This window comes from Nocardia rhizosphaerihabitans (genome assembly GCF_014646295.1).
GTDB classification, from domain to species: Bacteria; Actinomycetota; Actinomycetes; order Mycobacteriales; family Mycobacteriaceae; genus Nocardia; species Nocardia rhizosphaerihabitans.
The window spans coordinates 396,338-511,680 of record NZ_BMNE01000004.1 but is presented as its reverse complement, the minus strand read 5'-3'; the positions used below and the strand labels follow the sequence as shown (position 1 = coordinate 511,680).

79 protein-coding genes and 1 tRNA gene (2 of these 80 running past the window's edge) are annotated in these 115,343 nt (G+C 69.7%); 32 read left to right on the top strand and 48 right to left on the bottom strand.

Features of this window, described 5'->3' with window-relative positions; translation table 11 throughout:
* The 5 genes in view from IEY60_RS19830 to IEY60_RS19810 are tightly spaced (at most 40 nt apart) and all read right to left on the bottom strand, a layout consistent with a single transcriptional unit that may run on beyond the window.
* A protein-coding gene (locus IEY60_RS19830; protein WP_189030406.1) for a non-ribosomal peptide synthetase crosses the window boundary here: on the bottom strand, positions 1-2,693 show its 5' portion. 1,834 nt of this gene lie to the left of the window's left edge; only the first 2,693 of its 4,527 coding nucleotides appear in the window; it begins with the start codon at positions 2,691-2,693; its stop codon lies off the left edge, out of view.
* 40 nt (positions 2,694-2,733) lie between these two features.
* Positions 2,734-7,842 (bottom strand): non-ribosomal peptide synthetase, encoded by a 5,109-nt coding sequence (locus IEY60_RS19825; protein ID WP_189030404.1) that lies wholly within the window; start codon positions 7,840-7,842, stop codon positions 2,734-2,736.
* A 14-nt stretch (positions 7,843-7,856) separates the two neighbouring features.
* On the bottom strand, positions 7,857-11,102 hold the full coding sequence (gene nbtC / locus IEY60_RS19820) for a nocobactin polyketide synthase NbtC (protein ID WP_189030402.1): 3,246 nt from the start codon (positions 11,100-11,102) through the stop codon (positions 7,857-7,859).
* Complete coding sequence (locus IEY60_RS19815; protein WP_189030400.1) at positions 11,095-12,417, bottom strand: beta-ketoacyl [acyl carrier protein] synthase domain-containing protein; 1,323 nt, start codon at positions 12,415-12,417, stop codon at positions 11,095-11,097. Before IEY60_RS19815 ends, nbtC begins: the two co-directional genes overlap by 8 nt.
* Positions 12,414-13,166: a thioesterase II family protein gene (locus IEY60_RS19810; protein WP_189030398.1), complete on the bottom strand. Its 753-nt coding sequence runs from the start codon at positions 13,164-13,166 to the stop codon at positions 12,414-12,416. The genes IEY60_RS19815 and IEY60_RS19810 overlap by 4 nt, the downstream gene beginning before the upstream one ends.
* Positions 13,167-13,421: 255 nt before the next feature.
* Here IEY60_RS19810 and IEY60_RS19805 point away from each other — a divergent pair, with 255 nt between their 5' ends.
* Positions 13,422-14,087, top strand: a complete 666-nt coding sequence (locus tag IEY60_RS19805; RefSeq protein ID WP_189030396.1) for a GNAT family N-acetyltransferase — start codon at positions 13,422-13,424, stop codon at positions 14,085-14,087.
* 58 nt (positions 14,088-14,145) lie between these two features.
* Here the strand turns inward: IEY60_RS19805 and IEY60_RS19800 are convergent, their stop codons facing one another.
* A complete protein-coding gene (locus tag IEY60_RS19800) occupies positions 14,146-15,462 on the bottom strand; it encodes a SidA/IucD/PvdA family monooxygenase (RefSeq protein ID WP_189030394.1) in 1,317 nt (438 codons plus the stop codon).
* 132 nt (positions 15,463-15,594) lie between these two features.
* Here IEY60_RS19800 and IEY60_RS19795 point away from each other — a divergent pair, with 132 nt between their 5' ends.
* The 3 genes from IEY60_RS19795 (at position 15,595) to IEY60_RS19785 (ending at position 18,290) form a co-directional block, all read left to right on the top strand.
* On the top strand, positions 15,595-16,302 hold the full coding sequence (locus IEY60_RS19795) for a siderophore-interacting protein (RefSeq protein ID WP_189030392.1): 708 nt from the start codon (positions 15,595-15,597) through the stop codon (positions 16,300-16,302).
* Positions 16,303-16,425: 123 nt separating this feature from the next.
* Positions 16,426-17,784, top strand: a complete 1,359-nt coding sequence (locus IEY60_RS19790; protein ID WP_189030390.1) for an alpha/beta hydrolase family protein — start codon at positions 16,426-16,428, stop codon at positions 17,782-17,784.
* An 86-nt stretch (positions 17,785-17,870) separates the two neighbouring features.
* Positions 17,871-18,290, top strand: coding sequence for a TIGR03667 family PPOX class F420-dependent oxidoreductase (locus tag IEY60_RS19785; protein WP_189030388.1), 420 nt, complete (start codon positions 17,871-17,873; stop codon positions 18,288-18,290).
* Positions 18,291-18,346: 56 nt separating this feature from the next.
* Here IEY60_RS19785 and IEY60_RS19780 read toward each other — a convergent pair whose 3' ends face one another.
* Both IEY60_RS19780 and IEY60_RS19775 read right to left on the bottom strand, forming a co-directional pair.
* Positions 18,347-20,083 (bottom strand): ABC transporter ATP-binding protein, encoded by a 1,737-nt coding sequence (locus IEY60_RS19780; protein ID WP_189030386.1) that lies wholly within the window; start codon positions 20,081-20,083, stop codon positions 18,347-18,349.
* Positions 20,080-21,921: an ABC transporter ATP-binding protein gene (locus IEY60_RS19775; RefSeq protein WP_189030384.1), complete on the bottom strand. Its 1,842-nt coding sequence runs from the start codon at positions 21,919-21,921 to the stop codon at positions 20,080-20,082. The genes IEY60_RS19780 and IEY60_RS19775 overlap by 4 nt, the downstream gene beginning before the upstream one ends.
* Before the next feature lie 383 nt (positions 21,922-22,304).
* Between IEY60_RS19775 and IEY60_RS19770 the strand changes: the two genes are divergently transcribed.
* Genes IEY60_RS19770 through IEY60_RS19760 form a run of 3 tightly spaced genes read left to right on the top strand, consistent with a single transcriptional unit; the run spans position 22,305 to position 24,651 of the window.
* Positions 22,305-22,880: a putative glycolipid-binding domain-containing protein gene (locus IEY60_RS19770; RefSeq protein WP_189030383.1), complete on the top strand. Its 576-nt coding sequence runs from the start codon at positions 22,305-22,307 to the stop codon at positions 22,878-22,880.
* Between the two features lie 43 nt (positions 22,881-22,923).
* Positions 22,924-23,865, top strand: coding sequence for an RluA family pseudouridine synthase (locus IEY60_RS19765; protein WP_189030382.1), 942 nt, complete (start codon positions 22,924-22,926; stop codon positions 23,863-23,865).
* A gap of 48 nt (positions 23,866-23,913) precedes the next feature.
* A complete protein-coding gene (locus IEY60_RS19760; protein WP_189030381.1) occupies positions 23,914-24,651 on the top strand; it encodes a CPBP family intramembrane glutamic endopeptidase in 738 nt (245 codons plus the stop codon).
* A gap of 1 nt (position 24,652) precedes the next feature.
* On the opposite strand, the gene IEY60_RS19755 is transcribed toward IEY60_RS19760, so the two are convergent.
* Positions 24,653-25,309, bottom strand: coding sequence for a TetR/AcrR family transcriptional regulator (locus IEY60_RS19755; RefSeq protein ID WP_189030380.1), 657 nt, complete (start codon positions 25,307-25,309; stop codon positions 24,653-24,655).
* A 103-nt stretch (positions 25,310-25,412) separates the two neighbouring features.
* Here IEY60_RS19755 and IEY60_RS19750 point away from each other — a divergent pair, with 103 nt between their 5' ends.
* The gene (locus tag IEY60_RS19750; protein ID WP_189030379.1) at positions 25,413-26,234 is read left to right on the top strand and encodes an SDR family oxidoreductase; all 822 of its coding nucleotides are present in this window, start codon (positions 25,413-25,415) and stop codon (positions 26,232-26,234) included.
* A 113-nt stretch (positions 26,235-26,347) separates the two neighbouring features.
* The gene (locus IEY60_RS19745) at positions 26,348-28,600 is read left to right on the top strand and encodes a helix-turn-helix domain-containing protein (RefSeq protein ID WP_189030377.1); all 2,253 of its coding nucleotides are present in this window, start codon (positions 26,348-26,350) and stop codon (positions 28,598-28,600) included.
* Positions 28,601-28,813: 213 nt separating this feature from the next.
* On the opposite strand, the gene rpsQ is transcribed toward IEY60_RS19745, so the two are convergent.
* From rpsQ to rpsJ, 11 genes are read right to left on the bottom strand one after another with little or no spacing between them, the layout of a single operon-like run.
* Positions 28,814-29,083, bottom strand: coding sequence for a 30S ribosomal protein S17 (gene rpsQ / locus IEY60_RS19740; protein WP_189030375.1), 270 nt, complete (start codon positions 29,081-29,083; stop codon positions 28,814-28,816).
* Entirely contained in the window at positions 29,080-29,319 is a 240-nt protein-coding gene (gene rpmC / locus IEY60_RS19735; RefSeq protein WP_071926410.1) for a 50S ribosomal protein L29, read from the bottom strand. Before rpmC ends, rpsQ begins: the two co-directional genes overlap by 4 nt.
* Entirely contained in the window at positions 29,319-29,735 is a 417-nt protein-coding gene (gene rplP / locus IEY60_RS19730) for a 50S ribosomal protein L16 (RefSeq protein ID WP_019045023.1), read from the bottom strand. The genes rpmC and rplP overlap by 1 nt, the downstream gene beginning before the upstream one ends.
* Positions 29,736-29,738: 3 nt before the next feature.
* Complete coding sequence (gene rpsC, locus IEY60_RS19725; RefSeq protein ID WP_067982377.1) at positions 29,739-30,533, bottom strand: 30S ribosomal protein S3; 795 nt, start codon at positions 30,531-30,533, stop codon at positions 29,739-29,741.
* Entirely contained in the window at positions 30,534-30,944 is a 411-nt protein-coding gene (gene rplV, locus IEY60_RS19720; protein WP_189030373.1) for a 50S ribosomal protein L22, read from the bottom strand.
* Positions 30,941-31,222 carry a 30S ribosomal protein S19 gene (gene rpsS / locus IEY60_RS19715; protein ID WP_019045020.1) on the bottom strand — a complete coding sequence of 94 codons (282 nt, stop codon included), beginning with the start codon at positions 31,220-31,222 and terminating at the stop codon, positions 30,941-30,943. Before rpsS ends, rplV begins: the two co-directional genes overlap by 4 nt.
* 14 nt (positions 31,223-31,236) lie before the next feature.
* Positions 31,237-32,073, bottom strand: a complete 837-nt coding sequence (gene rplB, locus IEY60_RS19710; RefSeq protein WP_019045019.1) for a 50S ribosomal protein L2 — start codon at positions 32,071-32,073, stop codon at positions 31,237-31,239.
* 33 nt (positions 32,074-32,106) lie between these two features.
* Positions 32,107-32,412, bottom strand: a complete 306-nt coding sequence (gene rplW / locus IEY60_RS19705; protein WP_019045018.1) for a 50S ribosomal protein L23 — start codon at positions 32,410-32,412, stop codon at positions 32,107-32,109.
* Complete coding sequence (gene rplD / locus IEY60_RS19700; protein ID WP_189030371.1) at positions 32,409-33,083, bottom strand: 50S ribosomal protein L4; 675 nt, start codon at positions 33,081-33,083, stop codon at positions 32,409-32,411. Before rplD ends, rplW begins: the two co-directional genes overlap by 4 nt.
* Positions 33,080-33,745, bottom strand: a complete 666-nt coding sequence (gene rplC / locus IEY60_RS19695) for a 50S ribosomal protein L3 (protein WP_019045016.1) — start codon at positions 33,743-33,745, stop codon at positions 33,080-33,082. Before rplC ends, rplD begins: the two co-directional genes overlap by 4 nt.
* Before the next feature lie 14 nt (positions 33,746-33,759).
* Positions 33,760-34,065: a 30S ribosomal protein S10 gene (rpsJ, locus tag IEY60_RS19690; protein WP_003938093.1), complete on the bottom strand. Its 306-nt coding sequence runs from the start codon at positions 34,063-34,065 to the stop codon at positions 33,760-33,762.
* 520 nt (positions 34,066-34,585) lie between these two features.
* On the opposite strand from rpsJ, the gene IEY60_RS19685 reads away from it, so the two are divergent.
* The 4 genes from IEY60_RS19685 to IEY60_RS19670 all read left to right on the top strand — a co-directional run bounded on the left by IEY60_RS19685 (position 34,586) and on the right by IEY60_RS19670 (position 37,907).
* Positions 34,586-35,062 (top strand): hotdog fold domain-containing protein, encoded by a 477-nt coding sequence (locus tag IEY60_RS19685; protein ID WP_189030369.1) that lies wholly within the window; start codon positions 34,586-34,588, stop codon positions 35,060-35,062.
* Between the two features lie 87 nt (positions 35,063-35,149).
* Positions 35,150-35,503, top strand: a complete 354-nt coding sequence (locus IEY60_RS19680; RefSeq protein ID WP_189030367.1) for a Uma2 family endonuclease — start codon at positions 35,150-35,152, stop codon at positions 35,501-35,503.
* Positions 35,504-35,760: 257 nt separating this feature from the next.
* Positions 35,761-36,621, top strand: a complete 861-nt coding sequence (locus IEY60_RS19675; protein ID WP_229739969.1) for an ABC transporter permease — start codon at positions 35,761-35,763, stop codon at positions 36,619-36,621.
* Positions 36,622-36,722: 101 nt separating this feature from the next.
* Positions 36,723-37,907: a lycopene cyclase family protein gene (locus tag IEY60_RS19670; RefSeq protein WP_189030366.1), complete on the top strand. Its 1,185-nt coding sequence runs from the start codon at positions 36,723-36,725 to the stop codon at positions 37,905-37,907.
* 28 nt (positions 37,908-37,935) lie between these two features.
* On the opposite strand, the gene IEY60_RS19665 is transcribed toward IEY60_RS19670, so the two are convergent.
* From IEY60_RS19665 to IEY60_RS19655, 3 genes are read right to left on the bottom strand one after another with little or no spacing between them, the layout of a single operon-like run.
* Entirely contained in the window at positions 37,936-38,793 is an 858-nt protein-coding gene (locus IEY60_RS19665) for an ABC transporter permease (protein WP_229739968.1), read from the bottom strand.
* Between the two features lie 5 nt (positions 38,794-38,798).
* Complete coding sequence (locus tag IEY60_RS19660) at positions 38,799-39,602, bottom strand: ABC transporter permease (RefSeq protein ID WP_229739967.1); 804 nt, start codon at positions 39,600-39,602, stop codon at positions 38,799-38,801.
* A 5-nt stretch (positions 39,603-39,607) separates the two neighbouring features.
* Entirely contained in the window at positions 39,608-40,609 is a 1,002-nt protein-coding gene (locus IEY60_RS19655) for an ATP-binding cassette domain-containing protein (protein ID WP_189030360.1), read from the bottom strand.
* Between the two features lie 296 nt (positions 40,610-40,905).
* On the opposite strand from IEY60_RS19655, the gene IEY60_RS19650 reads away from it, so the two are divergent.
* Complete coding sequence (locus tag IEY60_RS19650; protein WP_189030358.1) at positions 40,906-42,417, top strand: aldehyde dehydrogenase family protein; 1,512 nt, start codon at positions 40,906-40,908, stop codon at positions 42,415-42,417.
* Here IEY60_RS19650 and IEY60_RS19645 read toward each other — a convergent pair.
* The 7 genes from IEY60_RS19645 to IEY60_RS19615 form a co-directional block, all read right to left on the bottom strand.
* Positions 42,414-43,661: a TetR/AcrR family transcriptional regulator gene (locus tag IEY60_RS19645; protein ID WP_189030356.1), complete on the bottom strand. Its 1,248-nt coding sequence runs from the start codon at positions 43,659-43,661 to the stop codon at positions 42,414-42,416. The genes IEY60_RS19650 and IEY60_RS19645 overlap by 4 nt on opposite strands.
* Positions 43,662-43,819: 158 nt before the next feature.
* A complete protein-coding gene (locus IEY60_RS19640; RefSeq protein WP_189031290.1) occupies positions 43,820-44,842 on the bottom strand; it encodes an alpha/beta hydrolase in 1,023 nt (340 codons plus the stop codon).
* Between the two features lie 172 nt (positions 44,843-45,014).
* Positions 45,015-61,733 carry a non-ribosomal peptide synthetase gene (locus IEY60_RS19635; RefSeq protein ID WP_189030354.1) on the bottom strand — a complete coding sequence of 5,573 codons (16,719 nt, stop codon included), beginning with the start codon at positions 61,731-61,733 and terminating at the stop codon, positions 45,015-45,017.
* A 59-nt stretch (positions 61,734-61,792) separates the two neighbouring features.
* A complete protein-coding gene (locus tag IEY60_RS19630) occupies positions 61,793-69,115 on the bottom strand; it encodes a non-ribosomal peptide synthetase (RefSeq protein WP_229739966.1) in 7,323 nt (2,440 codons plus the stop codon).
* A gap of 158 nt (positions 69,116-69,273) precedes the next feature.
* Entirely contained in the window at positions 69,274-75,069 is a 5,796-nt protein-coding gene (locus IEY60_RS19625; RefSeq protein ID WP_189031285.1) for a non-ribosomal peptide synthetase, read from the bottom strand.
* Between the two features lie 84 nt (positions 75,070-75,153).
* Positions 75,154-82,434 carry a non-ribosomal peptide synthetase gene (locus tag IEY60_RS19620; RefSeq protein WP_189030352.1) on the bottom strand — a complete coding sequence of 2,427 codons (7,281 nt, stop codon included), beginning with the start codon at positions 82,432-82,434 and terminating at the stop codon, positions 75,154-75,156.
* A 254-nt stretch (positions 82,435-82,688) separates the two neighbouring features.
* On the bottom strand, positions 82,689-83,555 hold the full coding sequence (locus IEY60_RS19615; RefSeq protein WP_229739964.1) for a M23 family metallopeptidase: 867 nt from the start codon (positions 83,553-83,555) through the stop codon (positions 82,689-82,691).
* Positions 83,556-83,822: 267 nt separating this feature from the next.
* On the opposite strand from IEY60_RS19615, the gene IEY60_RS19610 reads away from it, so the two are divergent.
* Both IEY60_RS19610 and IEY60_RS19605 read left to right on the top strand, forming a co-directional pair.
* Positions 83,823-84,854 carry a nitronate monooxygenase gene (locus IEY60_RS19610; protein ID WP_189030350.1) on the top strand — a complete coding sequence of 344 codons (1,032 nt, stop codon included), beginning with the start codon at positions 83,823-83,825 and terminating at the stop codon, positions 84,852-84,854.
* A gap of 85 nt (positions 84,855-84,939) precedes the next feature.
* The gene (locus tag IEY60_RS19605) at positions 84,940-85,332 is read left to right on the top strand and encodes an SCO5389 family protein (protein WP_189030341.1); all 393 of its coding nucleotides are present in this window, start codon (positions 84,940-84,942) and stop codon (positions 85,330-85,332) included.
* Between the two features lie 133 nt (positions 85,333-85,465).
* Here IEY60_RS19605 and IEY60_RS19600 read toward each other — a convergent pair whose 3' ends face one another.
* From IEY60_RS19600 to IEY60_RS19590, 3 genes are all read right to left on the bottom strand, one after another.
* Complete coding sequence (locus tag IEY60_RS19600; protein WP_189030339.1) at positions 85,466-87,103, bottom strand: long-chain fatty acid--CoA ligase; 1,638 nt, start codon at positions 87,101-87,103, stop codon at positions 85,466-85,468.
* 131 nt (positions 87,104-87,234) lie between these two features.
* On the bottom strand, positions 87,235-87,606 hold the full coding sequence (locus tag IEY60_RS19595; protein WP_189030337.1) for an ArsR/SmtB family transcription factor: 372 nt from the start codon (positions 87,604-87,606) through the stop codon (positions 87,235-87,237).
* A 23-nt stretch (positions 87,607-87,629) separates the two neighbouring features.
* The gene (locus tag IEY60_RS19590) at positions 87,630-88,229 is read right to left on the bottom strand and encodes a TetR family transcriptional regulator (protein ID WP_189030335.1); all 600 of its coding nucleotides are present in this window, start codon (positions 88,227-88,229) and stop codon (positions 87,630-87,632) included.
* Between the two features lie 71 nt (positions 88,230-88,300).
* On the opposite strand from IEY60_RS19590, the gene IEY60_RS19585 reads away from it, so the two are divergent.
* Positions 88,301-89,455, top strand: coding sequence for an acyl-CoA dehydrogenase family protein (locus IEY60_RS19585; protein WP_189030332.1), 1,155 nt, complete (start codon positions 88,301-88,303; stop codon positions 89,453-89,455).
* Positions 89,456-89,554: 99 nt separating this feature from the next.
* Positions 89,555-90,343 (top strand): DUF1542 domain-containing protein, encoded by a 789-nt coding sequence (locus IEY60_RS19580; protein ID WP_189030330.1) that lies wholly within the window; start codon positions 89,555-89,557, stop codon positions 90,341-90,343.
* On the opposite strand, the gene IEY60_RS19575 is transcribed toward IEY60_RS19580, so the two are convergent.
* Together IEY60_RS19575 and IEY60_RS19570 are read right to left on the bottom strand one after the other, a co-directional pair.
* Positions 90,263-91,552: a hypothetical protein gene (locus IEY60_RS19575; protein WP_189030328.1), complete on the bottom strand. Its 1,290-nt coding sequence runs from the start codon at positions 91,550-91,552 to the stop codon at positions 90,263-90,265. The two genes, IEY60_RS19580 and IEY60_RS19575, sit on opposite strands and share 81 nt — an antisense overlap.
* Before the next feature lie 68 nt (positions 91,553-91,620).
* Positions 91,621-92,280 carry a hypothetical protein gene (locus IEY60_RS19570; RefSeq protein WP_189030326.1) on the bottom strand — a complete coding sequence of 220 codons (660 nt, stop codon included), beginning with the start codon at positions 92,278-92,280 and terminating at the stop codon, positions 91,621-91,623.
* 269 nt (positions 92,281-92,549) lie between these two features.
* Between IEY60_RS19570 and IEY60_RS19565 the strand changes: the two genes are divergently transcribed.
* A tRNA-Arg gene (locus tag IEY60_RS19565) sits at positions 92,550-92,622 on the top strand.
* Positions 92,623-92,863: 241 nt separating this feature from the next.
* Here the strand turns inward: IEY60_RS19565 and IEY60_RS19560 are convergent.
* Positions 92,864-93,451: a TetR/AcrR family transcriptional regulator gene (locus IEY60_RS19560; RefSeq protein ID WP_189030324.1), complete on the bottom strand. Its 588-nt coding sequence runs from the start codon at positions 93,449-93,451 to the stop codon at positions 92,864-92,866.
* A gap of 62 nt (positions 93,452-93,513) precedes the next feature.
* Here IEY60_RS19560 and IEY60_RS19555 point away from each other — a divergent pair, with 62 nt between their 5' ends.
* Positions 93,514-94,449 carry a DAPG hydrolase family protein gene (locus IEY60_RS19555; protein ID WP_229739963.1) on the top strand — a complete coding sequence of 312 codons (936 nt, stop codon included), beginning with the start codon at positions 93,514-93,516 and terminating at the stop codon, positions 94,447-94,449.
* 376 nt (positions 94,450-94,825) lie between these two features.
* Here the strand turns inward: IEY60_RS19555 and IEY60_RS19550 are convergent, their stop codons facing one another.
* Positions 94,826-95,056, bottom strand: coding sequence for a hypothetical protein (locus tag IEY60_RS19550; RefSeq protein WP_229739962.1), 231 nt, complete (start codon positions 95,054-95,056; stop codon positions 94,826-94,828).
* 89 nt (positions 95,057-95,145) lie between these two features.
* Here IEY60_RS19550 and IEY60_RS19545 point away from each other — a divergent pair, with 89 nt between their 5' ends.
* Positions 95,146-95,352 (top strand): hypothetical protein, encoded by a 207-nt coding sequence (locus tag IEY60_RS19545; RefSeq protein ID WP_229739961.1) that lies wholly within the window; start codon positions 95,146-95,148, stop codon positions 95,350-95,352.
* Positions 95,353-95,773: 421 nt separating this feature from the next.
* On the opposite strand, the gene IEY60_RS19540 is transcribed toward IEY60_RS19545, so the two are convergent.
* Positions 95,774-96,349, bottom strand: coding sequence for a TetR/AcrR family transcriptional regulator (locus IEY60_RS19540; protein ID WP_229739960.1), 576 nt, complete (start codon positions 96,347-96,349; stop codon positions 95,774-95,776).
* 94 nt (positions 96,350-96,443) lie between these two features.
* Between IEY60_RS19540 and IEY60_RS19535 the strand changes: the two genes are divergently transcribed.
* From IEY60_RS19535 to IEY60_RS19520, 4 genes are all read left to right on the top strand, one after another.
* A complete protein-coding gene (locus tag IEY60_RS19535) occupies positions 96,444-98,921 on the top strand; it encodes a molybdopterin-dependent oxidoreductase (RefSeq protein ID WP_189030322.1) in 2,478 nt (825 codons plus the stop codon).
* Between the two features lie 123 nt (positions 98,922-99,044).
* Positions 99,045-99,341 (top strand): NAD(P)-binding domain-containing protein, encoded by a 297-nt coding sequence (locus IEY60_RS19530; protein WP_189030320.1) that lies wholly within the window; start codon positions 99,045-99,047, stop codon positions 99,339-99,341.
* Complete coding sequence (locus IEY60_RS19525) at positions 99,338-99,475, top strand: imine reductase family protein (RefSeq protein ID WP_189030318.1); 138 nt, start codon at positions 99,338-99,340, stop codon at positions 99,473-99,475. The genes IEY60_RS19530 and IEY60_RS19525 overlap by 4 nt, the downstream gene beginning before the upstream one ends.
* 55 nt (positions 99,476-99,530) lie before the next feature.
* Positions 99,531-99,893: a hypothetical protein gene (locus IEY60_RS19520; RefSeq protein ID WP_189030316.1), complete on the top strand. Its 363-nt coding sequence runs from the start codon at positions 99,531-99,533 to the stop codon at positions 99,891-99,893.
* A gap of 25 nt (positions 99,894-99,918) precedes the next feature.
* Here the strand turns inward: IEY60_RS19520 and IEY60_RS19515 are convergent, their stop codons facing one another.
* The 3 genes from IEY60_RS19515 to IEY60_RS19505 all read right to left on the bottom strand — a co-directional run bounded on the left by IEY60_RS19515 (position 99,919) and on the right by IEY60_RS19505 (position 101,459).
* Positions 99,919-100,521: a hypothetical protein gene (locus IEY60_RS19515; protein WP_229739959.1), complete on the bottom strand. Its 603-nt coding sequence runs from the start codon at positions 100,519-100,521 to the stop codon at positions 99,919-99,921.
* A gap of 39 nt (positions 100,522-100,560) precedes the next feature.
* Positions 100,561-100,836 (bottom strand): hypothetical protein, encoded by a 276-nt coding sequence (locus tag IEY60_RS19510; protein WP_189030312.1) that lies wholly within the window; start codon positions 100,834-100,836, stop codon positions 100,561-100,563.
* Between the two features lie 161 nt (positions 100,837-100,997).
* Positions 100,998-101,459 carry a DUF6194 family protein gene (locus IEY60_RS19505; RefSeq protein ID WP_189030310.1) on the bottom strand — a complete coding sequence of 154 codons (462 nt, stop codon included), beginning with the start codon at positions 101,457-101,459 and terminating at the stop codon, positions 100,998-101,000.
* A 61-nt stretch (positions 101,460-101,520) separates the two neighbouring features.
* Between IEY60_RS19505 and IEY60_RS19500 the strand changes: the two genes are divergently transcribed.
* Complete coding sequence (locus IEY60_RS19500; protein WP_229739958.1) at positions 101,521-102,228, top strand: MerR family transcriptional regulator; 708 nt, start codon at positions 101,521-101,523, stop codon at positions 102,226-102,228.
* A 7-nt stretch (positions 102,229-102,235) separates the two neighbouring features.
* Here the strand turns inward: IEY60_RS19500 and IEY60_RS19495 are convergent, their stop codons facing one another.
* Complete coding sequence (locus IEY60_RS19495; RefSeq protein ID WP_189030306.1) at positions 102,236-102,745, bottom strand: pyridoxamine 5'-phosphate oxidase family protein; 510 nt, start codon at positions 102,743-102,745, stop codon at positions 102,236-102,238.
* Between the two features lie 221 nt (positions 102,746-102,966).
* Here IEY60_RS19495 and IEY60_RS19490 point away from each other — a divergent pair, with 221 nt between their 5' ends.
* Together IEY60_RS19490 and IEY60_RS19485 are read left to right on the top strand one after the other, a co-directional pair.
* The gene (locus IEY60_RS19490; protein WP_229739957.1) at positions 102,967-103,170 is read left to right on the top strand and encodes a hypothetical protein; all 204 of its coding nucleotides are present in this window, start codon (positions 102,967-102,969) and stop codon (positions 103,168-103,170) included.
* Complete coding sequence (locus IEY60_RS19485) at positions 103,163-103,579, top strand: type II toxin-antitoxin system VapC family toxin (protein ID WP_189030302.1); 417 nt, start codon at positions 103,163-103,165, stop codon at positions 103,577-103,579. The genes IEY60_RS19490 and IEY60_RS19485 overlap by 8 nt, the downstream gene beginning before the upstream one ends.
* Before the next feature lie 14 nt (positions 103,580-103,593).
* Here IEY60_RS19485 and IEY60_RS19480 read toward each other — a convergent pair whose 3' ends face one another.
* The 4 genes from IEY60_RS19480 to IEY60_RS19465 all read right to left on the bottom strand — a co-directional run bounded on the left by IEY60_RS19480 (position 103,594) and on the right by IEY60_RS19465 (position 108,868).
* Complete coding sequence (locus IEY60_RS19480) at positions 103,594-105,399, bottom strand: alkyl/aryl-sulfatase (RefSeq protein ID WP_189030299.1); 1,806 nt, start codon at positions 105,397-105,399, stop codon at positions 103,594-103,596.
* 172 nt (positions 105,400-105,571) lie between these two features.
* A complete protein-coding gene (locus IEY60_RS19475) occupies positions 105,572-107,263 on the bottom strand; it encodes a SulP family inorganic anion transporter (RefSeq protein WP_189030297.1) in 1,692 nt (563 codons plus the stop codon).
* Between the two features lie 4 nt (positions 107,264-107,267).
* Positions 107,268-107,927, bottom strand: a complete 660-nt coding sequence (locus IEY60_RS19470) for a GAP family protein (protein WP_189030295.1) — start codon at positions 107,925-107,927, stop codon at positions 107,268-107,270.
* A 59-nt stretch (positions 107,928-107,986) separates the two neighbouring features.
* A complete protein-coding gene (locus IEY60_RS19465) occupies positions 107,987-108,868 on the bottom strand; it encodes an NAD(P)-dependent oxidoreductase (RefSeq protein WP_189030293.1) in 882 nt (293 codons plus the stop codon).
* A 273-nt stretch (positions 108,869-109,141) separates the two neighbouring features.
* Here IEY60_RS19465 and IEY60_RS19460 point away from each other — a divergent pair, with 273 nt between their 5' ends.
* Together IEY60_RS19460 and IEY60_RS19455 are read left to right on the top strand one after the other, a co-directional pair.
* A complete protein-coding gene (locus IEY60_RS19460) occupies positions 109,142-110,134 on the top strand; it encodes an adenylate/guanylate cyclase domain-containing protein (RefSeq protein WP_189030291.1) in 993 nt (330 codons plus the stop codon).
* A 41-nt stretch (positions 110,135-110,175) separates the two neighbouring features.
* Positions 110,176-110,946 (top strand): RluA family pseudouridine synthase, encoded by a 771-nt coding sequence (locus tag IEY60_RS19455; RefSeq protein ID WP_229740019.1) that lies wholly within the window; start codon positions 110,176-110,178, stop codon positions 110,944-110,946.
* Between the two features lie 140 nt (positions 110,947-111,086).
* Here the strand turns inward: IEY60_RS19455 and IEY60_RS19450 are convergent, their stop codons facing one another.
* Both IEY60_RS19450 and sigJ read right to left on the bottom strand, forming a co-directional pair.
* A complete protein-coding gene (locus IEY60_RS19450) occupies positions 111,087-112,265 on the bottom strand; it encodes an NAD(P)/FAD-dependent oxidoreductase (protein ID WP_189030286.1) in 1,179 nt (392 codons plus the stop codon).
* 80 nt (positions 112,266-112,345) lie between these two features.
* Complete coding sequence (gene sigJ / locus IEY60_RS19445; RefSeq protein ID WP_189030284.1) at positions 112,346-113,287, bottom strand: RNA polymerase sigma factor SigJ; 942 nt, start codon at positions 113,285-113,287, stop codon at positions 112,346-112,348.
* 347 nt (positions 113,288-113,634) lie between these two features.
* On the opposite strand from sigJ, the gene IEY60_RS19440 reads away from it, so the two are divergent.
* Together IEY60_RS19440 and IEY60_RS19435 are read left to right on the top strand one after the other, a co-directional pair.
* Positions 113,635-114,414: a metallophosphoesterase gene (locus IEY60_RS19440; protein ID WP_189030282.1), complete on the top strand. Its 780-nt coding sequence runs from the start codon at positions 113,635-113,637 to the stop codon at positions 114,412-114,414.
* A 46-nt stretch (positions 114,415-114,460) separates the two neighbouring features.
* Positions 114,461-115,343, top strand: partial view of an ABC transporter ATP-binding protein gene (locus IEY60_RS19435; RefSeq protein WP_229739956.1) — the start only. 1,235 nt of this gene lie beyond the right edge of the window; only the first 883 of its 2,118 coding nucleotides appear in the window; the start codon lies at positions 114,461-114,463; the stop codon falls past the right edge of the window.

Sequence of the window (115,343 nt, the reverse complement as noted above, 5' to 3'; positions counted from 1 at the left end):
AGCGACGCACCACCGGCGCGGCGCACCACGGTGACCGCGGCGGTGTCGATATCGGCGGAGCGCCGCAGCGCGGTCTCGATCTCACCGACCTCGATGCGGTAGCCGCGCACCTTGACCTGCGCGTCGGCGCGGCCGAGGTAGCCGAAGCGACCGCCCGGCAGCCTGCGGACGAGGTCGCCGGTGCGGTACATGCGCTGGCCAGGGCGGTGCGGGTCGGCGCAGAAGCGGTCGGCGGTGATGGCGGGTTTACCAAGGTAGCCCCGGGCCAGCTGGACGCCGGACAGGTAGAGCTCGCCGACGATGCCGGGCGGCACCGGGCGCAGGCGCGAGTCGAGGACGTACCCGGCCATGCCGCCGTTGGCGGTGCCGATGGTCGGGAGCTCCGAGGTGACGACCGGCGCGACCACGGCTTCGACGGTGGTCTCGGTGGGGCCGTAGCAGTTGTAGACCGCGGTGCCTGGCAGGGCGCGCAGTCGTGCCCACAGGGCGGTGTCGATGGCCTCGCCGCCGAGGGCGAGCACCGGCAGGTCGCGGTCGAGCAGGCCCGCGGCCGCCAGCTGCGCCAGCATCGACGGGGTGGTGTCGATCATGTCGATGCCGAATTCGGCCATGCCGGAGACGATTCGGTGCGCGTCGCGCATCTCCTCGGCGTCGAACAGGTGCAGCGCCTGGCCGGCGAAGAAGCCGACCATGGGCTGCCAGGAGGCGTCGAACCCGAGCGACCAGGCGTGCGCGATCCGCAGCGGGCGGCCGAGTTTCGCCATCGCGGGACGGTAGAAGCGTTCGAGGTGGTCGGCGAAGTAGCCGGCCAGTGCGGCATTGGTGCCGACGACGCCCTTGGGTTCGCCGGTCGAGCCGGAGGTGAAGATGATGTAGGCGCTGTGCTCGAGTTCGCGGCGGACCGCGGGGGCCTCGGCGGGCCGGGCGGCGATCCGATCGACCACGGCGGGATCGTCGATCACGAGAACTGGTTGGTCATCGGCGGCACCGAGCAGAGCGCGGTCCTTCTCGAGGACGACAGTGAGAGCGGGGTTCGACTGGCGCAGAATCGATTCGATGCGGCCGACGGGCAGCGAGATGTCGACCGGGACATAGGCGGCGCCCGCGGCGAAGGTTGCCAGAATGGCGACGATCGAAGCGGTGCTGCGCGGGAGCATCAGGGCGACAATGGTTTCCGGGCCGACGCCGTGGGCGGCGAACTCCCCCGCCATCCGGCAGGCCTGCTCGTGCAGCGCGCGGTAGGTGAAGACCTCGCCGGCGGTGGTGGTGAGCGCGACCGCGTCCGGGGTCGCGGTGGCCTGCTGCTCGAACAGCTCCCAGGGGGTCGCGGTCGGCGCCGGCGCGATATCGGTTGCCGCCGAGCGCAGTTCGGTGTGTTCGTCGGCGGTGAGCAGGTCGATCGCGTCGAGGGTGGCCTCGGCATCGAGCTGCGGCAGGGTGCGCAGCACGGTGACCAGGCGCTCGCCGAGATCGGCGGGGTCGAGGTGACCGAGCAGGGCGGGGATCGCCTCGACGAGGACGAGGAGATCGCCCTCGCTCAGGTGCGAGACCACGGTGAGCGGGTAGTGCGCGAGACTTTCCATCTCGATCGGGCGGAACTGCGCGCCGTCGGGGGCCGTGACCGTCTGGATGGCGTCGTCGATGGGGGCGTTCTCGAAGACGAACAGGGTGTCGAACAGGGCGCCGTGCCCGGCCGCGCGCTGCAGGGTGGACAGGCTGAGGTAGCCGATGTCGCGCATCGTGGACGAATCACGCTGCAGGCGTGCGCATTGCGCGACGACGGGTTCGGCGGGGTCGAGCCGGTGCACGACCGGCACGGTGTTGATGAACAGGCCGACCATGCCCTCCACGCCCGCGAGCTTCTCGGGGCGGCCGGAGATGGTGGTGCCGTAGACGACGTCGCGGCGGTCGGTGATCCGGCCCAGCAGCAGCGTCCAGGCGAACTGGACGGCGGTATTGAGTGTCATGCCGTTGGCGCGCGCCCACTGCTGCAACTGGTCGGTCTCGGTGGCGGACAGGCGAAGTCGCGTGGTCTGCGGCACGGCGGAACCGCGATCGCCGGTGCCGTCGGCGAGCACCAGCGGCGCGCTGACCTGCTGGAGGTAGTCGGCCCAGCGGCGGGCTGCGGCGTCGTGGTCCTGGGCGCCGAGCCAGCCGATGTAGTCGCGGTAGGGGCGCGGGGCGGGCAGTCCGTCGAGGCTGCCGCCCGCGCGGTAGACCGCGAGGAGTTCGGTGAAGAACACCGCGACCGCCCAGCCGTCCATCAGGATGTGATGGGCGGTGAGGATCATCCGCTTGCGCGGTGCGGACGCGTCGGTGACGTCGAGCAGCAGCACCCGCAGCGCGGGGCCGCGGCTGAGCACGAAGGGCACGCGGCGCTCGGATTCGGCGATCGCGTCGAATTCCGTTGTGCGCGCGTGACGCTCGGACCAGGGCAGTTCGGCGTGGGACGGGATGATCTGCACCGGCTTGGGCACATCGGTGTCCCAGAACGCGGCGCGCAGGTTCGGATGCCGGTCGAGCATCGCCTGGGCGCTGCGGCGCAGCAGGTCGGTGTCGAGCGGGCCGTCGATGTCGACCACGAATTGCATCGTGTACAGGTCGATCTCGGTCCCGGCCAGCCGCGACAGGGAGAACAGCCCCTCCTGTAGCGGGCTCAGCGCGAGTACGTCTTCGATCTGCGGCGCACTCATGCTGCGTCCTCTCCTGGCTGCGTGGTCGTGCTGTCCATGCTCATCCCTGTGCGGACCAGGCGGCTGTCAGCGCGGACAAGGCGTCGGCTTCCAGGCCCGATGCGCTCATCGGCGCATGCGAGACCTGTTCGGGCTCTTCGGCTAGCGGCTGCTCCGAGGCCGCGGCGGCATCGACCGCGGCGGCGAGTTCGGTGATCGTGGCGCACTCGAAGACCAGCTGCGGGGTCAGCGGCAGGCCGAGTTCCACGGCGCGGGCCGACCACTGGATGGAGATGACGCTGTCGCCGCCGAGGCCGAAGAAGTTGTCCTCACCGGTGACGTCGTCGATCTCGAGCAGCTCCTCGATCAGCGTGATCAGGATGCGCTCGGTGTCGGAGTCCGCCACCGCACCGGTGGCGACGGCGGTCGCGGTGACCGGCTCCGGGGCGGCGAGGAGTCGCTCGAGATCCGTCGCGGGCAGTACCCGCAGGTCGGCGACCGGCAGGTCCGGGGTCTCGGCGTAGGCGCGCAGGGTGGCGGCGAGCGCGTCGGCGATGAGTGCCGCGGTGGCCGGATCGTAGAGGTCGGCGTTGACGACGACGCGCACGTCCATGCCGCCGTCGGCGGTCACGTTCAGGCTCAGGTTCAGATCCAGGAAGGAGACGTCGAAGTCGGCGGGCAGCACCGTGACCGTCGACTCGCCCGAGGACGCGAACGGCAGTGTGGTGGGTGCCCAGTCGGCGCCGCGGAAGTGGATCATGCTCTGGAACAGCGGGTTCCGTGAGCGGGAACGGCGCGGGTTGAGCGCTTCGACGAGGCGTTCGACCGGCAGTTCCTGGTGCGCGTTCGCGTCGAGCACGACATCGCGGGCACCGATCACGGTGTCGCGCAGGGTCGGTGCGCCCGACAGGTCGTTGCGCAGCACCACCATGTTGGCGAACAGGCCGATCAGGTTCGTGGTCGCCGGATCGGTGCGGGCCGCCACCGGGGTGCCGAGAGTGATGTCGGTGCCGCCGCCGAGGGTGTGCAGCAGCGTGGCGACCGCGGCCTGGCAGACCATGAATTCGGTGGCGCCGCTGCGCATCGCGAGCGATTCGAGACCGGACCGCACGGTGGCGGGCAGCGAGAAGGTCACCACCTCGCCGCGCTTGCCGAGCACCGGCGGACGCGGACGGTCGTGGGCGACCGCGATCTCCTCGGGCACACCGGCCAGCTGGGTTCGCCAGAACTCGATCTGGGTCTGCGCGAACTCGCTCGGCTCGGCCTGGTCGAACAGCTCACGCTGCCACAGGGCGTAGTCGGCGAACTGGATCGGCAGCGGGCTCCAGCCCGGCGCGTCGCCCTGCTCGCTGCGCGCCCGGTAGGCGACGGTGAGATCGTCGAGCAGCACGCCGAAGGACGCGTGGTCGGCGACGATGTGGTGCACCAGCAGCGACAGGACGTGGGTGTCCGCGTCGAGCACCAGCAGTTCGGCGCGGATCAGCGGCTCGCCGTCGAGGGTGAAGGCGTAGTCGGCGATGGCCGCCAGTTCTGCGGTGAGCTCGCCGGGCGCGATCTCCCTGATGGGCAGCGGCACCGCGGTGGCGGGGTGCACGACCTGGTAGGGGACGCCGTCGTGCTCGGGGAAGGTGGTACGCAGGGATTCGTGCCTGGCGACGACGTCGTCGAGTGCCGAACGCAGCGCGGCGATGTCGAGCGCGCCGTCGAAACGCATGGCCAGCGGCAGGTTGCCGACCGAGCCTGCGCCTTCCATGCGGTACTGGAACCACATGGCCAGCTGCGAGTACGACAGCGGAATCCGCTCGCCGCGCGCGCGTCCGCCGATCACCGGGCGGCTCGACGGTGCGGAGACACCGGAGATGTCCACGGGAGCCGACTCGCCGTCAGCGCCCGCCGAGTCGGTGCCGGAGCTCGAGTCCGCGGCGGGTTCGTCGTCGAAGTCGGAGTCGACGGCATCGAGGTCGATGTCGAATTCGGCCAGGAAGCGGGCGACCAGGTCGGCGGCCAGTGCCGCGGGGGTCGGGCTGTCGAAGACGACGCGAACGTCCAGCTCGACGCCGAATTCCGCGCGCACCTGGGCGACCAGACGGGCGGCGAGCAGCGAGTGTCCGCCGAGTTCGAAGAACGAGTCCTCCGCACCGACCTCGTCGAGGTTGAACAGGGCGCCGAACAGGGCGCACACCTTGCGCTCGGTGGCCGTCGCCGGGGCGCGGTGGGTGCGCACCACAGCGGGGGTGGCCGCCGGCAGCGCGCGCTTGTCGAGCTTGCCGTTGACGGTCAGCGGGATCTCGGGGATCACCGCGAACGCGCTGGGCACCATGAACTCCGGCAGCGCGCCGGACGCGAAGGCGTGCACCTGCTCGAGGTCGACGGAGCCCTCGGCGGGCACCACGTAGGCGGCCAGCATCGCACCGATGGCGGGATCCTCGGTCACCACGACGACGCAGTGCGCGACGGCGGGATGCGCGGCGATCGCGGCCTCGACCTCGCCGAGTTCGATGCGGAAACCGCGCACCTTCACCTGCTCGTCGGCGCGGCCGACGAAGTCGAGCTCACCGAAGCTGTTGCGGCGCACCAGGTCACCGGAACGGTACAGGCGGGCGCCCGGGGTGAACGGGTCGGCGACGAAACGCTGGGCGCTCAGCGCGGGGCGGTCGAGGTAACCGCGGGCCAGCTGATCGCCGCCCAGGTACAGCTCGCCGACGACGCCGTCGGGCACCAGCTGCAGCGCCTCGTCGAGGACATAGGTGTAGACGTTGCGGTTGGGAATGCCGATCGGCACCACACCGGTGCCCTGCGGGCCCTCGACCGGCATGTGCGTCGAGCAGACCACGGCCTCGGTCGGGCCGTAGTGGTTGCGCAGTTCGGCCTCGAGCGTGTTGGCGAACCGGTCGGCGACCTCGCCGGGCAGCGCCTCGCCGCCGACGGGCACCTGACGCAGCGAACGCCATTCGCTGACCTCGGGCAGCAGCAGGAAGGTGCTGAGCATCGACGGCACCATGTGCAGGACCGTCACCTGGCGGCGGGTGATGAGGTCGGCGACGTAGCGGATGTCGCGGAAAGCGTTGGGCTTGGGCACGATCAGCTGCGCGCCGACCGTGAGGGTGATGGCGATGTCGACCAGCGAGGCGTCGAAACTCACCGACGAGGACTGCATCAGCCGGTCCTCGGCGGTCATGTTCCAGTCGGCGGTGAAGCAGACGATGTGTTCGGCGATCGCCGAGTGCGGCACCGGAACACCCTTGGGCTTGCCGGTGGAGCCGGAGGTGTAGATGACGTAGGCGAGGTTCGCGGGCAGCAGCGGGCGCAGCCGGTCCGCGTCCGTCGGCGCGGTCGCGGACAGCTCGGTCGCCGTCGACTCGGCGGCCGCCAATTCCACTGCGCCGAGCAGTAATCGGGGCTTCGCGTCCTCGACCAGGTACTCGATCCGGTCCTCGGGGTAGGCCGGGTCGATCGGCAGGTACGCGCCGCCCGCCTTCAGCACCGCGAGCACGGCGACGATGAACTCGACCGACGTGCCGAGGCGCAGGCCGACGATGTCCTCGGTGCCGATGCCCTGCCCGATCAGCCAGTGCGCCAACCGGTTCGCCCGCGCGTGCAGCGCGCCGTAGGTGAGTTCGATGTCGTCGGAGGCCAGTGCGACGGCGTCGGGGGTGGCGGCAGCGGCGGCCTCCAGCAGGGCGACGAGGGTGGTCGCGGGCTGGTCGACGAGCACGCCGTGCGAGCGCTCCAGCAACGCGGCGCGGTCGGCGGCGCCGAGCATGTCGAGGTCGCCGAGCCTGCGCCGCGGGTCGCGCAGCGCGGCGTCGAGGAGCTGGCCGAAGTGCACGAGCAGCTGATCGACGAGGGCTTCGGTGAGCACGTCGGTCTGGTATTCGGCCTCCACCACTGCGGTGCCGTCGTCCTCGAGGACGATGGCCAGGGCCAGCGGCACCTGCGCGCTCGCGGCGCCCAGGTCGAGCTGGGTGGAGGTGACGCCGTCGATGGCGAAACCGTCGGCGCTCTTGCGCACGCTGAAGCCGAGCCGGACCAGCTGGTCCATGCCGTCGCGACCGGCCACGCGATCCGGGTTCGCTTCGCGGACAACGCGATCGATGCCGACACCGCGTCGCGCGAAGGCGCCCGCGCAGGTGTCGCGCACGGCGGCGACGAGGTGGGCGAAGTCGTCGCGCGCGCCGAGGGTGGCACGCAGCAGCAGGGTGTTGCCGAAGTAGCCGATGAGCTGTTCGGTGCCCGCCGGGCGGTCGGTCACCGGGATGGAGACGAGGAAGTCCTCGGCGGCGGTGTAGCGGTGCACGAGGGCGTCGAAACCGGCCAGCAGCACCATGAACGGGGTCGCGGCCTGCTCGCGCGCGAACTGTTCGGTGCGGGTGACCAGGTCGGCCGGGAGGCGGTGGGTCCGGCGCTGGGCGGTGCGGCCGGGGTTGGCGGCGGCGGAGCCGGGCAGCTCGAGCGGCTCGGGCAGCGGGCGCAGGGCCTCACGCCAGTAGGCGACGTCGGCCTCGGCGGGCTCGGCGATGGGCGCGATCGCCGCGAACTGCACGGTGCCGGTCGGAGCGGGACCCGCGCTGCGATAGGCGGCGTTCAGTTCGGCGAAGAACACGGCCCAGGAGTCGTCGTCCCAGCAGATGTGGTGGATGGCGAACAGCACCACGTGCTCGTCGGCGCCGGTGCGGATCAGGGTGGCGCGCAGCGGCAGTTCGGTGCCGAGGGCGAAGGGGCGGCCGAACTCGCGCCGGGCCAGCACCTCCACCCGCAGGTCACGACCGGATTCGGCGAGGTCGGTCAGGTCGTGGGTCTGCCACTCGGCGCGCGCGTCGTCGGTGAACACCTGGAACGGCTCGCCGTCGGCGTCCGCGCCGTAGGTGCTGCGCAGGATGTCGTGGCGGGCCACGACCGTGTCGAAGGCGGCGTGCAGCCGGTCGGCGTCGAGCGGGCCGGTGAGCCGGTAGGCGACGCAGATGGTCAGGGCGGTGTCGTCGGCGTCGCGGGTCTGCAGGAACCACATGCGGCGCTGGCCCGGCGTGAGCGGACGCCGCTCCCCCGCCGCGATCCGCGGCACGGCGACGGGCTCGGGGGTGGCGGCGGCCATGCCGCTCGCGCGCAGCTTCTGCTGCAGCAGCAGCTTGCGGCGTTCCGCGACGGACAGGGTGGCTTCGGTGTCTGACATGTTCTTTCGGCCCCTCAGCCCTGGTTGGTGTTCTGTGCCATCAGCAGCACGACATCGTCGAGCGACGCGCCGCCGAGAATCGCCGCGACCGGCAGATCGCGATCCAGTTCCGCCTTGACCCGCTTGCGGAAGTCCAGGGCCTGCAACGAGTCGAGGCCGAGGGCGACCAACGGCATGGTGGCGTCGATGGATTCGGCGCTGTCGCCGCCGATCACCTTGAGCAGTTCGGTGCGCATGCGCAGGTCGAGCGGGGCGCTGTCGGCCGGTGCGCTCGGCGCGAGGCCGCTCACGGCCGGCGCATCGTCGGCGGTGGACTGCGGGCTCACGGCGCCGGAGGCCTTGGCGGCCGAACCCGCCTGCTGCGCAGGCGCACTGGATTCCAGACCGGTGAGCACGCTGTCCTGGCCGAAGGCGCCGAGCACCTCGCGCAGGAAGTCCCAGTCGGCGGCGATGATCATGCCGTCACGGACGGGCTCGGTGAGTCCGGCTTCGATCGCGTCGGCGGGCGCCATCGGATACACGCCCGCCTCTTCCACGCGGGCGAAACCGGCGTCGTCGAGCGGACCGGCCACGCTCCACAGGCCCCACTGCAAGCTGGCCGCGGCGATGCCACGGGCGCGCAGCCTGCGGGCGGCGATGTCGAGCATGCGGTTGGTCACCGCGTAGAGGATCTGGCCACGGCCGCCCACGGTCGCCGCCATGGACGAGCACAGCAGGACGCGCGCGTCGTCGGCCAGCGGTGCGGCGTCGACGAGGTTGTCCAGGCCGCGCAGTTTGGCGCTGGCGGCGGTGTGGACGTCAGCGGCGGTGATCTGGTCGAGTTCGGCGTCGACGTAGTTGACGGCGGCGTGGATGACCAGGTCGACCGGGCGATCGGCGATCTCGGCGCCGAAGGCGGCGGCCGCATCGGCATCGCTCACGTCGCAGGCCCGCACCACGATCTCGGTGCTGCCGAGACCACGCAGACGAGTCAGTTCGCCTGCCAGCGCCTCGGTTTCGCCGCTGCGGCTGAGCAGGGTGACGCGACCGGCGCCGGTCCGCGCGAGGTGGTCGGTGAAGCGCAGGCCCAGCTGGCCGGTGCCGCCGACGATCACCACATGATCGAGATCGGTTCCGAGCGAACCCGTTTCGACGGCGGTGTCAGGAACCAGGCGCTTCACGAACACCTTGCCCGACCGCAGCGCCAGCTCGGCCTCGCCGGTGGAGTGCACGGCGCCGACGATCTTGGCCGCCTGTGCGGACGCGGTTTCGTTCGCGGCGAGATCGAGATGCCGGAACATGATGCCGGGGTGTTCGATACCGATACTGCGGAATCCGGCGGTGACGCCCGACTGGAACAGCGCGGGAGCCGGATCGCCGTCGTGCACGGTCTCACCGCCGACGGTCAGCAGCCAGCACTCGCCGCCGGGGCGGAGCGCGGACAGCGCGGGGGCCCAAGCGCGTTCGGCGAAGAACTCGGTGAGCGCGTCGACGGCGGTGGCGCTGTCGTCGTCCGCGGTGGCGGGCAGCAGGATGACCACGGTGTCGGGAGCCGACCCGTCGCTCAGGGCGAAGGCCGGTGTGTCGCCGTCGGCGCCGGCGAGGTCGGCGAATCCGAGTACGCGCGCACCGGCACCGTGGCGGTCGGCGGCCGCGAGCAATGCGGTGGCGAGGTCTGCGCAGGCACCGGTGTGGTCGACGAGGAGCAGGTTGCGCGGTGGGGTCAGCGACCGGTGCTGCAGCGGGGTCCACTGTTCCACCAGCCGTTGCGGTTTCGGCGTGGTGACCACGAGTTCGGCCGGGGTCTCGTGTGCGCCGAGCGGCGCCCAGAGGCGCTTGGGCGCGGTAATCGTGTGCGGGAAATCGCGCAGCGGGAAGGTGACAGAGTCGTCGACACGCAGTGCGTCCCAGCGGTAGTCGGCGTGGAGAACGGCGACCTGAGCCAGATTGCGGGTGAACTCGGACAAGCCCTCCGCAGTGCGCAGCGAGGTGCCGAGCACGCGGAAGTCGCGCGGGGGCAGGCCAGGACGGTTCGGGACCAGACCCAGGTTCTCCTGCAGGGCCAGTTGCAGCACCGGGTGCTCGGCGACCTCGATCAGCAGGTCGACGCCGTCACTACCGGCGCTGACCACGGCCCGGTCGAACCGGACGCGGTTGCGCAGATTCCAGAACCAGTACTCCTCGTGGGTGAGGTCGGGCGTGATCGCCTCGCCGAGAGTTGCGCCATAGCAGGCGATCTCGGAATCGACGAAGTGGGTGCCGCTCATCTCGTCACCGAGGAAACCTTCGAAGTCGGCCCGCACCTCGGCGACGATCGAGGTGTGTGCCGGGTAGGCGACCCGGATCTCCCTGGCGAACTGGCCGCGTGCGGTGGCCGCGGCCACCAGGTCGACGACTGTGTCACGGTCGCCGGAGATGGCGAGAATGTGCGGCGAGTTGACGACCGCGAGTTCGGCCCAGCCCGAATGCCGAGCCATCAGCGCTTCCACACCCTCGCGGTCCATGCCGAACACCGCCATGGAGTAGCCGCGCGGCGAGAGCCGCTCGACCAGCCGGGCACGGTGAGTCACCGCGAGCACCGAATCACGCAGCGTCATCACGCCCGAGACCGCGCCCGCGGCGAGCTCGCCCTGGCTGTGACCGATGGTCGCGTGCGGGTCGACGCCTGCCGCGCGCCACAGGGCGGCGAGGCCGGTCATGTGGAACATCAAGGCGGGCTGAACTTCCCAGACGGTGTCCTCGAACCGGCCTTCGTTGCCGAGCAGGTAGTGCAGTGGCTGGGAGTGACCGAACCGCTCCTCGTGGAGGTCGGCGCATTCGTCGACGACGGCGCGGTAAGCGGCCGACTGCTCATAGAACAGCGCGCCCATGCCGGGGCGCTGGCTGCCTTGACCGGGGAAGACGAAGCCGATCTTGCGCGCGCTCGCCGCGGTGTCGGCCTGCACGACCAAGTCGTGATCGGCGCCGGTCGCGATCGCATCGAGGGCGGACAGCAGCTCGCTCGCCGCCTGTGTCCGCAGGACGGTCGGCTCACCTGCTCCTGCGGCGGTCAGGTGGTCGGCCGCGCCACCCGGCGCCGTCGTCGGAGCGGCCAGAATCAGCGCCCGGCGGCGGCGGGGTACGCGCGTGCGGAACAACATGTCCGCCAGCCGTTCCGCCGCGACCTCGGGGTGCGTTTCCAGGTAGCCGCGCAGGGCGGCGGCTTCGGCCCGGAGCCCGTCGACGCTGTCGGAGGACAGCAGAACGGGAACGGAGCCGTCGGGCAGACGGTACTCAGCCATGGTTGGTCTCCTCCAGCACCGGCAGGCCGACGATGGCGTGCGCATTGGTTCCCGCGACACCGAACGAGGACACCGCGGCATAGCGCAGGCCGTCCGCGCGCGGCGCCCAGTCGGTGAGTTCGGCGGCGAGCCGCAGACTGGTCGCGTCCCAGTCGATCTCGGTGTTCGGGGCATCGGCCCACAGGCTCGGCGCGATCACGCCGTTGGCGCCGCACAGCAGCACCTTGATCAGCCCGAGCATGCCCGAGGCCGCCTGGGCGTGGCCCGCGTTGGACTTCACCGAGCCGAGCAGCGGGCCGTCGTCGCCACGCTCCGGGTCGCCGTAAGTGGCTGCCAGCGCGGTCAATTCGAGCGGATCACCGACGGCGGTGCCGGTGCCGTGGCCTTCGATCAGGCCGATGTCGTTCGCGCTGATCCCGGCCGCGGCGACGGTGGCCTCGATGAGTCGCTGCTGCGCTGTCGCGCTTGGCACCGCGATCGGCGCGCCCGCGCCGTTGTGGTTGACCCGCGAACCGAGCAACTGCCCGTAGATCCGGTGCCCGAGCGCCTTCGCGCGCGATTCCCGTTCCAGCACGATGACGCCGGCGCCCTCACCCCACAGAGTGCCGGTCGGGTCGGCGGCGTAGGAACGGCAGTGGCCGTCGGTGGCCAGGGCGTTGTTCTTGGAGAACTCGTAGAACGCGCCGGGCGAGCCCATCACGCACACACCGCCCGCCAGCGCCCACTCGCACTCGCCCGCACGGATCGCCGAGGCGGCCTGGTGCACGGCGGTCAGCGACGAGGCGCACGCGGTGTCCACGCTGATCGACGGGCCGACCAGGCCGAGCCCGTGCGAGATGCGTCCGGCGACCGCGCCGAGCGCGGTGCCGGTGGCCCGGTAGCCGCTGTACTCGTTGACGCCCCCGACCCGCGGCCCGTACTCGACCGTCGAGACGCCCATCCACACACCGGCCGAATCACCGTCGAGCGCACCGGGATTGACGCCTGCGTGCTCGAGCGCGCGCCATGCCACCCGCATGGCCACCCGCTGCTGCGGATCCATGGCGACCGCTTCGCGCGGGGTGATGCCGAAGAACTGGGCGTCGAACTCGGTGGCGCCGTCGAGGAAGCCGCCCGCGTCGCGCACGGGGGCCCAGCCGTCGAGCCTGCCGAGGGCGAACAGCTCGTCGAGCGGCCACTCGCGATCGCGCGGGAACGGGCCGATCAGCTCGCGGCCGGTGGCCAGCGCCGACCAGAACTCGGGCAGGGTGTCGATGCCGCCGGGCGCCTCGATGCCCATGCCGACGATGACGATGGGATCGGTCACGGTGCTCATCGGGCGATCGCCTGACCGGCCAGTACCTCGGCGATGCCGTCGATGTTCTCGTCGATGTAGAAGTGGCCGCCCGCGAACAGGTTCACCTCGATCTCGGCGCTGGTGCTGGTCTCCCAGGCGTAGAGGTCACGCGGGCCGACGAACGGATCGTCGTCGCCGCCGAGGACCAGCAGGGGCGCGGCGACCTGCACGTCGGTGCCGCAGGAATAGGCGTCGAAGGCGCGGTAGTCGGCCTTGAGGACCGGCAGCGCCATCCGCATGACCTCGCGGCTGGCCATCACGTCGGCGCCGGTGCCGTTGAGGGCGGCCATGTGGTCGAGCAATTCCTCGTCCTCGGTGGGATGTCCGGGGAGCTCGGCGATCCGGTGCGGCGCGGCCGCCGCGGAGACCACCAGCAAACGCACGGGCAACCCGGTGGCTTCGGCCAGCCGGACGAATTCGAACGCGGCGATGGATCCCATGCTGTGGCCGAAGACGGTCAGCGGGGCGCCGGTGTTGTGGGCGGAGTCGCGGAAGGCTTCGAAGGCGCCCGCGGCGAGCTCGGGCAGCGTCTCGGCGGCGGCCTCACGCGCCCGGTCCTGACGGCCGGGGTACTGCATGATCACGGTGTCGAAATCCTGGCCCATACGCTTGGCGAACACCCGATATGCCGATGCGCCGGCGCCCGCGTGCGGGAAGACGATCAGCGGCGGTAGGGAATCGGTCCGGGGGGCCTGGAATTGCCTGATCCAGCCGAGTTCTCTTGCCATGTCGCTCTCCCTCACCGGCCGCGCAGGGTCGCGCCGCCGTTTCACACTGTCCAACTCCGTGCCGAGGCACGGACCGGCCCGGCACTGTCGTCCGGGACCGGGGCGAATCCTGTTGCACCCGAGACCGACCCGGTTCGGCCATGGACTGGCAACCACCGGGCGATCGGTCTGGCAACAGTAACACCCGGCCATTAGTATAGGCTAGCCTTACCAATCGAGGTGACCAAGGTAACGATTGAACGGAGCATTCAGCCGATGAACCCCGCCGGGACCCCCTACGTGCTGCCCCGCGAGCAGACCGATCTGCCCGCCGATGTGGCCGCGGCACCGGCGCCGGCGCTGCCCGTCTTCGCGGCGCCCTTCGCCCTGCGCGGAGCGGATCCGGACGGCACCGATCCCGCACTGCTCGCCGAGTGGATGGCCCGCCCGCACCTGCTCGAGTCGTGGGAACAGGACTGGGACGCCGACCGCCGCCGCGCCGATTTCCAGGCCCAGCTGGCCGGAACCTATTCGCGGCCATGCATTCTCAGCCTCGACTTCGCGGTGCTCGGTGAGCCGGAACTCGGCACCCGCGACATCGCCTATATCGAGTTCTATCGCGCCGCCAAGGACGAGATCGGCCACCTCTACGACTCGGCCCCCGGCGACATCGGCTTCCACATCGCCACCGCCGACCCGGCCGTGATCGGCAAGGGCATCATGACCGGCTGGATTGCCACGATGGTCACCGCGGTCTTCGCCGCCAATCCCGACTGCCGCCGCGTCATGGGCGATCCCGACCACCGCAACCAGGCCATCTGCCGCAGCCTCACCAAGGCGGGCTTCCATCGGGTCGACGAATTCGACGTGCGCCCCGACCGCCGCATCGCGCTCTACGCGGCGCCGCGCACCCCGGACGACATGCCGGTCGCCCGCGCCTGAGCCAGACGACGACGACAGCCCCGCACCTTCCGGCGCGGGGCTGTCGTCGTTCGATATCTCAGCGCGCGGCTAGGTGACTCGCAAGGGCGCGAGCCCTGGCGGGCTCGGTCCGCAGCACGCGGTCCGAGAGTTCGCCCAGGCAGCTGAGATTGGGGAAACCGGGGCCCTGGGCCATCGCGGCCATGTTCGGCAGGTACAGCTTGCCTGCCAGTCCGGTGACGGCCAGGTCGTAGCCGATCGAGGACTCGATGCGCTGCTGGGTCAGCGGGCCCCCCACCGCCAGCTCGAGCAGGTCGGCGGTCTGCTGGTCGAACATGTCCAGGAACCACAGCGGCTGACCGCCGGTGGCGTCGACGACCAGGTCGAAGTTGTGCACCTGGTCGGCACGCAGTTCGTTGGTCAGGGTCAGCGACAGCGACTCGCCCCGCGGCGCGATCTTGGTGACCCGGCCCTGCAGATGGTGCACCCGGTTGTCACCGAGCAGGCTCTCCTGCACGCGCACCGAGAACACACCACGGTCGGTGCGCCGGATGACGTCACGACGTTCCTGGATGCTCAGCGCGTTCCACTTCACCGGGTCGCTGAACAGCGAGTTCTCGAAGAAGCTTTCGCCGCGGGTGTAGAGCGTGGCCATCGGCGAGATCACCGAGATGGTGAGCATCTCGTGGCGGACCAGCTCGTCCAGCGCCGAGCCCGCGGTCTCGCCGCCGCCGATCACCGCGGCGCGGGAGGCGACCGGCAGGCTGCGCTTGCCCGCGAGGTCCCAGAATTCGGCGATGCTGAGCACGCGGGGGTGTTCGGCGAGCGCGCGGCTGCTACGGCCGGGGCCGGTGATCATCAGGCCGTCGGCGGTGAGCTCGGTGCGGTTGCCATCGGCGTCGACGACGCCGACCTGCCACTGGTCACCGACGGCGTTGCCGCCGTGGCGAATCCGCTCGACCCGGCCGAGCACGAGCTCGAGGTCGATGGACTTCGCGACCCACTGCAGGTACTTGGCCCACACGTGGTGCTGCGGGCTCGGCCTGCCGCGGTCGATCCACTCGGCGTAGGTGCCGTGCTCGATCAGGAACGAGGTCCAGCTGAACGCGGACATCGCCTGGTCGATGTCGCGGTTGCGGCCGCGTGCCCAGGTGGAGTGGTACGGGAAGCCGATGTCCTTCTCGGGGCTGGTGCCGAGCCGGTGCTGGCCGTCGGTCCAGCCGCCGCTGGGCAGCCAGTTGCCGCCGACCGCGTGCGACTCGACGACGACAACGCGTGGCGCGGGCAGGCCGAGGGTGCGCAGGACGTGCGATTTCGCTGCCACCGCAAGGGCTTTCGGCCCCGCGCCGACTACCAGGAGGGTTTCCACCGGTTCGTTCTCCACTCTCTCACGCATGTCGCGCCGGGGTCGCTCACAGGGCGATCGCCCGGACACGGTCCCCATATTTGCATAGGCTTACCTTATTTGACCAACGCGGCTCAGTGCGCCCATGCAGACAAACAAGTGACCTTAGGCTAACCTAACGCTATGGGTAAGGGATTGAACGGCCTGATCACGAAGGCCTGGGGCGGCGCCGACTACAAGCTGACGGTGACATCCAACGAGCAGATCACCGACAAGTTCGTGCGGATCGGCTTCACCATGGGCGGACTGCTCGCCGACCATCCGGTGCACCCCACCCAGTGGGTCCGCCTGTGGATCCCGGACGCCGAGACCGACAAGCTGCACCACCGCGGCTACACCCTCGTCGACCAGAACCCCGAAGCCGACACCGCCAGCATCGACTTCGCGCTGCACAACGGCCCGGCCGCCGACTGGGCCCGTCGCGCCGAGCCGGGCGATCTGCTCGACGTCACGGTCCTCGGCTCGGACTTCCAGCTGCCGGAACAGACTCCCGGCGAGTACGTCGTCTTCGGCGACACCGCCTCGCTGCCCGCCATCAACTCGCTGCTCGACGCCATCGGCGATACCCCGGCGCGGGTCTGGCTGGAATGGCAGTACGAGTCCGACCAGACCATCCCGGTGCACAACAAGCCGCACCACCAGGTCACCTGGCTGCAGCGCGTCGACGACGGCCGCCTGCTGCGCGAGGCCGCGCAGGAGATGAACTGCGCCGCGGACGCGTTCGCGTGGGTCGCCTGCTGCGGGCAGACCACCCGCTCGATCGTGAAGACCCTCAAGGGCCAGCACGCGCTACCCAAGACCGCGATCAAGTCGCAGGCCTACTGGAAGTGAGCTCGGGGTACTCCCCAGGCTGACCGCGATCGGTCCTCACGGCTGATGCGGGCGTAGTCGATACTGCGGCAAGCTGATCGGGCAAGTCGGGAATCCCGAGCCGAACAGTCGAATCGAGCGCCCGTGTCTGTCATCGATGCCGTATTGCTGGTTTCCACCGTGGCGCTCGCGATCGCCCTGGTCGCGGCGCCCCGGATCGGCAGGCGGGTGGCACCGTTCGCTCTGCCGGTGCTGATCATCGGCAGTCTGCTGCTGTGGGTGCTCGAAGGCAATTGGCACTGGTGGCCGCTCTACGCGCTGATCGTGCTGATGTTCGCGTTCGTGGTGACCGATACCGCCGGGACGCGCCGCCGGGCGTGGTTCCGCGCCGGGATCGGCGTGCTCGCCGTGGTGTCGATCCTGCCGTGGGCGGTTCCGCCCTCCCCGGAACTGCCCGAACCCACCGGGCCCTACGCGGTCGGGTCGGAGATCTTCCGGTGGGTCGACGAGCAGCGGCCCGAGCCCGCGACCGCGGCCGATGATCGGCGCAATGTCGTTGTCCAGGCGTGGTATCCGACCGAGATCGAGTCCGGCCGGCAGTGGGTGTACCTCGACGGACAGGACCAGCTGCCGTCGCGGGTGTCCGCGATTCCGGGCTTCTTGCTGTCGGACCTCAGCATCGACACCAACGCGACGGCCGATGTTCCGGTGTCGCCGGACAGGGACCGCTGGCCGGTGGTGCTGTTCTCCCCCGGCTACGGCGCGCCGCGCGCCTTCTACTCCGGACTGATCGCCGACCTGGCCAGCCGCGGTTTCATCGTCCTCGCCGTCGACCATCCCTATGAGTCGGCCGTGACCGAGCTCGCCGACGGCACCATCGCCACGACCGTCGAGAACATCGCCGCCGACGACCCCGACGCCCTCCGACTCATAACCGAACGGCTCGAAACCCGCACGGCCGATTTGCGATTCGTCCTCGATCAGTTGGCCCGCCCGGAAACCCTCGGACCGCTCGAGAACAGGGTCGACTCCGCGCATCTCACCGTGATCGGACATTCCCTCGGCGGCGCCGCCGCATTGGCTGCCCTGTCCGCCGACCAACGATTCACCGCCGCGGCCAATCTCGACGGCACCCTCTACGGCGACCTCCCCGAGCGCGCGCTGAACCGGCCGGTCCTGTTGCTGGAGAGCGATCATGGCGAGACCGGCCACTCCCAGCGCTACCTCGACGGGAATCGCAGTCTGCTGGAACGGTTGCAGGCAACCGGTTTCCGGTACGAGTTCAGCAAGGCCAACCATTACAGCTTCACCGATGTGCCCCAATTCCTGGCCGCGCCAGTGCGTTTCGTGGTCACCCGGCTGGTCGGCGGGTCGAGGGGCGCAGCGAACACACAACGCGCCACCAACGACATCCTGACGCCGTTCCTGCTGGGCCGACACGGTGAGGTGGACCGTGCCGCCACCGGCCATTCCGGGGTCACGGGCGGCCCGCTGCGACGCTAGCGAGGCGGGTGGCGCGCAGGGGTGATTTCGGTCATGGTGGACGGCGGAACGCAGTACGGAAACCACCACTCGCGAGGAGTACGCCCGTGTCCGTTCTCGATGAAAGCACACCCTTCGGTGCCGCGGTCGCCAAGCGGCTGGCCGACGAGCACGTCATCTGGCTGACCACGATCGGCGCGGGCGATACACCGCAGCCGAATCCCGTGTGGTTCCTGTGGCAGGACGGAACCTTCCTGATCTATACCGAGTCGACGGCGAAGCGATTGCGGCATCTCGCGCGCAACCCGCGGGTCTCGCTGAACTTCAACAGCACCGCCTCCGGTGGCGAGGTGGTCGTGTTCACCGGCACGGCCCGGATCGGCGAGGCGGTGAGCGAGGACGTGGTCGCCGACTATTCGCGCAAGTACACCCAGGGCTTCGCCGAGATCAAGATGTCGGAGGCCGAGTTCTACAAGACCTACTCGGTCACGATCCACATCACCCCGGATCGCCTGCGCGGCTTCTGATTACATGAAACAGGGCCGCCTCGCCGTGTCGGCGAGGCGGCCCTGTTCGTCGCGGATCAGGCGGAGACGGGCTCGAGCCGCCAGCCGGTCGCGCGCTCGCGTTCGTTCCAGAACGCGGCGTAGCGGCCGTCGAGATCCAGCAGTTCCTGATGGGTGCCGCGTTCGGCGATGCGGCCGTTGTCGAGGAACAGGATCTGGTCGGCGTGGGCGATGGTGGACAGCCGATGAGCGACCACCAGCACCGTCTTGTCCCTGGTCAGTTCGTGGATGCCACGAACAACCACGGCCTCGCTGTGCGGGTCGAGCGCGCTGGTCGCCTCGTCGAGCAGGACGATCGGGGCGTCCTTGAGCAGGGCACGGGCAATCGACACGCGCTGGCGTTCACCGCCGGACAGCGACGCGCCGCCCTCGCCGACCGTGGTGTCGAAACCGTCGGGCAGCCGGTCGACGATCTCGTCGACCCTGGCGGCGACGGCCGCGCGGTCGAGTTCGGCGTCGGTGGCGTCGGGCTTGCCGATGCGGATGTTGTCGGCGACCGAGCGGTTGAACAGATAGACGTTCTGGAAGACCAGCGAGAGCTGGTCGAGCAGGGTGTCCGAAGGCTGTTCGCGCACATCGTGTTCGCCGACCGAGACCGCGCCGGAGTCCACGTCGTAGAAGCGGGCGGCCAGCCGCAGCAGGGTGGTCTTGCCCGCACCGCTGGGGCCGACGATGGCCGTGGTGGTGCCCGCCGGGACGGTGAAGGTCAGGTCCGACAGCACGGGTTCGCCGGGGCGGTAGCCGAAGCTCACCTCGTCGAAGACCACGGCGGGCGCACCGGGCGTCACCGGTTCGGTGGGCGTCGGCAGCGGCTTCTCCGCGAGCAGATCGGTGATCCGGTCGGCGGCCGCGGCGGCCGAGCGCAGGGCCGCGCCGAGCTGGGCGGCCTGGTTCACCGGCTCGATGAAGCGCGAGCTGACCGCGATCAGCGCGATCGCCGCGGCGGCCGAGATCGCGCCGTCGGTCACCTGGACCACCGCGATGTAGGCCAGCACCAGGAACACCGCCTGGACGAACAGCGCGAAGACGATCAGACCGGGCACGGTCGCGACCATCATCTTCCGCACCGCCGAACGTTGACCGACCAGCGCGGCGTCCAGCGCCTTGTTGCCGGCGCCGACCGCACCGAACGCGCGCAGCACCGGCTGCGCCTGCGCGAATTCCACCACCCGCGAATCGGCTTCGGCCGCGGCGGTGTGCAACCGCGCGTCGGCGCCGGTGTAGGCGCGGTTGGCGAGATTGTTGACCAGGTAGAGCACCGGCGCGGCGAGCAGCATGGCCAGCCCGATCCGCCAGTCGATGAACAGCATCCCGATCGCGACGACCAGCGGCACGATGATGCCGGTGAGCACCTTGGTGAGCAGGTAGGCGATCAGGCCCTGCATCTCGCGGACCTGCTCGACCATGACCCGCGAGAGCGGGCCTGCGTCGCGGTCCTCGAACCAGCCCAGCGGCAACGCGTTCAGCTGGTCGCCGAGGCGAGTTTGCAGGCCACGCTGCATGCCGAGACCGATCCGCAGGCCGATGACGGCCTGCAGGTAACCGAAGACGACCACACCGGCCACGGCCACGGCCATGCCGAGCGCCCACAGCCAGGCGCCGCTCAGGTCGTCACCGAACAGCGCTTCCAGCACCGGAACCAGCAGTAGATACGCGATGGCCTGGCACAGCGCCTGCACCACGATGGCGGCGAGCAAGCGCGGGATCAGCGGAGCGAACTCCGCGGGAACGAGGCGGAAAACCTTGCGAATCATCGTGTTTCCTCCACCAGGGCGAGCGTGCCGAGCGCGGCCTCGTTGATCTCCCACAGCCGCTGATACAGCCCACCGGCGGCGCGCAACTCGGTGTGCGTGCCCTGTTCGACGAGCGTTCCGTTCTCCAGCACCAGGATTCGGTCGACGCCGGTGATGGTGTGCAGCCGGTGCGCGATCACCAGCACGGTGCGGCCGGCGACGAGCGCGGCCAGCGCGTCCTGGACCGCGGCCTCGGATTCGGGGTCGGCGAAGGCGGTGGCCTCGTCGAGGACGAGCACCGGGGTGTCGGCCAGCAGCGCGCGGGCGATCGAGAGGCGCTGCGCCTCACCGCCGGACAGCGAGGCGTCGACGCCGATCTCGGAGTCGTAGCCGCGCGGCAGCGCCATGATCCGGTCGTGGATCTGGGCGGCCCTGCTCGCCCGTTCGATGGCGGCGTCGTCGGCGTCCGGGCGCGCGAGCAGCAGGTTCTCCCGGATCGAGCCGCGGATCAGGCGCACATCCTGGAACACGAAACCGACGGTGCGGTAGAGATCTTCGCTGGTGAACTCGCGAATATCGCGGCCGTCGATGGTGATCCGGCCCGCGCCGACGTCGTAGAAGCGGGGCAGCAGTTTGGCCAGGGTGGACTTGCCGGAGCCGCTCGGGCCGACCAGCGCGGTGATGGTGCCGGGGTGCAGTTCGAGATCGACGCCGCGCAGCACGTCATGGCCGGTGCGGTAGGCGAATTCGACGCCGTCGAAGCGGACGACACCCGCCTGGCTCGCCGGGCCGGTGCTCGTCGTCGGCGCGGTATCCAGCTCCGGGGTCTGCTGCAGTTCGTGCAGGCGCAGCGCCGCGGCGCCGCCGGCCCGCAGCGCCTGCGAACCGTAGCCGAGGCCGAGCAGCGAGCTGCCGATACCCAGGCCGACCAGCAGGAACGGCAGCAGGTCGAGGGGGTTCACCCAGTCGAGGCCGACGAAGGCGAGCCCGCCGACGACCACGATCAGCATCACGAAGACCGGCATGACCACGATGTCTGAGGCCGACTGCACGCGGATGATCGGCATCTTCATCCGACGCGCCGCCTGCACCTGACCGTCGACCGCGCTCTGGAACTCGGTGTGCGCCTTGCCCGCCTGGCCGAACGCCCGCACGACCTGGATGCCGTCGACGAATTCGATGGTGGCCTCGGAGGTGCGTCTTTCCCAGCGGGTGTAGACGGCGAGGCGGTCGCGGCCGTCGCGGTCCATGATCTTGCCGAACAGGACGAAGTAGGCGATCAGCGGGATCAGCAGCACCAGGGTGAGCCGCCAGTCGAGGGTGAACAGGTAAGCGAGGGTGACCAGCGGGACCACCAGCGCGCCGACGAACTCCAGCCGGGCGTGGGCGACGAGGTAGTGCAGTGCCTCCACGTCGTCGCGCAGGTAGGTCTTGACCTCGCCGGAGCTGCGTTCGCCGAACCAGCCCAGCGGCACCCGGGTGAGTTTGTCCGCGAGCAGCCTGCGCAGGGTCAGCTGGTAGCCGGCGTCGACTGCGTGCGACCAGGTCAGCGCCACCGCCTGCAGCAGGGCGCGCACGATCAGCACCACCACGGCCGCGCCGAACAGCCACCACACCCGCTCGGTGTCGACCGGGGATTCCGACAGCTCCCGGCAGGCGGCCACGATCAGCAGGAACGGCACGACGGTGCAGACCGAGGCGACGGCGACGAGCAGGCTCGCCACCGTCAGCATCCCCGACACCGGTGCCAGAATCTCCTTGCGCGCCTGCGCTTCCTGTTGCTTCTGCGCTTTCGCGACCGCCTTGGGTGGCCGGTTGCCCGACTCCGCCCCCGGCGGCGGCGCTACCTGCACCGTCATAACTTCTCGCCCTCTCGACCTGTCCACGGCAAACGTGCCAAGGGTAGGTTAGCCTAAGTTGAGCGGTCGTGGCCGACCGGGGAAGCTTGCGTGAACTGCCAGTCAACCCCCTCGGCAATTCGACATTCCGGGCGTAATTTCCTCCCTACCTCTAAATCTCTGAGCGCGGCGGGAGAGCGAAAATGTTTGTCACGTCAATAATTTCGGCGATTGCGGACTGCCAGGCCGATCCGGGAAACCTGACACCCGATCAAGCACACCGGGCCATGCAGATTCATCTCGAATGCAGCGTCGATCTGTGCCGGGTGCGCAGGCGGGCTCGGCATACCCTTGTCGAAGCGAAATTGATGGTGCTCGATCAGCGGGCCGGTTAACGTTTTCTCGTGTTCACTCCGCTGCCATCCTCGGCCGCCTGGCTCCATCGCGAGGCGCGCATCGGATTCGAAGTGACCTATTTCCGCGACGACGATCGCGGGGTTTTCGTCGAAGGGTGCGCGACCGCGGTCGAGGAAGGCCTCGCCTGGGCGATCGACTATCGGCTCCGCGTCGACGGCAGCTGGCATACGCGGTCGGCGCAGATCACCGGCCGCTATCCCGATGCCAGGCGCTCGATCACGCTGCAGTCCGACGGGCTCGGGCGCTGGCAGGTCGACGGGGTGCACGCGCCCGAACTCGACGGTTGTCTCGATGTCGATCTGGAGGCGTCGGCGTTCACCAACGCGCTGCCGGTGCACCGGCTCGACTTGGCCGTCGGCGACGCCGCCGATGCACCGGCGGCCTACGTGCGGGCCGCCGATCTCGCGGTGATCCGGTTACCGCAGCACTATCGGCGGATGACCGACGACGCAGGTCAGCGCTATGACTACAGCGCTTCGCTCTTCGACTACCGGGCCAGGCTGGACTACGACGAGTCCGGTCTGATCCTCGACTACCCGGGGTTGGCGAAGCGCGCCGCGTAACCCGTCGGCCCGCGCCGGACCGGGGCCGTGAACACTGTGTTGTATGCGACGCAGGCAGCAGCCGCCGCTGCCCAAGCGGCACGGCCTAGATCCAGCCCGGCTCCGGCTCCCGGAGGACGGGCACTGGACGACGGTGCGTGACCACCTCGTCGAGCGGCTGCCGCGGGTCGATCCGGCGCGGATCGACGAGATGCTGCGGGCGGGCGAGATCGTCGACCTGGTCGGTCCGCTGGCGCCGGACGCTCCCTTCGTGCCGGGCGGGGCGGTGTGGTTCCACCGGGACCTGCCGGTCGAGCAGGACGTGCCGTTCGAGATCGGGATCGTCCATCGCGACGACGACATCCTGGTGGTCGACAAACCGCATTTCCTGGCGACGATCCCGCGTGGACAGCACATTCTGCAGACGGCCCTGGTGCGCCTTCGCCGTGAACTCGACCTGCCGGACCTGATCCCGGCGCATCGGCTGGACCGGGTGACCGCGGGGCTGGTGCTGTTCGTGGTGAACCCGGCCGCGCGCGGGGCGTATCAGACGATGTTCCATCGCCGGACCGTGCGCAAGGAGTACGAGGCCGTCGCGCCCTACGACCCGGCGCTGGAGCTGCCGCGGACCGTGCGCAGCCGGATCATCAAGGAAAAGCAGGTGCTCGCCGCGCAGGAAGTGGACGGCGAACCCAATGCCGAGACCGAGGTGGAACTCGTCGAGCACCGCGACGGACTCGGCCGCTACCGGCTGCGGCCGCACACCGGCCGGACCCATCAGCTGCGCCTGCATATGAACAGCCTGGGCGTGCCGATTCTCGGTGACGATTTCTATCCGGCGATCACCGACAAATCCGTCGACGATTACACCAGGCCGCTGCAACTGCTGGCCGCCTCGCTGGAATTCACCGACCCGATCAGCGGGCAGCCGCGGCGATTCGAGACGCGGCGCAGTCTGCGGGCATGGACGGATTTGTCCGGATGGTCGGGATCGGCTGTCGAGTAGCTCACAGCGTCCGTTTCCCTTTCGCAATACTTCCGTACACTCGGTCGGGTGCCCGAACACGCCCCCCTCGCCGATCCACGGCCCAAGCTGCATGCCTATATCGATATCGCCGTTGTCGTCGTCGTGCTGGCCGGGACCAATCTGATCGCGCACTTCACCACCGCGTGGGCCAATATCGTCATCGTGCCGGCCGCGGCGTTCGCGCTGCTGGCGCTCATGCGCAAGCGCGGCCTCGGCTGGGCCGAACTCGGGCTCTCCCCTCGGCACTGGCGGCGCGGGACGGTCTACGCGGTCGGCGCGGTCGGCATCGTGCTCACCGCCGTCGCGATCGGCGCGATCCTGCCGATCACCCGGCCCTTCTTCCTCGCCGACCGCTACGCCACGATCTCCGGCGCGCTGATCGCGTCGATGATCGTCATCCCGCTGCAGACCGTGATCCCCGAAGAACTCGCCTTCCGCGGCGTCCTGCACGGCACCCTCGACCGGGTGCTCGGCGTCCGCGGGCTCTTCGCGGCCGGATCGCTGCTGTTCGGTTTCTGGCACATCGCGTCCTCGCTCGGCCTGACCAGCGGCAACAAGGGCCTGTCCGGCATCGTCGGCGGCGGCCTCGTCGGCCAGATCATCGGCATCACCCTCGCCGTCGCGGCCACCGCCGCCGCGGGCGTGGTCTTCACCTGGCTGCGCCGACGCAGCGGCAGCCTGCTCGCCCCGATCGCCCTGCACTGGTCGCTCAACGGCGCGGGCGCCCTCGCCGCCGCCATCGTCTGGCACACGGCGCTGCGCTGAGTCAGCGGTCGTTCGCCAGGGCCGGGTCGGTGGCGCGAACGGCGGCGAAGACGCCGGCGCAGACCGAGACCAGGTCGTCGGGGTGGGTGGTGCGGTTGTCCATCAGCCAGTCGACGAGCAGGTGGTTGACGCCGCCGACGATGGTGACGCAGGTCAGGCGGCTGCGCTCGGGGAGCGGCTCGGCCCGTGCGGTGGCCCACAGACCTGCGACCAGTTCGGCGTAGTCGCGAAGTACGCCATGCCTGCGTTGCTCCATGCGCGCGGAGACGCCGACCACCTCGATCAGCACCACCCGGGCACGGCGCGGGTCCTCAGTCAGAAAGCCGATGAACGCGGCTAGGCCCGCGGTGATCACGTCACCGAGATCTGGGCCCGCCGTGCGCAGGGCGGCCAGCGTGCGATCGCGCAGGCCCGCGGTCGTCTCGTCGTAGAGGGCGGCCAGGCAGGCCTCGCGGTCGCGGAACGATTCGTAGAAATAGCGTTCGGTGAGCCCGGCGATGCCGCACAGCTGTTTCACCGAGCCCGCGGCGTAGCCCCGGGTGCCGAACAGTTCTAGCGCCGCGTCCAGCAGTGCGGTACGGCGGTGTTGGATTCGCTCCGCGGGGGTACGCCCCGAGTACCGCCGACCCGCCGGGCGATCGGCGGACTGGTCTGTCATCGAAGTCTGTCCTTCTGTGCGACTGCGTGGAATACTAAGCCACAATTTTTGACATGACGACATGTCAGAAGCGATATTCTCGCTGGACCGAAAGGCTTTGCCGATGAAACGCACCCATGCCGGACTGGTTGTCGCGGTGACCGGCGGCGCCGCGGGCATCGGGCGCGAGATCGCCCGGCAGTTCGCCGTCGCGGGTGCTCGCGTCTGCATCGGCGATCTGTCCGGCACGACGGCGCGCACGACGGCGATGGAGCTTCCCGGCACCGTGCACGGTTGCGAACTCGACGTCACCGACGAGCGGTCGTTCCACACTTTCCTCGCCGCGACCGAGGCATTACTCGGGCCGATCGACGTGCTGGTCAACAATGCGGGGGTGATGTGGGTCGGCGCGTTCGACACCGAGCCCGATACCGCGACGGCCCGGATGATCGCGGTGAATCTGCACGGGGTGATCCGCGGGGTGCGGCTGGCCGCGCCGGGGATGCGTACGCGTGGGCGCGGGCATATCGTCACCATCGCGTCCGCGGCGTCGCGGCTCTCGCCTCCGGGTGAATCCACTTATGCCGCAACCAAACACGGCGTTCTCGGCTATCTCACCGGTGTGCGGGAAGAACTTCGGGGAACGGGCGTCGAGCTGTCGGTGATCATGCCCGGCGTTGTCGATACCGAGCTGGCGGCCGGAACGGCAACGGGCGCCGCGAAACTCCTGCAACCCGCCGATGTCGCGCGGGCGGTACTTGCCGTGGTCGAACGGCCGCGTTTCGAGGTGTCCATTCCGGGCTATGTCGGCCCGCTGACCCATATCGCCGGTCTGCTGCCGCAACGGCTGCGCGATATCGTGCTGCGCCGCGCCGTCCCCGACCAGGTCGCCGCGGTCGCCGGGTCCTCCGCGCGCGGGAACTACGAGAAGCGCACCCTGTCCTGAATCCACTCCGAAGGCCCGCTTGTCGTTGACCGCGGCGCGGACGGCGTTTACGCTCTCTGGCAATCACACATATGTTCGATAGTCCATATGTTCGAGTGACCGGAAGGCGCCAGATGTCCGACGATCGGTCGATGGAGGATGCCGTCAGCTCGCCGAACACCGAGATCACGGCACTCGCACAGCAGGTCGCGACCGCGCGCGGCAAGCTCCCGCTCCAGCACGACACGGCGCTCTACGACGCACTCTCCGACGCCGAGATCCGGGCCGAACGGGAACTCGCCGAATGGATTCGCGCGCAACGGCGCAAACAGCGGCGCCGTGCCGTCGCCGACGAACTCGCCGCCGAACAGCGTGACCGGCGCACCGGCAGGCTGATCCGCCGCACCGACGAAGCCGACGCGCGCTGGCATCGCAAGGCATTGGCCGCGCGGCGGCGGGTGTCGAGCGCCGATGCGCGGCTCGCCCAGCTGTACCGGCGGGCGGAGTGGTCTTCGCGGGCACTGATCGGTGTCGTCGTCCTCGGGATGGTGTGGGCCGGGGTCAATGTGCAGCACAATCTCGTGCCCAGTGGGGACATGAGCGATCCGCTGTACTGGCTCAGCTTCGGTATCGAGGCGATGATCTCGATACCGATCATCACCATCATGGTCGCCGCCACCACCGCCGCCCGCTGGGGACGCGAGCTCGAGCGTGGCAAGGTGCTGGTGTTCGAGCTGGCATTGCTCGGTACCACCGTGGCGCTCAACGCCGGGCCGCACCTGGCCGCCGGATCCTTCGGTCGCGCAGCCGAATACTCGATCGCGCCGGTGATGGTGGGTGTGGTGATCTGGCTGCATGCGTGGGTGTCGGCGCGGTATGCGTTGTTGATCGAGAGTGCTTCGGTGGAGTTGCCGGGGGATTCGAGCTACTCCACTGTCGAGCGGGTCGTGTCGGAGACTTCTGTCACGGGGCTTGCCGGTGCCGAGATCGAAGCTGCTCGGCGTGTCAGCACGAACAGCATTGCGGGAGTGGGCGGGTCGTCGGTCGTGCAGCCGTCCGGCCCGACTCTGCAGACCGCAGCCGCGCAGGCCGCCGCCCCGGACCAGCGTGTGGCGCAGGCCGACCCGACAGCGGTGCAGACCGAGGTAGCGGGAACCGCCGAGGCAGCGCGTCATACGGGACAGTCCGAGGTTGCCGATGTGCGCACCGAGGTCGCCGCAGTCAGTGAGCCTGCCGCGTCGAGTGAAGCAGGCTCGCCTGCAGGTGAATTCATGTCGCAGCCGGCTGACCTCTCAGCGAAGGCACCCGTGCGCCCGGCAGCAGAGGACCTCGCCACCGCGGTGCCGACACACGTGCCCGCACCGTCGGCTGCCGACTCGGTCGGAACCGGCTCCGAGTCGCAGACCGCGTCCTCGGAACCCCTTGCAGCGCAGGTCAGCTCGCCGTACACCCCGCCGGAGACAGCCACGGGATGGGGCCAGCCCACCCACGGCGTCCGCCGCCCGTCCACCGACAAGGCGACCGCGCCCGGCACCTTGGAGCTGATCCACAAGGCCGCGGCCGATCACCGTCGCAACGGCAGCGACCACGCCCGCGTCAACGGCGCAACCCCGACCTTGCGGCGAATACCGGCCACCGCCGCCGCGCAGGCCACTGCCGGCGAAGCCACCGGTACCGACCCGGTTCCCGAGGCGACGGCGCACGCCGGCACCGTCGCCCGTGACCGCAACGGCGACACCGCGGCACCCACCGAATCGGTAGTGGCGCACAACGATCCACAGCCCCCGGCCGACGAGCCCGAACAGCTCACCTTCGTCACCGAACTCGAGGCCGCTCCCGAGCAGCTGCCGCCAACCAGTCCGGCACATGCCCCGAAACAGCAGCGCCCGGACCTCGAGCCCGCGACTGCCGCACAGCAGCAGGCCCCGAGCCCTGAGCCGACGCCCGCGGCGAAGCAGCAGCTCACTCAACCTGAGTCGACGCCTGCCACGGAACCGCAGCTCACGCAGCCCGAGCCTGCCGTTGCGCCGAAGAAGCAGCTCACGAAGGTCGAGGCGGCGAGTGCCGAGGACATGAGTCCCGCGAGTGAGCGGGAGCCGGTGCAGTCCCCCGAACCGATCGAACCGGACCTCGACGACGAAGACGACCTCGCCGACGACGCCTACGATTTCGACGACGACACCGAGGTCCGCGCCCTGGCCCGCCAGATCGCCCACCGCAGTCCCCTGCGCCTGACCCTCGATCAGATCGAGGAGATCCTCGAACTCACCGACCAGTCCTGGTCGGCCCGCAGCATCGGCGCCGAGGTCGGCGTCTCCGGCAGCACCGTCACCAACATCGTCGAATTCGCCCGCAAGATCCGCCAGCCGTACGCCTTCACCGGCTGACCACCGACCGCGCCCCGGCCCCGACTCGATCGGGGCCGGGGACGCCTCATCCCACCGACCAGCCGCCTGGCAGCGATCAGATTCGCGGAGGATTGATCGGGGCAGGTCTTCATTCACGACGCCACTACGAGATCGCTCGGAGAACGACGAAGGCCCGCTTCCCAGTGGGAAACGGGCCTTCGTACAACGATCTCGATGGATCGAGGAGGGACCTTACTTGGCCTTCTCCAGGACCTCGACCAGACGCCAGCGCTTGGTGGCCGACAGCGGACGGGTCTCCATCAGCTGAACGCGGTCGCCGACGCCGGCGATCTCGTTCTCGTCATGCGCCTTCACCTTGGAGGTGGTGCGAATGATCTTGCCGTAGAGCTTGTGCCGGTGACGGTCCTCCAGCTCGACGACGATCGTCTTGTTCATCTTGTCCGAGACGACGTAGCCGCTGCGTACCTTGCGGCTGTTGCGCTCTTCCTGGTTCTCGCTCATGCCGCATCTCCCTTGCCAGCGGGTGCCGTGGCCAGGCCGAGCTCGCGCTCACGCATGACCGTGTAGATCCGCGCGATCTCATGACGGACGACGCGCAGACGTCGGTTGTTGTCGAGCTGACCCGTCGCCATCTGGAAGCGCAGGTTGAACAGCTCTTCCTTCGACTCACGCAGGCGGGCGACGAGCTCCTCTTCGTTGAGCTCGCGGAGCTCTGCGGCCGGTGTTCCGGTAGCCATCAGAACTGCTCCTCCCTGGTCACGATCCTGCACTTCATCGGGAGCTTGTGCATCGCGCGGCGCAGGGCCTCGCGAGCGATCTCCTCGTTCGGGTAAGACATCTCGAACATGACCCGACCGGGCTTCACGTTCGCGACCCACCACTCCGGCGAACCCTTACCGGAACCCATGCGGGTCTCGGCAGGCTTCTTGGTGAGCGGGCGGTCGGGGTAGATGTTGATCCAGATCTTGCCGCCACGCTTGATGTGGCGGGTCATCGCGATACGCGCCGACTCGATCTGACGGTTGGTGACGTAGGCGGGCTCGAGAGCCTGGATGCCGTACTCACCGAACGCCACCGCGGTGCCGCCCTTGGACATGCCGGAACGACTCGGGTGGTGCTGCTTGCGGTGCTTGACCCTACGGGGCATCAGCATGCGTCAGCCCTCCTGACTCTCTGCCGGAGCCTCCGCCACTGCAGTGGCGGCGCGCCCGACCTCGGTGCTGGTCGCGGTGGTGCCGGTGGCGCCGGACCGACGAGGGCGGCTCGGACGCTCGCGACGCGGGCGCTCCGGAGCAGCAGCGGCAGCGGTCAGCTCACGACGACCACCGACGATGTCACCCTTGTAGATCCAGACCTTCACGCCGATGCGACCGAAGGTGGTCTTGGCCTCGTAGAGGCCGTAGTCGATGTCCGCGCGCAGCGTGTGCAGCGGGACGCGACCCTCACGGTAGAACTCCGAGCGCGACATTTCGGCGCCACCGAGGCGGCCCGAGCACTGCACGCGGATGCCCTTGACGTTCGGCGAACGCATGGCCGACTGGATGGCCTTACGCATCGCGCGACGGAACGCCACACGGTTGGACAGCTGCTCGGCAACACCCTGAGCAACCAGCTGCGCATCCGACTCGGGGTTCTTGACCTCGAGGATGTTCAGCTGAACCTGCTTCTTGGTGAGCTTCTCCAGCTCGGCGCGGATGCGGTCGGCCTCCGCGCCACGGCGACCGATCACGATGCCGGGACGCGCGGTGTGGATATCCACACGGACGCGATCACGGGTGCGCTCGATCTCGACCTTCGAGATACCTGCCCGCTCCATGCCGGTGGCGAGGAGCTTGCGGATCTGAACGTCTTCCTTCACGTATTCCGCGTACTGCTTGTCCGCGTACCAACGCGACTTCCAGTCGGTGGTGATACCGAGGCGGAAGCCATGGGGGTTGATTTTCTGTCCCATTTACTTTGCCCCTCCCTTCCGGCGGCTACGAGTGGCGCCGGCGGTGGGCACGCTCTCGACCTCGATGGTGATGTGGCTCGTGCGCTTGCGAATCCGGAACGCGCGGCCCTGGGCCCGCGGCTGGAAACGCTTCATGGTGGCACCCTCGTCGACGAAAGCCGTCGAGATGACCAGGGTGGCCGGGTTGAGGCCGAGGTTGTTCTCGGCGTTCGCCGCGGCACTGGCCACGACCTTGGCAACCGGCTCGCTCGCGGCCTGCGGCGCGAACTTCAGGATCGCCAGGGCGTCCTCGACACGCTTGCCGCGGACCAGGTCCACGACGCGACGCGCCTTCATCGGGGTGACCCGCACGTGCTTAGCGGTAGCGCGGGCAGTCGGGTTCTGAACCGTTTCGGTGTTGGTTTCAGTCATCGCCGCTTGCTCTTCCGGTCGTCCTTGACGTGGCTCTTGAACGTCCTGGTCGGCGCGAACTCACCGAGCTTGTGGCCGACCATATTGTCCGACACGAACACCGGGACATGCTTGCGACCGTCGTGGACGGCGAAAGTGTGGCCGATGAAATCGGGGATGATGGTCGAGCGACGCGACCAGGTCTTGATGACCTGCTTCGTGCCCTTTTCGTTCTGCACGTCCACCTTCGCGAGGAGGTGGTCGTCGACGAACGGGCCCTTCTTGAGGCTGCGTGGCATTTCTTACCTCCTCCTTAGCGCTTCTTGCCGGTCTTGCGGCGGCGAACGATGAGCTTGTCGCTCGGGCGGTTGGGCTTGCGGGTGCGGCCCTCAGGCTGACCCCACGGGGAGACCGGGTGGCGACCACCGGAGGTCTTACCCTCACCACCACCGTGCGGGTGGTCGACCGGGTTCATGACGACACCACGGACGGTAGGACGACGGCCCTTCCAGCGCATACGGCCGGCCTTGCCCCAGTTGATGTTCGACTGCTCGGCGTTGCCGACCTCGCCGACGGTGGCGCGGCAGCGCACGTCGACACGGCGGATTTCACCGGAGGGCATACGCAGGGTCGCGTACGGCCCTTCCTTGCCCAGCAGCTGAATGCTCATGCCTGCGGCACGGGCCATCTTGGCGCCGCCGCCCGGACGCAGCTCCACGTTGTGGATCGTGGTACCGGTCGGGATGTTGCGCAGCGGCAGGTTGTTGCCCGGCTTGATGTCGGCCGTGGGGCCGGACTCGATCGGGCTGCCCTGCTGGATGCCCTTCGGCGCGATGATGTAGCGCTTCTCGCCGTCGGCAAAGTGCAGCAGTGCGATGTTGGCGGTGCGGTTGGGGTCGTACTCGATGTGAGCGACCTTGGCCGGGATGCCGTCCTTGTCCAGTCGACGGAAGTCGATGACACGGTAGGCACGCTTGTGACCGCCACCGCGGTGACGCGTGGTGATGCGACCGTGCGCGTTACGACCACCGGACTTGGTGAGCGGGCGCAGCAGCGACTTCTCCGGCGTCGACCGGGTGATCTCGGCGAAGTCCGAGACGCTGGAGCCACGACGGCCCGGCGTAGTCGGCTTGTATTTACGGATTGCCATGAGTTCTTCTCTGCTTTCTGGATCGCCAGCCGCTTACGCGACCGGTCCTCCGAAGATCTCGATGGGCTTGCTGTCGGCCGAGATGGTCACGAGCGCGCGCTTGGTGTCCTTGCGCTTGCCGTAACCGAAGCGGGTCCGCTTGCGCTTGCCCTGACGGTTGGCGGTGTTGACGCTGGTGACCTTGACGCCGAAAACCTTCTCGACGGCAATCTTGATCTGCGTCTTGTTCGAATCCGGGTGCACCAGGAAGGTGTAGGTGCCTTCCTCGATCAGTCCGTAGGACTTCTCCGAGATGACCGGTGCGAGCAGGATGTCGCGGGGGTCGGCGATGGTGCTCACTTGCTCTCCTCCTGGGCCGCCTCGGCGGGACCGTGAACGAACGCGTTCAGGGCCTCGACGCTGAACACCAGTTCGTCGCTGTTGAGGACGTCGTAGGTGTTGAGTTGATCCGGGGCGATCGGCAGCACGTTCTGCAGGTTCGCCACGCTCTTCCACGCGGCGACGTCCTCGCGACCGACGACGACCAGGAACTTCTTGCGGTCCGACAGCTCGGACAGGAAGCTCTTGGCGGCCTTGGTCGACGGGGTCTGACCCGCGACCAGCTCGGTGATCACGTGGATGCGCTCGTTGCGGGCCCGGTCGGACAGGGCGCCACGCAGGGCGGCGGCCTTCATCTTCTTGGGGGTCCGCTGGCTGTAGTCACGCGGCTGCGGGCCGTGGACGGTGCCACCGCCGGCGAACTGCGGCGCACGGGTCGAACCCTGGCGGGCGCGGCCGGTGCCCTTCTGGCGGTACGGCTTCTTGCCACCACCGGAGACCTGACCACGAGTCTTCGTGGCGTGGGTGCCCTGGCGAGCGGCGGCCAGCTGCGCGATGACGACCTGGTGCATCAGCGCGACGTTGGCGGTCACGTCGAAGATCTCCGCGGGGAGGTCGACGGTGCCTTCGGTCTTGCCGCCTGCAGCCTTAACGGTCAGCGTCAGGTTGGCCTTCTTGTCGAGGCTGGTCATGCGTGCGCACCACCCTTCACGGCGCTCTTGACGATCACGACGTTGCCCTTGCGGCCAGGGATGGCACCCTTGACCAGGAGCAGGCCGTTCTCGGCGTCGACCTTGTGAACCGAGAGGTTCTGCGTGGTGACGCGGTCGTTACCCATACGGCCCGACATGCGCATGCCCTTGAACACGCGGCCGGGAGTGGCGCAGCCACCGATGGAACCCGGGCGACGGTGCACAGCCTGCGCACCGTGCGAGGCGCCCTGGCCCTTGAAGCCGTGACGCTTCATGGTGCCTGCGAAGCCCTTGCCCTTGCTGATTCCGGTCACGTCGACGTAGGTGCCCTCTTCGAAGACGTCGGCGGAGAGCTCCTGGCCGACCTCGAAGGTGGAGGCATCCGCGACGCGGATCTCGGTGACGTGGCGGCGCGGGGTGACACCGGCCTTGGCGAACTGGCCGGAAGTCGGCTTGTTCACCTTGCGCGGGTCGATGGCGCCGAAAGCGATCTGGACGGCCGAGTAGCCGTCGCGCTCCACGGTGCGGATCTGGGTGACCACGTTCGGGCCCGCCTTGATGACGGTGACCGGGACGACGCGGTTCTTCTCGTCGAAGACCTGGGTCATGCCGAGCTTGGTGCCCAGGATGCCGGCTGCGGGCCGGTTCTTGTTGTCAGTCATATCTCGAGTCCCCGTCACTGAATGTTGACGTCGACGCTGGCCGGCAGGTCGATGCGCATGAGCGCGTCGACCGTCTTCGGCGTCGGGTCGAGGATGTCGATGAGGCGCTTGTGCGTACGCATCTCGAAGTGTTCGCGCGAGTCCTTGTACTTGTGCGGCGAACGGATGACGCAGTACACGTTCTTCTCGGTGGGCAACGGCACAGGCCCGACCACACGGGCGCCAGTGCGGGTCACCGTCTCCACGATCTTGCGCGCAGACGCGTCGATCGCCTCGTGGTCATAGGCCTTGAGCCTGATGCGGATCTTTTGTCCCGCCACGCTAAGTGTCCTTTTCTCCGCTTTCCTTCGTGGTCACAGGAGCTGGCTCCTGCACCACCCTCATTTGCACAGCCCGAACACACGAAAGACGCCAGAACGCCACCGGGCACCGCCCAGTCCTCGCCGCTGTTCATCTGTCATGGTTCTCCGGTCCACGCGGTCGGGCGTGTCGCCCTTTCGCTCATTCTCCAGCCCTGGTCACCTACTCACCACTGGCCGGGAACGTGGTCCCGAACGTATCCACACCACCGAAGCGGCGGGATACAAACTACTGCTCGCCTCACTCCACCTCGCCCACTCCGAAGAGAAGACAATCCTGTGCAAGGCAACCCGAACAGTATGCACCATGCCGACGACGCTCTTCAAATCGGGGGTCATGAGGTATCGATCACGCCCCCATAGGGGCATCTACCTGGACCGCACCGCCGGCTGGGCTGTGCCGGACCATGGTAGCTGGCGTGACGCTCGCCCTGGTCGGCGGAGGGTTACGCGCTATCTTACTTTTGAGTAAGATAAGGGCATGACACAGGAAACGGCCACGTACCGCGGCTGGAAGAAACTGCCCGACAACCGCATCGGGCACGCGCTGTTCTCGCTCGGCATGGTCGCGCGGGTCCCCTACTTCGGCACGGTGCTGCCACAGGTGGTGCGGCTCGAGCCCGGCGTCTGCGAGGTGACCTCGCCGAAGTGGTTCGGCATCCACAACCATCTGGGCACCTTCCACGCGATCGCGGCCTGCAATCTGGCCGAGGTCGCGATGGGCATGCTCAGCGAGGCCACCGTCCCCACCACCCACCGCTGGATTCCCAAGGCCATGAACGTGCAGTACCTGAGCAAGGCCGAGTCCGGGCTGCGCGCGGTGGCGAAACTGGACGAGATCCCCGACTTCGCCGCGATCACCGAGGGCACGGAACTGGTGGTGCCCGTGTCGATCTACGACAAGGACGGCATCGAGGTCGTGCACGCCGACATCACCACCTGGGTCACGCCGCGCTGACCTCGGCAAAGCTGTCGGTAGCGAGCTGTTGCGTGGCAGCTCGAGCGACAGCTCCCCCAGGAACTCGAACCACTCGGCAAAGTCGAAGTGGTCGTAGACCCCAGACCGCCTGCGACAGTGCGGGTTCCCGACCTCTGTGTCGTACCCGCGCTCTCGGAGGCGGTTGCGCGCTGGCCCCCGGATGAGGTCACGCTCGTCGTCGAGGTCCTTTCTCCCGGTACCCGGCGCACCGATCGGGTCACGAAGTTCGCGGAGTACGCCGAGGCGGGCATCGCGAACTATTGGCTCGTCGATCTCGAAACACCGGTCTCGGTCAGTGCCTGCACACTGATCGGCGAGCACTACGAACTCGTCGCTGAGGCATCGCGTCCCACCCGCATCCAGCTGGCGGATACCTCCGTCCTGATCGGTCCGGCAGCGCTCGTCGCACCTCGCGGATAGGCACCCGCGCCGCCGGTAACGGGCAGGGGTCGGTCGACGAGCTTCGTCCTCTCCACGGTGGTGACGGTCGTGGCGATCGTCGCGTCGCTGGCGGTGAGCGGGTTCCTCGGCAGCAGGCCCGACAAGGTCGACGTCGCGATCGCGGGGCCGGAGGCCGCGGTGGTGATCGAGACGGCGAACGGCCTGGCCTCCGCCGCCGACACCACACCACCTTCACCGCGCAGGTCGTCGCCGACCGGACCACTGTCGAACAGCTGGTGCGCGACGATGCGGTCGAAGTGGGCCTCGTTCCCGCCGACCCCACCGGATGGCAACTCATCGGGAAGACTTCGGAGAACGACGACGACGCAACCAGCTACATCACCGCCGCCGCACAGCAGATCGCGTTGCAGCGCAATGCCGCCGAGGCCGGGGTCTCGCTCGACGAGCTGGGCCGTGGGGCGGCGGTGAATTACGAGCTGCTCGAAAAGGGTGCGGTCGATCCCGGTTTGAGCAAGATCGTTGCGTTCGTCTTCGCGTTCCTGTTCTATCTGGCGTCGGTGCTGTTCGGGATGTCCATCGCGCAGAGCGTGGTGGAGGAGAAGCAGAATCGCATCGTCGAGATCTTGGCCAGCGCAATGCCGCTGCGGCAGTTGCTGATCGGCAAGGTGGCGGGCAATACGGTGCTGGCGTTCGCGCAGCTGGCGCTGTTCGTCGGTGCCGGACTGGACGGCTTGGCGGCCACCGGAAAGGGTGCTCAGCTGGGCCAGATCGCCGGGGCCGCGGGCTGGTTCATCGTCTTCTTCCTCGTCGGCTTCCTGGCGCTGGCCAGCCTATGGGCAGTCGCCGGATCACCGGCCACCCGCAGCGAAGACCTCCAGTCCACCGCCACTCCCCTGTCGATGCTCATCATGATCGTGCTGTTCGCCTGCATCTTCCTCGACGGGACCGGCCGCGTGATCGCCTCCTACATCCCGATCACTTCCATCGTCGCCATGCCGAGCCGCCTCGCCGAAGGCACCGCCGCCTGGTGGGAACCCTTCCTGGCTCTGGCCCTGATGGCCGTGGCCACCTACGGCATCGTCATCGTCGCCGAGAAGATCTACCGCCGCTCCCTCATGCGAACCAAGGCCGCCTGACAATGCGCCAGGCCCTGGCCTTGGAGGAATAGCAGGTCGCGCCGGAAACGTCACAGTGCGGTTGGTTGCGCGGGGGTGCGGGCAGCGGCTTGAATGCGGGCGTGAGCGTTGCGCGGGAATTCGATATCTGTGTGGTCGGGTTGGGGCCGACCGGACGGGGGTTGGCGCATCGCGCTGCGGTAGCCGGGTTGCGGGTGGCGGCGGTGGATCCGCGGCCGGAGCGGTTGTTCCCGCCGACGTTCTCGTGCTGGGTGGACGAGCTGCCCGCGTGGTTGCCGGAGAGTGCGATCGCGCAGCGGATCGCGGCGCCGACGGTGTGGACGAAGACCGAGCATCGAATCCAGCGGCCGTACTGCGTGCTGTCCAAGGCGGGGTTGCACGCGGCGCTGGCGCTCGACGACGCGACCGTGTTCACCGATCGGGCGGTGCGGGTCGAGCAGCACGAGGTGGAGCTCGCGGGAGGGACGGTGATCTCGGCGGCGACGGTCTTCGATACGCGGGGTCTGCCGACGCTGGGCAAGCGCAGGGCGGCGTCAGCGCACGGGATCTTCGTCGACGCGGAAACCGCGGCGCCGATGGTCGCCGACGGTGAGGGCCTGCTGCTGGACTGGCGGCCGGAAAACGGCGCGAGGCCGGACGAGCCGCCGTCGTTCCTGTACGCGGTGCCGCTCGGCGACGGGAGGGTGATCTTCGAGGAGACCAGCCTCGGCCTACGCGGCGGGATGCCGCAGCACGAACTACGCAAACGGACCCTGAGCAGGCTCGCCGCGCACGGCATCCGGCTCACCGGCGACGAGCCGCACGAGGCCGCGCACTACCCCCTCGATCAGCCGCCGCCGAAGAAGGGCACCGCGGTGGCGGTCCCGTTCGGGTCGCGCGGCGGGATGATGCACCCGTGCACCGGCTACTCCGTGGCCGACTCGCTCGCCCTGATCGATACCGCTGTCGACGCGGTACAGCAGGGCCATGACCCGATCGCGGCGCTGTGGCCGTGGCAGGCGCGTGCGGTGTACTGGATGCGGATGCGTGGCCTGTGGGGGCTGGGCAGGCTCACCACCGACCAGTCGATCGCGATGTTCGAGGCGTTCTTCACCGAGTCCGAACGCGGTCAGCGGGCGCTGCTGTCGGCCCACGACGACTACACCGCGCTCGGCGCTGTCCTGTTCAACACGGTCGCCCACACCTGGCCGTTCCGCTGGCGCTACGACCTCGTCGGCTGGACCAACCGCGATCGCTGGCTCGACTACCCGTTCGCGCCCGCTGACGCAGAACGGCACGTGGGCTGACCCACGTGCCGTTCGCAGCGCGACGGACCTACGACGACTCGGCCGCCTTCTTGTAGCCGACGATCGCCGGGTAGGCGAAGACCACCATCATGCCGACCGTCCACGCCACCGTCTTCAGCAGCGGTTCGGCGACCGGACCGCCGTAGGACAGGCCCTTCATCGCGTCGATCGCGCAGCTCATCGGCTGGTTGGCGACCACGCCCTGCAACCAGGTCGGATACGCGAAGACCGGGACGAAGCCGGAGTTGAAGAACATCAGCAGGGTGTTGAGGATGCTGATCAGGCTGATCAGCATCACGCCCTCGGTGATCGTGGCCAGCGCCGTCACCATCACCGCGAAACCGAGCCCGAACAGCACCGGCACGCAGAACAGGGCGATGTTGGCCAGCGGGTCCTCCATGAACAGGAACCCGAGCGGCACCGCGACGAGCAGCACGATCACCGTGGTGATCAGGATGCGCAGCGCCTCGGCCAGCAGCCTGCCGGTCAGCAACGACGCCCGGTTCAGCGGCATCGTGTAGAACCGGCTGAGCAGGCCGGCCGCCTTCTCGCGTTTGAAGCCGAGCGCGCTCACCACCGCGCCGGTCATGGCCGCGACCAGGGTCAGCAGCGCGGCCTGGCCGTAGATGCTCGGCGTGCCGGTGGCCGCGGTGATCGAGTCGCCGAGCACGATGCGGAACATCAGCAGCGTCACCGCCGGGTAGGCGATGGTCTGGATGGTGGTCGACGGGTCGCGCAACCACACCATCAGCAGCCGTTTGCACTGGATGAGGCTGTGGGTGAACCACACCGAGATCGAGTTCTCCGGCTTGGCGTGCACCACCGGCAACTCGGCCGCTGTCGCCTCGACGGCCGCGGGCGGTTGGATCCGATCGGTCGTATCCATTGTTGTCATGATCGCCTCACACTCGCCCACACCGCCAGTGGGAGGAAAAGAACAGCCAGCGCGCCGAGCCATACCAGCGACACCCAGGTCCCGGCCCAGCTGAGGTGACCGGCGGCCATATCGCTGAGGGTCTGGGCGAACTGGGAGATCGGCTGGTTGCGCGCGAACGGCCGCACCCAGGACGGGAAACTGGCCTCTGGTACGAAGCCGGTCGACATCATGCCGAAGATCAGAATCGGCAGGGTGAGCGCCTGACTGAGCGCTTCGGGGTTCTTGGTGAGGCTGCCCAGCGCGTCGGCGCCGAGTGTCAGCACCACGCCGACCGTCAGGGCGAACCCGCAGAACGCGAGTGCCTGCAGCCAGCCGCCGGTGAACCGGAAGCCGATCACATAGCCGTAGCCGACCGTCGCGATCAGCGACACCACCGACCGCACCATCCCGGCGCAGATTCGCGACATCAGCGGAACGAGCGAACCGATCGGCATGGTCTGCAGCCTGGTACTCAAACCGGTGAGCGCCTCGAACGCCGCCAGCTGCGCGTTCGACATCATCGTCATCGCCATCGTCTGCAGCACGACGATCGGCATCACGTACTGCGCGTAGTCGATGCCCTGGACCTTCATCACGTACCGCAGCGGCAGGAAGAAGGCGACCGTGACCACCAGAGGGGTGAGACAGGCGACGACCAGCTCGCCCTTGGTCGCCATCGTGCGCACGATGCGACCGGTCAGCGCCCGCCATTGCGCGAAACTGCTCGGGCGCACCGCGGGGAGTTCGGCGAACAGCGTGTTCGCCTCGACAGAGGACACGCTCACTAGTGGCCGCCCGTATGGCCGGTGATCGACAGGAACACGTCGTCGAGCGACGGCCTGCGCAGCGCGATGTCGGCCAGGTCGATGCCCGCGTTGTCGAGCCTGCGCAGCGCCTCGGCCAGGGTGGCCGCGCCTTCGGGCGCCGGGATGGAGAGCTTGTCGGCACCGTCGACCTCGGCGGCGACGGCGGCGGGGACCAGGTCACCGAGGGCCTTGACGGTCGCCGGGATCCGGCTGACGTCGAGCGGCACGATCTCGCAGAAGCTGCCGCCGGTGCGCGCCTTGAGCTGGTCGGCGGTGCCTTCGGCGATGACGGTGCCCTTGTCGATGACGATGATGTTGTCGCTGAGCACGTCGGCCTCTTCGAGGTACTGCGTGGTCAGCAGCACGGTGATGCCCTGGTTCTTGAGCGCGGTGACCAGGTCCCACACGCCCTGACGGCTGCGCGGGTCCAGACCGGTGGTCGGCTCGTCGAGGAACACGACCTCGGGCCGCACGACCAGCCCGCAGGCGATGTCGACGCGGCGGCGCATACCACCGGAGTAGTTGCGCACGGCGCGCTTGCCCGCGCTGACCAGGTCGAACTCCTCGAGCAGGGTGTCTGCGCGTTTGCGGGCCGCCGATTTGGCCAGGCCCATCAGCCTGCCGAACAGCTCGAGGTTCTCCCGGCCGGAGAGGTTCTCGTCGAGGGCGGCGTACTGGCCGGTCATCATGATAGACCGGCGCACGGCCGCGCTGTCGGTGAGCACGTCGTGCCCGGCGACGACCGCGGTCCCGGAGTCGGGGCGCAGCAGTGTCGACAGGATCTTGACCGTGGTGGTCTTCCCGGCGCCGTTGGGGCCGAGGATGCCCAGCACGCTGGCCTTTTCGGCCTGGAAACTGATGCCCTGCAACGCGTGCACATCGCCGAAGGACTTGCGCACGTCGGACACCAGCACCGCGGGCTCACCGCCGCGCGACGCGACGCCACCTGCGGGCGAATCCACTGAGATCGAACTCGGCATCAACTCTCCACCATCGGCCGGGTGCGGCGCCCATGATCGGACGAGCGCACGCGGAATTTGCTTCCCGGTAAGTGATCCATACCGTTCGGCGCGATGTTACCGGTCCGCAGGTTTTCCCGGTCCGGACTGCGCGGACCAGGCCGGTGACGTGGTCGCTGTGGTCTTGCTCACGGAGGCAGTAGAAGGGCAGTGCGATGACCTTGTCGGCTCGCCCTCCGCGCCCATACGCTGACGGCGGGGAAACACTCGTCTCACCGGCCCGCGCGCGGGCGTGTTCGATCTCGTGAGAGGTGACAATGGGCGACTCAGCACCGGCAGGCGCCGCCGCGCCGACGGGGCGATTCGACGTGCTGACGTCGTTCGACCCGCGCACCGGCGAAAAGCTCGCGCAGTACCCGGTCAACGGGCAGGCCGAGGTCACCCGCGCGGTGCGCACGGCCCGCGCCACCCAGAACTGGTGGGGCGAACTGGGATTCGGCGCCCGCAAGCGCTTACTGCTGGACTGGCGCGGCCATATCGCCAGGCACGCCGGCGAATTGGTGGAAGTCCTGCGCAACGAGACCGGCAAGCCGGAGGCCGACGCCACGCTGGAAGTGATGCTGGCGGTGGAGAATCTGGACTGGGCCGCCCGCAATGCCGAGGGCACGCTGGGCCGGAAACGATTGGCCACGGGCTGGTTCACCCGCAATCAGCATGCCTCGGTGGGTTATCTGCCGCTGGGCGTGGTCGGTGTGCTCGGTGCCTGGAACAACCCGGTCTTCACGCCGATGAGCTCGATCGCCTACGCCATGGCAGCGGGCAACGCGGTGGTGTTCAACCCGCACGAGCTGACCACCGGCGTCGGCACCTGGCTGGCCGAGAGCTGGTCGGCGGTGGCGCCCGATCAGCCGGTGCTGCAAGCGGTCACCGGTGACGCGCGCACCGCCACCGCGCTGTGCAGGGCCAAGGTCGACAAGATCGCCTACGCCGGTCCGGAAGCGGGCGGGCGCGAGGTGATCGCCCTGTGCGCGCAGACGCTCACGCCGGTCGTGGTGGAAAACAGCGGCAAGGGCAGCATGATCGTGCACGTCGACGCCGTCCTCGACGCGGCGGCCGAGGCCGCGGTCTTCGGTGCGATGGCCAACGCGGGCCAGAACGCCTCGGGCATCCAGCGCTGTTATGTCGCCGATTCGGTGTTCGACGACTTCCTGGCCAGGGTGGCCGACCGGGCCGCGAAACTGCGGCCGGGCGCCGACAATCGCGCCGCCTACGGACCGATGATCAATGCCGCCCAGGTCGACGTGGTGCGCAAGCAGGTCCGCGATGCCATCGCCCGCGGCGGGCACGCGGTCCTCGGCGGTCTCGATTCCTTCCGCGACCCCTATGTGGAGCCGATCGTGCTGGCGGAGGTGCCCGAGGAGAGCATCGCGATCACCGGCGAGGGCATCGGCCCGGTCCTGGTGGTGAACCGCGTCGCCGACCTCGCCGACGCGGTGACCAGGGTGAACGCGGCGGGCAACGGCATCGCGGTCACCGTGTTCACCCGCGATATCCCCAGCGCCGAGTTCATCGCCGAACAGCTGAGAGTCGGTGTCGTGACGGTGAATTCGTCGACCGCCTTCACCGGCATCCCGGCCCTGCCGTTCGGCGGCGTCGGCGAGTACGGGCAGGGCCACAGCCACGGCCAGCAGGGCCTGCGCGAATTCAGCCGCACGATGTCGATCGCGCGCAGGCGCTATCGTGCCCCGATCCGACTATCGACCTTCGACCGTCATCCCGGCCATCTGCACGCGGCGAAGGCCCTGTTCCGGCTCCGCCACGGCCGCTAGCGGTCGTTCGGTTCCGGCCTGGCCTGCCCGCCGAGCAGGACGGCGCCGGTGAGTGCGCCGAGGCGGGCGAGTTGTTCGGGGCGCGAGTCGAAGCGCAGCAGCCGGCCGACGTCGATGATCTGGCCGATCGCGGCGTGCACGCGGAAGCGCGCTTCGATCGGGTCGTCGTCGAGCAGGTTGGCCCACTCGAGGATGTTCTGGCGCTGGATGGCGCGCAGCCGGTGCTGCTCGGCCTGCGGGAGGTTGCTGAATTCCGCGTAGTAGACCGGCATGATCTCCGGGGTCGCGAAGGTGAGGCGGGCGTAGCGGTCGGCGATGCGGCGGGCGGCGTCGGCGCGGCTCTCGGCCTCGGCCAGCGCTTCGCCGATCGCGACGGCCAGGCGGTCGCCGGTGCGGTGGAAAGCGGCGGCGAGCAGGTCGGCCTTGCTGTCGAAGTGCCGGTAGACGCTGGAGGCGTTGATGCCGACGGCGGCGCCGATCTCCTCGATGCCCGATTCGTGGTAGCCGTTGCGGCCGAAGATCCGGATCGCCTCGGTGAGCAGCTGTTCGCGTTTCGAGGTCACCGGCAGGCCACGGTTCTGTTTGTCCGGTTCGGCCTCGGCCGGTGCGGGCGGCAGCTCGGCGCGCACGATCGCCCAGGCCATGTCCCGCTGCACGGCGAGCATCCGCGCGTGCGAGAGGGTGGTGCGGTGCGCGGCGATACTGGCCAGCGAACTCAGCGCGCCGACCGCGAGCAGGGTGACGTCGTCGGCGCTCGCCTCGGGCCGCAGTTCGGCGATCGGCGCGGCGACCATCGCCTCCAGCTCACGGTAGAACGCGCGGATGCGCACCCGGTCCTCGCGTTCGAGGTAGCGGCGTTCCCAGCGATACAGCCCGGCCTCACGGCGGATGTCGATATTGTGCTCGGCGACGGCGGTGAGCAGCGCGTCGAGCCTGGCCTCCGCGCTCAGCGCCGGGTCGTCGGCGGCTTTGGCCACGTCACGTAGGCTCCGCGCGCCTTCCTCGGCGGCGGCGACCAGCAGGGCGTACTTGTTGGCGAAGTGGCGGTACAAGGCAGGACCGGAGATGCCGACCTCGGCCGCGATCTCGTCGACGCCGACCGGGTAGTAGCCGCGCGCGCTGAACGCACGGGCCGCGGCCCGCATGATCTGCATCTTGCGGTCCTTGGGCCTGCGGCGAACGACCCGCGCCGGTGCGGTGGTCGGCTCGCAGGCGTGTTCGGCCTCACTGCGATCGGCGACCATGCACTCACTTCCATTCCGCGAACCAGGGCTGTAGACGGCTGTCGGCAGCGCCGGACCAGTCAACCTAAGTTAACCACAATTCGCAAACGTCGAGAGGCAGTCCGGCAAACGAAAGCCGCCCCGGCGACACCGGGGCGGCTTCGTCGAACGCGAAGACCTTACAGGCCGAGGCCGCGAGCCAGGACCGGCCACGACAGCTTCAGCTCGTCCTGCCAGTAGCCCCACGAGTGGGTGCCGTTGGGACGGAAGTTGAAGGTCGCCGGGATGCCCAGTTCCTGCAGCCGGTTGGCCAGGTTGTGCGTGCAGAAGTTGGTGCCCGCCTCGATGACGCCACCGATGATGATCTGGTTGGCCAGGCCGTAGGGGCCGGGCAGAGCGTGCGGACCGTTGAGAGTGTCGTACGGGCCGGGCAGACCGTTGCCGGTGGAGACGTAGAGATCGACACCGCGCAGACCCTCGGCATTGACGTACGGGTCGTTCGCGACCCACTCCGCCGAGCCCTGCGGACCCCACATGTTCATGGTGTCGCCGCCGCCCCAGGTCTCGACCGTGAGCTTGACGAACTCGGAGCCGACCGGGTCGCTGGTCTGCGCGCACCCGCTGTAGGCGGCGGCCGCCTTGTACAGGCCGGGCTTGGCGATCGGCAGCGCAAGCACGGTGGTGCCCGAGGTGGACAGGCCCGCGATGGCGTTCACGCCGTTGGTGCCGAGCGCACCGTCGATCAGCGGGGGAAGCTCCTCGGTGAAGAAGGTCTTCCACTTGTTGCGGCCGACGACCGGGTCATCCTTGATCCAGTCGGTGTAGTAGCTCCAGGCGCCGCCGATCGGCTGGATGACGTTGACGTTCTTGTCGGAGAGGAACTCCAGCGCGTCGGTCTTGGCGACCCAGGACGCGGTGTCCTCGCCGCCACCGGCACCGTTGAGCAGGTACAGGGTGGGGCGCGGGACGGAGGCGTCGGCCGGACGTTGCACATCGACGATGATGTTCTGGTCCATGGCCGCGGAGTACACGTGCAACCGCAGGCTGCGCGAGTCCTTCACCTCGGCCTTGACGATCTTGGAGCCGTCCTCGGAAACGGGATTGGCGAGCAGGGTTTTGGAATCGATGATCGGGTCAGCCGAGGCCGGGCTCGCGCCGAGGCCGGACATCAGTCCGGCGGCCACTGCGGTCGCCGCGATCATCGCCGCGGCACGGGAGCCACGACGCCGGGAGTGCCGACGAATCAATTTCGCACCTTCGCTTCGTTTCGAATGGGTTGCACCACGCCAGAACCCTACGGGTTACCAGGCCGCTACAACAGTAGGAATCGTTACAACAGCGCGGTCACATCATGCCTCACCAGCCACACCGATGTCATCGGGCCCCGGCTTCCCGGTCACCCGCATCGAGCAGCTCCGCCAGGCGCGGCCCGATTTCGGCCAGCGCTTGCGGTGAGGTCATCTGATCATGCACCACCGCGACCGGCCGATCGCGCACTTCGCCGTCGACATACGGCGCCCAATTCCGCGCCGCCGTTTCGTGTCCGAGCGCGCTGAAGTACTCCAGCCTGCCCCGGAACACCGCGGGCCGGTGCTCGGCGATCAGCTCGGCCGAGCGCACCGCGCTGCGGTAGATCCGGCGCACCCGTTCCGGGGTGAGCACGGCCATGTTGGCCGGGATGATCGCGTGCAGCGCGGCCAGCCCGTCCTCGCTGAGCTCGCGCACGCCCGCGGCGGGCAGTGCCGCGCCCAGGTCGACGCCGAGTTCGGCGAGCGCGTCGCGGACCGCGGTGTGGAAATCGGGAACGTCGATGTCGGGGTGCGAGTCGAGCATCGCCAGCAGCGAGACCCGCTCCCCCGCCGCCTGCAGCTCGGTGGCGACGGCGTGCGCGAGCACACCGCCCAGCGACCAGCCCATCAGCCGGTACGGACCGTGCGGCTGCTCGGCCCTGATCTCGGCGACATAGCGGCGAGCCATCTCGGTGAGCGTGCCGGGCAGGTAGCCCGCCTCGCTCAGCGCGGGCGACTGCAGGCCGAAGATCGGCCGCCGCGCCGGAATGTACTGGGCCAGACCGGCATAACACCAGGACAGGCCGTACATCGGGTGCACGCAGAACAGCGGGCCGCCCGCTTCGGTGCCGTGCGGCACCCGGTTGCGGATGGGCAGCAGCACGCCGAGGGCGTCGTCGGATTCGAGGTCGTAGTCGCCGGCGCCGGACTGGGTGGCGTCGATGCGGGCGGCCAGCGCGGCGACCGTGGCATCGGTGAAGAACCACTGCACCCGCACCTCGGCGCCAACCCTGGTCCGCAGCCTGCTGATCGCCTTGGTGGCAACCAGCGAGTTACCGCCGAGCTCGAAGAAGTCGTCGTCGAGGCCGACCTTCCCCGCGCCGAGCACCTCCGCGTACACCTCGGCGACCGCGCGCTGCAGCGGCGTCGTCGGCGGCCGGTAGGGGCGGGTGGTGACCGCGGGCACCGGCAGCGCGTTACGGTCGAGCTTGCCGCTCGCGTTGAGCGGCAGCGACTTCAGCGTCACCAGGGTCGAGGGCACCATGTACGACGGCAGCGCCGCGCGGGCATGGGCGAGCAGGGCCGTCTCGTCGAGGCCGTTGCTGCTCTCGATCGAGTAACCGGCGGCGGGAGTCTCCGGCTTTCCGTGCTCGGCAGGCACCACATAGCCGACGAGCCGGTCACCGGTCGGGCCGTGGACGAGAGCGACGGCGGCGTGCCGGACATCCGGGTGGTCGCGCAGCACGGCCTCGACCTCACCGAGCTCGATCCGCTGACCACGCAGCTTCACCTGGAAGTCGCTGCGCCCCAGGTACTCCAGCTCCTGTTCGGCGGTCCAGCGGACCACGTCGCCGGTGCGGTAGAGCCTGCCGCCACCGGGATGGGCCACGAACCGCTCGGCGGTCAGCGCGGGTGCGCCGAGGTAGCCGCGCGCCAGCTGCACGCCTTCCAGATACAGCTCGCCCGCGGTGCCGGGCGGTACCGGCCGCAGCTGACGATCGAGCACGTGCACGCGGGTGTTGGCGACGGGCGCGCCGATCGGAATGCTCACGACGGCACCGGCTTCGGCCTGCGCCGCGGTGACGACGGTCGCCTCGGCCGGGCCGTACCAGTTGATCAGCTCGACACCGGGCAGCGCCTGCGCGAACCGCCGTGCGGTCGAGGCCGACAGCGCCTCACCGGCGGCGAATACCCTGCGCAGCGCGGGGAACTCGGCGTCGCGGCCGTCGGCGAGGAAGGCGTCGAGCATGGACGGCACGAAATGCACCGTGGTGACGGCACGTTCGGCGAGCACCCGGGCCAGGTAGGCCGGATCGCGGTGGCCGTCGGGTTCGGCGATCACCACGGTCGCGCCGGTCTGCAACGGCCACAACAGCTCCCAGGTGGAGATGTCGAAGGTGACCGGTGTCTTGTGCAGCACCACGTCGCCGGGACCGTGCGGGTAGGTGCGCTGCGCCCAGCGGAACTGGGCGACCAGCTGACGGTGGGTGAGCATGACGCCCTTGGGCGTGCCGGTGGAGCCGGACGTATGGATGACGTAGGCCAGGTTGTCCGGCTGCGGCACGGCCATCGGCACCGGCGCGGCCGTACCCAGGTTGTCGATCTCGACGACGGGAACGGCTGCGGCGGTGGTGAATCCGGTGCCGCCGGTGGTGAGCACGCAGACGGGAGCGGCCGCGACCAGCACCCGCTCGGTGCGCTCGGCCGGATGATCCGGGTCGACCGGCACGTAGGCGGCGCCGGTGCGCAGCACCGCGTAGATCGCGGTCACCAGGTCGATGCCGCGCCGCATCGCGACCGCGACCAGCGCCTCGGGACCCGCGCCCTCGGCGCGCAGCGCGGCGGCAAGCGCACGGACCCTGGCATCGAATTCGCCGTAGGTGAGCGCGGTGTCGCCGTCGACGAGCGCGACGGCCTCGGGCGACTTCATCACCTGCGCGTCGAACAGGGACAGCAGGGTCGACTCGTCGAGCAGCTCCGGCGCGTCGGTGGCATTGACCGCGGACAGGGTCGCGCGTTCCTCGGCGAGCAGCACGTCGATCTCGGCGATCCGCGCGTGCGGCGACCTGGTGAAGCGGGCCAGCAGCATCGAGAAGCGTCGCGCCAGCGCGGTCGCGGTGTCCTCGCCGAACACGTCGCGCAGGTACTTCACCGAGACGCGCAGTTGTCCGTCGGCCACGACCTGCACGGTCAGCGGGTAATGGGTGCCGTTGGTGGCGTCCATTCCGGTGACGGCGGCCGATCCGGTGGCGGCCTGGGCGAGGCCCTCCCGGTCGACCGGGAACGACTCGAACACGACCAGCGAGTCGAACAGGGCCTCGATGCCCGCGATCTCCTGGATCTCGCCGAGCCCGAGGTAGTGGTGATCGAGCAGCGCGGCCTGATCGTCCTGCAGCTTGCGCAGCAGTTCGGCGACGGTGTCGCCGGGCCGCACCCGCACCCGGACCGGGATGGCGTTGAGGAACAGGCCGACCATGCGTTCCACGCCGTCGAGCGCGGCGGGCCTGCCGGAGACGGTGGCGCCGAACACGACGTCGTCGCGGTCGACCAGGCGCGCGATGAGCACGGCCCACGCGGCCTGGACCACGGTGTTCACCGTGACGCCGAGGCCCGCGGCGAGTTCGCTCAGCGCGGCGGTGTCGGCCTGCGACAGCGCGAAACCGGTTTCGCCTGTTCCCGTGGCGATCTCGCGACCCTGGTCGACCGGGGCCAGCGGAGTCGGCTCGGCGAGACCGGTGAGCGCGGACCGCCAGGCCTGGCGCGCGGCCTCGGGATCCTGTTCGACCAGCCAGGCCAGGTAGTCGCGATACGGCGCGGGCTTGGGCAGGCGCCGGGTGCGCGGACCGACCGCGTAGGCGGTGAGCAGTTCCTGCAGCAGCAGCGGGGTCGACCAGCCGTCGATCAGGATGTGATGGCTGGTGACCAGCAGGTGCGCGGTGTCCGGTGTGCGCACCAGGGTGAAGCGCAGCAGGGGCGCGACGGCCATGTCGAAGTGCGCGGCGACGTCGGCAGCCTTGATCCGCTGGTAGGACGCGGCGTCGGCGTCGATGACCTGCCACGGCACGTCGATGTCGTCGAGCACCACCTGCAGCGGGGTGCCCGCGGCATCGGTGGCGAAGGCGACGCGCAGGTTGTCGTGCCGGTCGAGCACCGTCTGCGCGGCGCGGTGCAGTCGCTCGGCGTCGACGGCCGGGTCCAGGTCGAGGACGAACTGGGTGATGTAGGGATCGACCGAGTTCTCCGCGAGCAGCGCGTGGAACAGCATGCCGGACTGCAACGGCGTCACCGGCCACACGTCGCTGAGCAGCGGGTAGCGCCGGGCGAGCCGGCCGAGTTCGGTCTGGCCCAGGCGCACCAGCGGGAAGTCCGACGGGGTGAATCCGCCTGCGCCGGGGCGCAATCCGTGTTCGGCCAGACCACCGAGCGCGCGGATCCAGTGTTCGGCGAAGGTCTTGACCGCGTCGGCGGTGAGTACCGCGGTGGCGTAGTCGAAGCGGGCGACCATGCCGTCGTCGGTGGCATCGACGGTGAGCGCGAGGGCCAGGTCGTCGGCGGTGCCGTCGGTGTGCACCTTGGCCGGACGCAGATCGCGGAAGCGCACCGCGAACCGGCCGCGGTCGAGTGCGCGCACACTGTCGGCGGCCTCGACGTCGAGGTAGCGCAGCAGACCGAAGCCGGCACCGTGCGCGGGCACCGTCCTGCGCTGTTCCTTGATCTGGGCCAGCGCGATACCGGCGGCCGGACCGCCGACGAGCGCGTCGGCGATGTCGACACCCTCGAGGCGCAGCGCCAGCGGGTAGTCGGTGGTGAACCCGCCGACGACGTTCTCCGCGTCGGGCCTGCCGAGCACGCGCTGGTCGGCGCGCAGCCGGACCACGGTGCCGATCGCCCGCGCGACGGCGGAGTCGGCCGCGGTGGACAGGGCGAGCGCGGCGGCGGTGAGCAGCACCTCGTCGACCGTGGCGCGGTAGGCCTCGGCGACCGTGCTGACAGCTGCGGTGCCCTCGCCGGTGATGCTCAGCGAGACCCGGTTGCGCTGGCGCAGATCGGCGGATTCGGCTGCCCTGGAACGGATCGCGCGATGCCAGTACTCGCGTTCGGTGCGGGCGCGGGCCGAGGACGGGTAGTCGGCGAGCCTGCGCACGAGGTCGCCGAGCCCGGCATCGGGGGCGGCGGGGGCGGCGTGGCGGCCGCGGCTCCAGGCGGTGGTCAGCTGGTCGACGACCGTACGCCACGACGCCTCGTCCAGGACGAGGGCATTGGCGACCACGACCAGGGTGGAACCGCTCTCGCCGTTGCCGGTGAGCACGAAGTGGATATTGCGGCCCTCGTCCGGATCGAGCGCCGCGGCGGCCGCAGCGACGATATCGTCGACCGGCAGCGAGGACTCACCATCGGTGGCGTCCAGTTTGCGGAAAGCGTCGCCGGTCCGCTCATCCTGCGAGGGAATCACCAAAACCGGTGTGGCACCGGAGCGGTCGAGTACCGCCCACAGCATCGGATGCTGGTTCATCACGGCGTGGGCGACGTCGGCGACCGCCTCGTCGGAACAGTCCGCGGGCACGTCGAGCAGCACCGCCCGGGGTTCGACCGCGCTCTCCCCCGACTCGATCAGCTGGGCCGCGGTGGCGGTCAGCGGCAGAGCGGCGGGCCGTGTGCCCGCGTCGAGAGTGACGTCGGCGCGCTCGGCGAGCGCACCGACGGTGCGAGCGTCGAACAGATCGCGCGGGCGCAGCACCACGCCTGCCGCCGCGGCCCGGGAGACCACCTGGATGGCGGTGATGCTGTCGCCACCGAGGGCGAAGAAGTCGTCGTCGAGGCCGACCCGGTCGTGGCCGAGGACCTCGCCGATCACCCGGGCGACGACGCGTTCGGCCGCGGTGCGCGGCGGCCGGTGCTCGCTGCGAGCGGTGACCGGGTCCGGCAGTGCGCGCCGGTCCAGTTTGCCGACGGGGGTCAGCGGGAGTTCGTCGAGGACGACGATCGCGGCGGGCACCATGTAGTCGGGCAGTACCCGCGCGGCCAGCGCGGTGAGTTCGGCCGGGTCGAGCCGCTCCCCCGGTTCGGCGAGAACGTAGGACACCAGCATGGTCGCGCCGGCGCCGTTGTCGCGGCCGAGGGTGGTGACCCAGGAGACGCCGGGTGCGGCGGCCAGGACGGCGTCGATCTCGCCGAGTTCGATCCGCAGGCCGCGGATCTTCACCTGGAAATCGTTGCGGCCCACGAACTCCAGGACGTCACCGTGACGGCGGACGAGGTCGCCGGTGCGGTAGAGGCGGGCGCCTTCGGGGCCATAGGGATCTGCCACGAAGCGGGCCGCCGTCAGACCGAAGCGGCGGTGGTAGCCGCGGGCCAGCTGAATGCCGCCCAGGTACAGCTCGCCGGTGACGCCTTCGGGGACCGGGCACAGCCGCTCGTCGAGGACCAGCGCGCGGATGCCACGGATCGGACCGCCCATGTGCACTGCCGCGCCCGGCTCCAGCGGGTCGCTGATGCATGTCATGATGGTGGTCTCGGTGGGGCCGTAGCCGTTGTGGAACTTGCGCTGCGGCAGGGTGTTCCAGCGTGCGACGAGATCGTCCGGCACGTGCTCGCCGCCGACGACCAGCGCGCGCAGGTCCGGCACACCGTCCGGGTCGAGCGTGGCGAGGACCGCGGGTGTGAGGAAGGTGTGTGTCACGCCTTCGGACCGGATGAGCTCGGCGAGCTCGGTCCCGCCGACCGATCCGGCGGGCGCCACCACGAGCGTGCCCGCGCCGCCGAGCGCCAGCAGCAGCTCGAGCATGGACGCGTCGAACGACGGCGAGGCGAAAGCCAGTGCGCGCGTGTCGGAATCGAGCCCGTAGCGCTGTTTCTGCTCGGCGCAGAAGTTGGCAAGGCCGGCATGGGTGACGACGACGCCCTTGGGCAGACCCGTCGAGCCGGAGGTGTAGATCATGTACGCGCCGGTGCCGGTGCGCGGCTGGGCGCGCAGCTCGATCTCGCGCAGGCCGACCGAGGCGAATCCCGCGACCTCGCCCATGAATTCCCGATCGTCGAGCACGACCCAGCCGCCGTCGCCGGGCAGGGTTGGCAGCCCGGTGAGTTCGGCGGTGAGGGTGATGCCGAAGAGCGCGCCCGAGTCCGCGACCATGTGGCTGATCCGCTCGGCCGGGTAGCCGGGATCGATCGGCACGATCAGCGCGCCGGTGCGGGCGATCGCCCAGACCGCCAGCACCGATTCGACCGAACGCCGGATCGCCACGGCGACAGCGACTTCCGGCCCTGCCCCGCGGGCGATGAGACCGCGGGCCAGCTGATTGGCCGCCGCGTCGAGCTGGGTGTAGGTGAAGCCACGGCCGTCGCCGCGCACGGCGACACCCGTCGGGTTGGCGCGCACGGCGGCGTCCATCAGCTGCGACAGCGTGCGTTCGGGTTCGGCGGGCGGGCCCGCGAAGGTGGTCTGCGCGGTGAACTCGGCGTCGTCGAGCAGGTCGACATCACCCACCGCGATCTCCGGATCGGCGACCAGTTCGGCGAGCACACGGGTGAACCGCGCACCGAAGGCCTGCACCGTCGACTCGTCGAACAGGTCTGTGGCATAGGTGAATTCGGCGTGCATGCCGCCGTGGTCCGGCCGTTCGCGCACGGTGAGCAGCAGGTCGAACTTGGCTTCGGCGGTGCGGGCGTCCAGCGCGCTCACCCCGATGCCGGGCAGTTCGAACGCGACCGGGGCGAGGTTCTCGAACGACAGCGCCACCTGGAACAGCGGATGTCTGCCCGCCGACCTGGCCGGCTGCACGGCCTCGACGACCCGCTCGAACGGGACATCGGCGTGCGCGAAGGCCCGCAGGTCGGTGTCGCGGGTCTGGCGCAGTAGCGCGGTGAACGGCTCGGCCTCGGCGATCCGGCTGCGCAACACCAGGGTGTTGACGAACATGCCGACGAGATCGTCGAGCTCACGGGCACCACGGCCCGCGATCGGGGTGCCGATCGCGACGTCGTCGGTGCCGCTGGTGCGGGCCAGTAGCACCGCCAGCGCGGCCTGCACGACCATGAACACGGTGACGCCCTCGGCGCGGGCGAGCCCGGCCAGGTCCGCGTGCAGCGTCGCGTCGATCTCGACGGTGCTGACGGCGCCGGCGAAGGACTGCACCGGCGGGCGCGGCCGGTCGGCGGGCAGCGCGATCTCCTCGGGCAGCCCCTCGAGTTCCGCGGTCCAGTACGCCAGCTGCGCGGCAGCCGTGGAGGCGGGATCGGCTTCGTCGCCGAGCGATTCCCGTTGCCACACCGCGTAATCCGCGTACTGGAGCGGCAACGGCGACCAGGCGGGTTCCGCGCCCTCGGTGCGGGCTGTGTAAGCCAGGACCAGGTCACGGGTGAGCGGGCCCATCGAGAACCCGTCGGCGGCGATGTGATGGGCGACGAACACCAGCACGTGGTCGTCTGCACCGAGACGCAGCAGCCGCAACCGCACCGGTGGTGCCGTGGTGACGTCGAACCCGGCGGCGACCGTGCGGCGCACCTCGTCCGTGAGCTCGTCAGCGGTGACCGGCACCGGCGTCAGGTCGATGTGCACCGCACCGGGCGCGACGATCTCCTGCACCGGTTCGGATTCAGAACCAGCGCCGTCGAGCACCGGGTAGCGGGTGCGCAGGACTTCGTGCCGGGCGAACAGATCGCCCACGGCGACGCTGAGGGCGGCCAGGTCCAGCGCGCCGGTGAGGCGGATCGCGGCGGGGATGTTGTAGACCGTGGCGTCGGGATCGAGCTGGTTGAGCAGCCACATCCGCTGCTGGGCCAGCGACAGCGGCAGTCGTTCCGGGCGCGGGCCTGCCATCGGCGGCAGCGCGGCGAGTTCGTCGGACCGGTGCACGCGCAGGGCGAGGTCGGAGACCGTCGGTGCCTCGAAGAGCAGGCGGACGCCGACTGCCCGGTCCAGTGCGGCGCCGATGCGGGCGGCTGCCCTGGTGGCGAGGAGGGAGTTGCCGCCGAGCGCGAAGAAGTCGTCGTCGGCGCCGACCGCGTCGACACCGAGGATCTCGGCGTAGACCCCGGCGACGAGCTGTTCGGTCGGTGTCGCGGGCGCCCGGAACGCGGCGGCCTCGAAGACCGGCGCGGGCAGCGCGGCCCGGTCCAGCTTGCCGTTGACCGTGCGCGGCAGTTCGTCGAGCACGACGAACACATCCGGAACCAGGTAGGCGGGCAGCTTGTCACGCAGCGCGGACTTCACCTGCGCCGCATCGAGTTCCGCACCGGCGAGGTAGGCGACGAGCCGATCCCCGAAGTGCGGATCGGTGCGCGCGAGCACTGCGGCTTGCGTGACCTCCGGCAGTCCGAGCAGGGCGACTTCGACCTCGCCCGGCTCGACCCGGAAACCACGGACCTTCACCTGGAAGTCGGTGCGGCCCAGGTAGTTCAGGGTGCCGTCGCCGTTGCGGGCGACCAGGTCGCCGGTGCGGTACATGCGGGCGCCCGGTTCGAAGGGGTCGGCGATGAAGCGTTCGGCGGTGAGTGCGGCCTTGCGCAGGTAGCCGCGGGCCAGCTGGACGCCGGCGAGATACAGCTCGCCCCGCACGCCAGGGGCGACGGGGCGCAGGCGCTCGTCGAGGACGTAGACGCGGCAGTTCCATTCGGGGGTGCCGATGGGCACGGTCAGCACGTCGGCGGTGGTGACCCGGTGGTCGGTGATCGAGACGGCGGCCTCGGTGGGGCCGTACAGGTTGTCGATCCTGGTGTCGGGCAGCGCGGTCAGCAGGCGCTGGGCGAGCGGGGCTGGTAGTGCCTCGCCGATGGCGAGAATGCGCCTCAGCGACTGCTCGACGGTGCGCGTCGCCGACTGGTGGCCTGCCTCCCAGTAGCCGGACAGCGCGTCCAGCAGCGACGGCACCGCGGTCAGCGTGGTGACCCCGGCGTCGGCGATGAGCGCGTCCAGGTAGGCGGGGTCGCGGTGTCCGTCGGGGGCGGCGATCACCAGGCGACCGCCGCAGACCGCCGCGGACCAGAACTCCCAGACCGACAGGTCGAAGGTGGCCGGGGTCTTGAGCAGGAACACGTCGGTGGCGTCGGTGCCGAATTCGCCACGCAGCCACTGCAACTGGTTGACCACGGCGGAGTGCGGCACGGCGACGCCCTTGGGGCGGCCGGTGGAGCCGGAGGTGAAGATGACGTAGGCCGTGTTCTCCGGGCGCAGGGGCGCGCGGCGGTCCGAGTCGGTGACCGGTGCCGGGTCGACGGACCGGAGCACCGGATGATCCACCCGGACCACCGGTGCGGCATCGGTGCGGAAACCGTTGCTGAGCACGCAGATCGGTGCGGCCGTGCCGAGGATGTAGTCGGTGCGGTCGGCGGGCTGGTCCGGATCGATCGGCACGTACGCGCCGCCGGATCGGGTCACCGCGAACATGGCGACGACGAGGTCGATCGAGCGCGGCAGCGCGAGCGCTACGAGGGATTCCGGGCCGACGCCCAGCGAGATCAGGTGGCGGGCAAGGCGGTTCACCCGCGCCTCGAACTCGGCGTAGGTGAGTTCGAGGCGTCCCTCGGGCAGGTCGGCGACCAGCGCGACGGACTCGGGGCGGGCCAGCGACGGGAGGCCGGCCAGCGTGCCACCGGGAGCGGAGAGATCCGCGGCACCGGTGGTGATCTCGGCGGCCCGTTCGGCGACGGTACGCAGGTCGACATCACCGACGACCACACCGGGCTCGCGCACCACCGCGTCCAGCAGCAGCGTGAGCCGATCGGCGAACGCTTCCACAGTGGCCGCGTCGAACAGGTCGGTGGCGTAGGTGAAGAAGCCCTCGATGCCGGTCGGCGCACCGTCGGCGTCGTAGCCGTCACCGACGATCAGATGCAGATCGAACTGTGAGACAGCCAGTTCCGCCGACACCGGCGCGATCCGCAGGCCCGGCAGTTCCAGCGCGGCGCGATCCACGTTCTGGAAGGACAGGCCCACCTGGAACAGCGGATGTCGTGCTGTGGAGCGCGGCGGATCGAGCACCTCGACAAGCCGCTCGAACGGCACGTCGGCGGCGGCGAACGCGGCCAGGTCGCTCGCGCGCTGGGCGGCAAGGAGATCGGTGAAGGCGGCATTGCCGTCGTAGCGGGTACGCAGCACGACGGTGTTGACGAACATGCCGATCAGGTCGTCGAGTTCGCGTTCACCGCGACCGGCGACCGGGGTGCCGACAGCCACATCGGCAGCAGCGGCCAACCGGGCCAGCAGCACGGCAAAGGCGGTGTGCAGCACCATGAACACCGTGGCGCCACTGTCCTGCGCGATCCGGGCGAGCCCGGCGTGGGTGGCCGCGTCGACCCGCACGGGCACCCGGCCGCCGGACAGCGAGGCAACGGCGGGACGCGGGCGATCGGCGGGCAGTTCCAACAGATCCGGCAGTCCGGACAATTCGTCGCGCCAGAACGAGATCTGCTTGGCGGCAGCGGAATCGGTGTCGGTCTCGTCGCCGAGCCGGTCCAATTGCCACAGCGCATAGTCGGCGTACTGCACCGGCAGGGTGGCCCAGCCGGGTGCATGGCCTTCGGTACGCGCCAGGTAGGCGGTGGTCATATCGCGCACCAACGGCGGCATCGACGAGGCGTCGGCGGCAATGTGGTGCACCACGACGGCCAGCACATACTCGGTGGGCGCGTCGGGCCCGGCGCCGGTGATGTCGAACAGCCGAACCCGGAGCGGGACCTCGGTGGTCACATCGAACGCGGTCGCGGCGAGCGCCGTGATCTGCTCGACGAACTCCCCCGCGACGCGGTGTACCGACACATCCAGGTCGACCCGCTCCACCGGCAGCACCTGCTGGATCGGCCCGTCACCGGTGTCGGGGTAGATCGTGCGCAGCACTTCGTGCCTGGCCAGCACGTCGCGCAGTGCGGCGCCGAGGGCGGCCACGTCCAGGCTGCCGGTCAGGCGCAGCGCGAACGGGAGGTTGTAGGCGGCGGCGCCGTCGCCACCGAAGCCCTGGTCGAACCGGTTGAGGAACCACATGCGCCGCTGGGCGGGCGAGAGCGGCAGCTCGGCCGGGCGGTCCAGTGTGCCGAGTCCACTGGTGGAGATCGTGTCGGCGTCGGGATCGAGCGCGGCGGCGAGGCCCGCGACGGTCGGGGTCTCGAACAGGGTGCGCACGGCGACCCGGCCGCCGGTGGCCGCGCCGAGGCGGGCGACCAGCTTGGTGGCGATCAGCGAGTTGCCGCCGAGGGCGAAGAAGTCGTCGTCGGCGCCGATGTCGCTGCGGCCGAGCACTTCTCCGAACAGTGCCGCGACCAATCGCTCCCGCTCGGTGCCCGGGGCACGGAAGGCACGCGCGGTGAAGTGCGGTGCGGGCAGCGCCTTGCGATCGAGCTTGCCGCTGGAGTTCAGCGGCAACGCGTCGAGCACGGTGACCGCGGCCGGAACCATATAGGCGGGCAGGGTTTTCGAGGCGAACGCCTGGAGCCGGTCCGGCTCCGCCGCATGGCCGGGGCTCGGCACGACATAGGCGACGAGCTGGTCACCGAGTTCGGTCGAAGCCACCAACGCGACTGCCTGGCTGACGGATTCGTGCGCCAACAGCGCGGTCTCGATCTCCCCGAGCTCGATCCGCTGACCGCGGAACTTCACCTGGAAGTCGATGCGGCCCAGGTAGTCCAGGCGATGCGGCGCGGTCGTGGTGGGACGGCGCCACACCACGAGATCGCCGGTGCGGTACATCCGCTTGCCCGCGTCGAACGGATCGGCGACGAAGCGGTCGGCGGTCAGACCCGGCCGCGCGACATAGCCGCGCGCGAGCTGATCGCCCGCGAGATAGAGCTCACCCGCGATACCGGGCGGCACCGGTCGCAGCCGCGAATCCAGCACGTAGACACGGGTATTCCACTGCGGCAGGCCGATCGGCACCGTGCGCTCGCCCGCGCGGGCAGGCCAGTAGGTCACCGAGACAGCGGCCTCGGTGGGGCCGTAGAGATTGTGCAGCCGGGCCGAGCTGACCGCGGCCATGGCGTCGACGGTCTCCGGCGGCAGTGCCTCGCCGATGACGAACACCTCGCGCAGCGACGGCATCGAGCCCGGCGCCGCATCAGATGCAGCCTGGGCCGCGAACACCGTGAGCATCGACGGCACGAAATCGGTGACGGTCACCCTGTGCCGATCGATCAGATCGATCAGATACGCCGGATCACGATGCCCGTCCGGGGTGGCGAGCACCAGCGTCGCGCCGACGCGCAGCGGCATGAAATAGCCCCACAGTGACACATCGAAGGTCGTCGCGGTCTTCTGCAGATACACATCACCCAGGGCCAGCGGGTATTTCGCCAGCATCCACACCAGCTGGTTGTGGATGGCCGCGTGCGAGATCGCGACGCCCTTGGGCTTGCCGGTGGAACCGGAGGTGAAGATGACGTAGGCCGGGTGATCGGCACGCAGCGGCGCGCGCAGCTCCGCCGGACGCACCGCATCGACGGGCACACCCCGGGTGTCGAGCTCGTCGAGCAACAGCAGCTCGGTGCCCGCCGGCACCGCCATCACCTCGGTGCTCACGACGGCGGCCGGGCGAGCGGTATCGAGGATGTAGGCGATGCGCTCGGCCGGATGATCCGGGTCCAGCGGCACGTACGCGCCACCCGCGGTGAGCACCGCGTACATGGCGACGACGAGTTCCGGCGAACGTCGAATCGCCAGGCCGACAAGCCCTTCCGGTCCGACACCGGCCTGGATCAGCAGCCGGGCCAGCGCATTGACCCGCTCGTCGAACTGCCGATAGGTCAGTTCGGTGCCCTCGTAGACGAGCGCGGTGGCGCCCGGATGTGCCTGAACCGCACGGCGATACGCGTCCAGCATCAGCTCCGGCGCCACCGGATGACCGGTCCCGTTCCAGGCGACCAGGGACTGTTCCCGCTCGGCCTGGGTGAGCAGGTCGATATCGGCGATCGCCACATCGGCGTCGGCGGCCACCGCGTCGAGCAGGTGGGTGAAGCGAGCGGCCAGCGTCTCGATCGACTCGGCGTCGAACAGATCGGTGGCGTAGTTGAAGGACGCGGCCATCGGCTCGGTCGGGTCGGCGCCGGGCACGATGGTCAGCTGGAGGTCGAAACGTGCCACCACGCCGTCGAATTCGACCGGCGTCGCGTCGAGGCCGGGCAGCCGCAGGTTCGGCAGATCCAGGTTCTGGAAGAACAGCGCGACCTGGAACAGCGGGTGGTGGGCCTGCGATCGGACCGGGTCGAGGAGTTCGACCAGACGCTCGAACGGCAGGTCGGCATTGCCGAAGGCGGCCAGGTCGGCGCGCTTGGTCTCGCGCAGCAGCTCGGCGAAGCTGGCCCGCTGGTCGATCCGCGAGCGCAGCACCAGGGTGTTGACGAACATGCCGATCAGGTCGTCGAGTTCGCGCGCGCCGCGCCCGGCGACGGGGGTCCCGATGGCGATGTCGTCGGTGTGCGCGAGCCTGCCGAGCAGCACCGCGAACGCGGCGTGCACGACCATGAACTCCGAAGCGCCGCTGCGCTGGGCCAGTGCGGCGATCGCGGCGTGGACCGACGCGGGGATCTGGAAGCCGAATTCGGCGCCGCGGCCGGTGAACACCGGCGGGCGCGGGCGATCGGTGGGCAGGTCGAGCCGGTCGGGCAGCCCGGCCAGCGCCTCGCGCCAGTGCGCGATCTGCGCGGCGGCGAGCGAATTCGGGTCGTCCTCGCTGCCGAGCAGTTCCCGGTGCCACAGCGTGTAGTCGGTGTACTGCACCGGCAGCGGCTGCCAGCTCGGCCGCGACCGGTTGCGGCGCGCGAGGTAGGCGCCGAGCAGGTCACGCAGCAGGGGCGCGACAGAAGCGCCGTCGGCGGTGATGTGGTGCAGCGCCACCGCGAGCACGTGGTCACGCGGGCCGAGTTCGGCCAGCGCCACCCGCAGCGGAACGCCCGCGGCGACGTCGAAGCCGGTGGCGGCGAATTCGCCCAGCCACAGCGGCAATTCGTCCTCGGTGAGCGAGTCGACCAGCACATCGGGCACCGCGTCGGCGATCGGCAGCACCACCTGGTGGCCGACGCCGTCGGCCACCGGGCCGTCGGGCGCTCCGCCGTCGTAGACCGGGTAGTAGGTGCGCAGGGATTCGTGCCGGTGCACCAGGTCGGTCAGCGCGGCGTGCAGGGCGCGCGCGTCGAACGGGCCTGCCAGCCGCAGCGCGAACGGGATGGTCTCGGCGGTGGAGTTCGGATCGAACTGGTTGAGGAACCACATCCGCCGCTGCGCGGGCGAGAGCGGGATCAGCGCGGGTCGCTCGCGGCGCGTCAGCGGGGCGTGCCCGCCCGCGCCCTTGAGCGGTTCGAGCAGCAGGGCAAGGCCCGCGACCGTCGGACTCTCGAAGACATGGCCGGCGGGCACCCGCGCCGACAGCTCGGCGCCGAGCCGGGCCGCGGCCTGGGTGGCCAGCAGCGAGTTGCCGCCGAGGGCGAAGAAGTCGTCGTCGGCGCCGACCGGACGCTCCGGCGCGAGCAGCTCGGTGAAGATGTACGCGACCAGTTCCTCCATCGCCCCCGACGGCGCACGGAACTCCTTGGCGCGCAAGGACGGTGCGGGCAGCGCGGCCCGGTCGAGCTTGCCGACGGGGGTCAGCGGGATGGTGTCGAGCACGGTCAGCGCGGTCGGCACCATGTGCGCGGGCAGCCCCGCCTTGGCGTGCGCGAGCAGCTGGTCGAGGTCGATCGTCGCGCCCGGCATCGCGTGCACGTAGGCGGCGAGAATCGTTGTGCCGTTGTCGAGATCGTGGCCGACGGTCACGGCGAAGTCGACACTGTCGTGCGCGGTGAGCACGGTGTCGATCTCGCCGAGCTCGATCCGGAAACCACGGACCTTCACCTGGAAGTCGTTGCGGCCGACGAACTCGACCGCACCGTCGGTGCGCCTGCGCACCAGGTCGCCCGTGCGGTACATGCGTCCACCGGCGGGATCGAACGGGTCGGTGACGAAACGGGATGCCGTCAGCGCCGGTCGCCCGTGATAGCCGCGGGCCAGCTCGTTGCCCGCGATGTACAGCTCGCCGATCATCCCGTCCGGCACCCGGACCAGGCGTTCGTCGAGCACGTATTCGGTGACCCCGCGCAGCGGCGGGCCGAAGTTCACGGCCGCGCCCGGCACCAGCGCGGCGCTGATGTTGGTCATGATGGTGGTCTCGGTCGGCCCATAGCCGTTGTGGAAATGCCGTGTGCCCGAGGGCAATTCGGTGGCCCAGCGGCGGACCATAGCGGGCGGGACGTCCTCGCCGCCGCTGGCGACCACGACCAGGTCGTCCAGCCCGGCCGGGTCCACCGAGGCGAGCGCGGCGGCGGTGATGAACATGTGCGTCACCGACTCGCGGCGCAGCACCTCGGCTAGCTCGGGCCCGCCGAAGATCCCGGCGGGCGCGATCACCATGGTCGCCGCGGCGCCGACCGCCATCAGCAGTTCGAGCACGGCGCCGTCGAATGAGGGCGAGGCGAAGTGCAAGGTCCGCGAGGTGTGCTCGATGCCGTAGAGCGCGCGCTGTTCGGCGCAGAATCCGGCCAGGCCCGCGTGGGTCACCACGACGCCCTTGGGCAGGCCGGTGGAGCCCGAGGTGTAGGTGATGTAGGCCGGGTGGGTCAGCCGCAGCGGGCGCACCCGGTCGGCGAAGGTCACCGGGTCGCCGGGCTGCTCCTCGGCGGCGCGGCGCACGGCCGGATCGTCGAGGCACAGCCAGTCGACGGTGCCGGGCAGCCGGTCCAGCGCGGCGCCGACCGCGAGACCGAGCACCGCGCCGGAATCGGCGAGCATGTGCGAGACCCGCGCGGGCGGGTAGTTCGGGTCGACAGGCAGGAAGGCGGCGCCGGTCTTGGTGATCGCCCACATGGCTAGCACCGACTCCGGCGAGCGCGGGATACCCAGGGCAACGATGTCCTCGGGACCGACACCGCGCGCGATCAGCAGCCGGGCCAGCCGGTTGGCGCGCTCGTCGAGCTCGGCATAGGTCCAGCGCACCGGTGCGGACACGCCGTCGTCCCAGGACAGCGCGAGGCCGCCCGGGTTGGATTCCACGGCGACGGACAACAGTTGCGGCAGCGACTTTCCGCGCTGCCGGGCCCGGGCGCCGGACGCCCTGCTGGCCCGGGTCACGCCCGTTCCCTCCGATCGACGGAGTCGACTAGCCGTTGCCCGGTCATGCGCACCTGCACCTATCCATCCATCCCGACCGCCGCACGCCGCTGGTGCGGCTGCCCGGCGTTGCCGATCATTTCACTCAGGGCGACGATCGTCGCACCGGCGCCGTCGCCTGGTGCGGCCACCGCCACCGCCGCCTCGGTGAACACATGGCTCACCTCGTCCTCGCCGTCGTCGTCCGGCGCCATCACCAGCGTCGCGCCGGCAATTCCGGTCGCGACGATCTCCAGCACACCGGCCACCGAATCCGGCCGCCCCGCTGCCCTCGTCCGTGATTCGAAACTGAGCCCGGTCCGCTGGGCCACCCGCTCGGCGGCCCCGGCCAGCTCGTCGTAGCTCAGCGTGCGGCCACCGCCGACGAAGGCGACATCGTCACCACGCAGGGCGCGGGTGCGATGCGCGTAGCCGATCGGGCGCGGCGACTCCGCGGCCAGCTCCGCCTTCAGCGCGGGGTCGGCCAGGTCGTACCAGTCCAGGCCGTCGGGCGCGTCGAGGATATCGATCGTCAGGCCCAGCTTCACCTCGAGCCGGTCGGGCAGCTCGGCGTCCATGACCACCAGCGGTACCACCGCGGCACCGGCTTTGAGCACCGCCCAGGTGGCGATCGCCGCGTTCACCCCGCGATCGAGGCGCACCGCCACACCCGTGCCGGGGCCCGCCCCGCGCGCGATCAGCGAGCGCGCCAATTGGGAAGAGCGGGCATCGAATTGGTGATAGGCGAGCTCGGTGTCGCCCAGATCGATGGCGGGAGCCTCGGGATCCTCCTCCACCGCGGAGGCCAGTTCCTGCGCCAGCGCGGCGCCGTTGGCCGACGGCGCGGGGGCATAGGCGGCCGCGGTCAGTTCGCGTTCGCGTTCCCCCGCGTCGCGCAGATCGATGTCACCGATGCGGACCCTGGGGTCGGCGGCGACCGCGGTGACGATCTCGGTGAATCCGCGCGCGAACGCCGCGACGGTGTGCTCGTCGAACAGGTCGGTGGCGTAGGTGAAGACGATGCCGAGCTCGGCGGGTTCGCCCGTCTCGGTCAGCCGCGGCTCCACATTGACCTGCAGGTCGAACTTGGCGGGCCGGGCGGCCAGGTCCAGCGCCTCGATGGTGAGCCCGGGCAGCCGCAGCACCGGCGCCTCGGTGTTGTGGAAGGACAGCACCACCTGGAACAGCGGGTTGTGCGAGACGGTGCCGGTGGGCGCCACCTCCTCGACGATCCGCTCGAACGGCAGGTCGGCATTGGCGAACGCGGCCAGGTCGACCTCGCGGGCCGTGCTGACCAGCTCGTCGAAGCCGCGCAGCGGCGAGACCTGGGTGCGCAGGGTCAGCGTGTTGACGAACATGCCGACCAGATCGTCGAGCTCGGGTTCGCCGCGGCCCGCGATCGGGGTGCCGATCGCGATGTCGGTACTGCCGGAGACTCGCGACAGCAGCACGGCCAGCGCCGCGTGCACGACCATGAACAGCGACGCGTTGTGGCCGCGCGCGATCTCGGCCAGCCGCGCGTGCACCTCGGCGGGCAGCGTGGTGCTCACATCGGCGCCGCGCAGCGAGGCGTGCGGCGGACGCGGGTGGTCGTGCGGCAGTTCGACGGTGCCCGACTGCCCGGCCAGCGTGTGCCGCCAGAAGTCGAGTTGCCGTGCGGCGGTGGAGTTCTCGTCGGTCTCCTCGCCCAGCACTTCGCGCTGCCAGAGCGCGTAGTCGGCGTACTGCACCGGCAGCGGCGCCCAGCTGGGCGAGCGGCCTTCGACCCTGGCCCGGTAAGCGATCACCAGGTCGCGGGCCAGCGGCGCCAGCGAGGCGCCGTCGGCGATGATGTGCTGCACCACCACGGCGAGCACGTGCTCCTCCTCGGCCAGCGGATCGTCGGTCGGGACCGTGAACAGCCCGGCCCGCAACGGAATTCGCTCCGTGACATCGAAACCGCCCGCGAGCAGCCACATCACGCGATCGCGCGGGTCGTCGCATTCCTCGATCGGCAGCCCGGTCGGCAGGACCGCGCTGACCGGCAGGATCTCCTGGTACGGCACCCCGTCGGGGCCAGCGGGGAAGCGGGTGCGCAATGCCTCGTGCCGTTCCAGCACGTCGGCGACGGCGTAGCGCAGCGCCGAGGTGTCCAGCGCGCCGCGCAGGCGCAGCGCCAGCGGGATGTTGTAGGCCGGGGAATCCGGGTCGATCCGGTTGAGCAGCCACATCCGCTGCTGGGCGGGCGAGAGCGGGATGACGCCACGATCCTGCGCCGGGGTCAGCGGCGGCCGCGGTGCGGCGACCTCGCCGGGCCGCACCCGGGCGGCCAGCGCGGCGACGGTCGGCGCCTCGAACAGGTCGCGGACCACCAGATCGGTGCCGAGCGCCTGGTCGATGCGGGCGATGGCCCTGGTGGCCAGCAGCGAGTTGCCGCCACGGTCGAAGAAGTCGTCGTCCAGGCCGACCTCGGGCACCCCGAGCAGCGTCGCGAAGACCTCGGCGACGCTCAGTTCGATCGGCGTCGTCGGCGCGCGGAAGGCGGTGGCCGCGGTGAACTCGGGTGCGGGCAGCGTGGCCCGGTCGAGCTTGCCGTTGGCGGTCAGCGGCAGGCTCGCAATCACCACGACGGCGTCGGGAACCATGTAGCCGGTGAGGAATTCGGCGACCTCGGCGCGCACGGCGACCGGGTCCAGCGCCACGCCGTCGACCGGGACGACGTAGCCGATCAGCCGGTCGCCCGCGTGCTCGTCGGCGCGGACGACGACGGCGGCCTGGCCGACGCCGGGCACCCCGAGCAGCGCTGCCTCGATCTCACCCGGCTCGATCCGGAACCCGCGCAGCTGCACCTGCTGGTCGCCGCGACCGCCGTACTCCAGGACTGGCGTGCCGCGGAAACCGATCCAGCGGCCGAGGTCACCGGAGCGGTAGCGCCGGGAACCGGGCGGACCGAACGGGTCGGCGACGAAGCGGGTCGCGGTCAGACCCGGCTTGCCGAGATAGCCGCGCGAGAGCTGGCCGCCCGCGATGTAGAGCTCACCGGCGACGCCGAACGGCACCGGCCGCAGCCGGTCGTCGAGCACGGCCACCGACAGGCCGGGCAGCGCGCGTCCGATCAGGCTGCTCGGCAGTTCGGCGGCGCCCGCGTCCATCGTCAGATGCGAGACGTGCACCGTGGTCTCGGTGATGCCGTACATGTTCACCAATTGCGGTGCGGCGGCATCGGTTCCGTAGCGCGCGTACCAGCGGCTGAGCTTGCGCGGGTCGAGCGCCTCGCCGCCGAAGACGACGTAGCGCAGCGGCAGCGGCGCCGCGCCCGCGGCCTGGGCGGCCCGGTCGGCCTCGTCGAGCTGGGCGAACGCGGTCGGAGTCTGGCTCAGCACGGTCACCTGTTCGCGGGCCAGCAGCTCCCTGAACTGGATCGGCGAGCGCGAGGTGACATGGTCGACCACGACCACCGACGCACCGCCCGCGAGCGCGCACCACAGTTCCCAGATGGAGAAGTCGAAGGCGAAGGAGTGGAACACCGTCCACACGTCGTCGGGGTCGAAGTGGAACTGCAGCTGGGTGTTGGCGAACAGCTCGAGGACATTGCGGTGACTGACGCCGACGCCCTTGGGCAGGCCGGTGGATCCGGAGGTGTAGATGACGTAGGCCAGGTGGTCCGGGCGCAGCGTCGCGCGCCGCTCGGCCGGGCGCAGGGGCTCGATGGAATAGCCGAGGTCCTCGTCGAGCAGCACCACCGGCAGGTCGGCGGGCACCAGGTCGCGCTCGTACGACGTCGTCAGCAGCACAGTGGGTTTCGCGTCGGCGAGGACGTATTCCAGGCGCTGCGCGGGATATCCGGAGTCGATCGGCAGGTATCCGGCGCCGGAGAGCAGCACGGCGAGCAGCGCGACCGGCAACTCCTCGGTGCGCGGAACGGCAACGGCCACCAGGGTTTCCGGGCCGGCGCCGTAGGCGATCAGCGTGCGGGCCAGCGCCGAGGCGCGGCCGAGCAGATCGGCGAAGGTGAGCGAGCGCTCCCCGGCCCGCACCGCGATCGCGTCCGGCCGCTGCTGCGCCTGCGCGCAGATCAGGTCGGCCAAGGTAACCTCCGGGACCGCGATGCCCGGCGAATCACCTTCGCGCAGAACCAGTTCCCGCTCGCCGGGGGCGAACACATCGATATCACCGACCGGCACCGACGGATCGGCGACCACCGCGGCCAGCACCCGGGTCCAGCGGTCGGCGAAATCGGCGACGGTCGCGTGATCGAACAGGTCGGTGGCGTAGACGAACGAGGCGGCCATGCCCTGCGGCGCGCCGTCGGCGCCGATCTGCTCGGCCAGCTCCACCTGCAGGTCGAACTTCGCCAGCGGCACCGCGAAATCGGCGGCGGACACGGCGAGTCCGGGCAGCGCCAGGTCGGTGCGGGCCAGGTTCTGGAAGGTCAGCATCACCTGGAACAGCGGATGCCGCGCGGTCGAGCGCACCGGCTCCAGCAGGTCGACGAGGCGCTCGAACGGCACGTCGGCATGACCGAAGGCCGCGAGGTCACCCGCCCTGACATCGCGGAGCAGGTCGACGAAGTTCGCCGCCGGGTCGACCTCGGTGCGCAGCACGAGGGTGTTGACGAACATGCCGATCAGCTCGTCGAGCGCCTGCTCGCCGCGACCGGCGACCGGGGTGCCGACCGCGATGTCGCGGGTGCCCGACAGCCGGGCCAGCAGCAGCGCCAGCGCGGTGTGCACGACCATGAACAGCGTGGCGTTGTGCTCGCGGGCCAGCGCGGCCAGCCCGGCGTGCACGGAGGCGGGCACCTGGATGCGCAGCATGCCGCCCGCCCGGCTGGCGACCGCGGGGCGCGGCCGGTCGGCGGGCAGTTCCAGCTGTGCGGGCAGGCCGGACAGGGTCCGGCGCCAGAACGCGACCTGCGCGGCCAGCAGCGACTGCGGGTCGTTCTCGTCGCCGAGCAGCTCGCGCTGCCACAGCGTGTAGTCGACGTACTGCACCGGCAGCGGTGGCCACTGCGGCGCGCCACCGCCACGGCGTTCGGCGTAGGCGGTCAGCAGGTCTCTGGTCAGCGGCGCGAAGGAGAAACCGTCGGCGGCGATGTGGTGCACCACGCACACCACGACGTGCTCGGTCTCCGACAACTCGAGCACCCGGACGCGCACCGGCGGGGCCGCGGTCACGTCGAAGCCGGTCAGCGCGGCGGCGGCGATGGCCGCGCCCAGCTCGGCCTCGGTCACCTCGACGACGTCGAACTCCGGCGCCGCCGCCGGATCACCGGGAGCGAGCACCACCTGATGGCCTTCACCGTCGAGCACCAGGCCGGACTGCTCGACGCCCTCCGACACCGGGTAGACGGTGCGCAGCACCTCGTGCCGGGTGACCAGGTCGGCGACGGCCGCGCGCAGGGCGGCCAGGTCGAGCCGACCGGACAGGCGCACCGCGACGGGGATGTTGTCGACCGCCGAGGCGGGATCGAAGCGGTTGAGGAACCACATCCGCTGCTGTGCGTACGACAGCGGGACCAGCGCGGGTCGCGGCCGCGGGGTCAGCGCGATCGAGTGCGCCGAGACACGCTGCTGCTCGGCCTTGTTCGCCAGGGCGGCGACGGTCGGCGCCTCGAAGACGGCCTGGACCGGGACCCGCACGTCGAGCGCGGCGCCGATCCGGGCCACGGCCTGCGCGGCGAGCAGCGAATCGCCGCCCAGTTCGAAGAAGTCGTCGTCGGCGCCGACCCGGCCGGAACCGTCGCGCAGCAACAGCGCGGCGAACACGTCGGCGACGACCTGCTCGGCCGGGGTGGCCGGGGCGCGGAACCCGCGCGCGGTGAACACCGGCGTCGGCAGCGCGGCCCGATCGAGCTTGCCCACCGAGGTCAGCGGCAGCGCGTCGAGCACCATGATGACGGCCGGAATCATGTACGACGGGAGCGATCCGGACAGGAATTCCGCCAGCTCGCCGGTATCGACCGTGCGCCCGACCCGGGGCAGCACATAGGACACCAGCGCGGTCGCGCCCGAGGGCATGGTCTTGCCGAGGGTGACCGCGTAGTCGAGGTCGGGATGCGCGGTGAGCGCGTTGTCGATCTCGCCGAGCTCGATCCGGAAACCGCGCACCTTCACCTGGAAGTCGGTGCGGCCCAGGTACTCCAGCGACCCGTCGGTTTCGAGCCTGCGCACCAGGTCACCGGTGCGGTAGAGCCTGCCGGTGCCGAACGGCGAGGCGACGAAGCGTTCCGCGGTGAGCCCCGGCCTGCCCAGATACCCCTGTGCCAGCGCGGGGCCGGACAGGTAGAGCTCGCCGACGACACCCGCGGGCACCGGCCGCAACCTGGCATCGAGGACATACAGGCCCATTCCTGGCACCGCGCTGCCGATGGTGATCGGCGCGCGCACGTGCAGCGGCGCGGTGCTGGTGGCGAGGATGGTCGCCTCGGTCGGCCCGTAGCCGTTGTAGAAGGCGCGGCCGTTGGTGGCCCAGCGGCCGACCAGTTCCGGACCGAACCGGTCACCGGCGACGACGACCGTGCGCAGATCGGGCAGGCCGGCCGGGTCGACCGACTCGAGCGCGCCCGGCGTGATCAGCAGGTGGGTGATGCGTTCGCGGCGCAGCAGATCCGAGAGTTCGAATCCGCCGAAGATCCGCGGCGGCGAGATGACCAGGGTCGCGCCGGTCGCGAAGGCCAGCAGCAGTTCCAGAACCGACACGTCGAAGTTCGGCGAGCAAACGTGCAGCACCCGCGAATCCGGTTCGACGCCATAGTGTTCGCGCTCGGCGGCGACCAGTGCGGCGAGGCCGGCATTGGTGACGACGACACCCTTGGGCTTGCCGGTGGAGCCGGAGGTGTAGATGACGTAGGCGGGATGGCGTTCGTCGATCTGCCTGACCCGGTCGGCGTAGCTCACCGCGTGCGCGGGCCGCACGGCGATGCGCTCGGCGACCACCGGATCGTCGAGTTCGATCCAGTACAGGCCGGTGCCGAGGGTGGCCCGATGCGTCGCGGTGGTCAGGCCGAGCACCGCGCCGGAGTCGGCGACGATATGGGCGATCCGGTCGCTCGGATAGGCCGGGTCGACCGGCACATAGGCGGCGCCCGCCTTGGCGACGGCCCAGACCGCGAGAACGGACTCGATCGACCGCGCGATCGCGATCGCGACCACATCCCCGGCGCCGACGCCACGGTCGATGAGTTCACGTGCCAGGCGCGAGGATTCCTCGTCGAGTTGCCGGTAGGTGAGCTCGCGCTCCCCACCCGGCATCCCGGTCGGGTTGTAGCGGACAGCTATCGACTCGGCCGCGGATTCGACCGCGGCCGTGAGCAACTGACCGAACAGCGGCGTGCCGACGGTACGTCGACGACCGGCACGGCCCGTGCGGCGGGGGGTTTCCACAGACCAATACACCTCTCGCGTCCGGCAGCCGAGTCGGACACAGCATAGTCATACCTAACCACTGTCGCCGACCCTCGCCGAGGTGTGCGCCACGACACACCGAACTCTCAGCAACAGAATCGTAAACCGCCCGGAGCCTGTTACGTGGAGCTATCGATTTAACGGTCGGAAACGGCGATGACCTGCGCTGTTACCGGTCCGACTGTGGCCACGGCCACCGGGTCGAGCATCTGTTGATGACTGACGTCGACCGGATGATCGGCGATGACGCCGCTGATGAACGGCCGCCACCGGGAGGCGCCACCAGCGGCAGTCCCGGCAGTCCGCAGCGCGGTGAAGTAGGTGAGATCACCCACGAATCGGGCAGGCGTCAGCTGGGTAACCAAACCGATCGTGTGCAACGCGCCGCGGTACATACCGACGAACCGCGGCAACGAGATCGGCGTCGACCCGGCCAGTGCCGCGTGCAGTGCGGCGAGGGCTTCGTCGCCCAGTGCGGACAGCCGGTCGGCGGCGGGGAGCTGCTGATCGGGGATGCCGAGTTCGCGGAAGGCGTCGCGCAACTCTGCGCCGAAATGGGCCAGGTCGGCGCCGGGCAGGCTGTCCAGCATGGTCAGCGAGGCCACGGTCTCCCCCGCCGCCTGGAGCCTGGTGGCCACGGCCTGCGCGAGGACGCCGCCGAGGGACCAGCCGAGCAGGTGATACGGCCCCTGCGGCTGGGCGGCCCTGATCTCGGCGAGGTAGCGGTCGATCAGGTCGTCCACGGTGGCGGGCCGGAAATCGGGGTCGGTCAAGGCGGGCGACTGGATGCCGATGATCGGGCGGTCCTCGGGCAGGTGCGGGGCCAGGCCCGCGTAGGCCCAGGCCAGACCGGCGACCGGGTGGATGCAGAACAGGGGTTCCCCGCTGCCGCCGCGGCGGATGGGCAGGGTCACCGCGAGTGCCGCGTCCAGGTCGCCGCCGAGGCCCGCGGGACCGGCCGCGAGCCGGTCGGCCAGGCCCGCCACGGTCGGGTCGGCGAAGAAGGCTGCCACGGTGAGCTCGGTGCCGGTGCGCTCGCGCAGCCGGTGCACCACCCGGGTGGCCAGCAGCGAGTTGCCGCCGAGGGAGAAGAAGTCGTCGTCGAGGCCGGGACGTTCGACACCGAGCACCTCGGTGAACACCTCGGCAACGGCGATCGCGTTCTCGCCCACCGGTTCCCGGTAGTGGCGCGGTTCGAGCACCGGTTCGGGGAGCGCGGCGCGGTCGAGTTTGCCGTTCGCGTTCAGCGGCAGCCGGTCGAGGACGACGAACGCCGCGGGCACCATGTACGACGGAAGCACCTGCGCCACCGCGGCTTTGGCTGCCGCTGTGGTCAGTTCGGTGTCCGGTGCGGGCACCACGTAGGCGACGAGCCGATCACCGAGCTGCGGGTCGGACTGGGCGAGCACCGCGGCCTGGGCGACCTGCGGTGCGGCCAGCAGCGCGGCCTCGATCTCGCCGAGTTCGATGCGGAAGCCGCGGATCTTCACCTGGAAGTCGGTGCGGCCGCGATACTCCAGCTCGCCGTCGGCGGTCCATGCCACGAGGTCACCGGTGCGGTACATCCTGGCGCCGTCCTCGGCGAACGGATCGGCGACGAACCGGTCGGCGGTCAGGTCGGAGCGGCCGTAGTAGCCGCGGGCGAGTTGCGCGCCTGCGAGATACAGCTCGCCCGACACGCCCACCGGTACGGGGCGCAGGCGTGCGTCGAGGACGTAGACCTGGCTGTTCCATTCGGGAGCGCCGATCGGCACTGTCGTGCGGTCGGCCGTCGTCACGCGGTGATCGGTGATCGAGACGGCGGCCTCGGTCGGACCGTAGAGGTTGTGCAGTGCGGCGGAACTCGCGGCGAGGAAGCGTTGTGCGGTCGCGGCGGGCAGTGCCTCGCCGATCGCCAGCACCCGGCGCAGCGCCGACGGCAGCGTGCCGCCGGATTCGGTGAGCAGGGCGTCGAGCATCGACGGGACGACGTGCAGGGTCGTCACCGCGCGTTCGGCCATGACACCGAGCAGGTACGCCGGATCACGATGCCCGTCGGGCGCCGCGATCACCAGCGTGCCGCCGCACACCGCGGCAGACCAGAACTCCCAGACCGACAGATCGAAAGTGGCCGCCGTCTTGAGCAGCACCGAATCGCCCCGGCCGAGCCCGAAAGCCGCTGTCTTCCACAGCAACTGGTTGACGATCGCGCCGTGCGTGACGGCGACGCCCTTCGGCTTGCCCGTCGATCCCGACGTGAAGATCACATACGCCGTGTTCTCCGGTCGCAGCACCCCACGCCGCTCGTTCGCCGCGATCGGCGCGCCGAGGAACGCGGACAGGTCGAGGCTGTCGATGTCGACCACCGGCACCGAGCCCGAGGCGAATCCTGATCCCGCCGTGGTCAATACGCAGACGGGGGTCGCGGTGTCGAGCACGTGGCCGATCCGGTCTGCGGGTTGTGACGGGTCGATCGGTACGTAGGCGGCGCCGGTCTGCGCTACCGCGTACATGGCGACGACGAGATCAGCGGAACGCTGGATCGCCAGTGCGACACGGTCTTCCACGCCGACGCCCTGGGCGATCAGGTGCCGCGCGAGGCGATGCACCCGCGCGGCGAAGTCGCGGTAGCTCAGCTGGGTGCCGTCGTGGTCGACCAGTGCGACACCGTCGGGGCGTCCGGCGGCGGTCTCGGCGAACAGCGAGGCAAGGGTGGCGGGCGGGCACGGATGACCGGTGGCGTTCCAGCCGTGCAGGATTCGGTCGCGCTCGGCGTCGGAGAGCAGTTCCAGCTCGTCGACAGGGCGCTGCGGCGTGGCGGCGATTGCTGCCAGCACGCGAGCGAAACGGTCCGCGTAATCGCGGGCGGTCGACTCGTCGAAAAGGTCGGTGGCGTAGGTGAAGACACCGCTGATGCCCTGGGCGACGCCGTCGGCGTCGTAGGTGTCGGCGACGACGGCGTGCAGGTCGAACTGCGAGACCGCCAGATCCACGTCGACGCCCTCGACCGCGAGTTCACCGAGTGCGAGGCCGGTGCGGGTGAGGTTCTGGAAGGACAGGCCGACCTGGAACAGCGGATGGCGCGCGGTCGAGCGGGCCGGGTTGATCGCCTCGACGAGGCGTTCGAACGGCAGGTCGGCGTTGGCGAACACCTGCAGGTCGGTGTCGCGCTGGCGGGCGAGCAGGTCGGTGAACGGCTCACCCTTCCGCAGGGTGGTGCGGAAGACCAGGGTGTTGACGAACATGCCGATCAGATCGTCGAGGGCGGCCTCGCCGCGACCCGCGATGGGTGTGCCGATCGCCAGATCGTCGGTGCCCGCCAGCCGGGCCAGCGTCACCGCCAGCGCGGTGTGCACCACCATGAACAGGGTGGCGCCCTGGGCGCGAGCAAGGGCCAGCAGTGCGCGGTGGGTGCCGGCGTCGATCTCGATCGGCACCCGGCCACCGGCGAAGGACTGGACGACTGGGCGCGGACGGTCGGCGGGCAGGTCGAGCTGATCGGGCAGGCCGGCCAGCGCGTCGCGCCAGTAGGCCAGCTGGGCCGAGGCCAGCGAGGCCGGGTCGTCCTCGCTGCCGAGCAGAGCGCGCTGCCAGAGCGCGTAGTCGGCGTACTGCACGGCCAGCGGCGCCCAGTCCGGTGCGGAGCCCGCCGAGCGTGCCGCGTAGGCGAGCATGAGGTCCCTGGTCAGCGGGGTCAGCGAGGAGCCGTCACCGGCGATGTGGTGCACGACGACGGCGAGCACCGAATCGTCGGGGCCGAGCTCGAACAGCGCGACCCGCAGCGGCACCTGGCTGCGCACATCGAAGCCGGACGAACCGAGCGCGTGCATGGCCGCGACCAGTTCGTCGGCGGCGATCCGGCGCACCTCGAGCTGCGGCGTGGCCGCCGATTCGGGCAGGACCTGCTGGATCGGCCCGTCGTCGGTCTCGGGGTAGATGGTGCGCAGGGTCTCGTGCCGGGCGACGAGGTCGCCGACGGCCGCCCGCAGCGCCTCCACCTCGATCGCGCCACCGAGCCGCACCGCCATCGGGATGTTGTAGGCGACCGACTCCGGATCGAACTGGTTGAGGAACCACATCCGCTGCTGAGCCAGCGACAGCGGAATCCGCGCCGGCCGCTCCCCCGCGACCAGCGCGGGGCGCGCACCGGCACCCGCGGATTCGGCGAGCCGCCGCGCCAGCGCCTCCACCGTCGGCGCCTCGAACAGCAGCCGCACCGGGAAGTCGGTGTCGAGCGCGGCGCCGAGGCGGGCGGCGATCTGGGTGGCCAGCAGCGAGTTGCCGCCGAGGGCGAAGAAGTCGTCGTCGAGACCGAGCTGGGTATCGGCGCCGAGGTCGAGGACCTGGGCGAAGGTGCCCGCGACGATCTGCTCCACGGGCGTTGCGGGAGCGCGGAATTCGGCGTGCGCGAGCACCGGCGCCGGCAGTGCCCGCCGGTCCAGCTTGCCGACCGGGGTCAGCGGGATGGTGTCGAGCTCCATCAGCACGGTCGGCACCATGTGCGCGGGCAGACTGCGCTCGGCGAACGCGGTGAGCGCTGCGGTGTCGACCGTCGCTCCGGGCGCGGCGTGCACGTACGACACCAGAATCGTTGCGCCGTTGTCGAGTTCGTGCCCGACAGTGGCCGCGAAGTCCAGGCTCTCGTGCGCCGAGAGCACCGCGTCGATCTCGCCGAGTTCGATCCGGAAACCACGGATCTTCACCTGGAAGTCGTTGCGGCCCACGTATTCCAGGGCACCGTCGGCGGTCCAGCGGACCAGGTCGCCGGTGCGGTAGAGCCGGGAACCGGCGGGGTCGAACGGATTCGAGACGAATCGCGACGCCGTGAGGCCGGGCCGCGCGTGATAGCCGCGGGTCAGCTGGGCGCCGGTGATGTAGAGCTCGCCGGTGACGCCGGGCGGTACTGGGCCGAGCCGGTCGTCGAGGACGTACTCCGCGACGCCGCGCAGCGGTCCGCCGATGGTCAACGGGTCACCGGGCTTGAGCGGCACACTGATATTGGTGACGATGGTGGTCTCGGTGGGCCCGTAGACATTGTGGAACTCGCGCAGGGTTCCATCGGCAAGCGGAATCGCCCAGCGGCGCAACAGGTCCGGCGGACATGCCTCACCACCGACGGCCACCACCCGGAAGTCGTCGAGACCGACAGGGTCGATCGAAGCCAGCGCGGCCGGGGTGATGAACGCGTGGCTCACCCGTTCCCGCCGCAGCAGCGCGGCCAAGTCGTCGCCGCCGTAGACGCTCGGGTCGACGATCACCATGGTCGCGCCCGCGCCGACCGCGAGCAGCAGCTCGAGCACCGACGCGTCGAACGACGGCGAGGCGAAATGCAGGGTGCGCGAGGTGGATTCGACGCCGTAGTGCAGGCGCTGCTCCTCGCAGAAACCGGCCAGCCCGGCCTGGGTCACCGCGACGCCCTTGGGCAGGCCGGTGGAGCCGGAGGTGTAGATGACGTAAGCCAGGTCCTCGGCACGGATCTGACGCAGCCGGTCGGCATTGGTGACGGGATCGCCGGAGACCTCGTCGAGCCGCGGCGCGATCGCGTCGTCGTCGATGGCGAGCCAATCCACGTGCGCGGGCAGCCGGTCGGCGACCGCGGCGACGGTCAGTCCGAACACCGCCCCGGAGTCGGTGACCATGTGCGCCACTCGATCCGGCGGGTAGTTCGGGTCCACCGGCACGAAACCGGCGCCCGTCTTGGCGACCGCCCACACCGCGAGCACCGACTCGATCGACCGCGGGATCCCGATGGCGACCAGGTCCCCCGCGCCGATACCGCGGTCGATCAGCAGCCGCGCGACCCGGCTGGAACGCTCGTCGAGCTCGGCGTAGCTCAGCCTGCCGAGAGTGTGCCCGGCGTCGGCGAGCACCACGGCGACACCGTCGGGATTGGTCTCCACGGCGGCGGCCAGCAGCTGCGGCAGCGCGGTCACCCTGGCACGCCGGGTCCGCACCGGCCGCGTCCGTACCGGTCTAGTCATCGCGATTCCACCTCACCCATCACCGAAACTCGTTGCGCCGCTGCCCCCGGTCATGGTTCAGGCGACCGGGGTACGCAGGTCCCCCAGCACCAGCACGACCTCGGCCGGACCGGTGTTACCCGGCGCGGCATCGTCGGCGATCAGCGCCTGCAGATCGTCGAGACCGGCGGTGTCGACCGCCTCGATCCCGGCCCGATCACCGAACAGGTGACTCACCCATTCCTCGGCGAGCGCCGTCGACAAGCCGTCCTCGGCATCGGGGACAAGCACCATCGACGCGCCCGCCACACCGGCGGCCACCGGCTCGACCAGCGCGGCGAAGCTGTCCGCCGCGCTGGTGCCGAAGGTCCGCGCCTCGAAGGTCAGCTCGGTGCCGGTGCGGACCTGCGCACCGGCCGTGGCCAGTTCGTCGTAGCTGCGGACACCGTCCGAACCGACGAACGCCGGGTCGCCGCCGCGCAGGGCCCTGGTGCGGTCGGCGTAGGTCACCGGGCGGGCCGACTGCGTCGACAGTTCCGTCCGGATCGCCGGATCGTCGAGGACGATCCACTCGAAATCGCACTCGGGAGCGGTGCCGGCGGTGATACCGATCTTGGCCGCCGGTTCGACGGGCAGCGCGCCCGACACCGGCAGCACCGCGGCGCCTGCCTTGAGCACCGCCCAGACCGCCACCGCCCAGTCGACGCCGCGCGGAAGGTCGACGGCCACACCGGCGCCCGGGCCGAAGCCGCGGCCGATCAGCAGCCTGGCCAGCCGCGAGGAGCGGTGGTCGAGCTGTTCGTAGGTCAGCGAATCCTCGCCCCAGACCAGCGCGGGGCCGTCCGGATCGTCCTCGGCCGCCGCGGTGAAGGCCTGCGCCAGCGTGGTGCCGCCCGACGGGCTGGTCGGCACGGGCGCCTGCGCGGCCCCTGCGAGCAGCCGGGCCCGTTCCTGCTCGTCCAGAATGTCGATGTCGCCGACGCGGATCTGCGGGTCGGCGGCCACCGCGGCCAGGATGCGGGCGAAGCGCTCGCCGATGGTGCGAACGGTCGACTCGTCGAACAGGTCGGTGGCGTAGTTGAACAGGGTGACCAGCTCGTCCGGCGCGCCCTCGGCGGTGAACCGGGGTTCGACGTCGACCTGCAGGTCGAACTTGGCGGCCACCGCGGTCTCCAGCGCGGTCACGGTGAGGCCGGGCAGTTCGAGCGCGGCCGCTTCGTTGTTGCTGAAGGTCAGCGCCACCTGGAACAGCGGGTTGTGCGCGCTGCCCTTGCCCGGCGCGACCACCTCGACGACCCGCTCGAACGGCAGGTCGGCGTTGGCGAAGGCGCCGAGATCGGTCTCGCGGGCCAGGTCGACGGCCTCGTCGAACGATCCGGCCGGATCGAGGGCCGTACGCAGGGTCAGCGTGTTGACGAACATGCCGACCAGCTCGTCGAGCGCCCGCTCGCCACGACCCGCGACGGCGGTGCCGATGGCGATGTCGGTGGTGCCCGACAGCCGGGCCAGCAGCACGGCCAGTGCCGCGTGCACGACCATGAACAGCGACGACTTGTGCTCGCGCGCAATATGGTTCAGCTGCGCGTGCACCTCGGCGGGCAGTCGCAGCTCGGTGGTCGCACCACGCAGGGTCGGCACCGCGGGACGCGGCCGGTCCTGCGGCAGCTCGAGCAGCGGCGGAACACCTGCCAGCTGGGTCTGCCAGTAGTCGAGCTGTGCGGCGGCGACCGAGCCGGGCTCGTCGTCCGCGCCGACGACCGCGCGCTGCCACAGCGCGAAGTCGGCGTACTGCACCGCGAGCGGCGTCCAGGCCGGGGCCTGCTGCCCGGTGCGCGAGACGTAGGCCGTCATCAGGTCACGCGCCAGCGGGGCCAGCGACGCGCCGTCGGCGGAGATGTGGTGCACCACGAAGACCAGCAGCCAGTCGGCGCTCGACCCGTCGGTGAGCAACCGCGCCCGCACCGGCACCTCGCGAGTCACATCGAATCCGGCGCCGGCCAGTTCGGCGGCCCGTGCCACCACGTCGGTGGTGGTCTCGACCTCGAGTCCGTTCGGCAGCACCTCGGCCACCGGCACGATCTCCTGGGCCGGAGCGCCCTCGACCGCGGCCGGGAAGCGGGTACGCAGCGATTCGTGCCTGTCGAGCACGTCGAGCACCGCGGCACCGAGCGCGGCCACATCGAGCGCGCCGGTCAGCCGGATGGCGAACGGGATGTTGTAGGAGCCCGAGGCCGGGTCGAGCTGGTTGAGCACCCACATGCGCTGCTGGGCCAGCGACAGCGGAATCCGCTCCGGCCGCTCCCCCGCGACCAGCGCGGGCCGTGCGGCCACACCGCCCGCCGCGCCGACGCGCGCGGCCAGCGCGGCCACCGTCGGCGCTTCGAACAGGTCGCGAATGGTGACGTCGGCGTCGAGCGCCTCGTTGATCCTGGCGATGGCCCGGGTGGCCATCAGCGAGTTGCCGCCGAGGGCGAAGTAGTCGTCGTCGGCGCCGACGCGAGCCATCCCGAGCAGCTCGGCGTAGACGCCCGCCACGATCTCCTCGGTCGGGGTGGCGGGCGCGCGGAACTCACCCGCGGTGAAGGTCGGCGCGGGCAGCGCCTTGCGGTCGAGCTTGCCGCTGGGGTTGAGCGGGAACGCCTCCAGCGCGACCAGCGCGGCCGGAATCATGTACGCGGGCAACGACTCACCGATGGCGGCGAGCAGCGGCGCCTGCTCGATCTGCTCGCCCGGCTTGGGCACCACATAGGCGACCAGCTGCTCACCGGCGGGCGAATCGGCCACGATCGCGACGGCCTGACTCACGGCGGGCTGGGCTAGCAGCGCGGTCTCGATCTCGCCGAGCTCGATGCGCTGGCCACGGAACTTCACCTGGAAGTCGGTGCGGCCCAGGTATTCCATAACGTGGGTGTCGGCGGTGGGTGTGCGCCACACCACCAGGTCACCGGTGCGGTACATCCGCTCCCCGGGCGCGAAGGGGTTGGCCACGAAGCGATCCGAGGTGAGGTCGGGCCTGGCGACGTACCCGCGGGCGAGCTGATCGCCCGCCAGGTACAGCTCGCCGACGACGCCGGACGGCACCGGACGCAACCGCGAATCCAGCACGTACACCTGGGTGTTCCACTGCGGCACACCGATCGGCACCGAGCCACGGTCGGTCTCGCCCGCGGGCCAGTAGGTCACCGACACGGCGGCCTCGGTCGGGCCGTAGAGGTTGTGCACCTGCGCCGGTGAGACGGCACGCAACGCCTCGACCGTCTCCGGCGGCAGCGCCTCACCGATGGCGAACACGTCGCGCAGGGTGGGGATGGCGCCCGGGGTGGTGTGCGCAGCGAACACGGTCAGCATCGACGGCACGAAGTCGGTCATCGTGACGCCCTGCGCCGCAATGGTTTCGGCGATATAGGCCGGGTCGCGGTGCCCGTCGTGAGTGGCGACGACCAGCTTCGCGCCGCTGCGCAGCGGCATGAAGTAACCCCACAGCGACACGTCGAACGTGGTCGCTGTCTTCTGCAGGTACACATCGCCGGGGCCGAGCGGGTACTCGGCGAGCATCCACGCGATCTGGTTGTCGATCGCCTGATGCGACACCGCGACACCCTTCGGGCGGCCGGTGGAACCCGAGGTGAAGATGACGTAGGCCGGGTGCTGCGGCAGCACCGGACGGATCAGCTCGGAAGCGCTCAGCGGCGCACCCGAGAAACCTTCCAGCGCAACGGTATCCATCGTGATCACCGGCGTAGCGGCAGGCACTTCGACCGCGTCGGCGGTGGTGGTGAGCACGCACACCGGCTGCGCGGTATCGAGGATGTGGGCGATCCGTTCGGCCGGATGATCCGGATCCAGCGGCACATACGCGCCACCCGCGGTGACGATCGCGTACATCCCGACGACGAGGTCCAGCGACCGGCGCACGGCCAGGCCGACCAGCGACTCCGCGCCGACCCCGCGCTGCACCAGCAGCCGGGCCAGCCGGTTCACCCGCTCGTCGAACTCGCGGTAGGTCAGCTCGGCGCCCTCGTACGACAGCGCGACCGCATCGGGATGCGCGGCGACCGCGGCACGGTAGCCGTCGAGCAGCAGCGCGGGCGCGAGCTCGTGCCGGGTGTCGTTCCACCGCTCCAGGATTCGCGTGCGCTCGACCGGCTCCAGCAGCTCGATCGCACCGACCGGGCGGGCTGGATCGGCCACCACCTCCGACAGCAGCCGCACCAGGCGGTCGGCGAAACCGGCGACGGTGGCCTCGTCGAACAGGTCGGTGGCGTAGGTGAACGCCGCCGACACTCCGCTCGCCACGCCGTCGGTCTCCAGCGGAACCAGGGTGAGTTCGAGATCGAACTTCGCGAACGGCACGGCCAGATCGACGCCCGAGACGTTCAGACCCGGCAGTTGCAGCTCGGTGCCCGCCAGGTTCTGGAAGGTGAGCATCACCTGGAACAGCGGGTGCCTGGCCATCGACCTGGCGGGATCGAGCAGCTCGACCAGCCGCTCGAACGGCACGTCGGCATGGCCGAAGGCGGCCACGTCGGTGCCGCGGACCGTGCCGAGCAACTCGTCGAAGCTGAGCGCGGGGTCCACCTCGGTGCGCAGCACCAGGGTGTTGACGAACATGCCGATCACGTCGTCGAGCACCGCTTCGCCGCGGCCTGCGACGGGGGTACCGACGGCGATGTCGGTGGTGCCCGACAGGCGCGCCAGCAGCACGGCCAGCGCGGCGTGCACCACCATGAACAGCGTCGAATTGTGTTCGCGGGACAGCCGATCCAGCGCGGCGTGCACCTCGGCGTCGATCCGGAAGTCGTAGCTCGCGCCGCGGTTGGTCATCGCCGCGGGACGCGGGCGGTCGGCGGGCAGGTCCAATTGCTCGGGCAGCCCGGACAATTCGTCACGCCAGAAGGAGATCTGCTGCGCCAGGAGCGAATCCGGGTCGGATTCGGCGCCGAGCGTCGCCCGCTGCCAGAGGGTGAAGTCGGCGTACTGCACCGGCAGCTGGTGCCAGTGCGGCGCGTGGCCGCGCAGCCGGTCGGAGTAGGCGGCGATCAGGTCGCGGGTCAGCGGCGCCATCGAGAAGCCGTCGGCGGCGATGTGGTGCACCACGCACAGCAGCACGTGTTCGTCGGCGCCGAGGCGGAACAACCGCACCCGCACCGGCGGCGCGACCGCGACATCGAACCCGGCAACGGCCTGCTCGGCGATCAGCTGCGGCAGCTGCTCCGCCGTCGCGTCGACCACCTCCAGCAGCGGGACCGCGCGCGGATCGCTCACCGGCAGCACCAGCTGCACGGCGTCGCCGTCGACCTCCGGGTAGATCGTGCGCAGCACCTCGTGCCGGGAGACCAGGTCGGTCACCGCGGAACGCATCGCGGCCAGATCGAGCGTGCCGGACAGCCGGACCGGCAGCGGAATGTTGTTGGCGCCGCTGGCCGGATCGAAACGGTTCAGGAACCACATCCGCTGCTGCGCGTACGACAGCGGTATCTGCTCGGGCCGGTCCTGCGCGGTCAGCGGGTTGCCGGTGCCCGCGCCCACATGCGACTCGACCCTGGCGGCCAGCGCCGACACCGTCGACGCTTCGAACACCAGCTGCACGGGCACCCTGGCGTCGAGCGCGGTGCCGATCCTGGCCACGGCCTGGGCGGCCAGCAGCGAATTGCCGCCGAGCTCGAAGAAGTCGTCGTCGGCGCCGACCCGGTGCTTGTCGTCGTCGCCGGGCACCAGCAGCGCCGCGAACACCTGCGCGACGATCTCCTCGATCGGCGTGCTCGGCGCGCGGAACTCGCGGGCGGTGAAGGTGGGCTCCGGCAAGGCTTTTCGATCGAGCTTGCCGACGGGGGTCAGCGGGATCTCGTCGAGCAGCATGATCGCCGCGGGCACCATGTACGCGGGCAGCAGGCCCGAGAGGTGGTGGGCCAGGTCAGCCGGGGTTACCGCGGCGCCTGCGCGGGGCAGCACGTAGGCGACCAGCGAGGTCACGCCGTTGGTCAGGGTGCGGCCGAGGGTGGCCGCGAAGTCGACGTCGGCGTGCGTGGTGAGCGCGTTGTCGATCTCGCCGAGCTCGATGCGCAGGCCGCGGATCTTGACCTGGAAGTCCGAGCGCCCGAGGTACTCGAACGCACCGGAGGTGTTGCGGCGCACCAGGTCACCGGTGCGGTACAACCGTCCGCCCGGCGCGCCCGCGTCGGCGCCGAAGGGGTTGGCCACGAAGCGTTCGGTGGTCAGCGCGGGGCGGTCGAGATAGCCCTGCGCCAGCGCGGGACCGGCCAGGTACAGCTCGCCGACCACGCCGGCGGGGACCGGGCGCAGGCGCGCGTCGAGCACGAATGCCGCGACGCCGGGGATCACCGAACCCAGCGTCACCGGCTCGCCCGCGGTCATCTCCCCGGTGGTCACCATGACGGTGGCCTCGGTGGGGCCGTAGGCGTTGAACACCGCGCGGTCGGCGGTCGCCCAGCGATCCACCAGTTCGGGGCCGAGCTTGTCACCACCGGTGACGACGACGCGCACGCTGTCGACCGCGGTGGAGTCCACCGACTCGAGCGCGCCGGGCGTGATCAGCAGGTGCGAGACCTGTTCGCGGCGAACGAGATCGGCGAGTTCGTCACCACCGAACACGGTCGGCGGGACGACGACCAGGGTCGCGCCCGCGGTGAAGGTGAACAGCATCTCCATCAGGGAGAAGTCGAAGCTGGGCGAGCTCAGGTGGGTGACCCGCGACTCGGCGGTGACCCGGTACTGCCCGCCCACCGCGGCCATCGTCGACAGGCCCGCCTGGGTCACCACGACGCCCTTGGGCAGACCGGTGGAACCGGAGGTGTAGATGACGTAGGCCGGGTGGCGCTCGTCGAGCGTGCGCACCCGGTCGCTGTAGGAGATGGCGTGCCCCGGCTGCGCGGCGACGGCCGCCGCCACCGCGGGGTCGTCGAGTTCGAGCCAGGTCGTCGAGTGGCCGAGGCCGGGCCGGTGCGCGGCGGTGGTCACGCCGAGCACGGCGCGCGAGTCGGTGACGATGTGAGCGATGCGCTCGGCCGGGTACGCCGGGTCGATCGGCACGTAGGCCGCGCCCGACTTCGCCACCGCCCAGACGCTGAGCACCGATTCGATCGAGCGGGTGATCGCGACGGCGACGATGTCGCCGGGACCGACGCCGCGGGCGATCAGCTCCCTGGCCAGGCGCGAGGACTCCTCGTCGAGCGCGCGGTAGGTGAGCTCACGCTGGTCGGCGGGGTCGCCGGTGGGGTTGAACCGGAGGGCGACAGCGTCGGCGGCCGACTCGACCGCCCCGGTCAGCAACTGCCCGAATGTCGGACTGCTCGACCGGCGACGGCGGTTACCGCGGGCAGAACGGCGGGCAGTTTCCATTCGGGTTCATTCACCTCTCATCGAGCCTGGACGCGCGAACGGCCGCCCCGTGCAGATCGAGCCATCATATCGAGCGCGTCTCACCGCCCGAATTTCGCGCCGCCAGCCCCGAATTCCCGGGCCACCGGTACTACGGCCGCGAGGAGTATCGGCCCAGCGCCAAGCGGTGTTGCCGGATCACACAGCAAAGTGACGGGGCTCATACCGAACCACCGTCACCAGGCTTTCACGGACGAATCCGCACTCACGAACACTCAGTGGGCGGAGGGGCCCCACTCCATCGGAACACCCTTGGACGCGAGGTAAGGCAGGGGATCCATCTTGCCGCCACCCTGATCCCAGATCTCGAGGTGCAGGTGCGGGCCGGTGGACTGGCCGCGGTTGCCGACGGTCGCGATGACGTCACCGGCGTTGACCCGCTGGCCCTCGGACACGAACATCTCGTTGACGTGGCCGTAGACGGCGGTGGTGCCGTCGTCCTGGAGCACCCGCACCCACAGGCCGAAGCCCGAGGCCGGGCCCGCCTCGACGACGGTGCCGCTGGACACGGAGTGGATCGGAGCGCCGATCGCATCGGCGAAGTCGACGCCGTAGTGCATGGCACCCCAGCGGGCGCCGTAGCCGGAGCTGATCGGGCCCGCGACCGGACGCGCGGCCTGCGGCGGCGCGACCTGGTGCTGGATGCCCTGGATGATGTCCTCGACCTGGGCGAGCGGGCCGGAGATCTCCGGCGGTAGGTTGCCGATGCCGAACGGCGCGGCGACGGCGGCGATCGGCGCGGCGACCGCGTCGACCTGCACCGGCGAATCGGCGGCGGGCGCGGCGACCTGCTTGGCGGCGACGAGGCTGACCTCGGCGGCCTCCCGAGCGGAATCTGAGACGACGGATTCCTCGACGTCGTCGTTGTGCGTCGGCAGCAGCGGGGCCGCGTAGGAGATCGCCGGGGCGATCGAGGCGGCGGTGCCGACCAGGGCGCCCGCGGCGACCGCGGCGCTGGCGGCGACCCGCACCCGATCGGTACGCGACGGTTCGGCGCGGTGCCGGCTCGGGCGCCCGGCGCCTCCGTCACCCAGCAGGGTCTTGACGGAGATGGATTCGGGGCCCACACGGTGCTGCGACAAAGTTTCGTCCTAGCGTCCGACAACAAGGAAAACGAAACCGGCTTGCGACCGGCCCGGAATCCGCGTTGGCGGTTCCCGTTACCGAACCGCGTGTAACGGTTCGGCATCCGTTGTGACGGGAACTCTACCCGGTCGTGACCATTCCGCAACCTTCGATCCCGAAGTCGCAGGTGGGAGGCCTGTCACACAGTAACGATCCCGTTGCCGACCGGGTCACACGCGTCGTCGGCGCGCCCTGCCGGGACGCCGAGGGGACAGACTCGGGAGATGGTGATCGAGAGTTTGCGTGTCCCCATCGTCGCCGCGCCCATGGCAGGCGGCCCGTCCACCCCGGAGTTGGTGGTCGCCGTCTCGAACGCGGGCGGGTTCGGCCAATTAGCCGCCGGCTACCTCGCCGCGGACGCGATGGCCGACCAGATCGCGGCGACCAGGGCCGCGACCACCGCCCCGTTCGGCATGAACCTGTTCGCGCCCGGCCCGGTTGCCGAGCCGGCGATCTACGCCGCCTACCTCGCCGAGCTGGGCGCCGACTTCCCGCTCGGCACCCCCAAACACGACACCGACGGCTGGGCCGACAAGCTCGACCTGCTGGTGGCCGACCCGGTGGCGGTGGTGTCGACGACCTTCGGCTGTCCCACCGCGGTCGAGGTCGATCGGCTGCACGCGGTCGGCACGGAGGTGTGGGTGACGGTCACCTCGCCCGCCGAGGCGCTGATCGCGATCGACGCGGGCGCCGACGCCCTGATCGCGCAGGGCGCCGAGGCGGGCGGGCACCGGGCCAGCTTCCTCGACGATCCGGCCGACGACGCCGTCGACCCGCCCGGCCTGCTGACCCTGATCCAGTTGCTCACCGCCGTCACCGACCGCCCGATCGTCGCGGCGGGCGGCATCGCCACCGGCGCGGGCCTGGCAGGCGTGCTCGCCGCCGGCGCGGCCGCCGCGCAGCTCGGCACCGCGCTGCTGCGCTGTCCGGAGGCCGGGACCAACGCCGTGCACCGTGGCGCGATCGGGTCCGCGGAACCGACCATGCTGACGCGCGCTTTCACCGGACGACGGGCGCGCGGAATCCGCAACCGTTTCCTCACCGAGCACACCGCGACCGCGCCCGCCGCCTACCCCGAAATTCATTACGCCACCGCACCGTTGCGCGCCGCGGGACGCACTGCCGGCAACCCCGACGATGTGAATCTGTGGGCGGGGCAAGCACATTCACTGACCGCCGAGCTACCGGCAGGCGAACTGATCAGCGATCTGTACGCGGACGCGAAAGACGCACTCCGGAAAGCACTTTCAGAATGAATCCAGGGTTGTTGACAACGAATATCGTTTAGACTCGATGGGGCATCGCATCCGCCGACCACCACCAAAGCAGGAGGAGAGCGCCATGTCCCTCGATGTTCCCGCAGCACTGCTCGAGCGCGCCGAACAGGGCGATATCGATGACGCAGAATTCGTCGAATGCGTCCGCACGTCACTGCCTTACGCCTGGGAAGTGGTGAGCCGGGTAGCCGGTGAGCTGCAGGCAGGCGCCGAGGAATACGCCGACAACCGGGTGCCGCCGCCGGACGAGGTGGCCCGCGGCCAGCTGCTGCGCGCACTGGCCTCCGACGCCATCCGCGGCGGGCTGGAACGGCACTTCGGCGTGAAACTCGCCTTCCAGAACTGCCACCGGGTCGCGGCCTTCCCGCTCTCGGCGGTCGGCGGCGAGACCTACACCCGCTACATCAGCCCCCGGGCCCAGCTCCTCAACCAGAGCCCGGAACTCCGGAACTGTTGAGCACCAGCGCTTCTCCTCGACAACTGAATATCGACAACTGCATCGCACAACAGAATCCGACAACTGAACAGACAACTGAATAAGACGGCGGGCGTGGAAGCAATTCCACGCCCGCCGTCATTGACCAGGGCGATCAGCCCAGCGTCGTCACTTCCAGCTCGCCCTCGGCGTACTGGGCGCGCAGACGCTTCTTGTCGAACTTGCCGACACTAGTCTTGGGCACCTCGGCGATGAAGGTCCAGCGCTCGGGCAGCTGCCACTTGGCGAACTTGTCGGCCAGGAAGTCACGCAGCTCGGCGGCCTCGGTGGTGGCGCCTTCGGTCAGCACGATCGCGACCAGCGGGCGCTCGTCCCACTTCTCGTCCGGCACACCGATCACGGCGGCCTCGGCGACGGACGGGTGGCCCATCACGGCGTTCTCCAGATCCACCGAGGAGATCCACTCGCCACCGGACTTGATGACGTCCTTGGAGCGGTCGACCAGGGTCAGGTAGCCGTCGGGGCTGATCTTGCCGACGTCGCCGGTGCGCAGCCAGCCGTCGTCGAACTTGTCCGGGTCGATCTCCGCGCCGGTCGGCGAGTAGTAGGAACCGGTGATCCAGGCGCCGCGGACCTCGAGCTCGCCGAGCGACTCGCCGTCGTTGGGGACGACCTTGCCGTCGTCACCGACGAGCCGGGCCTCGACGTTGGCCGGGAAGCGGCCCTGCGTGTAGCGGTAGGCCCAGGCCTCCTCGCCCTCGGCACCGGCGGGCGCGTGCGCGACGCTGCCCAGCGGGGAGGTCTCGGTCATGCCCCACGCGTGCAGGATGCGCACGCCGTGCTTCTCCTCGAACGCGCGCATCATCGACGGCGGCACCGCGGAGCCACCGACGACGGCGGTGCGCAGGTGCGAGATGTCCTGCGGCTGCGCGGCCAGGCCGGCCAGCACGCCGCCCCAGATGGTCGGCACCGCGGCGGCGAAGGTCGGCTTCTCGGCGGCCATCATCTCCAGCAGCGGGCCCGGCTGCAGGAAGCGGTCCGGCATCAGGATGTTCGCGCCCGACATCAGCGCCGCGTACGGCAGGCCCCACGCGTTGGCGTGGAACAGCGGCACGATCGCGAGCACGTAGTCCGAGCCCTGGAAACCCATGCCGTTGGGCTGATTCACCTGCATGGCGTGCAGCCAGTTGGAGCGGTGCGAGTAGACGACACCCTTCGGGTCACCGGTGGTGCCGGAGGTGTAGCACATCGCGGCAGCGGAACGCTCGTCGACGACCGGGAAGTCGAAGTCGGCGGACTGGCTGTCGAGCAGCTCGCGGTAGGAGTGCACCTGCACGCCTTCGGGAGCGGTCAGCGCGGACGCGTCACCGTTGACGACGATCACGTGCTTGACCGTCTTCAGGTTCGGCAGGTACTGCGCGAACAGCGGGACCAGCGTGCCGTCGACGAGGACGACCTGGTCCTCGGCGTGGTTGGCGACGAAGACCAGCTGCTCCGGGAACAGGCGGATGTTGAGCGCGTGCAGCACCGAGCCCATCGCGGGCACCGCGATGTAGGCCACCATGTGCTCGTTGTTGTTCCACATGAAGGTGCCGACGCGGTCGCCCTCTTCGATGCCGAGTCCGCGCAGCGCGTTGGCCAGCCGAGCGGCGTCGGCGCCGAGCTCGCGGTAGGTCATGGTGCGCACCCCGTCGCCGGTCCAGGTGGACACGGTCGAATTGCCCTGGAAGGTGGCGGCATAGTTGAGCAGCTTGGCCAGCGACAGCTGGTCGTCCTGCATGGTGCTCAGCATCGATAACTCCTTCAGTCCCACGCGCGGCATGAGCCACGTCACACCGGATGCTACCGAAAAGAGACAAGGCGGCCATTGTTTCCCAGTGCAACATTTCCTGGTGAACAGCGTGTTCACCGACAGCGCTCTTGCTACCGATGCGGCGGCTCGGCGCCAGGCCCGCGATGATGCGCGGGCACACCGGGACCCGCGTGCTCGGCGTTGTACACCGCGTCGACGACCAGCCTGCGGACGTGGTCGTTCTCCAGGCTGTAGTAGATCGTGGTGCCCTCGCGACGGGTCCGCACCAGCCGGGCCATGCGCAATTTCGCCAGATGCTGCGATACCGACGGGCCCGGCTTGCCGACCTCCGCGGCCAAATCGTTCACCGACAATTCACGATCGGCCAGTGCCCACAGGACCTGGACCCGGGTGGGGTCGGCGAGCATCCGGAACACCTCGACGACCAGTCCCACCTGGTCCTCGGCCAGCGGTGCGCGGACCGGTCCGCCATCTGCGTTCATGCGCAGATAATAGGCCCGGTTCCTCAGCGCAGGGCGAGGTCGGCCAGCGCGGTCCAGTCGGCCAGCACCTGCTTGCGGCGAACCCGGTCGCGGCCGACCATTTCGTCGAGGGTGGCGCCGCGGACAAGGTTGATGGTGAGCCAGAAGGCGCTCTCCAGCCGCTCGCGAGCGATGCCGGCGTCGATCAGCCCGGCGCAGCGGTCGAGCAGCTCGACGGTCAGATCGTGCTGGACGCGCAGCATTTCCCGGCGCAGCGGCGCGTCGTTGGCGATGCCGACATAGAGCTCCACCGAGGCGCGGCCGAGCTGGCCCGCGAATGTCGCGGTGACCAGTTCCACCAGCACCGCACCCGCCGTCGTGTCGGCGGCCAGGGCTTTCGCCTTGCGCTGCATGGCTTCTCGCTGACGCTCGGTGAGGTGGCCGATGGTCTGGGCGAACAGTTCGCCACGGGTGTGGAACTGGTGCAACTGCGCGCCGCGGGTGACTCCGGCCCTGGCGGTGATGTCGGCGATCGACGCGCCCGCGTAGCCGACCTCGGCAAGGCTCTCGATCGCGGCGTCGAGCAGCAGCGTCCGCGTCCGCAGACTCTTCTCCTGATGCTTGTTCGGTGGCAACGCAGGCATCATCCCAGTATAGAGCCTTAAAATTCCGTGCTGCCTTGCACGCAATTCAGTGCTGGACGTACTGTGTCGGCATGGCTGTTGACCGGATGCTGCCCACCGACGAGGCGCGCGAGCTGATCGAACTGACCCGCGACATCGCCGACAAGGTGCTCGAGCCGCGGGTCGCCGAGAGCGAGAAGACCGGCGTCTTCCCCGACGGCGTCTTCCCCGACGGCGTCTTCCCCGCGCTCGGCGCGGCCGGGCTGCTGAGCCTGCCGTACCCGGAGGAGTTCGGCGGCGGCGCGCAGCCCTACGAGGTGTATCTGCAGGTGCTGGAGGAACTGGCGAGCCGCTGGGCCGCCGTCGCGGTCGCGGTGAGCGTGCACGGCCTGTCCTGCCATCCGCTGTTCACCTACGGCACCGACGAGCAGAAGCAGCAGTGGCTGGCGGGCATGCTGTCGGGCGAAACCATCGGCGCCTACAGCCTTTCCGAGGCACATGCCGGTTCCGACGCGGCCGCGCTGCGCTGCCGGGCCACTCCCGTCGAGGGCGGCTACCAACTCAACGGCACCAAGGCGTGGATCACCAACGGCGGCCGCGCCGACTTCTACACCCTGTTCGCCCGCACCGGCGAGGGCTCGCGCGGCATCTCCTGCTTCCTGGTCCCCGCCGACACCGCGGGCCTGAGCTTCGGCAAGCCCGAGGAGAAGATGGGCCTGCGCGGCATCCCCACCACCACCGCCGCGTACGACGACGCCTTCCTGCCCGCAGAGCGCCGCATCGGCGACGAGGGGCAGGGTCTTTCGATCGCATTCGGCGCGCTCGACGCGGGCCGCCTCGGCATCGCCGCCGTCGCCACCGGCGTCGCGCAGCGCGCGCTCGACGAGGCCGTCGCCTACGCCAAGGAACGAGAGGCGTTCGGCCGCAAGATCATCGACCACCAGGGCCTCGGCTTCGTGCTCGCCGACATGGCCGCCGCGGTCGACACCGCCCGCGCCACCTACCTCGACGCCGCCCGCCGCCGCGATGCCGGACTGTCCTACTCGCGCCAGGCCAGTGTCGCCAAGCTGGTCGCGACCGATGCCGCCATGAAGGTCACCACCGACGCGGTGCAGGTCTTCGGCGGTTACGGCTACACCCAGGACTTCCCGGTGGAGCGCTACATGCGCGAGGCCAAGGTCATGCAGATCTTCGAGGGCACCAATCAGATCCAGCGCCTGGTGATCGCCCGCCATCTCGCCGGGTGAGCTATCCCGCAACGCGCTGATCAAGCCGCCTCAGACCGATTGGGCAACCGGCCAGTAAACTGGACGGCGTCTCGAGACCTCGGGCGAAAGAGGTGCGCGATGCTGTGGTGGCTGATCGTGATCGTCGTCGTGTGTGTGCTGGCTCTGCTGTATCTGCGCGCCGAGCAGAACAAGCGTGCCGCGCGCGAACTGGAAGAGGCCCAGGCCGATGCCAGAGTGGCGATCGAACGGCTCGGCGGCCAGGTGTACCAGCTGTCACCGCGCAACGAAGCGGCCAGGCAGGCACTGGCCGACGCGTCCGAACGCTACAACGCCGCGGGCGGTCAGATGGACAGGGCGAACTCACCCGTCCACGCCCGCCTGGCCAAGCAGACGGCGCTGGAAGGGCTCTATTACATCCGCGCGGCGCGCACCGCGATGCAGATGGACCCGGGCCCGCCGGTGGCCGCCCTCGACGGTCAGGACATCGCCGGACACGTCGACGAGCTGCGCGTCGTCGAGCACAACGGCCGCCGCATCGCCGCCTCCCCCGCCCCGTCTCCGGGCACGCCCAATTACCACCCCGGTGGTCGCGTGGCCGGACGACCGGTCCCCGCGGGGTGGTATTCGGAACCATGGTGGAAGCCCGCGCTGATAGCCGGCGCCTGGGGCGCCGGTGCGGCTCTGTTGTTCACGTCGTTGTTCGCCGGGATGTCCGGAGTCGGCTACGACGCCCAGGCGTTCGAGGACGGCACCGGCGAGGCGGCGCTCGACCACGGGGACCAGGGCGAGATCGGCCAGGATCCGGGGCATGACCCGGGTCAGGATTCAGAGGGGTGGGGCGGCTCCGAGGGTGGTGGACACGACAGCGGCGGGTTCGACGGCGGCGGTGGATTCGACGCCTTCTGATCGGCTCGTGTGACGGATGCTCGGCGGGGAGCGACCGACTCCGCACCGGCCATGCACGACGAGCGGCCACGGATCACCGCGCACCGCGACCCCGCCGCGCCCGGGTCGCCTTTCAGGTCCGGTCCAGAGCAGTCCCGGCCGCAGGCGGGAACATCGGTGCACTGCTCGCCAGCGCCCTGCATCCGAGCCAATGGCTGGGTGGTGTTTCGCCGCCGGGCCCACGGCTGGGCGGTGGTCTGCCGCGGGGCCCACGGCTAGGCGGTGGCCTGCTGCCGAGCCCACGGCTGGACGGTGGCCTGCTGCCCAGCCGACTGGACGGTGGTCTACTGCCGAGCCCACGGCTGGACGGTGGCCTGCCGCCGAGCCAACGGCTAGACGGTGGCCCGCTGCCGGGTCCGTTGCCTCCGGGCACCCTCCTACCTCGCGCCCTCGTGTGCGGCGGCCGGTCGCCCGGCGTGCTCGTCCGCGGAGGAACCCTGATCGGCGACGCCGAATGATCAGCAAAGACAGTCCCGCGATCACCGCGCCGAGGATGATCAGTGGCAGCGACAAAACCGGGCCGACCGCGGGCTCCGCGCTCATCGGAGCGGCGACCGACACCTCCGCTGCCGGGCCGTCGACAGTGGGGATCGCGAGGTCGACGGACTCGACGACAGGCAAAGCCGTCGCGATCGAGGCGAACCCGAACTGCTGGCCCGCATCTAGCAGCGGTGCCGGCGGCGAAGCGTTTGGGGAATCGACCGGCGCGGTCGACGGGCCGAACATTGTGGCCAGGCCGGTGAGCCCGGCCAGCACGCCAGCACCGAGATCGCCGGGCAACATCTGCTGAACGCTGGGCGCGATCACTCCCAACGCCTCATCGACCAGCCTGCGATCGGGCGTCGGAAGCACGGGCACGCTCGGATTCAGGCCGATCCGATCCATCATCGGACCGAGATCGACCAGCGGCAGGATCGGATCGAGCGGTGGCGGGGAAAGCGACGGCTCCTGCACCGGTGCTGCGTGTTCCGAATACGGGTCGGCGGTGATCTGCGCGTCGAACTGCGCGGGCGTGTCGATCCGCAGCACCGGGTCGACCACGGGCGGCACCACGAACAGAGCGTGATCGACCGGGATGTCGTCCTCGGCGGCGGCAACACCCGCCACCGACAGCATCGCGCAGATCAGCCCCGCCAACACTCCACCGCGAACGAACCCGGCTCTGCGCATCACACTCCTTTCCTTCTCGTAGTAGTCACCAGACAGCCCACCGCTCGATGGCGGCACCAAGCCGATCGTCAGCTCGGCATCTGACATTCGGCCAGCTCCGCGGCATCGCGCCGGACCTGCCTGGACGTGGGCAGACCCTGCGCGACGACGCGGACACGCGGATTCTCGTTCTCGATCTGCTGGGCCGAAGCGGCGAGCAGATCCCTCGCGGCGGCACGTAGCCGCTCGGTGTCGGCGAGATCGGCCGCGGCCATCTCGGTGGCACGTGACAAATCCGCCTGCTGGAGCCGGTCGAAGAGACCGATCAATTCGCCCTGTGCGGTAAGCCATTCGTCACGGAACAGGTTCGGGATCGGCAATCGATCCGCGGCATCGCGCGCACTCCCGGCCGCGGCGGCACGGGTACCGAGAATCATCGCCGCCGTATCGCGGTACTGCACCGGCGTGAGCGCACCGGCATCGCGCTCGGCAGCTTCGAGATCGGCGCGATACCGGGTCTGCAAGGAGCAGACGGATCGATAGAACGCAAGCATGGTCGCCTGCGTCTCCGCGCTCGCTCCGTCGAGCTCGGCGGTGCGCGCGGCAGCGCCCGGATCGGCGGGGTCTCGTTGCGACAGTGTCGAATCCGGATCGAACAACCCACCGTCGACCGAGCACCCGACCGACCCCAGACACGCCGCCGCGGCCAGCACGAGCACAGACAACCGTAAGCAGGAACCCACAACCATGACCACGTACTCCTCGCGAGAAGGCAGAAAGTCATTGCGTGAACGAATGCCCGAAGAGGCGGGCGGAAACCTCCGGGAACGCTAGGACACGCAGCCCCCACCCCACGGGCCCACACCCATTTCAGATCAGCGTGTCGCCCCGGCGATCACGATCAGATCATCCTGAAGCGATCCGATCCCCGGGTTGACCGCGCCACAGTCCGCGCACGCTATACTCGGCACGGTCAAACCGGCCCCGCGCACCACGGTTCCGGCAGACGACCAACCCCGCCTTCGTAGCTCAGGGGATAGAGCACCGCTCTCCTAAAGCGGGTGTCGCAGGTTCGAATCCTGCCGAGGGCACATCAACGACGCTGGTCACAGCGTTCTCGCTCCCCACTGAGCGATTCGAAGGCCATGCTCACATCTACCCACACTCGGCGGCGTGGTGGGCATCGAGCCGGTCGGCCACACCATCGAGTTCGTCATCGAACAGGTGCCCTACCGGCACAAGGTCGACAACGCCGACGAATGGCCGAGCATTCGTTGGGCCGACAGACTCGGTTTGCCGAAACTTGCAGCGACTTCTACAGAATCTGGTCAGTTATCCGATCCCTGCCGTAGAGGCACGGATGATCGCACGAAGTTCGTTCTCGGACAACGCGGAATCTGCGAAGAAGACCTGCCGGTTGACCAGACCGTCGGTGACGATGACGCACAGTTCGGCGGCTGCTCGGCCAGCGGGAAGGCCGTTGGTGCGCAACCAGGCCTCGATCAGACCGACGAAACCGGCCCTAGCCGTTTCGAAGCGCTCGTGCAGCTCAGGGTTGGTACGAGCCTCGGCGAGCAGGTGATGACGGGCCACGACCCGGTAGCGGGATGGGGGCGCGGTCATCTCGATCACGTAGTCCACGAGGAGATCCGTGCCGGAAGTCGCGGACGTAGTACCGGCGGCCCGTCGCTCGGCGGCGGCCAGGTCGTGGGCCGCGAGCCCATCGGACACCATGTCCAGCAGCGCCTGACGGTTCGGCGCGTAATAGTTGACCGAGCCGACCGGCAGATTCGCCGCGGCGTCCACGGCCCGGTGCGTCAGGCCTCGCAGTCCTTCCTCGGCCAGCACTCGAACAGCGGCTTCGGCGAGTTCGGCGCGTCGCTGTTCGGAGTCCTGTCGCCTGCGTCGGGGAGCTGTCATGGCCACGAAACTACCGAGGTCACACTCTGGATTCACCATGCGCACCCGGTTAGTCTCAACAGATGTTGAAACTAGCGGAGATGAGTCGCCGCCGCGCCCTGATCCTGGGAGCCACCGCCGTCGGCACCGTCGCAGCATCGACCGTCGCGGGAGCTGCCGCACACGCCGTCCCGGCTATCGGCAACCGCCGCCACCCCGGCTACGCCCCTGAGGACTGGGCCAAGCCCTTCTCCCATTTCATGGCCGAATACACCGCGCCCCCGCAGGAAGCGGTGACGATCGCCTACCACGGCGGCCCAACGCCGACCGAACAAATTCCGGACTTCGCGGCGTGGACTCAGGACCTCGCTCCGACGGGATACTCCGCGGTCGAAACCGGCTACGGCAACACCGCTTCCGGAGCCGTGTGGGTGGCCACGCGGACCGAGATGCCGCGCGTGACCGCCGCCATGTGGGACTGGTGGTTCGGCTGGCATTCCAGCGATTCGGCTCGCTACAAACTGTGGCACCCCGACGCGCACATGTTCAGCGAACTCGACACCGACACCAGCGCCCGGGGGATGCCGGACAGGGCCCGCTACATCGGCAACATCTCCTACGTCGACGAGTACATCGGATCCGAGCTCCAACAACTCGCCATCGCCTTCCACGACCCCGCCGATCACGGCTTCGTCGTCCCGCCCGATCAGACCGTCATCGTCGCGCGTGTCGGAAGCAGTATCGTGCCGATCGATTTCGGATGGCTCGCCCACCAAGTGCGTCCTATCCCAGGCGGCAGCGAAATGCGCAGCCGCTTCTACCTCGGGCTCCACGGGATGCGTGCGCCTGCGGTGTCGCTTGCCGCCCGCGCGATCGAGCGCGGCCCCGCCGCTGACCCACGCGACCTGGTTCCGGACCTCGATATGGCCCGGGAGCTGTTGCTGCACTGCGGCCAGGAGATGAACCACCTCGCGCAATTCCTACCCGAGATCCATGAACAGTTCCACCGCACCTCATGACAGATCACTGACCAATTCGTTCGTATGCGCGCCGGGCGAGTGTCAGGATCTCGTCGACCGGGCGATCTGGCGGTATCCGGGTCGGCCAGAACACGACGCCGACCAGGACGGCCGACGGCAGCCGATCGCGACGACGAACCCGAGCGTGATCACCCGTCCGCCTTCGCGCCGGTCAGGCCCTCCGGTTGCTCGTGCCCGTCGCGCTGTTCAGCGGCGGTCAGTCACGCGGCCACGTTGTGCAGCGACCCATGGCAGACGACCCGGAACGGGCTGTGCAGCTCCCCCCGTACGGCGGTTCGGGCGCGCGGCGGATCGCCATAGACCGCGTTGAGGCCCGCTCAGTCAGGGTCATCGAGCCGAGATTTGATCGCGTCGCTCACCGGTCCCCCTGTGAGTCGTTCGGTGAATGCGCCCACCGCCGGAGAGCTTTCGCCATGCGCGGCCGGACGCACGCCGCGCGCTGGAGATCGGCCACGACATTGCGCGCGTAGACCTCGGCCGCCGGGTCCCCCAGCCAAGACGACGTGGTGGCGACGTAGGTGTCGGCCTTCGCCGGGTCGTAGCGAAAGTGATGCTCCGGGCGGTCGGGGGTGCGCAGACCGGGCACCAGACGCGCGACACTGCGCAGGGCCCCGCATGTACCCGCGCTGTCCCCGATTCGTGCCAGCGCGCGGCCCTGCTGCGCCCCGGGTCGCGATGGCTGACCTGGACCTGAGCCATGCGCTGGTCGCCGCCGACAAACCCGATGAGGCGGCGGATGTAGCGCTGGGCGTGGTCACCAGCGGCCGATTGGTCCCGTCGCACCACTGGCGGGTTTCGGAGATCGTGAGCGGGATAGCGCAGCGGGATGGCCACGGCGCGGCGACGGTGCGCGAAGCGTTCCACGATACCTACCAGGCATGAGCGGACAGGTCATTGAGCCGAGGTCAGGTGTCAATTCCACCGCCTACGGCGTGCCCGCATGATGCCTCGCAAGCTGCGCCAATGCGCACGATCACGAACTTACGCAGACGAAGGTGTCGAGGTGCTCGATCAGCGGGTGCGCGACTATCCGGCAGGCGGCATCACAGCTACCCAGTTGTGCTGTGCGACAAGGCGATACGCTTGGATTCAGAAGCTGTGAAGCGGGACTCGGGCACTTCAGTCCCGACGTGCCCGAATCATGGAAATACTACTGGCGGGACACTCAGAATTTTCCTGCCCTCGGATCGGGGCGGAATGAATACCTTGATGAGGGACAAGTAGCCCTGTCGCGATGGGTCGTCGTTTATAGGTAGATAGCCACCAACTGGGCTTGTCGTCGGCCTGTGGGTTGCCGATGGGCTCAGCCGGGTAGCGCCGAGGTGAGCAGGGCCTCGAGTTCCTCGATGACATCGTCGAGTGCCGTCGTGGATCGGTTGACCCGGCACAGGATCACCGCGCCTTCGATGGCGGCGATTGCCATGGTGGACAGCCGGGCTGCGCGTTCGGATGCGACGCCGTCGGCTTCGAGCGCGGTGGCGAGGGCGCGGTGCCAGCGGTCGATGATGCCGGCGACTGCCGGTTGCAGGTGCCGGTCGTCGGACGAGCCGCCGACGGCTATCGACACGACCGGGCAGCCCGCCTCGAAGTCGGACTGCTTGAGCAGTGCGGTCCAGAACTGTCCGAAGCGCCGCAATGCCGCGATCGAGCCCTGCGCCACGGCCTGGTCGATGATGGCGCTGATGGCGTCACCGGCCAGCGCGAGCGACGCGGTCATGATTTCGGCGCGCCCACCGCGGAAGTGGTGGTACACCGATCCGCGCGGCGCGCCGCTGCGGGCCAGTACGGCGTCGACGGTCACCCCGGCTGAGCCGCGTTCACGCAGGAGCTCGACGGCGCTGTAGAGCATTTTCTGCCTGGTGTCGGTGCGGGCTCCCACGTGCTGTGCTCCTTCCAAGGTTTCAGCACTGTTATGTTACCTGCCATAATAATATGCTATGTTGCCTAGCATATTAGGCTGGAAAGGGTGCGACATGGCCGAGCCGAAGGCGACTGCGTGCGTTTTGTGCGAGTGCAACTGCGGGATCACGGTCGACGTGGAGGGGCGCAGGCTGGCGAAGATCCGCGGCGACAAGGCGCATCCGGCGTCGGAGGGCTACACCTGCGAGAAGGCCATGCGCCTCGACCTGTACCAGAACGGCGCGCACCGCATCACCACGCCGCTCAAACGCCTGCCTGACGGCACCTACGAGGAGATCGACTGGCACACGGCGATCGAGGAGATCGCCGCGAAACTTTCTGCCGTCAAGGAAGAACGCGGCGGCGACAAGATCTTCTTCTACGGCGGGGGTGGCCAGGGTAATCACCTCGGCTCGGCCAACGCGCTCGCGCTGCGTGGCGCGCTGGGCTCGGTGTATCACTCCAATGCGCTGGCACAGGAGAAGACCGGGGAGATCTGGGTGGACGGCCGCCTCTATGGCGGTCACACCAAAGGCGACTTCGAGCACGCCGAAGTGCTGGTGTTCGTCGGCAAGAACCCCTGGCAGTCGCACAGCTTCCCGCGGGCCAGACCGGTACTCAAGCAGGTGGCCGCCGACCCGAACCGATCGATGATCGTCATCGATCCGCGGGTCAGCGAAACCGCGGCGATGGCCGAGCACCACTTGCGGGTGCTACCGGGCCGCGACGCCTGGCTGATGGCCGCGCTGGTCGGGGTGATCGTGCAGGAAGACCTGGTCGACGCCGGCTTCATCGCCACCCACACCGCCGGCTACGACGAGGTTCACGCCGCGTTCCTGGCCTGCGACGTCACGGCTTTCGCCGAGATCAGCGGTGTCGACGAGGGCGAGATCCGGGCGGCGGCGCGCCGGATCGCGACCGCGTCGAGCGTGTGCGTCTACGAGGACCTCGGAATTCAGCAGGCGCCCAACAGCACTCTGGTGTCGTACCTGAACAAGCTTCTGTGGATCGTCACCGGCAACTTCGGCCGGCCCGGCACCATGTATCTGCACTCGTCGTTCGCGCTCCTGGCCGGTGGTTCCGGTTCCGGATCGCCGCGCAAGAAACCGGGCGCACTGGCACGCGCACAGAAGCAGCTCATGACGCGGACCGTCACCGCGGCGGCCACCGCGATCAGCGCGACACTGCCCGCGCTCGCACGGGTGCCCCAGCTGCGCACGAAGGTGGAAGCCGGGGCATCGGCCCTGCTCGACGCGATGGTTCCCCTGGCGGGCGGCATGCTCGGCGGCGGCGCGGGCAGTGGCGGCGGCCGGACCTCACCGGTCACCGGCGCCAAGATCATCGGCGGCCTGATCCCGTGCAACTCGATCGCCGACGAGATCCTCACCGACCACCCGAACCGCTTCCGCGCGATGTGGATCGACTCGTCGAACCCGGCGCACTCCCTCGCCGATTCCCCTCGGTTCCGTGCCGCGATGCGCGCGCTGGACCTGTCCGTCGTGATCGATGTGGCGTTCACCGAAACCGCGCGCGAGGCCGACTATGTGCTGCCCGCGGCCAGCCAGTACGAGAAGCCCGAAGCGACGTTCTTCAACTTCGAGTTCCCCCGCAACGTCTTCCACCTGCGCAAACCGATCATGGAACCGCTGGAGGGCACGCTGCCGGAGCCCGAGATCTACGCGCGGCTGCTACGGCGCATGAACGTGGTCGACGACGCCGTCATCGCCCGCCTGCGACGCGCGGCGCAGACGGGGCGCGACACCTTCGGCGCCACCTTCCTGGCCACCGTCGCCGCCGACCCCGCCCTCGGAAAGATCGCGCCCTACCTGTTGTACGAGACACTCGGCACGACACTGGACCCGCGCCTGCGTGGCGCCGCGGTGCTGTGGGGTGTCAGCCAGATGTGTGCGATGTCGAACGCGAAAGCCGTTGCCCGAGCGGGCTTCACCGGTTCCGGCCTGACTCCGGGCAACCGGTTGTTCGACGCGATCATCGAATCCCCGACCGGGGTGGTGTTCACCGACGACACGTGGGATGACGTGTGGCACTACGTCAAACGCAAGGATCGCCGCTTCACCATCGCCATCGACACCCTGCTCGACCAGGTCCGCGACCTGCCCACCGCGCGCACGGAGTGGACGACACCGGAGTTCCCGCTGGTCCTGGCCGCCGGTGAGCGACGCTCGTTCACCGCCAACACGATCTTCCGCAACCCCGACTGGCGCCGCCGCGATCGCGACGGCCGCCTCCGGATCAGCGCCGAGGACGCCACCGCCCTGCGGCTGACCGACGGCGGCCCGGCCCGGCTGGTCACCGCGAACGGATCCGCCACCGTCATCATCGAGGTCAGCGACATGATGCGGGCGGGAAACATCGCCCTGCCCAACGGTCTCGGCCTCGACTACCCCACCGGCGACGGCACCACGACCAGTGCCGGAGTCTCCCCCAACGAACTGACCTGCCTCGAACTCAAGGACGAGTTCGCGGGCACCCCCTGGCACAAACACGTCCCGGCCCGGCTCGAAGCGATCGAAGACGCCGTCTTGACCTGAACATGAGTTGAGCTTCTAGCGTTCGCGCCATGAGTGAGAACGCAGAAGCAGTGGCAGTCGCGGTGCTGGGACTGGGCGAGATGGGGTCGGCGCTGGCCACGACCCTCTTGGACGCCGGTCACCGTGTGGAACCGGTCGCAGGACAAAGCTCAACCGCTGATCGACAAAGGGGCGCGTGCGGCCGCGACGCCCGAGGCCGCCGTCGGCGCGGCCGAGGTGGTGATCGTCAATGTCAAGGGCGGTGCGGTGGCGACGGAGCTGCTGGGGGCGGCGGCCTCGTCGTTGCGGGGACGAACCGTGGTCGATCTGACCGACGGATCGTCGGAACAGTCAAGGACCACCGGGCAATTGGCGACGGAGCACGGCGCCGACTACCTGCACGGCCAGATCATGACCATCGCCCCTCCCTCGACGATGTGATCGCCGAAAGCAAGGCCCGCGGCATCGACACCGCCCTGCCCACTTACACCAGAACCCTCGTCGCCGAAGCCCTCGCCGCAGGCCATGGCCACGACAGCTACGCCCGCCTGGTGGAACACTTCAGCCGCGGATAAGTAACATTCGGCCGAGCTCTGCCGAAGATCAACTTGACACCGGAGGAGTTTCCATATGAAACAAGCAATTGTGGCCGCCGCACGCGTCGCGGCCGCTGGTTTTTCGGGTATTGCCGCTGTTGTGCTCATCGGCTCGGGCTCCGCGCAGGCGGCGCCGCAGGATTGTGTTGTCTCGCGAGATCTTTTCGGCGCGTCGGCGACGTGCCAACCTGACGGCGGCGGAAGCAACTATGTGCTGAAGGTCGAGTGCTTCGGGCTCTACGCCAACGGGCCGTTCCCGCTGTACGGCGTCGGTCCCTATACGTCCCTCAGCTATCCCTTCACTCCGGATGGCCAGCGCATCAGCACCGGCTGCACGGGGATGGGGCCCGGCGTTGTCGCCGTGGCCACCAACGCCTCCGTCATCTACTACGGCTAGGCCGGTTTCGAAGGCCCTCGGCGGTTCAGAACTTGCCCGTGTGGTGCTCGATTCGGTGGCCGAGTCGAGCACCCAATTCGGTGATGAATTCGTCGGTCAGTGGGGGCCAGCCCCAGAAATCGAAGGCGAGGCTTCCGAGGGCGAAGCAATCAGCCCAGTTCCATTCGGTAATCGGGCTCGTCACGGTGCAGGACAGGCAAGTCGCCGATCCTGCACCGGTTTCTTTCCAGGCATCGATCGCGGCGGAAAATGGTTGCCACACAGCCTTATCGGCTTCCCACCGCTGTGGGTAGTCGATGATCACGGTCGTGGCCTCGCACCGCGGGCAATCGACCGCGGACGGCTCGATCGCGCCCTGCCCCGGATAGTGGGCATCCCGGCCGACGATGACGGCGACCGGACCTGGCATCCAGTCCACACCCCATTCCTGGGCGATCTGAGCCCAATCAGGCCCTGGCACATACCCTTCGTCGACCTGCAGGCTGTACATCGTGTCGCCGGACATCTCCCGCGACAACCACCCCCGCGACACCATCCAGTCCACCGTGCGCTCGGCCAGCGCGCCCGCGTCCGCGGCCGTCACCTCGAGGTCGACGATGCGTTCGAAATAGTCACCCACGCGCCGCATCCTGCCACCGGGGTCCGACAGCCGCGCCTCCTCACGGCCTCACCGGCGGCGCCGGGCGGTTACGAGCAGGCCGATGCCCGTCGACAGGGCGAGGACGACGGCGACGGTCAGCATGATCAGCGGCGCTGTTGCCGCGGCCTCGGCGCTGGTCGCGCCACTGCGGCGGATCAACAGGGCCGCGAGCAGTGGGCCGACCATCGCCAGGCCTGCTGCCGTCAACAGCAATCCGCCGGTCGTCAGTTCGACGGCACCCAGGGGCGAACCCGCATTCCTGGAGCGAGATCCGGTGCGTAGCAAACGTTGGTCGACGGTCATGATCTCCCCTTGCGTTCACCCACTCAGATATGCTTCTGAACTGGTTTCAAACGGTACCTTGCCGACACCTCGAGCGGCGTGAGGCGAGACCCGAATGCGGCGGAAACCGGCATCAGCAATCAGGTAGCGACCAAAAGTGTTCCTTCGTTCGCAGGATTGCATCAGCCGTGTCGTCGTTCGACACGAGCTCGGGCGCGTGCGTGGGCGTTCCGCATGAGGTCACGGACCACCGCGTCCGTCCGCTCGCCGGGATCGACGACGGCCAGCCAGCCCGCCGAACCGTAGACGGGATGGGCGATCACGGTGTCGGTGACGCTCGCGTCCACGTCGTCGGGACCGCGGCCGGGCGCGTGGCCCGACCACTCGATGAAGGTTTCCCGACCTGCGGCGATATTGAGCCGGAAGGTGCCGGGCCGATCGAGTCGTGAGCTCCGGTCGTCCGGGTAGTCCTTGGTGACGACGGTGGCGAAGGGCTGGGACGTGGTCGGGACGACGCCGTCGGGTGCGTAGTAGAAGAACGAGTCGCCCCAGCTGATCTCCGGCCATTCGCCGCCAGAGGTGGGGTTCAGGTGCAGGACGCCGCCGAGGCCGGTCACGTAGTCGATGATGTCGTCTATCGTCATGATTCGAGCGTCTCATTCAAGTGCTTGTGTGGACTTTTCCACCGACGACGAGGAGTTTTTGGTGGCAAACCTCAACTCACCGGTCGGTCGCACTGTCGACGTCGCCCGACGTGCGGGGTACTCGGTCCAGCAGGTGCGCAATCTCGAACGCGACGGCGTGCTGCCACCCGCGGACCGTTCGCCGGGCGGGCACCGGCTCTACCGGGAGATCCACGCGCGGTCGGCGCTCGCCTATCGGGCACTCGCGGCGGGGGTCGGTCCGGTCGAGGCGAAGCGCATCATCCGGGCCGTGCACGCGGGCGAACAGGCACGGGCGCTGGCGATGATCGACGCCGCGCACGCCGGCCTGCACACCGAACGCGTCGACCTCGAACTGGCCAGACAGGCCGCCGAAGCTATTGCCACAGAGCCGATCACGGAGGTGCGCGGTTCCGATGCGATGAGCATCGCCGAGCTCGCCACCGCACTTGGTGTGCGCACCTCGACGTTGCGGCATTGGGACGCAGAGGGTTTGGTCGTTCCCGGCCGATCGGCCGCGTCCGGTGGTGCGCGCCGGTACTCGCCCGAGCAGGTCCGCGACGCCAGGATCGTCCATCAGCTCCGTCAGGCCGGCTACCGAATCGAGCAGGTACGCAAGGTCGTTCCCGAATTCCGGCAGCACTCCACGCAGGTGCGAGAGGCGCTGACCGCCAGAGAAGCCGCGATCACAGCCCGCTCGCTCGCCCTCCTCGACGGAGCCGCGGCACTGCGCGAACTGCTCCCCAGCTGACGCCGGATCAGGGCGCGGGGGCCTCCGCGGTGCTGCCGGACAGCGGCATGGCAGGCAGCCCGAGCTTGCGGTGGTCCCAGGAGCGCACGCGTGTCGGCTCGACCCGCACGACGACGCGGTTGTGCATCATGGCCTCGACGAACGGCCTGACCTCGGGGCTGTACGGGCCGACGTAGCGCTCGTAGATATCGATGCCCGCCTTCCAGTACTCCTCGTCCTCGGTGTCCTCGATGAGATGGGCGATGCCCTCGATCGATACGCCGCGCAGCTGGTCGTAGGTGTCTCCGGCCTCGGCCATGCAGGTGATGGTGGGATCGCGACGCAGATTGACCGCCTTCTGCGACTTCGACTTGGTCTCGAAGTAGATGACACCGTCGATATGCCCGAACCACATCGCCGTCAGATGCGGCTTTCCGTCCGCGTTGAGCGTGGCCAGCGTGAGTACCCGGCTGCGGTCGAGGAACTGCGCGATCTCCTCCGCACTCATCTGCACCACGGCTCGCTGCTTGATACCCACCGACGCCCACCTTCCAGGTCATGCCAATTCCCGCCGACCCTACCGAGCCGGCTGAGGCCCCGAACCGGAACACGAGAACATCGCGCCCGGATGCGGCGCTTGGCCGATGTGAACTGAGCTGAACTCTCCGGCTTCTAGCGACGTATAGCAAGCGTTGCTATCCTGGTGACATGACTAGGACGATCACGCAAGCCGAGCTGCGAAACGGCAGTGCGGGTGTGATGGACGCGCTCGAGGCGGGCGACGATTTCATCATTACCCGAAACGGACATCCGGTCGGTGAGCTACGTCCTATTCGTGCGCAGCGTGATGTGGCGACCGCCGAGTTGAAAGCGCGGTTCGCACGCTTCGCGGCGGCGGGCGCCGCTGCCGAGGAGCGCGCGGAGATCGACGCCGTGTTCGGCGAGGATCGCCTCGATGACTGAGACGCCGAACGAGCGGCACCCTGTCGGCCTGCTCGATACCTGCGTTCTCATCGATATCGCGGGGATCGACGACGCCAAACTTCCGGTGCGTTCGCGAATCAGCACGGTCACGCTGGCCGAGCTCGGGCTCGGCATCGCGTTGGCAAGCGATCCGAAGACACTGGCGCTTCGCACCGAGCGCTTGCTCGAGGTAGAGCATGCCTTCGACGCGCTGCCGCTGTGTTCGGCGGCGGCCCGCAGATTCACGACGATGGCAAAGCTCGTTGTCGCGGCAGGCCGAAGTCCCAAGCCTCGCAAGATGGATTTGATGATCGCGGCAATCGCGTCGGCGAACGATCTTCCGCTCTACACCGCCAATGTCGACGACTTCGCCGGGCTCGACCCTGTTCTGACGGTGGTTCCGGTCTGACATGACGATGCGGCTCAGGGGGTGACGATCGCGAAATTCGGGTCGGGGTTGTCCAGCAGGCCGAACAGGCGCTGGAGGACGGTGGGGTCGCCGGTGTGGTCGATGCCATCGAGGCCCTTGCCCGCGAGGATGCCGAGCAGCTGTGGCTTGGTGAGGTTCAGGGTGAGGTCGATGTCGGCCTTCGAGCGTGGGTCGATCGTGCGGATCAGGACGCCGTTGGACAGGGTGAGGCGCATGACCGTGTCCAGGTCGGCGAAGTGCCACTCGATCCGGAACGAATCCTGCGCCGCGCGTGGGCCGTTCACCCGGATCGCGAGGGTGTCGAACAGCTGCTCGATCGACAACGCGGCGGCCATTCCGCCGCCCAGATTCAGCGGGGTCGGACGGACGCCGTCGCGCAGTTCGTGGTCGCCGGTGAGGTAGAAGCATCGCCAGGTGGCGTTCTCGGCGCCGAAGCCCAGCTGCTGATACGTCTGCGCGAGTGCGGCTTTCGCGTCGGCGTTGTCCGGCGCGGCGAACACCGCGTGCTTGAGCAGTTCGGCGGCGAAGCGCAGATCGCCGGCGTCGGCATAGGCGCGGCCCTTCTCGATCACCGTGTCGATCCCGCCGATGGTCTCGACGTAGCGGACCGCCTTCTCCTGCGCGGGCCATTCCCACAGTGAGCTCGGGTTGCCGTCGAACCAGCCCAGATACCGCTGGTAGACGGCCTTGACGTTGTGGCTGACCGACCCGTAGTAGCCCCGCGCGCTCCACGCGTCGGCCAGACCGGACGGCAGTTCGATCACCTCGGCGATCTCCGGGCCGTTGAGCCCTTCGTTCATCATCCGCAGCGTCTGATCGTGCAGGTACATGTAGAGATCGCGCTGCAGCGACAGGAACGCGACGATGTTGTCGGCACCCCAGGTCGGCCAGTGGTGCGAGGCGAACGCGACATCGGCGTCGATGGCGAACATCTCGATCGCCTCGTCGATGTAGTGCGACCAGATGCGCGGGTCACGGATCTGCGCGCCGCGCAGGGTGAGCAGGTTGTGCAGGTTGTGGGTCGCGTTCTCGGCCAGACACAGGGCGCGATGGCGGGGGAAGTAGAAGTTCATCTCCGACGGCGCCTCGGTGCCCGGCGTCATCTGGAACACGATCGGGACGCCGTCGACGGTCTCCTGCTGGCCGGTGTGGGTGATGTCGACCGTGGGTGGGATCAGGCCGAAGGTACCGGTCGAGCCCTGGATGCCGAGTCCGGTGCTGCATTGTCCCTGCGGTCCCGGCGTCATCCCCATGCCGTACATGTAGGTGCCGCGGCGGGTCATCGCCACGCCCGCGTAGACGTTCTCGGAGACGGCTTCCTCCATGAACCCCGCCGGCGCGAGGATCGGGATGTCGCCGCGCCCGTCGGGCAGCACACCGTCGACGCCGCCGAAATGGTCGCCGTGGGAATGGGTGTAGATGACGGCGGCGACCGGCCGATCGCCGCGCTCCTCGCGGTACAGCTGCAGCCCCGCCGCGGCGCACTCGGCCGAGATGAGCGGGTCGATCACGATGATGCCGGTGTCGCCCTCGACGATCGTCATGTTGGAGATGTCGAAGCCGCGGATCTGATAGATGCCGTCGACGACCTTGTACAGGCCGTTCTTCACGCAGAGCTGGGCCTGCCGGAACAGGCTCGGGTTCACCGTGTCCGGGCACGGGCCGTCGAGGAAGCTGTAGCCGCTGGTGTCGAACACGACCGTACCGTCGGCCTTGGTGATCCGCATCGGCGTCAATGTCGCGATGAACCCGCGATCGGCATTCTCGAAATCGGTGCGATCCTGGTAATCCAGCGCCATCGGAAATCAGCTCCTCAGCTCGGTCTACACGTCCACCCGATGCTCGGCGAGCCACCTGGTCCCCGCATCACCCACCGCGGATGAATTCCCCCGGTGCGCGACGGCCGCGGGTCGGACCTGGCCATCTCCGCCACCGGCCTGACCGGAGCCCGCGCAGATTCGCTGGTCGGCGTCAGTTCACCGGTGGGTGTTCGGGTAGGTCGGCTGCCGCGGCGGCGACGGTGGGATAGATGCCGATCGGGGTGTCGCCTGCTTCGGCTGAGCCGAGTACTTGGCCGAACTGGGCAACCGAGCGGGCGATGCGGAAGTCGATGCGCTTGTGCGCCAGGGCATTGCGCAGGTCGAGGAGCATTTCGGCGGCGGTGACGTCGAGGGCGGGTGAGGTTTCGGCGTCGAGGACGACCAGGCGGGTGGCATCGGTGCACAGGTCGTCGATGCGGGTCTTCACGTAGTCGGCGTTGGCGAAGAACAGGGCGGATTCGACGCGGACCACCAGCAGATCGGGACGCGGGGTGAGGTCGGGGTGGCGGGCCGTGTCCACCCACAGGGAGCCCTCTTTCGCCAGCGCCGCGACGTGCGGCTGGGACGCTCGGTAGACCAGGAGCAGCACCGAGACGCCGACGCCGATGAGCAGGCCGGGCAGCGTGTCGAACAGCAGCACGCCGACCATGGCGGCCATGGCGGCGAGGAAGTCGGCGCGGGCCGCAGGGCCGTAGATGCTGGCGAGCAGCTGGGTCCAGACCCGGTAGAGGCGGCGCAGGGCGGCGATGTCGACGAGCTCGATCACCGCGGCGATCACCACCGCGGCCAGCGTCGCCTCGGGCAATTTCTCGAACAGGCCGGTGAGGAACAGCAGGGTGAGGACGGTGAGCGCGGCGACAACGAGCCCGCTGAGCTGGGTCTTCGCGCCCGCACCACCGTTGACGGCGGTCTTGGAGAGACTGCCGTTCACCACCATGCCCGCACCGAGGCCCGACCCCAGATCGGCGGCGCCGAGGCCGAACAGCTCCCGATTGGCGTCGATGGCGTAACCCGACTTGGCCGCATAGGTTTTCGCCGCGCCGAGCCCCTCCGCGAAACCGATCAGCAGCACGCCTATCGCCGGGCCGAGCAGGTCGAGATAGTCGTCGAAGCCGATACCGTCCGGCAGGCCGACCGAGGGCAGACCCGCGTCGATGTGACCGACGATATCGACGCCCTTGTCGTCGAGCCCGAACAGCTGCACCGCGATGATCCCGAGCAGCACGGCGAGCAGCGAGCCGGGCACCAGCGGCAGCCAGCGCTTCACGCCGAGCACGATCACGAGGCTGAGCAGGCCGATCAGCAGGGTGCGCCACTGGGCGTCACCGAGATTTCGGATGACGCCCCAGGCCTGTTCGAAGAAGTTGCCGTCGTGCTTGTCGACGCCGAACAGCTTGGGCACCTGGCCGATGATGATGGTCAGGGCCAGGCCGACGATGAAGCCCTTCAGCACCGGCTCGGAGATGAACGCGGCGATGAAACCGAGCCGGAGCAGCCCGGCCAGCAGGCCGGCGATGCCGGTCGCGATGGCCAGCGCCGCCGACAGCGCGATGTAGTGGCCGCTGTCGGCGCCTGCCAGCGGGGTGATGATCGCGGCCGACAGGGCGGCGGTCGCCGACATCGGGCCGACGACGAGGTGCCGCGAACTTCCGGCCAGGGCATACAGGACCAGCGCGGGCACGGCCGCGTAGAGGCCGACGACCGGCGGCACCCCCGCGATGGACGCGTAGGCCAGCGCCTCCGGCACCAGCACCGCCCACACCGTGAGCCCGGCGACGACATCGGGCCGCAGCCAGGCACGCTGGTAGCCGTGCAGTGACGTGAAGATCGGCAGCGCTCTCATGCCGTCAGAGTCCGCCGATGCCCTTGCCCACCACGACCGTGCCCATCACCAGCAGCACGATCGCCATCACCGCGTGATTGTTGGCCTGCAGCCACTGCCGGGCGCTGTCGAGGGCGGGGCCCAGTTTGTCGGCGGCCAGCGCGTATCCGATCACCACCGCGAGCACCGTCACCGAAGCGAGCAGGGTGAACACCGCGATCGCCACGAGGTCACCGCCCGCGCTCAGCCCGGCGGACCCGATGGCCACACCGGCGGACAGGCACAGCAGCAGGTTCTTCGGGTTCACCCCGGACAGCAACGCACCCAGACCCGCGGCCTTGACCACGGTGAGGCTGTCGATCGCCTGCATCCAGGCGGGTACCGAGGTGTCCGACCTGGCGTGCCACTGTTCGGCCGCGAGCACGAGAAGCAGCACACCCAACACGATCTCGAGCCACGACGCGACCGCCGACGGCTCCTTCTCGCCCGAACCGCCCAGTGTCCCGGCGAGCAACGTCACCACCGCGGTCACGGCCAGAATCCCCCCGACCCAGCCGACCGCGAACCCCTTCGCCGCGCCGCCCGCGTTCTTGGACAGGATCATGAGAATGGCGGCGACGATGGGGATCGGCGAGATCGCCACACCCACCGCCAGCGGAAGCAGATCACCGATGACTGAGCCCATGCGGTCACGCTAGGTCTACTGAGTGGGACCGCGCGTCACACATTGTGGGTGAGATCTGCTCAGCGTGCCGCGGTGATCAATTCGAACAGGGCGGTGATGCTCTGGTCGCCGCGGCCCTCGTCGACGGCGCGGCTCAGGAGGTCGTGCATGGTGGAGTGCCAGGACAGGTCGACCCCCGATTCGGCGGCCAGCTGCACGTCGTCGACGAGGGCGGTGTGGAACAGCTCGACGCTCGAGCCCAGGCGGGTGTAGTCCTTGGTGTCGATCTCCGCGGCCAGGATCGGCAGCAGCGACTCGATCATCTGCAGCCACTTCACCGAATACGGGACCATGGTCCGTGCGGGCAGGCCACGGGCGGCCAGGATCGCCGCGCCGTCGAGGAAACCGAGCAGCGCGGGTAGCAGGGTGGCGCCGACGGCGGATTCGTAGAGGGCGGCCAGATCCGGCTCGGCGCCGAGGAATTCGAGGTCACCACCGAGCGTGCGCAGGGTCTCGGAGTGCTGGTCGAAGACCCCGCGGTCGCCGCCGAAGTACAGCAGCGTGTCCGGGTCGCCGACGGCCGACGGCACGTTCTTGATCGCCCCGCCGAGGTAGCGGGCGCCGGCGCAGTGCGCCCAGTGCGCGAATTCCCTCGCCTGGAGCGGTATTCCGCTGTTGAGCGTGATGACGTCGCGGCCCGCGATGACATCGGCGGCCGGACCCAGGCTCTCGCGGGTGGCGTCGAAGGTGGTCAGGCAGGCGATGATCAGCGAACTCGCCTCGACGGCGTCGGCGATGTCGCAGTGGGCTGTCGCGCCCGCGGCGGCCAGTGCCGCGGTTCGCTCGAAGCTGCGGTTCCAGACGTGCGTCGGGTATCCGGCGGCGAGGAAGGCTTGGGCGAGGGCGCTGCCCATCGATCCGGTGCCGAGCACGGTCACCGAAGGTCGTTGCACTGAGGTCATTCGCGGCTCCGATCACTGCGCGGCGATCGGGTGACCGTCGCGGTGATCCGAGTGTCGGCGGGCCGCGCGCGGGCCGACAAGTACGCACTTTTACCGTCAGTTGCTCACCTTCAGGTAATCCATCTGGTCACGGCCGCGCCCGTCGGCGGGCTGTGCCGGGCGTCACCCGCCGAGCTGTCTGCACCGCCGAGCCGAACGGCCGGTATTTGTGATGGTCTCCAACGTCGGGTCGGGCTGACCTGCGGCGCGAGCGCGCGTCGTAGAGTTTCGCTTATGCCGGATGCCGAGATGACCGAGTTGGTGCAGCGCAGCGTCGAGGAGGCGTTGCTCGGCGGGCCGCGGCGCTACACGCGGACGCAGGTCGCCGAGCAGTCCGGCGTGCCCGAGACGGAGTCGCGGCGGTTGTGGACGGCGCTGGGGTTCCCGGCGAACGAGGACAACGAGGTCGACTACACCCAGCTCGACATCACCGCGGTCACCAACTTCCGCAGCATGAAAGTCGTTGCCGACTCCGATATCCGGCAGCAGGCCGCCGCGGCGCGCACCATCGGTCAGGGCATGGCCAGGCTGGCCGAATGGCAGGCCGACCTGGTGCTGGCCGAGATCAAGGCGCGGGCGGTCGCGGCCGATCCGGCGATCCCGCTCGACGAGCGGATCAGGACAGCCACCGAATCCACGATGGCGAGCATCGAGCAGTTGCAGTCGTATGTGTGGCGCAGGCACCTCGCGGCGGCGGCAGCCAGGGCGATCGACGCCGAGGCGGGCGAGGACTCGATGCGGACGCTGGCCGTCGGATTCGCCGACATGGTCGGCTTCACCCGGCTCACCCGGCACCTGCATCCCGACGAATTGTCCACGCTGCTGGAGGCTTTCGAGTCGACCACCACCTCGGCGATCACCGACAACGGTGGCTGGGTGATCAAGAACGTCGGCGACGAGGTGATGTTCGCGGCCGAGACCGCGGCGGACGCGGCCCGGATCTCGCTGGCCATCCAGGAGTCGACGATGCTGGTCGGCGGCACCCCGGAACTGCGGGTGGCCTTCGCCTACGGCGAGGTGCTGCAACGCTTCGGCGACCTGTACGGCTCGGTCGTCAATATCGCCGCGCGACTCACCGGCGTGGCCAGGCCGGGCAATATCCTCATCGACGACGCCGCCGCCGAGGCGCTCGACGGTCACCCCGAATTCGCCATCCGGCACCTGCGCAGCGTGCGGGTGCGCGGGTTCAACCGGCTGCGCCCGCACCGGCTGCGCCCGGCCTCCTAGCGCGCGGGCGGCACACCCTTCTTTAGGGTGTCGTGGTGGAGATGGACTGGCAGAGCGTGCGCGAGCAGTACACCGTGTTCGCCGACGACGCCGTGCTCGCGCTGAACAAGCCGGCCGGGATCTCGGTGACCGGGGAGCGGCACGACACCGACCTGGTCGAGCTCGCGCAGGCGGCGGGCACCCAGCTGTATCCGGTGCACCGGATCGACAAGGTCACCTCGGGGCTGGTCCTGCTGGCCGTCGATCTGGCCGCGCACGGGCAGCTGACCAGGCAGTTCACCAAGCAGACCGCCCGCAAGGCCTACCTGGCGATCGTGTCGGGCACCGCCCTGCCCGAGCGCGGCGAGATCGATCTGCCGCTCAGCGTCGGCCGCAAGAACCGGGTGCGGATCGCGGCGCCGCGCGAGGCGATCCGGCGCGAGGGCGAGCGCTGGTTCGTCGACGAGGCCGACCTGCTGCCCGCGAAGAACTATCCCTCGCTGACCAGGTTCGCCACCGTCGCCGAGCACGGGGACCACACGCTGCTCGCCATCACGCCGGTCACCGGCCGCCGCCACCAGATCCGCGTCCAGCTGGCCTGGATCGGTCACCCGATCCTTGGCGACCCGCTGTTCGACCGCACGGCCACCTTCCCCCGCACGCACCTGCACTCCTGGCAGCTGCGCCTCGACGCCGACTGGCTCACCCCGCCGGTCCTCGATCTGCGGGCCACCCCGGGCCCCGACTTCTGGACACCGCTGGCCGCCGACCCGGACGCGGCGGAGCAGTTGCTGCGCACCGCGTCCGAGCGGCTGGCCGACCTCACCGGCTGAGACCCGGCGAAAATCCGACCCGACCGGCTGGACCGACCGCCCCACTCGGCCCGGACATGGTCGCCGATCACGACACCACCCCGGCCGACCGACCGCGCCGGGCACGAGGCGAGCGGCCGGACTGCCGACGTCGCCGAGCGTCACGAAGCGACGAGCTGGTCCGCTTCGGCTTCGGTCGTGACGACCCGGCGGCGACGGCTCGGCATCATCAGGGTCGGGTGGCCGACGCTCCAGGCGGCGCCCGCGCAGATGAATTCCTTGACGCGGGCGCCGAGCCGGCCGGTCAGCACGGTGGAGGTCGGCTGGTCGTCGAAGGTCACCTTCTGGAGGATGCCGTCGCGACGGCCGAGGCTGATGCACTGCGTGGCATAGCCGATCTGCTCGTCGGGGACCGGCCGACCGGTCAGGCGCGCGGCGATGGCATCGCCTGCCCGCCACGCCATCGGGCTGCCGGTCGCGCATGCCATGCGCAGCGGCACGCCGCCGGGACCGTCGGCGAGTGCGGCATCACCCACGGCGTAGACGTCGGGGTGCGAGACCGAGCGCATGGTGGCGTCGACGACGATCCGCCCGGTGTCCGAGACCGTCAGCGTGGTGGCGGCGGCGATGGGGTGCACCGCGAAGCCCGCGGTCCACACGGTCAGCGCGGCCGGAATCTCCGTGGCGCCCGCGACCACGGCGGTCGCGGTGACGCGGGTGATGTCGGCGTGATCGTGCACCGTGATACCGAGCCGGTCGATCACCTTCTTCAGGTGCTGTTGCGCCTTCTCGCTCAGCCAGGAACCGACACCGCCGCGAGCGGCGATCGACACGGCCAGATCCGGGCGGGCCTCGGCGATCTCGGTGGCGGCCTCGATACCGGTCAGGCCACCGCCAACGACAACGACCGGCGCGCCTGCGGACAGTTCGGCCAGCCGGGCCCGCAGCCGCAGCGCGGCCTGCTTTCCGGCGAGGCTGTGGGCGTGCTCGGCGACGCCGGGGACGCCCTGATCGGCGCCGGTGCTGCCCAGCGCGTAGACGAGGGTGTCGTAGGCGATGGTCTGGCCATCGGCCAGTGCGACCTGCTTGCGCTCGGCGTCGACCGCGGTGACCCGGTCGATCACGACCTGCACGCCGGTGCCCGCGTAGACCTCGTGCAGGGGGCGCTTACGCAGCTCCTGGCCGGTCGCGAGCTGATGCATGCGCACCCGTTCGACGAAGTCGGGGTCGGCGTTGACGAGGGTGATCGTGACGTCGTCGCGATGCAGCCGCTTCGCGAGACGCCCGGCGGCGATGGCTCCGGCGTACCCGGCTCCGAGGACGACAATGCGGTGCTTCATGGCTCGCTCCTATCGGGGTGGACTCCCCTCCTGAACCGGACAGGCGCGCGAACCCTGACACTCTGGCGATGTGATCTGGGTCACCACGTGAAATCGAGCGGGGTGTGCGGTCCCTCGGCCGTCCACTGCCGGGTGATGCGAGCCAGCTTCTCCGGGTTGACCTGGATCTGGACGCCCGCGATGCCCTCGGGCGTCACGTCGAGGCCGAGGACGGCGATGACCTGGTCACCGACCAGCGCCAGCGCACCGGGAGCACCGTTGACCACGCACGCGTAGAACACCGGAGAGCCGCCGACGTAGGCCCGCTTGGCCGGGGTCGGGCGGAACACGTGGCTGAGGTAGCGGGCGATGTCGAACGCGCCGAGGACCGGGGTCTTGCGGGCCGGGATCCGGCCGCCGCCGTCGGCCACGCCGACCGCGTCGTCGACGAGCAACCGGACCAGCGGATCTGTGTCACCGCTGAGCACCGCCGCTAGAAATTCCTCCACGATCCGCTGCGCCGAGGCCGCGTCGACCGTGACGCGGGACCGCCCGCCGACGTGCTGTTTGGCCCGCCGGTAGATCTGCTGACAGTTCGACTCGCCGATGTCGAGGATCTCGGCGATCTCGCGATGCTGGTAACCGAACGCCTCGCGCAACACGTACACCACGCGCTCGTTGGGCGAGAGCCGCTCCATCACGGCGAGCATCGCGAGCGACACGGACTCGCGCTGCTCGACCGTGTCGGCCGGGCCGAGCATCCGGTCACCGGCCAGCACGGGCTCCGGAAGCCACTGTCCCACATAGGTTTCCCGCCGAGCCCTGGCCGAGGTGAGCTGGTTGAGGCAGATGTTGGTTAGCACCTTCGTCAGCCACGCCACCGGCGTCTCGATAAGTTCCCGGTCGGCCGCGTGCCAGCGCAGGTAGGTGTCCTGCACCGCGTCCTCGGCGTCACCGGCCGAGCCGAGCAGCCGGTAGGCGATCGCCTCCAGTCGGCCACGGGAGGCCTCGAACACATCGGCCTGGTCGGTACTGAGCGTCATCTCCCTATGGTCGGCCATGCCCATGCGGCGATGCCACCCGCACGGCATCGCGGCGCGACCCCCGGTTCGCTCAGCGCGGTTGCCACTCCGGCGATCGGCCGAGGACGCGCAGAATGCGGTCCAGCGTCGCCGGCTCTTCCTGCGAGTACTACAGGAGCTCGGTACGCGTAGCGGAACAGCGAACGCGCAGGCGTGATCGATGACACAGACCGCCGATGAGGTTTCGGTCCGTGGCACGCCTCATGAAGACGGATAAGCGCAGGTCATCTAGCCTTGAGAGGTGCCGAGGAGTCATACCGGCACACTCTGACGCAACGGAGCGATCCCAGAGAAGAAAGCGACTGCCGATGATCCTGGCGGCTCAGCTCAGCGATACCCACTTCGACCTCACCCCGCGCAACACCGAACGCGTGGAACGAGTGATGGCCTATCTGGCCGACCTGCCCCGCAGGCCCGACGTCATCCTCGTGACCGGTGACATCACCGATTCCGGCAAGCCGGAACAGTACGCCGAAGCCCGCCTGGCCCTGCAGGCCGACATCCCCCTCTATCTGCTGCCGGGCAACCACGACGACCGCGTCGCTTTCCGCACCGATCTCCTGGGCGAACCCGCCTCGACCGCTCCGATCAACAGCGTCCACCGCGTCGGACCACTCACCGTGATCATGCTCGACTCCAGCATCCCCGGCGAACCCAGCGGCCTGCTGGCCGAGGAGACCTACGACTGGCTGCGCGCGACCCTGGCCGACGCGCCGCCCGAAGGCCCGATTCTGCTGGCACTGCATCACCCGCCCAAGCCCGTCGCCAGCCCGGTCGTCGACGTCATCGCCCTGGCCGAGCCGAGCCGTCTGGCCGCCGTCGTCGCGGGTGATCCCCGCATTCTCGGCGTCCTCACCGGCCACGCCCACTCCCCCATCGCGACGGTCTTCGCGGGAAAACCCATGATCTGCTGCCCCAGCACCGCCTCCGTCCTCGGCGGCGCCTGGGAGGTGACCCTGCCGCACAAGGTCATGGACTACGCCCCCGATCCCGCGATCGCGCTGCACGTCATCGACGAAACCCACACCCTGACAACCCATTTCCGCACCGTCGCGATGGGCGGGTGGCTGGCCGAGCCCCCGGTCTGACAGAACGTCACAGCTCGGCCACATACACCCCTGGCAGACTGGTCGGGTGAGAGACAAGCCCGCGGACCTCCCCCGCGGACCCCTGCGGCCCATCGAACTGGCCACCGGCGCCGTCATGGCCGGCCTGACCGTCGGCCTCATCACCGTCGGGTCCCTGGTTCCGATGGCCGCGGCCCTGCAACTGGTCGCGGCGGTGCCGCTGGGTCTGCTGGCCCACCGCTATCGGCTGCGTGCCCTGGTCACCGCCACCATCGCGGCCGGACTGGTCACCTTCGTCGCGGCGGGACTCATGCCCGCGCTCGGCGTCTTCGGCGCCGCCACCGTCGCGGGCATCATCGGCATCGTGAAGCGCCGCGGCGGCGGCCTGCCCGCCGTACTGGCCCTGACGGTCGTGGCGGCCGTGGGCTGGGGGCTGTTCTCGGTGGGCATGCTGCTGGTCTTCGCACGCACCAGGCGACTGTTCTTCGACGCGATCCGCAGTACGGCCGAGGGCATCCAGAACCTGGCCGCCAGGCAGGCGGCACTCGAACCGCTGGGCCGGGCCGCCGCCGAGGCCACCGATGCGGTGCTGCGCTGGTGGTGGATCTATCTCGGCGCCTCGGTCGCCCTCGGCGTGCTGGTGAGCACGATCGTGTCCTGGTATGTGCTCGGGTCGGTGCTGGACCGCCTGGCCTGGCTGCCGGGCAGCGACCGCCTCGACGCTCCGGACGACGATCGCCCGGTCGGCCCGCTCCCGGTCACCCTGCACGGCGCGGGCTACCGCTACGCGGGCGCCACCGACGACGCGCTCTCCGGTATCGATCTGACGATCCATCCGGGCGAGTTCGTCGCCGTGGTCGGGCACAACGGCTCGGGCAAGTCGACGTTGACGCGGGTACTCGCGGGCAGGCCGCCGACATCGGGCGCGGTCAGCAGGCCCGGTTCGGCCG

What these genes read in the sequence shown, in the direction of transcription:
- IEY60_RS19825 (WP_189030404.1), bottom strand. Translation starts at nt 7,842, where the DNA reads ATGTCAGACACCGAAGCCACCCTGTCCGTCGCGGAACGCCGCAAGCTG.
- nbtC (WP_189030402.1), bottom strand. Translation starts at nt 11,102, where the DNA reads ATGGCTGAGTACCGTCTGCCCGACGGCTCCGTTCCCGTTCTGCTGTCC.
- IEY60_RS19815 (WP_189030400.1), bottom strand. Translation starts at nt 12,417, where the DNA reads ATGAGCACCGTGACCGATCCCATCGTCATCGTCGGCATGGGCATCGAG.
- IEY60_RS19810 (WP_189030398.1), bottom strand. Translation starts at nt 13,166, where the DNA reads ATGGCAAGAGAACTCGGCTGGATCAGGCAATTCCAGGCCCCCCGGACC.
- IEY60_RS19805 (WP_189030396.1), top strand. Translation starts at nt 13,422, where the DNA reads ATGAACCCCGCCGGGACCCCCTACGTGCTGCCCCGCGAGCAGACCGAT.
- IEY60_RS19800 (WP_189030394.1), bottom strand. Translation starts at nt 15,462, where the DNA reads ATGCGTGAGAGAGTGGAGAACGAACCGGTGGAAACCCTCCTGGTAGTC.
- IEY60_RS19795 (WP_189030392.1), top strand. Translation starts at nt 15,595, where the DNA reads ATGGGTAAGGGATTGAACGGCCTGATCACGAAGGCCTGGGGCGGCGCC.
- IEY60_RS19780 (WP_189030386.1), bottom strand. Translation starts at nt 20,083, where the DNA reads ATGATTCGCAAGGTTTTCCGCCTCGTTCCCGCGGAGTTCGCTCCGCTG.
- IEY60_RS19775 (WP_189030384.1), bottom strand. Translation starts at nt 21,921, where the DNA reads ATGACGGTGCAGGTAGCGCCGCCGCCGGGGGCGGAGTCGGGCAACCGG.
- IEY60_RS19765 (WP_189030382.1), top strand. Translation starts at nt 22,924, where the DNA reads ATGCGACGCAGGCAGCAGCCGCCGCTGCCCAAGCGGCACGGCCTAGAT.
- IEY60_RS19755 (WP_189030380.1), bottom strand. Translation starts at nt 25,309, where the DNA reads ATGACAGACCAGTCCGCCGATCGCCCGGCGGGTCGGCGGTACTCGGGG.
- IEY60_RS19750 (WP_189030379.1), top strand. Translation starts at nt 25,413, where the DNA reads ATGAAACGCACCCATGCCGGACTGGTTGTCGCGGTGACCGGCGGCGCC.
- IEY60_RS19745 (WP_189030377.1), top strand. Translation starts at nt 26,348, where the DNA reads ATGTCCGACGATCGGTCGATGGAGGATGCCGTCAGCTCGCCGAACACC.
- rpsQ (WP_189030375.1), bottom strand. Translation starts at nt 29,083, where the DNA reads ATGAGCGAGAACCAGGAAGAGCGCAACAGCCGCAAGGTACGCAGCGGC.
- rpmC (WP_071926410.1), bottom strand. Translation starts at nt 29,319, where the DNA reads ATGGCTACCGGAACACCGGCCGCAGAGCTCCGCGAGCTCAACGAAGAG.
- rplP (WP_019045023.1), bottom strand. Translation starts at nt 29,735, where the DNA reads ATGCTGATGCCCCGTAGGGTCAAGCACCGCAAGCAGCACCACCCGAGT.
- rpsC (WP_067982377.1), bottom strand. Translation starts at nt 30,533, where the DNA reads ATGGGACAGAAAATCAACCCCCATGGCTTCCGCCTCGGTATCACCACC.
- rplV (WP_189030373.1), bottom strand. Translation starts at nt 30,944, where the DNA reads ATGACTGAAACCAACACCGAAACGGTTCAGAACCCGACTGCCCGCGCT.
- rpsS (WP_019045020.1), bottom strand. Translation starts at nt 31,222, where the DNA reads ATGCCACGCAGCCTCAAGAAGGGCCCGTTCGTCGACGACCACCTCCTC.
- rplB (WP_019045019.1), bottom strand. Translation starts at nt 32,073, where the DNA reads ATGGCAATCCGTAAATACAAGCCGACTACGCCGGGCCGTCGTGGCTCC.
- rplD (WP_189030371.1), bottom strand. Translation starts at nt 33,083, where the DNA reads ATGACCAGCCTCGACAAGAAGGCCAACCTGACGCTGACCGTTAAGGCT.
- rplC (WP_019045016.1), bottom strand. Translation starts at nt 33,745, where the DNA reads ATGACTGACAACAAGAACCGGCCCGCAGCCGGCATCCTGGGCACCAAG.
- IEY60_RS19685 (WP_189030369.1), top strand. Translation starts at nt 34,586, where the DNA reads ATGACACAGGAAACGGCCACGTACCGCGGCTGGAAGAAACTGCCCGAC.
- IEY60_RS19665 (WP_229739968.1), bottom strand. Translation starts at nt 38,793, where the DNA reads ATGGATACGACCGATCGGATCCAACCGCCCGCGGCCGTCGAGGCGACA.
- IEY60_RS19655 (WP_189030360.1), bottom strand. Translation starts at nt 40,609, where the DNA reads ATGCCGAGTTCGATCTCAGTGGATTCGCCCGCAGGTGGCGTCGCGTCG.
- IEY60_RS19650 (WP_189030358.1), top strand. Translation starts at nt 40,906, where the DNA reads ATGGGCGACTCAGCACCGGCAGGCGCCGCCGCGCCGACGGGGCGATTC.
- IEY60_RS19645 (WP_189030356.1), bottom strand. Translation starts at nt 43,661, where the DNA reads ATGGTCGCCGATCGCAGTGAGGCCGAACACGCCTGCGAGCCGACCACC.
- IEY60_RS19640 (WP_189031290.1), bottom strand. Translation starts at nt 44,842, where the DNA reads ATGATCGCGGCGACCGCAGTGGCCGCCGGACTGATGTCCGGCCTCGGC.
- IEY60_RS19620 (WP_189030352.1), bottom strand. Translation starts at nt 82,434, where the DNA reads ATGGAAACTGCCCGCCGTTCTGCCCGCGGTAACCGCCGTCGCCGGTCG.
- IEY60_RS19610 (WP_189030350.1), top strand. Translation starts at nt 83,823, where the DNA reads ATGGTGATCGAGAGTTTGCGTGTCCCCATCGTCGCCGCGCCCATGGCA.
- IEY60_RS19605 (WP_189030341.1), top strand. Translation starts at nt 84,940, where the DNA reads ATGTCCCTCGATGTTCCCGCAGCACTGCTCGAGCGCGCCGAACAGGGC.
- IEY60_RS19600 (WP_189030339.1), bottom strand. Translation starts at nt 87,103, where the DNA reads ATGCTGAGCACCATGCAGGACGACCAGCTGTCGCTGGCCAAGCTGCTC.
- IEY60_RS19595 (WP_189030337.1), bottom strand. Translation starts at nt 87,606, where the DNA reads ATGAACGCAGATGGCGGACCGGTCCGCGCACCGCTGGCCGAGGACCAG.
- IEY60_RS19590 (WP_189030335.1), bottom strand. Translation starts at nt 88,229, where the DNA reads ATGCCTGCGTTGCCACCGAACAAGCATCAGGAGAAGAGTCTGCGGACG.
- IEY60_RS19585 (WP_189030332.1), top strand. Translation starts at nt 88,301, where the DNA reads ATGGCTGTTGACCGGATGCTGCCCACCGACGAGGCGCGCGAGCTGATC.
- IEY60_RS19580 (WP_189030330.1), top strand. Translation starts at nt 89,555, where the DNA reads ATGCTGTGGTGGCTGATCGTGATCGTCGTCGTGTGTGTGCTGGCTCTG.
- IEY60_RS19575 (WP_189030328.1), bottom strand. Translation starts at nt 91,552, where the DNA reads ATGCGCAGAGCCGGGTTCGTTCGCGGTGGAGTGTTGGCGGGGCTGATC.
- IEY60_RS19570 (WP_189030326.1), bottom strand. Translation starts at nt 92,280, where the DNA reads ATGGTTGTGGGTTCCTGCTTACGGTTGTCTGTGCTCGTGCTGGCCGCG.
- IEY60_RS19560 (WP_189030324.1), bottom strand. Translation starts at nt 93,451, where the DNA reads ATGACAGCTCCCCGACGCAGGCGACAGGACTCCGAACAGCGACGCGCC.
- IEY60_RS19555 (WP_229739963.1), top strand. Translation starts at nt 93,514, where the DNA reads ATGTTGAAACTAGCGGAGATGAGTCGCCGCCGCGCCCTGATCCTGGGA.
- IEY60_RS19545 (WP_229739961.1), top strand. Translation starts at nt 95,146, where the DNA reads ATGGCTGACCTGGACCTGAGCCATGCGCTGGTCGCCGCCGACAAACCC.
- IEY60_RS19535 (WP_189030322.1), top strand. Translation starts at nt 96,444, where the DNA reads ATGGCCGAGCCGAAGGCGACTGCGTGCGTTTTGTGCGAGTGCAACTGC.
- IEY60_RS19520 (WP_189030316.1), top strand. Translation starts at nt 99,531, where the DNA reads ATGAAACAAGCAATTGTGGCCGCCGCACGCGTCGCGGCCGCTGGTTTT.
- IEY60_RS19515 (WP_229739959.1), bottom strand. Translation starts at nt 100,521, where the DNA reads ATGCGGCGCGTGGGTGACTATTTCGAACGCATCGTCGACCTCGAGGTG.
- IEY60_RS19510 (WP_189030312.1), bottom strand. Translation starts at nt 100,836, where the DNA reads ATGACCGTCGACCAACGTTTGCTACGCACCGGATCTCGCTCCAGGAAT.
- IEY60_RS19505 (WP_189030310.1), bottom strand. Translation starts at nt 101,459, where the DNA reads ATGACGATAGACGACATCATCGACTACGTGACCGGCCTCGGCGGCGTC.
- IEY60_RS19490 (WP_229739957.1), top strand. Translation starts at nt 102,967, where the DNA reads ATGGACGCGCTCGAGGCGGGCGACGATTTCATCATTACCCGAAACGGA.
- IEY60_RS19485 (WP_189030302.1), top strand. Translation starts at nt 103,163, where the DNA reads ATGACTGAGACGCCGAACGAGCGGCACCCTGTCGGCCTGCTCGATACC.
- IEY60_RS19480 (WP_189030299.1), bottom strand. Translation starts at nt 105,399, where the DNA reads ATGGCGCTGGATTACCAGGATCGCACCGATTTCGAGAATGCCGATCGC.
- IEY60_RS19475 (WP_189030297.1), bottom strand. Translation starts at nt 107,263, where the DNA reads ATGAGAGCGCTGCCGATCTTCACGTCACTGCACGGCTACCAGCGTGCC.
- IEY60_RS19470 (WP_189030295.1), bottom strand. Translation starts at nt 107,927, where the DNA reads ATGGGCTCAGTCATCGGTGATCTGCTTCCGCTGGCGGTGGGTGTGGCG.
- IEY60_RS19465 (WP_189030293.1), bottom strand. Translation starts at nt 108,868, where the DNA reads ATGACCTCAGTGCAACGACCTTCGGTGACCGTGCTCGGCACCGGATCG.
- IEY60_RS19460 (WP_189030291.1), top strand. Translation starts at nt 109,142, where the DNA reads ATGCCGGATGCCGAGATGACCGAGTTGGTGCAGCGCAGCGTCGAGGAG.
- IEY60_RS19455 (WP_229740019.1), top strand. Translation starts at nt 110,176, where the DNA reads ATGGACTGGCAGAGCGTGCGCGAGCAGTACACCGTGTTCGCCGACGAC.
- IEY60_RS19450 (WP_189030286.1), bottom strand. Translation starts at nt 112,265, where the DNA reads ATGAAGCACCGCATTGTCGTCCTCGGAGCCGGGTACGCCGGAGCCATC.
- sigJ (WP_189030284.1), bottom strand. Translation starts at nt 113,287, where the DNA reads ATGACGCTCAGTACCGACCAGGCCGATGTGTTCGAGGCCTCCCGTGGC.
- IEY60_RS19440 (WP_189030282.1), top strand. Translation starts at nt 113,635, where the DNA reads ATGATCCTGGCGGCTCAGCTCAGCGATACCCACTTCGACCTCACCCCG.